Consider the following 115,343-nt stretch of genomic DNA (forward strand, 5'->3'; position numbering starts at 1 on the left):
CACCGACGACCTCGACGCCTGCCTGCGTGGTTTCATCGACGACACCCCAAGCCTGGCCGGCGTCCTGCAGGATGCCGTGTGGGACACTCCGGCGCGGACCATCGGCGGGTACTCGGCCAACGTCAAGACGCTGCACGGGCCTGGCTTTGCCCTGCTGGGCAATGCCGCGGAATTCCTCGACCCGGTGTTTTCCTCCGGCGTGACCATCGCCATGCGTTCGGCGAGCATGGCCGCCGGCGTGCTCCATCGCCAGTTGCAGGGCGAAAGCGTGGACTGGCAGGGCGAATTCGCCGAACCGCTCAAGCGTGGCGTCGATACCTTCCGTTGCTACGTGGAAGGCTGGTACGCCGGCACCTTCCAGGACGTGATCTTCTACACCGACGGCTCGGCCGACATCCGCCGCATGATCAGCTCGATCCTGGCCGGCTACGCCTGGGACCAGAGCAACCCCTTCGTCAGCGAACCCAAGCGACGCCTGCGCATGCTTTCGGAAATCTGCGCGAGCACGGCACCATGAGCCAGCGGCCATGAGCTACCTGAGCGACAGCTACGTCCAGGAGACGCGTTTCGGCTTCTGGTTCCTGCGCAGCCACACCTGGCAGCACCATGTGCTGCGAGTGGCGATCAACGACCTGCGCAGCCTGTTCGACACAGCGGTTCCGGCCAGTCCGGTGCTGCTGGATGCCGGCTGCGGCCAGGGCAAATCGTTCCAGTACCTGCGCCAGGTGTTCGCGCCGCAACGCTTGATCGGCGTGGATGCCGATCCCCACAGCCTGGCATTGAGCGCCGAAGAGGCTGAACGCCAGGGCATGACCGTGGAACTGATCGGCAGCGACTGCGCGGTGCTGGCCGTACCGGATGCCAGTGTCGACCTGTTGTTCTGCCACCAGACCTTTCATCACCTGGTGGAGCAGGAAAAAGCCCTCGCCGAGTTCTACCGCGTGCTCAAGCCGGGTGGCTACCTGATGTTCGCCGAATCCACCAAGGCCTATATCGATACCTGGGTGATCCGCTGGTTGTTCCGCCACCCCATGCACGTTCAGAAAAGTGCCGCCCAGTATCTGGAAATGATCCGTCTCCAGGGTTTCCGTTTCGAGGCGCGCAACGTGTCCTATCCTTACCTGTGGTGGAGTCGCGCCAGGGATTTCGGCCTGCTGGAACGGTTTGGCCTGCGCCGTCCCCGGCCGTTCGGCCAGCGAGAGGAAACCCTGGTCAACGTGGTGGCCCGCAAGCCATTCGAAGAGGTTGCCGGATGATGCGTTCGCCACTGCTCAACAGCCTGCTCCTTGGCTGTCTCTTGCTGCTCGGCGCCTGCGCCAGCCGCACGCCACTGCCCGAGCACGCGCCGACCCTGGTGCTGCCGCTGCAATTGCACATCGAACGCCAACTGGCCGGGCAGCGCCAGGACTGGCTGCTGGTGATCCAGCGCGAAGGCGCCGGCATCCGCTGGTCGATGATGGACCCGCTGGGCATTCCCCTGGCCCGGCAGCGCCTGGTGGATGGCCAGTGGCAGGCCGACGGCCTGTTGCCACCCAATGCCGAAGCCCGGGAGCTGTTCGCCGCGCTGCTGTTCGCCCTGACGCCGGACGCCGAGCTGCCGGATAACTACCCCACCGCCAGACAGCAGGCACAACCGCAACGGCAGCGAGTCCTGGATTCCCGCTGGCAGGTGCGCTACAAGCAGGCGCTGGATTTCGAACTGAGCCTGTCCCAAGGCCTGCGCTACCGCATTAAACCGTTGAGCGAGACCACCCCATGACCGCTTACTTGAATGCCCTCGGGGTGATCTGCGCCCTGGGCCGCGATAAACGCAGCGTCGCGCGCAACCTGTTTGCCGGCGACTGCTCGGGCCTGCGCATCGAGCACGGCTGGGTGGCCGAACGCGCTTTGCCCGTGGCGGCGGTGGCCGGTGAACTGACCCCCATCCCGGAAACGCTGGCCGCCCACGGCAGTCGCAACAACCAGCTGCTGCTGGAGGCGGCGCTGCAGATTCGTCCCGAAATCGACCGGGCGATCCAGGCCCATGGTCGCGCCCGCATCGGCATTGTCCTGGGCACCAGCACCTCGGGTATCGATGAAGCCAGCCGAGGCATCGCCCATTACCTGCGCGAGCAGCATTTTCCCGACGGTTACGATTACCAGCAGCAGGAGCTCAGCGCGCCGGCCAATTTCCTGTCCGACTGGCTCGGCCTGTGCGGCCCGTCCTACGCGATTTCCACCGCCTGCACCTCCAGTGCCCGCGCCCTGATGAGTGCCCGACGCCTGCTCGACCTGGGCCTGTGCGACGCGGTGCTTTGCGGCGGCGTGGACAGCCTGTGCAAACTGACACTCAACGGCTTTTCGGCGCTGGAAGCGGTGTCCAGCGAACGCTGCAACCCCTTTTCGGTGAACCGCAACGGCATCAACATCGGCGAAGCGGCGGTGCTGTTCCTGATGAGCAGGGCACCTGGCGACGGACCGCCGATCGCCTTGCTCGGCGACGGGGCCAGCTCCGACGCCCATCATATTTCCGCCCCCGAGCCCAGCGGTCGCGGCGCCCGCCAGGCCATGGAGAAGGCCCTGCACTGCGCCGGCCTTGTCGCCAGCCAGATCGACTACCTGAACCTGCACGGTACCGCCACGCAACACAACGACGCCATGGAAAGCCTGGCCGTCGCCGGGCTGTTTCCAGCGGGTGTCCCCTGCTCGTCCACCAAACCCATGACCGGCCATACCCTCGGCGCGGCCGGAGCGCTGGAAGCGGCATTCTGCTGGCTGAGCCTGAGCGCCGAAAATCCCAACCTGACCCTGCCGCCCCACATCTGGGACGGCCAGGCCGATCCTGAATTGCCGACACTGAACTGGACCGGCATCGACAGCCACCTGAAGGCGACTTCGCCCCGTCGCCTGATGAGCAACTCGTTCGCCTTCGGTGGCAACAACGTCAGCCTGATTATCGGAGACGCCCCATGATCGATTGGCCGCCCGCCGAACTGCTGCCCCACGCAGGCGACATGATTCTCATCGACCGCATCGTGGCGTTCGACGATGAACAGATCCATACCCATGCCACCGTCAAGGCCGGCGGGCCGTTCAGCCGCGACGACGGTGGACTGCCGGCCTGGGTCGGCATCGAGCTGATGGCCCAGAGCGTCGCGGCGTTCGCCGGCTGCCATGCGCGCCAGCGTGGCGATGCCGTGGAGCTGGGCTTTCTGCTCGGCACCCGCAAGTTCGAATGCAACGTCGAATATTTTCCAGTCGGCACCGAACTGGCCATCCATGGCCTGCGCTCCCTGGAAGACGACAACGGCATGGGCGTATTCGAGTGCCACATCGACGCACCCGGCATCCATGCCACGGCCCGGCTGAATGTGTTCCGCCCGCCCCAATCCGCCCACTATCTCCATGAACCGTCCGCAACAGGAAACCAGCCATGACTGAATCCGTACTGGTCACCGGCTCCAGCCGTGGCATCGGCCGCGCCATCGCCCTGCGCCTGGCCCAGGCAGGCCATGACATCGTGCTGCACTGCCGCAGCGGTCGCGCCGAGGCCGACGCCGTCCAGAACGAAATCCAGGCCCTGGGCCGTAATGCCCGGGTGCTGCAATTCGACGTATCCGACCGTGCCGCCTGCAAAGCCATCCTTGAGGCCGATGTCGAGGCCCACGGCGCCTATTACGGGGTGGTGCTTAACGCCGGCCTGACCCGCGACGGCGCGTTCCCGGCCCTGAGCGAAGAAGACTGGGACAGCGTGATGCGCACCAACCTCGACGGTTTCTACAACGTGCTGCACCCGGTGATGATGCCGATGATCCGTCGCCGCGCCGCCGGACGGATCGTCTGCATCACCTCGGTCTCGGGCTTGATCGGCAACCGCGGCCAAGTCAACTACAGCGCCTCGAAGGCCGGACTGATCGGGGCGGCCAAGGCGTTGGCAATCGAGTTGGGCAAGCGCAGGATCACCGTCAACTGCGTCGCCCCTGGCCTGATCGATACCGCCATGCTCGATGAAAACGTGCCCGTGGAAGAACTGATGAAAATGATCCCCGCCCAGCGCATGGGCACCCCGGAAGAAGTGGCCGGCGCGGTGAACTTCCTGATGTCCGCCGAAGCCGGCTACATCACCCGGCAGGTCCTGTCCGTCAACGGAGGCCTGTGCTGATGAAGCGCGTCGTCGTCACCGGCATGGCCGGCATCACCTCCCTGGGCAGCGACTGGGATACCATCGCCGCCAACTTCGCCGCCAACCGCAGCGGCATCCGGTACATGGACGAGTGGAACCGCTTCACTGAACTGAACACCCGCCTGGCCGGGCCCGTCGATGACTTCCAGGTCCCGGCCCACTGGACCCGCAAGCAACTGCGCAGCATGGGCCGGGTGTCACGCCTGGCGGTGGGCGCATCGGAACAGGCCCTGGCCGACGCCGGACTGCTGCACGATGCCTCGATCCGGGACGGGCGCATGGGCGTGGCCTGCGGCTCGTCCACCGGCAGTACCGACGAGATCAAGGCGTTCGGCAACATGCTGCTCAATTCCGTGGCCGAGGGGCTGAACGCCAACTCCTACGTGCGGATGATGCCCCACACCACGGCGGCCAATATCAGCATATTCTTCGGCCTCACCGGGCGGCTGATCCCTACGTCCAGCGCCTGCACCAGCGGCAGCCAGGGCATCGGCTACGCCTATGAGTCGATCAAGTTCGGGCGCTTGCCGATGATGCTGGCCGGCGGCGCGGAAGAACTGTGCCCGACCGAAGCGATGGTCTTCGACGCCCTCTACGCCACCAGCCTGAAGAACGATGCGCCCCAAAGCAGCCCACGCCCCTACGACAAGGGCCGCGACGGCCTGGTCATCGGCGAAGGTGCCGGCATGCTGGTTCTCGAGGAACTGGAACATGCCCTGGCCCGTGGCGCGCGGATCCATGCCGAAGTCGTAGGCTTTGGCAGCAACGCCGACGGCCAGCACACCACCCGCCCCGAGCAGACCACCATGCGCCGAGCCATGGAACTGGCCCTGGAAGACGCCGGCCTCGCACCGGCCGCCATCGGCTACGTCAACGGTCACGGCACTGCCACCGAACAGGGCGACATCGCCGAAACCCTGGCCACCAGCAGCCTGTTCGGCGAACACATGCCCATCAGCTCGCAGAAAAGCTTCCTCGGCCATACCCTGGGTGCGTGCGGAGCGCTGGAGTCCTGGTTCAGCATCGAAATGATGAACCGCGACCGCTACGTGCACACCTTCAACCTCGACGAAGTCGACCCTCAATGCGGCAAGCTTGATTACCTGCGCAATGAGTTCCGCTCGATGAGCAACGAGTACGTGATGAACAACAACTTTGCCTTTGGCGGGGTCAACACCTCACTGATCTTCCGTCGCTGGCGTTGACGCGGTTTCTTCTCACGCAGACCTTTCACCCTGGGGCGAGCCTGCTCGCGCCCAGGGGGCTCGCAAGCTTGATGGGCTGCATCACGCCCATCCTTTCGTACACCGCCCACGGCCATCAGGTGCGGTATCTATGTACCGCCCTCTCCCGGTGCTGCTCCACTAGGTTGTCCTTCCGAAAACTGCTCAGGAAGAGACCATGCCGGACAACCACCCGCCCACACCGTCTTTCAACCCGCCCCAGGCCAATGGCACCGCACTGACCACCCAGCTCGAGGCGTCGCAACAGCGGATGATCCGCCTGAACGATGCCATTCCAAGGGCATCGCAGATCGCGACGCGGCACCTGGACGACTGGTTCAAACGCACCTTTCCCGCCATCGCGGACACGGTCGATGTAAAAGAGCTGGCCCTGTACACATGGCGAGACGAGGCCATCCCCCCCGCACAACGCAACAGCGGCGGACCGGCGACGCGCAGGGTGACGGACACGGTGGCCCTCGACACGCTGCTCTGGCGGGCAATCGCCGGCAGGGTCGATACACAGGCGTTTTTCGTCGAACTGGACAACGTCGACGTCATCACGAACCAGGGCGAAACCACCCAGATGCCCGTGGCACTGAACACCCGCATCGCAAAGGAAGAAATCAAGCGCTTGAGCGACACCCTGGCGGAATCGTTCGCAGAGCTTCTGGCGCAGGCACTGGACGACTTCTGGGATGGATCCACCGAGTTCACCCAGGAACGCCACGTCAGCGACTGGCTGGCAATGGAGTTCGGTGTTCAGCTAAAGGCCCAGGCCGATCTTCATCATCTGGACGGAACGTTGAGCCCGCAGATGCACAAGGCAGTGGCCGACCTGGGGGTATCGGCCCCGGACGCGGCCTCTCGCGCCAGCATCACGGAGCGGCTGCGACCTGGCATCCACGCCTTGGCGTTGACCCCCGAAGGCTGGGGATTCAGCGTACCGCTGACCTCCGCCATTGCGCTGACCCAGCACGACAGCCAAGACCATCCCGGACATGCACTGCTGTACAGCCCGGGCGAACCGCTGGAGATCTACCGGGACCTGGCCGCCCTGAAAGCCGGCCTGGCGCAGCACGATAACGCCGGGGACAGGGTGCACATTGCGCCCATGACGCAGAACTTCCTCGCTCATCTGGTCGCCGACCTGCGCACAACGCAAAAGGCGGCAGTGCATGACACCTTGCTGGACGGCCCGGCCGAAGACGAAAGACTCAGCGCGTGGGTGGCCAGGATCGATGCCGCGGCGAACATCGGGGACAGGCTGGACCTGGCCGCAGCCATGGACGAGCGCGAACTGCGGCTGAACCAGAAAAAACTGGACGACTGGTTGCACGGCAACCCGAACGTCACGGGCTCCGACCGCGTGGCCTGGTGGCGGGCGGTGCAGGACCTGCAGAAAACCCTGGACGACGTGTCGCCCCCTCCGGACCCGGTGACCCTGGCGACCCAGGACGCGCTCCAGGCGCGGATCCGCGAGCTGCTTGTCCGATTCGTCAAGGAAAAACACCCATCAGCCGACCCTGACCGGATCGTCCTGGGGATCCGCAAACAGATCCTCGATCCACACGCCCCGACGGGTGAATCGCCGTTTGGTTCTGGCATTTCACGCGACCCGGTGAAAGCCATCGTGGATGACCGGCGCTCCATGACGCAATGGGCCATGTCCAACCTGACCCCGGACGAACGCAATGCCACCCACGTTAGCGTGGAGGGGCCGCTGAGCTTCGCGCAGATCGTGGAGGTCATCGAGCGGGCGAACGTGGGCGCCCGTCTACCGGCCGAACTGCAACTGGCCGCACGTACTCGCCAGCCGCAATGGATGGCCGTCAAGGCGAAACAGATGCGGGCCCAGGCTTGGGCCGCCCATATCTCCGGCGACCTGAGGCACGACCGGGACAAGACCGGACTCAACCTGGTGCTGGCGGCACTGGACAGTCCGGCGCCGGAAGGGCGCAGAAAGGTCAATGGCCACGAGGTGGTGGTCCGGCAGGTCCAGTGGGGCGACAGCGTGCTGAAGGAAATCCTCGCGTTCGGCGTCAGGACACTGGCGAGTCGCCCCTCGCTGACGCTGTATACGCCCGGGGCACCAGACGGCAAGACGTTCAGGGACGTCGATGCCAACAGCGACCGAGAGCTGGAAGCCGCGCTGGTGCGGACACTCACGGCCACGCTGGACATGACCCGCTGGCTGATCTCGCAATTGCCCTTGCTCGAGCAAGCCGACCAGCTTGCCAGCCTGGTGCCGGCCTCGGAGAACCTGACGCTCAACGAGAAGATAAGGAAGATCACGCAACCGAGCTTCTCGTGGATAAGACACAGGGTCCTGGATGACTTTGCGTCGAATGTCTATTCGCCCGTGGTCAAGGCAGACCTGTTCAAGGCGCTGCACGAGACCCAGATAACCCATGCAATCAAGACCGCCGACTCGCTGACCGTAAGCAATGCCGAGCGCGACAGCACCGCGGCACAGGAAGGACGCAGAAAGGGTGTCGCGTTATTGACCGGCGCCATGGCCATGTTCTACGCCGGCCGCCTGGGCGGAGTACTGGGGCGCGCGATCCTGCCGACCATGGCCGGCGGCGCCGCGGTATCGGCGATCAAGGACGAGGACGGCAGCTTCAGCCAGTGGGCAGGGGACTTTATCCACGGGCTGGGCGAGGTGTTGGCAGAGGCCGGACAGGACCTGATCATGGCCCGCGCGGCACACCGTCGCAGCAAGGAGCGCCCGAGGCTGTCGTCGCTTGCTCGAATGCCAGACCCGGAACTGGAGCCTTTTGTCCTCAAGGGCTTCAACGGCAAGGGGTTGGCGCCCGAAGGTCGTGACCGGTATCGGGATGCCGGCGGGCAGGGCTACCTGAAGCTAGGCAAGGACTATTGCAAGACCGCGATACAGGAAGGCGAGCAGATCATCTATGCGTCCAACAATCGGTCGAACCAGCGAAGGGTGGCCTGGAAAAACGGTCGCTGGCAACTCCAGGAACCGCTGCGACTGCTCGGCGGGGGAAACCTGCTGAGTCTGTTCAGCCGGACTCCCGAAACTGCGCAACGCAAAACCTGCAACGCCCTGGTCGAGGGGGTCCTGGTGGATCATCACTGGCCTTCGCGCAAGGTGGTCTCCATCGCGAGAAAGGTCATCTACTCGATGCCCGACGAACTGGCAGAGCGTATCCTGCGCGAGAGCATGAGCGACCTCGGCGTCGACAACATAGACACCTATCGCTCACGGATAGACGCCATAAACAAAGGACTGCGCAGCTTCACGCCACATAAGGTCCACCACGAAAACCTGCTGTACAAATACAACGTATGGCAAGCCGTCGATTACTGCACCCAGGACCTCCAGCCCCAAGGCCTGCAACTCAACTCGACCCAGAAAATCCGAATCTTCGACATGACACTGCCGCTCAGGCGCGAGCTTTTCGACAGTGAAGGCAATTTCAAGATGATGATGTCGTCCCTGCCCGACAACCTCACCGGCGCACTGTTCGTCACGATCATCCCCGAACAGGGCAAGAAGAAAGCCGCGATGACCAAGATACAGGCGGATATCCATGATGTGGTTGCCGCTGCCGAACAAAGAGTCTGGCGCGAGCTGGGGACCGACTTCCCCGGGGAAGGACCTGAAGTCGAGGCCGCCAAGAAAGAGTACAAGGAAACGCCTGAAAACCTTGCGCTGTACAAGAGCAAGAAGCTGCAGATCTTCAGGGAAGAAATGCAGAAACGACACAAGCCCGGGCTCCTGACGGAAATCCGCAACAACAGGATTCCTTATCTCATCATCAACAAGGGCAAATCACTGCGCAAAACGCTACTGGTGACCCAGGAGGACATCACGGATTTCAGCAGAAAACTTTCCAACTACGACGCCTTCGATATCGAGGTGGTGACCCAGGTCCCTTCGAAAAAAGTGCCTAGCAAGACCCCGACCACCAGCACGCCTGTAGCCCCGCCGCAAGCATCGCCGGTCAAGGACAGGTTCACCGTAAGCGCCAATACCCTGGCGGAAACACAGATGTCCTACAACAGCTTCCCCGACGCGGCCAAGACCAGGATCACGCAGATCATGGACGACATCCGCGCCGGCAGGGCCACCACCAAGAGAATCAACAGGTTCTACTGGTACGACATGGCCCAGCTCTCCCCCGGCGGCGGCAGAGGGGCCTGGCGCGCGGCGTTCGAACGCAAGGGTGATAGCTGGATACTCCAGGGCTTCTACGACTATCACGTCAATAAACCTGCGACGGTCTGGGAGGGCTGAGTAAAACTGACCGACCAAAGGCAAGCCCTGTGGACAGGGCTTGCTCGCGAACGAGGATGGTTTTGACCGCGTCACTTCCGGCCGAGAGGCTCCTGTCCGGCATCAGGAAACAGACAAAGCCCCCTCGTCGGTCAACAACGCCACGAACCCCTTGGCCATCGGCGAACGCTGGTCCTTGCGCTGTACCAGCCACACGGCCGACACCGCCGCGGGGTCGAGCAGCGGTCGATAGACCACGCCATCGATTCGCATCCGCTGGTAAGACGCCGGCAGCACCGAAACACCCAGCCCCGCCGCCACCAGGCCTATGATGGTCATGGCTTCCCCGGCCTCCTGGGCGAAATGCGGACTGAAGCCGGCGTCGCGAGCCAGGTTCAGGAGCTGCGCATACAGGCCGCTGCCGTAGCTGCGGGGAAAGAATACAAAGGGTTCATGGGCCAGCGCCGATAGAAACAGCCCCTCCTCATTGCCCTGGGCCAGTGGATGCTTGGCGCTGAGCACGGCCACCAGGGGTTCGCGGCTCAACTCGATGACACTCAGGGAGTCGGGCAGCGGCAACGGGCGCATGATGCCGACTTCGATCGCCTCGTCCACCAGCGCATCGGCCACCTGGGTACTGCTCATTTCCCGCAGGTTCAGGTGCACGGCCGGAAATCGCTGGCGAAAGGAGAAGATCGCCTGGGGGATGGTGGAATTGAACGGCGCCGAGGAGGTGAACCCGATTTTCAACTCGCCCAGTTCCCCCTGCTGGGCGCGGCGGGCTACGTCAGCCGCCTTGTCGACCTGGGCCAGGACCCGTCGCGCCTCTTCCAGAAACAGCCGCCCGGCTTCGCTCAGTTCGACCCGACGATTGGTGCGCTCGAACAGACGCGCGCCGATCTCCTGTTCCAACGCCTGGATCTGCTGGCTCAAGGGAGGCTGGGAGATACCCAGCGCCAGCGCGGCACGGCCGAAATGAAGCTCCTCGGCGACGGCGATGAAGTAACGCAGATGACGCAATTCCATGGGCCTTCCAATAAGTCGTTCAACGTCTTAAACAGGTCGAACAATATATTGGATAGAAACATTAGCCGGCTATATGCTTTTTTCATTGCCTGCCTGGCCGTGCTTCCCCCGAGGTTCATCGTGAAAACTGCTGTCGCTCCCCTGGCCCATGAAATCCCTCCCCAGCCGGACAACGTCGCTGGGCAACTGGCGGACATCTACATCGAGAAAGGCACCTCGATGTTCATGCATACAGTCCTGGCGCTGTTCTGCGGCGGGTTCGCGACGTTCGCCCTGCTGTATTGCGTGCAGCCGATGATGCCGCTGTTGTCGGCGGAGTTTTCCATCAACGCCGCCCAGAGCAGCCTGATCCTGTCGGTGGCGACCGCCTTGCTCGCCATCGGCCTTTTGATCACCGGTCCGATCTCCGACCGCATCGGCCGCAAGCCGGTGATGGTCGCGGCGCTGTTCGCCGCGGCGTTGTGCACGATTGCCAGCGCCATGATGCCCACCTGGCAAGGCGTACTGGTACTGCGCGCCCTCGTGGGGCTGTCGTTGAGCGGACTGGCGGCCGTGGCCATGACCTACCTGAGCGAAGAAATCCATCCCAAGCACATCGGCCTGGCGATGGGCCTGTATATCGCCGGCAACGCCATCGGCGGCATGTCCGGACGGCTGATCGCCGGCGTACTGATCGACTTCGTCAGTTGGCACACCGCGATGCTGGTGATCGGCGGTCTCGCACTGATCGCCGCGGCGGTGTTCTGGAGGATTCTTCCCGAGTCGCGCAACTTCCGTCCGCGCTCGCTGCACCCACGCAGCCTGCTGGAAGGGTTCACCATGCACTTTCGCGATGCCGGGTTGCCACTGCTGTTTCTCGAAGCGTTCGTGTTGATGGGGGCGTTCGTGACGCTGTTCAACTACATCGGCTACCGCCTGCTGGCCGCGCCTTATCATCTGGACCAGGCGTTCGTCGGCTTGCTGTCGGTGGTGTACCTGTCGGGTATCTACAGTTCGGCCAAGGTCGGCTCGCTGGCCGACAAACTGGGTCGCCGCAAGATGCTCTGGGCGACCATTGCACTGATGCTGGCAGGCCTGGTGCTGACTCTGTTCACTCCGCTGTCCCTGGTGATCCTGGGCATGCTGGTGTTCACCTTCGGGTTCTTCGGTGCCCACTCCGTCGCCAGCAGCTGGATCGGTCGCCGGGCAACCAGAGCCAAGGGGCAGGCCTCATCGCTCTACCTGTTCAGCTACTACGCGGGTTCGAGTATCGCGGGCACGGCCGGTGGCGTGGCCTGGCACCTGGGTGGCTGGAACGGCATCGGATTGTTCATCGGGGCCTTGCTGGTGATTGCGTTGGGGGTGGCATTGAAACTGGCCAAGCTACCGGTGTTGCCGGGCAACATGCAGGTCTAGCCTGGAGATTGATCGAGCCCGGGCCTGCCGCCCGGGTCATTGCTGCATCGTCATCCGCGCCTCCAGGATTCCCTCGCGCACTTCCAGGCTCAGCGTCTGCAGGGTCGCACCATCCCGCTCGTGCCGATCCAGCCAGTCGAGCAGTCGATTGACATCGCCACTGGCCATCGTCGAGATCTTCGTTGATGCCGCCGAAGCGCTCTTATTCAAAGTGAATGATAAAGAGGCGAAAAAAAGCCTGCCTGGAACGAATCCCGGCAGGCTGGGTGAGCAGGCTTTGATCAGCCGTGGTATTGCGCCGACAACTCATGCACGGCGCGCAGGAAAGCACCGGCGTGTTCCGGATCGACTTCCGGGGTGATGCCGTGACCCAGGTTGAATACGTGGCCGCTGCCCTTACCGTAGCTGGCCAGGATTCGACCAACCTCGGCACGAATGGCTTCAGGCTTGGCGTAGAGGACGGTCGGGTCCATGTTGCCTTGCAGGGCCACCTTGTCACCGACCCGCGCACGGGCGTTGCCGATATCGCAGGTCCAGTCCAGGCCCAGGGCATCGGCGCCCGCGTCGGCGATACTCTCCAGCCACAGGCCGCCATTCTTGGTGAACAGGATCACCGGTACCTGGCGCCCTTCATGTTCGCGAATCAGGCCGCTGACGATCTTGCGCATATAGGCCAGGGAGAACTCCTGATAGGCCGCCGCCGACAGGTTGCCGCCCCAGGTGTCGAAGATCTGCACCGCCTGCGCCCCGGCCATGATCTGGCCATTGAGGTAGGAGGTGACCGACTGCGCCAGCTTGTCCAGCAGCAGGTGCATGGCTTGCGGGTTGTCGTAGAGCATCGCCTTGGTCTTGCGGAAGTCCTTGGACGAACCGCCTTCGACCATGTAGGTCGCCAGGGTCCAGGGGCTGCCGGAAAAACCGATCAACGGCACGCGACCGTTGAGCTCGCGGCGAATGGTGCTGACCGCATCCATGACGTAGCCCAGGTCCTTTTGCGGATCCGGGATCGGCAATGCCTCGATGTCGGCCAGGGAGCTGACGACCTTCTTGAAGCGTGGGCCTTCGCCGGTCTCGAAATACAGACCCTGGCCCATGGCGTCGGGGATGGTGAGGATGTCGGAGAACAGGATCGCCGCATCCAGCTGCGGGTAACGATCCAGGGGCTGCAGCGTGACCTCGCAAGCGAATTGCGGGTTCATGCACAGGCTCATGAAATCGCCGGCCTTGGCGCGGCTGGCGCGGTACTCCGGCAGATAGCGACCGGCCTGGCGCATCATCCACACAGGGGTGACGTCTACGGGTTGCTTGAGCAGGGCGCGAAGGAAACGATCGTTCTTCAGGGCAGTCATGTCGGCATCCGGAAAAAAAGTGCGGGCATTTTCTCAGAGCGCGACGCAAAAGGCACGGCAAGAGCCGTGCCTTTTATCTATCGGGGCAATTTGTCGCGGTGTCATGCAATGTTCAGCAACACCAAAAAACAATTGTGGGAGCGAGCTTGCTCGCGATGAGGGCATCACATTCAACATGTTCGTTGACTGATCCACCGTTATCGCGAGCAAGCTCGCTCCCACATCTGATCGCACTCCAGCGTTAGGAAGTGATCAGACCCCCAGGTAATCCAGGATCCCTTCCGCCGCGTTGCGGCCTTCGAAGATCGCCGTCACCACCAGGTCGGAGCCCCGTACCATATCGCCGCCGGCGAAGATCTTCGGGTTGCTGGTCTGGTGCTTGTACTGGCCCTGCTCCGGAGCCACCACACGGCCCTGGCTGTCGGTCTGGATGCTGAACTGCTCGAACCATGGCGCCGGGCTCGGACGGAAACCGAAGGCGATGACCACGGCGTCGGCCGGGATGATCTCTTCGGAACCCGGGATCGGCTCGGGACTGCGACGACCACGGGCGTCTGGCTCGCCCAGACGGGTCTCGACCACCTTCACGCCTTCGACCTTGTCTTCACCGACAATGGCGATCGGCTGGCGGTTGTAGAGGAACTTCACCCCTTCTTCCTTGGCGTTCTTCACCTCTTTGCGCGAGCCGGGCATGTTGGCCTCGTCACGACGATAGGCACAGGTCACCGACTTGGCGCCCTGGCGGATCGAAGTCCGGTTGCAGTCCATCGCCGTGTCGCCACCGCCGAGCACCACGACCTTCTTGCCCTTCATGTCGACGAAATCTTCCGGCGACTTTTCAAAGCCCAGGTTGCGGTTGACGTTGGCGATCAGGAAATCCAGGGCGTCGTACACGCCGGGCAGGTCTTCGCCGGCAAAGCCACCCTTCATGTAGGTGTAGGTGCCCATGCCCATGAACACGGCATCGTATTCTTCGAGCAGTTGCTCCATGGTCACGTCCTTGCCCACCTCGGTGTTCAGGCGGAACTCGATACCCATGCCGGTGAAGACTTCGCGACGATTGCTCAGCACGGTCTTTTCCAGCTTGAACTCGGGGATGCCAAAGGTCAGCAGGCCACCGATCTCCGGGTTCTTGTCGAATACCACCGGGGTCACGCCGCCTCGCACCAGCACGTCGGCACAGCCCAGGCCCGCCGGGCCGGCACCGATGATGGCGACCCGCTTGCCGGTCGGCTTGACCTTGGACATGTCCGGGCGCCAACCCATGGCGAACGCGGTGTCGGTGATGTACTTCTCCACCGAACCGATGGTCACCGCGCCGAAACCGTCGTTCAAGGTGCAGGCACCTTCACACAGGCGGTCCTGCGGGCACACCCGGCCACAGACTTCCGGCAGGGTGTTGGTCTGGTGGGACAGTTCGGCGGCCTGGAGGATGTTGCCCTCGGCCACCAGCTTCAACCAGTTGGGAATGAAGTTGTGCACCGGGCACTTCCATTCGCAGTACGGGTTACCGCACCCCAGGCAGCGGTGGGCCTGGTCGGCCGACTGCTGGGGTTTGAAGGGCTCGTAGATTTCCACGAACTCTTTCTTGCGTTGACGCAACAGTTTCTTCTTCGGATCCTTGCGCCCGACATCGATGAACTGGAAGTCGTTACTCAGACGTTCAGCCATTGTTAAAACCTCATCAAACTCTTCAGGCGCATATCACTGCGGGTTGGCACGGGTGCTGGAAAGCAACGACTTCAGGTTGGCAGCCTTGGGCTTGACCAGCCAGAAACGGCGGACGTAGTCATCGAGGTTCTCGGCGAGCTCACGCCCCCACTCGCTGTGGGTTTCCTCGACATACTCGTCCAGCACGCGTTGCAGATGGCTGCGGTAGGCTTCCATCGCCTCGCCGCTGATCCGCTGGATTTCCACCAGTTCGTGGTTGACCCGGTCAACGAAGGTGTTGTCCTGGTCGAGCACGTAGGCGAAACCGCCGGTCATGCCAGAGCCAAAGTTGTAACCGGTCTTGCCCAGCACACAGACGAAACCACCGGTCATGTATTCGCAGCAGTGATCGCCGGTCCCCTCCACCACGGTGTGGGCCCCGGAGTTGCGCACGGCGAAACGCTCGCCCGCGGTACCGGCGGCGAACAGCTTGCCGCCAGTGGCGCCGTACAGGCAGGTGTTGCCGATGATGGCACTGTCCTGGGTGCGATAGACGCTGCCCTTGGGCGGAACGATGACCAGCTTGCCGCCGGTCATACCCTTGCCGACGTAGTCGTTGGCATCGCCTTCCAGGTACATGTTCAGGCCGCCGGCGTTCCAGACGCCGAAGCTCTGGCCAGCGGTGCCCTTGAAGCGGAATGTGATCGGCGCCTGGGCCATGCCCTGGTTGCCATGGCGGCGGGCGATCTCGCCGGAGATCCGCGCACCGATGGAGCGATCGCAGTTGCAGATGTCCAGTTCGAACTCCGCGCCGCTCAGGTCGTTGATCGCCGAAGTGGCCATGTCGACCATCTTCTCGGCCAGCTCGCCCTTGTCGAACGGCGGGTTGCGGTCCACCTGGCAGAACTGCGGCTTGTCCGCCGGAATGTGGTCGCTGCCCAGCAACGGGGTCAGGTCCAGATGATGCTGCTTGGCGGTCTGGCCTTCGAGCACTTCCAGCAGGTCGGTACGGCCGATCAGCTCTTCGAGCGAGCGCACGCCCAGCTTGGCCAGCCACTCACGGGTTTCCTCGGCCACGTAGGTGAAGAAGTTCACCACCATGTCGACGGTGCCGATGTAGTGGTCCTTGCGCAGCTTCTCGTTCTGGGTCGCCACGCCGGTGGCGCAGTTGTTCAGGTGGCAGATGCGCAGGTACTTGCAGCCCAGCGCGATCATCGGCGCGGTACCGAAGCCGAAGCTCTCGGCACCGAGGATGGCGGCCTTGATCACGTCCAGGCCGGTTTTCAGGCCACCGTCGGTCTGCACCCGGACCTTGCCGCGCAAGTCGTTGCCGCGCAGGGTCTGGTGGGTTTCGGCCAGGCCCAGTTCCCACGGCGCACCGGCATACTTGATCGAAGTCAGCGGCGACGCACCGGTGCCGCCGTCATAGCCGGAGATGGTGATCAGATCGGCATAGGCCTTGGCCACACCGGCGGCAATGGTGCCGACGCCGGCCTCCGCCACCAGTTTCACCGAAACCAGCGCCTTGGGGTTCACCTGCTTGAGGTCGAAGATCAGTTGCGACAGGTCTTCGATCGAGTAGATGTCGTGATGCGGCGGCGGCGAGATGAGGGTCACGCCGGGCACGGCATAACGCAGCTTGGCGATCAGACCGTTGACCTTGCCGCCAGGCAGCTGGCCGCCTTCACCGGGCTTGGCGCCCTGGGCGACCTTGATCTGCAGTACCTCGGCATTGACCAGGTATTCCGGTGTGACACCGAAACGACCGGTGGCCACCTGCTTGATTTTCGAGCTCTTGATGGTGCCGTAGCGCGCGGGATCTTCGCCGCCCTCACCGGAGTTGGAACGCGCACCGAGGCGGTTCATGGCTTCGGCCAGTGCTTCGTGGGCTTCCGGGGACAGGGCGCCGAGGGAAATACCGGCGGAATCGAAGCGCTTGAGCACCGACTCCAGGGGTTCCACTTCGCTGAGGTCCAGCGGCGTGTCGAGGGTCTTGACCTTGAGCAGGTCACGGATCATCGACACCGGACGGTTGTCCACCAGCGACGTGTATTCCTTGAACTTGGCGTAGTCGCCCTGCTGCACGGCGGCCTGCAGGGTATTGACCACATCCGGGTTGTAGGCATGGTATTCGCCGCCGTGGACGAACTTCAGCAGGCCACCTTGCTGGATCGGCTTGCGCGGGCTCCAGGCTTCGGCGGCCAGGGCTTTCTGCTCGGCTTCGATGTCGACGAAACGCGCACCCTTGATGCGGCTCGGCACGCCACGGAAGCTCAACTCGCACACTTCTTCGGACAGGCCGATGGCCTCGAACAGTTGCGCACCGCGGTAGGACGCAATGGTGGAGATGCCCATCTTCGACAGGATCTTGAGCAGGCCCTTGGTGATGCCCTTGCGGTAGTTCTTGAACACCTCGTAGAGGTCGCCCAGCACTTCACCGGTACGAATCAGGTCGCCCAGCACTTCGTAGGCCAGGAACGGGTAGACCGCCGAGGCACCGAAACCGATGAGCACCGCAAAGTGATGCGGGTCGCGGGCGGTGGCGGTTTCCACGAGGATGTTGGAATCGCAGCGCAAGCCTTTTTCGGTCAGGCGATGGTGCACCGCACCCGTGGCCAGCGAAGCATGGATCGGCAGCTTGCCGGGCATGATGTGCCTGTCGCTGAGCACGATCTGGGTACGACCGGCGCGCACGGCTTCTTCAGCCTGGTCGGCGACATTGCGGATGGCCGCTTCCAGGCCGACGCTCTCGTCGTAGTTCAGGTCGATGACCTGGCGCTGGAAGCCCGGGCGATCGAGGTTGGTCAGCGAGCGCCACTTGGCCGGGGAAATGACCGGCGAGCTGAGGATCACCCGTGAGGCGTGCTCCGGGGACTCCTGGAAGATATTGCGCTCGGCGCCCAGGCAGATTTCCAGGGACATCACGATCGCTTCACGCAGCGGGTCGATCGGCGGGTTGGTGACCTGGGCGAACTGCTGGCGGAAATAGTCGTACGGCGTGCGCACGCGTTGCGACAGCACCGCCATCGGCGTGTCGTCGCCCATGGAACCGACCGCTTCGTAGCCCTGCTCGCCCAGTGGGCGCAGCACCTGGTCACGCTCCTCGAAGGTGACCTGGTACATCTTCATGTACTGCTTGAGCTGGTCGACATCGTAGAAAGCCGAGCCGTGGTCGTTGTCTTCCATGGTCGCCTGGATGCGCAGGGCATTCTTGCGCAGCCATTGCTTGTATGGATGACGGGACTTGAGACGGTTGTCGATGGCGTCGGTGTCGAGGATCTGGCCGGTCTCGACATCCACGGCGAAGATCTGGCCCGGGCCCACGCGGCCCTTGGCGATGACGTCCTCGGGCTGGTAGTTCCAGACGCCGATTTCCGATGCCAGGGTGATGAAACCGTTGGTGGTGGTGACCCAGCGCGCTGGACGCAGACCGTTACGATCCAGCAGGCAAACGGCGTAGCGACCGTCGGTCATGACGATCCCCGCCGGGCCGTCCCACGGCTCCATGTGCATGGAGTTGTATTCGTAGAAGGCACGCAGGTCCGGATCCATGGTCTCGACGTTCTGCCAGGCCGGCGGCACGAGCATGCGTACGCCACGGAACAGGTCGATACCACCGGTCACCATCAGCTCCAGCATGTTGTCCATGCTCGAGGAGTCCGACCCCACGCGGTTGACCAACGGGCCAAGCTCTTCGAGGTCCGGCATCAGGTCGTTGGCGAACTTGGTGCGACGGGCCAGGGCCCAGTTGCGGTTGCCGGTGATGGTGTTGATCTCGCCGTTATGGGCGAGGAAGCGGAATGGCTGGGCCAGCGGCCATTTCGGCAAGGTGTTGGTGGAGTAGCGCTGGTGAAACACGCAGATGGCGGTTTTCAGGCGCTCGTCGCTCAGGTCCGGATAAAACGCGGCGAGGTCCGCCGGCATCATCAGGCCTTTATAAATGATGGTCTTGTTGGAGAAGCTGCAGATGTAGTGGTCGGTGTCGGCAGCGTTGGCCACGGACGAACGACGACGGGAACTGAACAGCTTGATCGCCATTTCCTGGTCGCTCAGGCCTTCACCAGCGATGAACACCTGTTCGATCAGCGGGAGGCGCTCCAGGGCCAGGCGGCCGAGGACGCTGGTGTCGATCGGCACTTTGCGCCAGCCAACCAGTTGCAGGCCAGCGGCCAGGATCTCGCGGTTCATGTTCTCGCGAGCGGCCTGCGCCTTCACCGGGTCCTGATTGAAGAACACCATGCCCACCGCGTACTGCTTGGGCAGGGTCACGCCAAACGTTTCCTGGGCAACGGCGCGCAGGAACTCGTCAGGCTTCTGGATCAGCAAGCCGCAACCGTCACCGGTCTTGCCGTCGGCGTTGATCCCACCGCGGTGGGTCATGCAGGTCAGGGCCTCAATGGCGGTTTGCAAAAGGGTATGGCTAGGCTCGCCCTGCATATGGGCTATCAGGCCAAAACCGCAGTTATCCTTGAATTCATCTGGTTGGTACAGACCTGCTTTCATAGACACTTTCTCACCAGGCTGCCTCTTGCCGAGGCAAATTTCTTTTCAATTCAACCAGTTGCATTTCGCGCCGAACGTACGCCGGCTTTGCGGGGGCAAAAGGGAGGTCATTGTACATGCCGACACAGACGCTCACAAATTTGACGACGAACTGTCGCAAATCCATGTCGCATTTGTGAAAGGTTTAAAGCTATATGCTGTGCTAGTCAAAACTTTTTTGGGTTCGACCGCTACGACTCAAACGCTACTGTGACGCAGACACCGCAAGGCGCGCGGCCTGAAAGGTCGCCCGCCCCTGCGGAAATGTTGAGGTTGCCGGGAGAGGCGGCCTGGGTAAGGCCGCCGAATCTTCAGCGAGTTGCAGCCAGTTCCTGTTGGACGCTGGCGACAGTGCGAGGCCAAGGTTTACCAGCCTGAACCTTCGCTGGCAAGGCCTTGATGGCGGAAACGGCCGCATCGCGGCTGGCAAAGCTGCCGTAGGTGATGACATACAGCGGCTTGCCGTTGAGCACCTTCTTGAAATAACGATACTCGCCGCCCTGCTCCTTGACGAAGTTCTGGGCGGCCGCCTCGGAGCTGGTGCCGAGGATCTGCACCACGTAGTTGCCTGGTGCCTGGCCGGCGTACCAGCTGCCACCCGCGGCCTTGGCCGTGGTAGTGGCAGGCTTGGCGGCCGGCGCAGGTGCCGGCTTGGCCACCGGTGCTGGCGTCGGCGCGGGCTTGGCGGTAGCGACCTGGGCTGGGGCAGGCGTCGGCTTGGCGGCTGGAGCCGGCGCCGGTGTCGGGGTTGGTGCCGGACCTGCCGGCACGCCGACGGGCGGCGCCGTGGTGGTCACGGTTGGCGGCGTATCGCTGCTGTCGTCGATCGGAGGCGCCGAGCCGTCATCACCCTCGGTGATACCGCCGGCCGCTTCGGCCAGGGGACCGCGCATGACCGGTTGCGACTGGCCGACCAACGGCAGCGGCATCGGCTGGGTATTGCCGGCGAACTCCACCGCTGGCGCGCCGCCGTTGGGTTGCGGCGTGCCCTGGCCAAGGGGCAGTTGCGCCTGTTCGTTTGCCGGTGTGCCCGTGGAGGGCGCCTTGTTGCGACCCGGCATCAGCCACGCGGCGGCAATGGCGACCACGACCACGGCGGAAATCGCCAATACGTGCTTCTTCGGCATGTTGAACCCCATACTTGGACGCTTCACCGCTGAGCGGCTGGCAATCATGATTTCGATCAAGGCATCGCGGGCGACCTGATTGATGTTGCCAGGCCAGCCGTCGGAGCTTTCGTGAATCTCAGAGATCTGATCGGCGGTGAAAAGTTCGATACCCCGGCCGGCTCCTTCAAGACGCTGGGCCAGGTATTCGCGGGTTTCTTCCTCGGTGTAGGGCGCCAGCTCGATGATGTGGAACCGCTCTTCCTCGAGCTGCAACTGCTCCAGACCGGCAATCAGCGACGACTCGCCGAAGAGGAACACATGAGGACGACCTTCCGGCGCACCGGCAGCCAGTTCCAGCAGCACTTCGAGGGCCGATTCGTCGAGCTGCTCGGCGTCATCCACCAGCAGGTAGACCTCCTGACCGGTCAACGCCAGCTGAACGATCTGCTCGAGAATCGCGCCGATTTCAGCCTGGGCGACATTCAGCGCCTGGGCCACCTGGCGCAACACACCCGCTGCGTCGCCGGCACCACGGGCCGAGACCACCACGCTTTGCACCGACTGCTTGTTGGTGCTGGCCACCAGGGCCTGGCGCAGCAGAGTCTTGCCGCTGCCCTGGGGACCGGTGACCACCAGCAGCAACTGGCTGTAGCGCGCCAGGTGATGCAATTGCCCAAGCACCGGCTTGCGCTGGGCCGGGAAGAACTTGAAGCCGGGGACCCGAGGAGCGAAAGGGTCGTGACTCAACTGGAAATGGCCGAGGAAAGCCTCGTCGGCATGCAAACTAGTCATCGGAATCTTATTAACCTTTAAGCTGAGCCAGGGCGCGATAATCCGCTCCCAGCGTGGCCTGTAGAACCTCTTTCGGATAATCGTCGGTCACTACCGCTTCGCCCATGCGGCGCAGCAGCACCAGGCGCAGGCGACCGTCGATCACTTTCTTGTCGATAGCCATGTGTTCGAGGAAATCGGCCTCGGTCATTTCCTCCGGCGGCACCACCGGCAGCCCGGCCCGCTGGAACAGGCGAATGCCACGATCACGCTCCTCCTGGCTGATCCAGCCCAGGCGCGCGGACATTTCCAGGGCCATGACCGTGCCGGCCGCGACCGCCTCGCCATGCAGCCAGACACCATAGCCCATATGGGTCTCGATGGCGTGACCAAAAGTGTGGCCCAGATTGAGCGTGGCGCGCACACCCGACTCCCGCTCATCGGCGCCTACCACGGCGGCCTTGGCGGCGCAGGAGCGCTCGATGGCGTAGGTCAGGGCGGCCTGGTCCAGGGCCCGCAAGCGGTCGACATTCTCCTCGAGCCAGCCCAAGAACGGCTCGTCGCAGATCAACCCGTATTTGATGACCTCCGCCAGCCCGGCGGACAGCTCGCGAGCCGGCAGGGTCTTGAGGGTAGCGGTATCGATCAGCACCACGTTGGGCTGATAGAACGCACCGACCATGTTCTTGCCCAGGGGATGGTTGATCCCGGTCTTGCCACCCACCGACGAGTCGACCTGCGACAACAGCGTGGTGGGGATCTGGATGAAGTCGACGCCGCGCTGGTAACAAGCGGCGGCAAAACCGGCCATGTCGCCGATTACGCCACCGCCCAGGGCAACCACCGTGGTACGGCGGTCATGCCGTGCGGTCAGCAGGCCGTCGAAAATGAGTTGCAGGGTTTCCCAGTTCTTGAAGGCTTCGCCGTCGGGCAACACCACGGAAATGACCGAAAAAGCCGACAGGCTGCGGGTCAGACGCTCCAGATACAGAGGCGCGACGGTTTCATTGGAAATGATCGCCACTTGCCGCCCTGCGATGTGCGGCGCCAGCAGTTCGGGCTGGTCCAGCAAGCCTTCGCCAATATGGATCGGGTAGCTGCGCTCGCCCAGGTCGACCTTAAGTGTCTGCATGTGTCCCCACAGTGAAGATGGAATCAGGCGTCCTGCCTGCGATTAACAAAAGTGCCCAACGGGGTTAAATCCCCCGCTACAGGTCCCGGTGCTGGCCATGACACCACGGGATGGTCATCCGCCGCGCCCCAGGCGGGCCATGACGGGACGTCGAGGATAGCGCATTTCGCCAGGCGCATTAACGGGGAGGCAATTGCTGCAGACGTTCGAGAATGTCCAGCACCACCATTCGTGGTGGCCGCTCGTCGGTTTCCACCACCAGATCGGCGATCTCGCGATACAGCGGATCGCGCAACTCCAGCAAGTCCCGCAGGGTCTTGGCCGGATCGGCAGTGCGCAACAATGGACGGTTGCGATCCCGGGCGGTACGACCGACCTGCTGCTCCACGGAAGCATGCAGATAGACCACTCGTCCGCCAGCGTGCAGCGCCTGTCGATTGGCCTCGCGCATCACTGCGCCGCCACCGGTGGCCAGCACCACGCCATCGAATGCGCAGAGCTCGGCGATCATCGCCTGCTCGCGATCACGAAAGCCGGGTTCGCCTTCCTTGTCGAAGATCCATGGGATATTGGCACCCGTGCGCAATTCAATTTCCTTGTCGGAATCTTTGAACGGCAGGCGCAGCTCTTTGGCCAGCAAACGGCCGATGGTGCTTTTTCCAGCCCCCATCGGCCCAACAAGAATCAAATTTCGCACAGAATCAACGACTCACAGCAATCGCCTGGTTGTTCATGATACGCGGAGTGAGGAATACCAGCAGCTCGGATTTTTTCTCCGAAACCACATCACGCCGGAAAAGGCGGCCAAGATACGGCACATCGCCAAGAAATGGCACCTTATCTACGACCTTGCTCTGAGTATTTGAGAAAACGCCGCCAATCACAATGGTCTCGCCATCGTTGACCAGCACCTTGGCATTGACCTCGTTTTTCTTGATGGGCGGTACTTCCTGCACCTTGTTCAGGTAATCCGGCTCGTCCTTGGTGACCTTGACCTCCATGATGATGCGATTGTCCGGGGTGATCTGCGGCGTCACCTCCAGCGACAGCGAGGCCTCCTTGAAGGACACCGAGGTCGCCCCGCTGGAACTGGCTTCCTGGTAAGGGATTTCCGTGCCCTTGAGGATTTTCGCCGTCTCCTTGTCGGAGGTCACCACCTTGGGCTGGGAGACGATTTCCCCGTTTCCGGTCTTCTCCATGGCGGTCAGTTCCAGGTCCAGCAGGACATTGTCGGTGATGAACGCGATGCCGATTCCCGATGTGTTGCCCGACGCGCCCATGTCCACGAACGGCTGGTTGGTGCTGGTGCTGCCCGGTGTGCCGATGGTGGTGGAGTCCCCGGTGCTGACCCCGGAAGCGTTCCAGTTACCCTTGTTCTGTATCGAACCACCCCAGCGCACCCCCAGGCTCTTGTCGTAATCGACGTTGGCCTCGACGATACGTGCCTCGATCATCACCTGGCGCACCGGGATATCCAGCTGGGCGACGATCCGTCGCAGTTCATCGAGCCGGTCCTGGGTCTGGTAGGCGATGATGTTGTTGGTTCGCTCATCGACCGTGATGGTGCCGCGCTCATCGGCCTTGGCCTCGGCGCTGGTCACCGACTGGAACAGCTTGGCGATGTCCGCCGCCTTGGCGTAGTTGACCTGCAGCAGTTCACGCCGCAATGGCGCCAGGTCGGCGATCTGCTTCTGGGACTCCAGCTCCTGGCGCTCGCGCGCGGCGATTTCATCGGCCGGAGCCACCAGCAACACGTTACCGACCTTGCGCTTGTCCAGCCCCTTGGTCTTGAGCACCAGGTCCAGGGCCTGGTCCCACGGCACATTCTGCAAGCGCAGGGTAATTGCGCCCTGCACCGTGTCGCTGGCCACCAGGTTCAGGTTGGTGAAATCGGCGATCAACTGCAGGACCGAACGCACTTCGATGTCCTGGAAGTTGAGGGACAGCTTCTCGCCACTGTAGGCGGCCCGATCGCTATTGCGTTTCTGCAGGTCTTCGACGGTCATGGGCCGGACGCTGACGGTCAGCCGGTTATCGGTCTGGTAGGTGGAGTAATCGAAGGTACCACCGGGCTCGATACTGACGGTGGCCTGGTCCGAGCCGGCGCTGGCATTGACGAACTGCACCGGGGTGGCGAAGTCCTTGACGTCCAGGCGCACCCGCAGCGGTTCCGGCAGTTGGGTCCTGGCAAAGGTGAGGATGATCTTGCCTTCGCGCTCCTGGATGTCCGGAGCGATGGAAGGGTCCGACAGATCGATCACGACATTGCCCTCGCCCTGGGTTCCTCGCTGGAAATCCACGCCGCGAATGGCCCTGCCCGTCGGCGCCCTGGCCCTCGCCGGCGCAGGACTGGCGGCACCGAGGGACGACGCCTGGGCCGTGGTCCTGGGGGTCGCGCCCTTGCCGATCACCACGAACAGGCTGTTGCCCTCGACCCGGGCGTCATACGGCGCCAGCTGGGTGAGGCCGATGATCAGCCGCGTACGATCCCCCGCCTCGACCACGGTGGCGCTGCGCGCATTGCCGCCCCCCAGGTCATGGGTCTTGCGGGCCAGCTGGCTGGTGACCCCGGGCAAGTCCAGGGCAATCCGGGCCGGCTGCTCGGTGGTATAGCCGCGAGGCGTCGGTGGCGGCCCGTCGAAGGACAGCTTCAACTCGACTCGGTCTCCCGGCAACGCCGCGACATCCAGGGCCTTGAGGCTGGCCGCATGGGCCATCGGCGACATCAGCGCTATCCATAGCGAAATACCGAGGGCTGTCAAAATCCTGTTCATTGTTGGGATTCCACTAATGAGTGCTCTTTCAAAGGAATGGTCCGTGGTCGCTCCAGCCACGTCCCCTCGCCGTCAGGTACGATTTCCACCACATCGACCTGAGTGGCACTGATGGCGACGATCCGCCCGTCGTTGCGTCCAAGGTAGTCACCGACCTTGAGCCGATGCACCCCGCCCGCGCCACGCAGCAGCGCGAAGGAACCACTGGCATTGGCAATCGTGCCGACCATTTCGAACTGTTCGATATTGAAGCCTTCCAGGTATTGCTTGGTCCGGTTGGGGTCGGGCCGCACATTGCGCGAGCCCTGCTGCCGACTGGCCTGGTCCACCGGGACCTGCCGGGAAAACGGACTGCGCAGGTTGGCGGCGCTGTAGGTAAAGGTCTCATAGGGCCTGAATACCGGCATCGGCTCGATCTTGCCGGGCGGGCGCAAGCGGACCTCGTTCATATAGGCGTCCAGGTCGTCGAAGCCATCGCCGCCGTTGCAGCCCGCCAGCACGACCAGGCCCGCCAGCAGGCCGGCGCAGCGAAACGACCTCATGGCTGCTCCTCCTGCTCGTTGTAGCGATAGGTCTTGGCCTGGATGCTCATGCGCAGCTTCGATCCGCCGTTGGGCTCCAGGGGGGCAATCTCGAAATCGTGCAGCGTGACGATGCGGGGCAACCCGGCGACACCGCTGACGAAGGTCGCCAGGTCATGGTAGCCGCCGGTCACAGTGATCTGGATCGGCAGTTCGATGTAGAACGGCTGGGTGGCTTCGGGGAGCAGCTTGATCTCCTCGAACTCCAGGCCACTGCCCAGGCCGGTTCGGGTGATGTCCTCCAGCAGTCCGGGGACCTCGGTGTCGCTGGGCAATTGGCGCAACAACACGCCGAAGGACTCCTCCATCTGCTTCATCTGTTCGGTGTAGCGCTCCAGGTTCGCGGCCATGTGGGCCTTGCCCGCGAACTGCGCCTTGAGGGTACTTTCCTCCCCGCGCACCTGCTGCAGCTGATCCTCCAGGTCGCTGAGGGCAAAGTTGTAGCCCAGGCCCAGGACCAGGATCACCAGCAGGACACCGGCCAGCCATTTGACCGGCATGGGCCAGGAGCCCAGGTTATTGGTGTCCAGGTCGCTGATATCGATCTTGCGCAGCGCGTCGAACCACTCCGCCGGTCTCATTGGGCCTCCTCGATGTCAGCCGGACGGGTCTGGCGTACCGTCAACTGGAACACATTGGCCTGGTCGAGCTGGCCGGCCGTGGTGGCCTTGACCTCCGTCAGGCTGGGAGCATCGAACAGGTCCGATGAGTCCAGGTTGCGCATCAGGTCCGAGACCCGGTTGTTCGACTCGGCGGCCCCCTTGATGGACAGCGTGTGGTCTTCCATCGTCACTTCGGTGAAATACACCCCGTCGGGCAAGGTGCGCACCAACTGGTCGAAGATGCGCCCGCTGACCGGCCGGTTGCCCTGCAAGTCCTGGATGATGCGCATGCGCTCCAGCAACTGCTGGCGACGGGCTTTCAGCTCGCTGATCTGCTTGATGCGCTCATCCAGTTCCGCGATCTGCTGCGAGAGGTGATTGTTACGGGCCAGCTGGTAATCGATGGCGCTGTTGAGGTACTGGACCGCAATCAGTATCACGCCTACCGCGCCGACGAGCGCTCCGGTCAAGGCCAGCAGAAAGCGTTTGCGGCGCTCTTCGCGAAGCTCTTCGCGCCAGGGAAGCAGGTTGATCCGCGCCATCAGTCGAAGCTCCTGAGGGCCAGCCCGCAGGCAATCATCAGTGCCGGCGCATCACTGGCCAGGGCACCGGCATTGACCCGGCTGCCCAGGGCCATGTTGGTAAACGGGTTGGCCACCTGGGTCGGCGTGCCCAGGCGCTGTTCGATCAGCCGGTCCAGCCCCGTGACCGACGCCGTGCCACCGGCCAGCAGGATGTGGTCCACCGCGCTGTACTGGCCCGACGCGAAGAAAAACTGCAGGGAGCGCGACACCTGCTGCACCAACGCTTCGCGAAAGGGCTGCAACACTTCGCCGGAATAGTCGTCCGGCAGGCCACCCTGCTTCTTTGCCAGCCCGGCCTGCTCGAACGTCAGGCCGTAGCGACGCTGGATCTCCTCGGTCAGCTGGCGACCGCCGAACAATTGCTCACGGGTATAGATGATGCGGCCGTTGTGCAGCACGCTCAGGGTGGTCATGGTGGCGCCGATGTCGATCACCGCTACCGTGAGCCGTTCCTGGGACGCGGCCAGTTGCGTGGCCAGCAGGCCGAAGGCGCGCTCCAGGGCGTAGGCCTCGACATCCACTACCCGCGCCGTCAGCCCGGCCAGCGCCAGGGCGGCCTCGCGGACCTCGACGTTCTCCTTGCGACAGGCGGCCAGCAGCACTTCGACCCGCTCGGCGCTGCGCGGCGAGACGCCCAGGACTTCGAAATCGATGGCCACCTCATCCAAGGGATAGGGAATGTACTGGTCCGCCTCGATCTTGAGCTGGTTCTCCATGTCGTCGTCGGACAGCCCGGCGTCCATCTCGATGGTCTTGGTGATCACGGCGGACCCCGCCACGGCCACGGCGACATTGCGCAAGGGTGTCCTGGCCTTGGCCACTACCCGCGACAGCGCCTGGCCCACCCCTTCGAGCTCGGCGATGTTCTTCTCGACCACGGCGTTGGCCGGAAGCGGTTCGACCGCGTAGGACTCGACACGGTACCGGTCGCCCTGGCGACTCAACTCGAGCAGCTTCACCGACGTGGAGCTGATATCTATCCCCAGAAGCGCATGGGCTTTTTTATTGAAGAGTCGTAGCACTACCAATTCCCTATGACTATCCGTGAGTTACGGACTCTCTAATACGCATTGCGTTCAATCACGCCGGTCCGACGGATGTCCGGATGGCGTTTGCACCGCGAAAAAATGCTTATAATGCGCAGCGTTTTTTTCGCTTTGTTGCTCGCATGGGTCCTTCCCTGCACCTGACGCCTTTTCATTCTTTGCCTGGATATCCAAAAGCCTTGATTCGTCTGCTGAAATTTTTCGGATGGTCCATCGTCGCCGTTTTCTGCGGACTGCTCCTGGGTCTGAGCGGTGCGTTTCTTTACCTTAGTCCGGGATTGCCATCCGTGGAGGCGCTGAGAAGCATTCAGTTGCAGATTCCCCTGCGGGTCTACAGCAGCGACAACAAGCTGATCGCCGAATTTGGCGAAATGCGCCGCACGCCGATCCGTTTCGCCGACATTCCCCCCAATTTCATCAATGCGTTACTGAGTGCTGAAGACGACAACTTCGCCAACCACTACGGCGTCGATCCCGGCAGCCTGATGCGAGCCGCGAGCCAGTTGATCAAGAGCGGGCATATCCAGTCCGGCGGCAGCACCATCACCATGCAGGTGGCCAAGAACTTCTTCCTGACCAGCGAGCGCAGCTTCTCGCGCAAGACCACCGAGATTCTCCTGGCCCTGCAGATCGAGCGGCAGCTGACCAAGGACGAGATCCTCGAGCTGTATGTGAACAAGATCTACCTGGGTAACCGCGCCTATGGCATCGAGGCGGCGGCCCAGGTGTACTACGGCAAGTCGATCCGCGAGGTCAGCCTGGCACAGATGGCGATGATCGCCGGCCTGCCCAAGGCCCCGTCGCGCTTCAACCCCCTGGCCAACCCGGCGCGCAGCAAGGAGCGCCGCGACTGGATCCTGGGACGCATGTACAAGTTGGGCAAGATCAGCGAAGCCGAGTACACCGCCGCGATCAACGAGCCCTTGAACGCCAGCTATCACGTGCCGACCCCGGAAGTGAACGCCCCGTATATCGCCGAGATGGCCCGGGCCGAAATGGTCGGCCGCTACGGCAGCGATGCCTACACCGAAGGTTTCCGCGTGACCACCACGGTACCGAGCAACCTGCAGGAAATGGCCAACACCGCGCTGCACGAAGGCCTGATGACCTATGACCAGCGCCACGGCTACCGCGGGCCTGAATCGCGCCTGCCAGGCAAGACCAAGGAAGCCTGGGCCCTGGAACTGACCAAGCAGCGCACCATCAGCAGCCTGGAGCCGGCCATCGTCACCCAGGTGGACAAGGACGGCATCAAGGTCCTGACGCGTAACGGCGAGCTGGAAGAACATGTGAGCTGGGACACCATGAAATGGGCGCGTCCTTTCCTCAATACCAACAGCATGGGCGCAGCCCCCCGGCAGCCGTCGGACGTCGCCCAGGTCGGCGACCTGATCCGGGTGCAGCGTCAACCGGACAATTCCTTGAAGTTCAGCCAGATTCCGGCGGCCCAGGGTGCCCTGGTGTCCCTCGACCCGCAGGACGGCGCCATTCGCTCGCTAGTGGGTGGCTTCGCCTTCGAGCAAAGCAATTACAACCGGGCGTTGCAGGCCAAACGCCAGCCCGGCTCGAGCTTCAAGCCGTTCGTCTACAGCGCCGCCCTGGACAATGGCTACACCGCCGCCAGCCTGGTGAACGATGCGCCCATCGTGTTCGTCGACGAGTACCTGGACAAGGTCTGGCGGCCGAAGAATGACACCAACACCTTCCTCGGCCCGATCCGTCTGCGCGAAGCGCTGTACAAGTCCCGCAACCTGGTGTCGATCCGCCTGCTTCAGGCCCTGGGCGTCGACCGCACCATCGACTACATCAGCAAGTTCGGCTTCAACAAGCAGGACCTGCCTCGCAACCTCTCCCTGGCCCTGGGCACCGCGACCCTGACGCCAATGGAAATCGCCACGGGCTGGAGCACGTTCGCCAACGGCGGCTACAAGATCACCCCGTACATCATCGACAGGATCGAAAGCCGCAACGGCGAGACGCTGTTCGTCGCCAATCCGCCACGGGTGCCGACGGGCGAGCAGGCCAGCGATGGCGTCGCAGCACCCGCCGCCGAAACGTTCACGGTGAACGCGCCCCCAGGCGAAGCCACGACTGCCCCGGCGGTACCGCAGGCCCCGGTCATTGCCGAGCGCATCATCGACGGCCGGACCACCTACATCCTCAATAGCATGCTGCAGGACGTGATCAAGCTCGGCACCGGCCGGCGCGCCCTGGCGCTGGGTCGAACCGACCTGGCGGGCAAGACCGGCACCACCAACGAATCCAAGGACGCCTGGTTCTCGGGCTACAACGGCGATTACGTCACCACCGTCTGGACCGGCTTCGACCAGCCTGAGAGCCTCGGCCGCCGCGAGTTCGGCGGCACCGTGGCGCTGCCCATCTGGATGACCTACATGGGCGCCGCCCTCAAGGACAAACCGCCTCACACCCAGCCGGAACCGGAAGGCATCCTGAGCCTGCGGGTCGATCCGGTCAGCGGCCGCGCCGCGACGCCAGGTACCCCAGGGGCGTATTTCGAGCTGTTCAAGAGTGAAGACACCCCGCCGTCGGTCAACGAGCTGGGCAACGGTGTAGCGCCAGGCAGCCCGCTGCCGGCGGACGAAGCGGCACCGATCGATTTGTTCTAGGGAAGCAGCGGCGAGCTTCAAGCCGCAAGCTTCAAGTAAAGCCAAAGCAAGCGCGGTAGGCTTCGCTTCTAATGCAGCTTGAAGCTTGCCGCTCGAAGCCCATAAAAAAACCTGGCCGAGGCCAGGTTTTTTTATGGGCGGCTGCTTTTAACCGTTGAACACGTCATCCACGCTCTTGAGCGGGTAGTTCTTCGGGTACGGCAGGGTGGCCACGCCGGTCTCGATCGCGGCCTTGGCCACAGCGTCGGAGATCAGGGTGATCAGGCGAGCGTCCATAGGTTTCGGAATGATGTACTCACGACCGAATTCCAGCTTGATGCCGCCGTAGGCGTCGCACACTTCCTGAGGCACCGGCAGCTTGGCCAGTTCGCGCAGGGCGTTGGCGGCCGCGACTTTCATTTCTTCGTTGATGCGCTTGGCGCGTACGTCCAGGGCGCCGCGGAAGATGAACGGGAAGCCCAGTACGTTGTTGACCTGGTTCGGGTAATCCGAACGGCCGGTGGCCATGATCACGTCGCTACGGGTGGCGTGAGCCAGTTCCGGGGAGATTTCCGGGTCCGGGTTCGAGCAGGCGAACACGATCGGGTTCGGCGCCATGCGCAGCAGGTTTTCCGGGCTCAACAGGTTCGGACCCGAGAGGCCGACGAAAACGTCGGCGCCGTCCAGCGCTTCAGCCAGGGTGCGCTTGTCGGTGGCGTGGGCGAAGACCGCCTTGTACTGGTTCAGGTCGGTACGGCCGGAGTGGATCACGCCGGTACGGTCGACCATGAAGATGTTCTCGATCCGGGCGCCCATGCTCACCAGCAACTTCATGCAGGAGATGGCCGCGGCACCGGCGCCCAGGCAGACGATCTTGGCTTCCGGCAGGGTCTTGCCGGCGATTTCCAGGGCGTTGATCATGCCGGCCGCAGTCACGATGGCGGTACCGTGCTGGTCATCGTGGAACACCGGGATATCGCACTGTTCGATCAGGGCGCGCTCGATCTCGAAGCACTCGGGTGCCTTGATGTCTTCCAGGTTGATGCCACCGAAGGTGATGGAGATACGCTTGACGGTGTCGATGAAGGCCTGCGGGCTTTCGGAATCGACTTCGATGTCGAACACGTCGATACCGGCGAAGCGCTTGAACAGGACACCCTTGCCTTCCATGACCGGCTTGGAAGCCAGTGGGCCCAGGTCACCCAGGCCGAGAATCGCGGTGCCATCGGAAATGACTGCAACCAGGTTGCCCTTGCCGGTGTACTTGTAGGCCAGCTCAGGGTCGCGAGCGATTTCGCGTACTGGTTCGGCTACGCCGGGGCTGTAGGCCAGCGACAGATCGCGGGCAGTAGCGGTGGCCTTGGTGAGCTCGACACTCAGCTTTCCTGGACGAGGATTAGCGTGATATTCGAGAGCGGCAGTTTTCAGATCAGACATGTGGGCATTCCGCTTTTTACTGTGTTGGACAGACGGACCGCCGAGGATACGCCCCTCGCAAAGTCCCTACAAGACTGACCAGTCACCGCTGTCAAGCGCCCTGCCCTACGACTTTGGGCCTAGAGCCGCGAAACACAAGGGCTTGATGCATACAATACACATTAAAAATGTCTACAATTTTTATCGAGGCAGGGCGGTCAACATGGCCGGATCGGTCAATGGCAGCAACCAGCGCTCCCGTCCCGGTTCCAGGGCTGCGCGCCGCGATCGATCCACCACCCAGCCACGCGCCTCGACCTGCCGGCCCTGGAGGCGCTCAAGCGAAGCCATATCGAAACGGTTCGCCACATCGGGAGCGACACGCAATACAACCGCCCCCTCCATTTGCAGCCAGATTCCGCCACGATTGCGCCTGATCGTGTTCACGCGGCCGCTGAGCACGGCGAAGCCGGGAGCCTGGATCTGTTGCGTCTTGAGCACGGGTGACTGTTTCCATAGCCCAAGACGCGCCTCGCGAGCCTGGCGTTCGGCGGCACCCTGGCAATCCGCCAAGCCGGTATTCGGTGCCACCGCCACATGAAACCCCAACCCCTCGGCGAGCAGTTGCGCTTCGAGGTTACGGCCGTCAGCGTCATAGACATGAGCCAGGGTTCGCCCATAGCGATCGCGACCCTGCTGGCCAGGAAGCAACCCCACCTGCCCGTCGCTGGCCGCCACCAGCGCTTCGAGACGCCGACGGGCCGCAACGGCAAAAGGCTCGTCGGATCGTCCCTGCCGCCCCAGTTCCGGGCTGTTGAGACCGATCATGCGCACGCTTCGGCCATCCGCCAGGCGCAGGGTGTCGCCATCCACCACCCGCTGCACCTTCACCCGGGCCAGCCCTGCCGGGGCCGGACAGAAGGCCTCGGCCCCGCCCAGCCAAATCGCGGACACAAAAAAGGCGCCCACAAGGGACGCCTTTTTCATCAATCTGGAGCCGCCGGAACGAGCCTCCAAAATGATCAGCCTCAGGCCTTTTTGGTAGCGCCGAAAGCACCGAAACGATCGGCGAACTTCTGAACGCGACCACCGGTATCCAGAGTCTTTTGCTTACCGGTGTAGAACGGGTGGCATTCGTTGCAAACGTCGATCGCCAGGGCTTTGCCGTAGGTCGAACGGGTTTCGAACTTGTTGCCGCAGCTGCAGGTTACGGCAACCACTGGGTATTCTGGATGGATATCGGTCTTCATGGTGTTTCCCTCAGGCTAGCGTGCCGCCACCCAACACTATTGTTGAATACCGCACGTAATTAGGGCGCGGATTCTACCAGACATCGACAATGACGCAAGCTGTCGCTTGTACCAACCGTCTGCTAGGCTCGCGCCCTCATGCACACCCTCGCTCCCACAAGGGTTGTGCCAAGCTTTCCGCCATTTTTCTGTTTATCGAGACCTCGCGTGTCCGACGCCATCCTGCGCCTCGCCCTGCCTTCGCCCCTGCGCCGACTGTTCGACTACCGCGCTCCGGCCGGGGTCCCGCATGACCGGTTGCAACCCGGCATGCGCTTGCGGGTACCGTTCGGCCGGCGGGAGATGATCGGCATCCTGGTGGAAGTCACCGATCACAGCGAGGTCCCGGCCGACAAGCTCAAGCCGGCCCTGGCGCTGCTCGATGCCACGCCACCGCTGCCGGCGTCGCTGTTCAAGTTGTGCCTGTGGACCGCCCAGTATTATCAGCACAGCCTCGGCGACACCTTGAGCTGGGCACTGCCGGTGCTGCTGCGCCAGGGTGAGCCGGCCGAGGCGCGCCAGGAACGGTTCTGGTCTGTGGCGCCGGGCGCCTCCACGGACGATCCGCGCATCGCCCGTGCCCCGCGTCAACGCGAAGCGCTGGCGACCCTGGCCCAGCATCCCCATGGGGTGGCCCATCAGTTGCTGAGCAAGCTGATGCTCAGCAAGGACAGCCTCGATTTGCTGCTGGCCAAGGGCCTGGTCCAGGTGGAGGTGCGCAGGCACATCCCGGGCGCCCGCCACGAGCATTGGCTGGCCCAGCCGGAACTACCGCTCAATGCCGAACAACGGGCCGCCTGCGAGGCGATTCGCGCGGGCTTCGACAGCTACCACGCGTTCCTGCTCGCGGGCGTCACGGGCAGCGGCAAGACCGAAGTCTACCTGCAGTTGATCCGCCAGACCCTGGAGGCGGGCAAGCAAGCCTTGGTGCTGATCCCGGAAATCAACCTCGGCCCGCAGACCCTGGCGCGCTTCGAGCAACGCTTCAACGCCCGGATCGCCCTGGTGCACTCGGCGGTCAACGACCGCGAGCGCCTGGAGGCCTGGCTAGCTGCCCGCGACGGCGAGGCCGACATCATCATCGGCACCCGCTCGGCCCTGTTCACGCCGATGAAGAATCCCGGCCTGATCATCATCGACGAAGAACACGACGGCTCCTATAAACAGCAGGAAGGCCTGCGCTATCACGCCCGCGACCTGGCGCTGGTACGCGCCCGCCAGGAAAACATCCCCATCGTCCTTGGCTCGGCGACGCCCTCCCTGGAGAGCCTGCACAATGCCTACACCGGTCGTTATGGCCTGCTGCGCCTGAACGAACGGGCCGGCGGTGCCAAGCAGCCACGCTTCCTGCGCCTGGACGTGAAAAGCCGTCCGCTGGACAGCGGCATCAGCGGCCCGATGCAACAAGCCATCGGCCAGACCCTGGCCGCCGGGCAACAGGTGCTGGTGTTCCTCAATCGCCGGGGATTCGCTCCGACCCTGCTGTGCCACGACTGCGGCTGGATGTCCGGGTGCGAACGCTGCGACGCGCGGATGACCGTGCACCAGCGCCATGGGGAGTTGCGTTGTCACCACTGCGGCCATAGCGAGCGCGTGCCGAGGCATTGCCCGCAGTGCGGCAAGGTGGACCTGCGCCCGGTGGGTGCTGGCACCGAACGCGCCGAGGAGCGGCTGGGCATCCTGTTTCCCGACTATCCGGTGCTGCGGGTGGACCGCGACAGCACCTCGCGCAAGGACGCGATGAACCACCTGTTCGCCACGATCCAGAAGGGCCAGCCGTGCATCCTGGTGGGCACCCAGATGCTTGCCAAGGGGCATCATTTCCCGCGGGTCACCCTGGTGGCGATCCTGGATGCCGACGGCGGGCTGTTTTCCGGCGACTTCCGCGCCAGCGAGCGCATGGCGCAGCTGATCGTCCAGGTTGCGGGCCGAGCCGGACGAGCCGAGGAGCCGGGCAAGGTGATTATCCAGACTCACCTGGCGGACCATCCGCTGCTGATACAACTGACCGAGCAAGGCTACTTCGCCTTCGCCGAGCAGGCATTGAGCGAACGGCGCGGCGCCGGCCTGCCGCCGTTCGCCCACCTGGCGCTGTTGCGGGCCGAAGCCCACAAACCCGGGCAGGCCGAAGGCTTCCTCGACGAGGCCTGTGGCGAGGCAGAGCGCTTGCTGGCCCAGCAGAACCTCACCGGGATCGAACTATTGGGCCCGGTACCGGCTCCGATGGAGCGCCGGGCCGGGCGCTACCGGGCCCAGCTTTTATTACAGGCCAACGCCCGGGCACCGCTGCACCGCCTGTTGAGCGCCTGGCTGCTGGTGCTGGAACAGATGCCCAGCGGGCGGGCGGTACGCTGGTCGCTGGACGTGGACCCGGTGGACTTGTATTGAATGGACCGCAAGCCTGCCCCCCGGTGGGAGCAAGCTCACACAGGGGATCGCGTGCATCCAGGCCAGCAAGAATAGTCACCACACAACCCCAACCGACCCGCTACAGTTGGCAAGCTCGTCCGGGCCACGGATAATGCCCAGTTTTTCCACCAGCGCATCGAAGCGCCGCCGCGCCTGCGGTTGAAAGAGAAGACCATGAAAGACACCATTCGCCAGCTCATCCAGCAAGCCATCGCCCAACTCGTCACTGAAGGTGTGCTGCCAGAAGGCCTGTCGCCGGCGATTCAGGTCGAAAACACCCGCGACAAGACCCACGGCGACTTTGCCAGCAACATCGCCATGATGCTGGCCAAGCCGGCCGGCATGAAGCCGCGGGACCTGGCCGAGAAAATCATCGCCGCGCTGCCGGCCGACGAGAACGTTTCCAAGGCGGAGATCGCCGGTCCCGGGTTCATCAATTTCTTCCAGAACACCCAGGCCCTGGCTTCGCGCCTGGACGCGGCCCTGGCCGACGAACGCATCGGGGTTCGCAAGGCCGGCCCGCTGCAGCGCACCGTGGTGGACCTGTCGGCCCCCAACCTCGCCAAGGAAATGCACGTCGGCCACCTGCGTTCCACCATCATCGGCGACGGCGTGGCCCGGGTACTGGAATTCCTCGGCGACACCGTGATTCGCCAGAACCATGTCGGCGACTGGGGCACCCAGTTCGGCATGCTGATGGCCTACCTGCAGGAAAACCCCATCACCAGCGATGAACTGTCGGACCTGGAGAACTTCTACCGCGCCGCCAAGCAACGCTTCGACGAATCCCCCGAGTTCGCCGACCGCGCCCGCGGCCTGGTGGTCAAGTTGCAGGCCGGCGACGCCGAGTGCCTGGCGCTGTGGACCCGGTTCAAGGACATCTCCCTGTCCCACTGCCAGAAAATCTACGAGCTGCTGAACGTTAAGCTGACCATGGCCGACGTCATGGGCGAAAGCGCCTACAACGACGACCTGATCAACGTGGTCAATGACCTCAAGGCCAAGGGCATGCTGGTGGAAAGCAACGGCGCCCAGTGCGTGTTCCTCGACCAGTTCAAGACTGCCGACGGCGAACCGCTGCCGGTGATCATCGTCAAGGCAGACGGCGGCTACCTGTACGCCACCACCGACCTGGCCGCCGTACGCTACCGCAACAGCGTGCTCAAGGCCGATCGGGTGTTGTACTTCGTCGACCAGCGCCAGGCCCTGCACTTCCAGCAAGTGTTCGAAGTGGCACGCCAGGCCGGTTTCGTGGCCCGGCCGATGGAAATGGAGCACATGGGCTTCGGCACCATGAACGGCGCCGATGGCCGCCCTTTCAAGACTCGCGACGGCGGCACGGTGAAGCTGATCGACCTGCTGACCGAAGCCCAGGAACGCGCCTATACCCTGGTCAAGGGCAAGAACCCGGACCTGGCCGAGGATGAGCTGCGCAAGATCGCCAAGGTGGTGGGCATCGACGCGGTGAAATACGCCGACCTGTCCAAGCACCGCACCAGCGACTACAGCTTCAACTTCGACCTGATGCTCAACTTCGAAGGCAACACCGCGCCATACCTGCTGTACGCCTACACCCGTGTGGCGGGCGTGTTCCGTAAACTCGGCAAAGGCCTCGATGAAGTGGACGGGCGGATCGTGCTCCAGGCCCCACAGGAGCAGGAGCTGGCGGCGAAGCTGGCGCAGTTCGGCGAAGTGCTCAACAACGTCGCCGACAAGGGCACGCCACACACCCTGTGCGCTTATCTGTACGATGTGGCCGGCCTGTTCTCCAGCTTCTACGAGAACTGCCCGATCCTCAACGCCGACACCCCCGAGCAAATGCAAAGCCGCCTGCGTCTTGCCGCGCTGACCGCGCGCACGCTCAAGCAGGGCCTGGAACTGCTGGGCCTGGAAACCCTGGAGCGCATGTAAGTTGGCCGCCAAGAAAAAACCTGCACCCAAGCGCGGCGCCAGTCGTTACCAGCCCCCGGCCAAGAAGCCGATTCCGGGCTGGTTGTGGATGGCCATCGGCCTGACCGTTGGCGCTTTCATAGTGTTCCTGATGAAGCTGGAGCCGGGCCAGGGCGATGACGTCAAGCGCGTCCGCCAGGAGCAACAGAAAGCCACGCGCATCGCCGAGGCCAACAAGACCCCGCCGAGCCCGACGCAACCGGTGAAGCCCAAGTACGACTTCTACACCCTGCTGCCGGAATCGGAAGTCATCGTGCCGCCCGAGGCGGTGCCGGAGAAAACCCTGCCGACTCCGCAAGTACCCGCCACGCCGGTGACACCGGCCGAAGCGGCGAAGATCGACACCGCCCGTGCCCAGGCGGCCCTGGCCGGCATTACGCCGCCACCGGCCCCTCCCGTGCAGAAAGCGGCCCCGGTGACGAAGTTTTTTCTGCAGGCTGGCTCCTTCCGCAAGGAAGCCGATGCCGACAAGGTGCGGGCACAGATCATCCTGCTGGGCCAGTCCGTGTCGGTGGAGTCCGGCACGGTGAAGGATGAGACCTGGTACCGGGTGCTGGTCGGCCCGTTCAGCAATCGCGAAGAGCTGACCAAGGCGCAGAAACAGCTGGCTGGCAGTGGTTTCAGCAACCTGTTGTTACAACAACGCCAGAGCCGCTGATCGCACACGGTGGCCACCCGAGCGACCCACTGTGGCGAGGGGATGAGCGAAACGCACCGCTCATCCCCTCTGGGCCCCCACGGTTGAAAAAAACCATACCACCCCCATATGAGTTTTCATCCGGGCATTTTCGCCCCGCTGCGTGGAGACTCTTCCCTTGACCACCATCGTTTCAGTCCGCCGTGATGGCAAAGTCGTCATGGGTGGCGACGGCCAGGTTTCACTGGGCAACACCGTGATGAAAGGCAACGCGAAGAAAGTCCGTCGCCTGTACCACGGCCAGGTCATCGCCGGTTTTGCCGGGGCCACCGCCGACGCTTTCACCCTGTTCGAGCGCTTCGAAGGCCAGCTTGAAAAACATCAGGGCCACCTGATTCGTGCCGCCGTCGAACTGGCCAAGGAATGGCGCACCGACCGCTCCCTGAGTCGCCTCGAAGCGATGCTCGCGGTTGCCAACAAGGACGCCTCGCTGATCATCACCGGCAACGGCGACGTGGTCGAACCCGAAGACGGCCTGATCGCCATGGGCTCCGGCGGTGCCTACGCCCAGGCGGCCGCCAGCGCACTGCTGAAAAAGACCGACCTGTCGGCCCGGGAGATCGTCGAGACTGCCTTGAGCATCGCCGGCGACATCTGTGTCTTCACCAACCATACCCAGACCATTGAGGAGCAGGATCTCGCGCAATAAGCCTGTTTCGGCCCAGCGCCACGGCTCATTCCTGCTCGAGGACCGTCAATTACCATGTCCATGACTCCCCGCGAAATCGTCCACGAACTCAACCGTCACATCATCGGCCAGGACGATGCCAAGCGCGCCGTAGCCATCGCCTTGCGCAATCGCTGGCGCCGGATGCAACTGCCCGAAGAGCTGCGCGTCGAAGTGACCCCCAAGAACATCCTGATGATCGGCCCGACCGGCGTCGGCAAGACCGAGATCGCCCGCCGCCTGGCCAAGCTCGCCAACGCGCCGTTCATCAAGGTCGAAGCCACCAAGTTCACCGAAGTCGGCTATGTCGGCCGCGACGTCGAGTCGATCATCCGCGACCTGGCCGATGCCGCCATCAAGCTGTTGCGCGAACAGGAAATCACCAAGGTGCGCCACCGCGCCGAAGATGCCGCCGAAGAGCGCATTCTCGATGCGCTGCTGCCGCCGGCGCGCATGGGCTTCAACGCCGACTCCGCCGCGACCCAGGATTCCAACACCCGCCAACTGTTCCGCAAGCGCCTGCGTGAAGGCCAGTTGGACGACAAGGAAATCGAGATCGAAGTCGCCGAAATGGCCGGCGTCGATATCTCCGCGCCGCCAGGCATGGAAGAGATGACCAACCAGCTGCAGAGCCTGTTCGCCAATATGGGCAAGGGCAAGCGCAAGAGCCGCAAGCTCAAGGTCAAGGAAGCGCTGAAGCTGGTACGCGATGAAGAGGCCAGCCGCCTGGTCAACGAAGACGAACTGAAAGCCAAGGCCTTGGAAGCAGTCGAGCAGCACGGCATCGTATTCATCGACGAGATCGACAAGGTCGCCAAGCGCGGCAATGTCGGCGGCGCCGATGTATCCCGCGAAGGCGTGCAGCGCGACCTGCTGCCGCTGATCGAAGGCTGCACGGTCAACACCAAGCTGGGCATGGTCAAGACCGACCACATCCTGTTCATCGCCTCCGGCGCGTTCCACCTGAGCAAGCCGAGCGACCTCGTACCGGAGCTGCAGGGTCGCCTGCCGATCCGTGTGGAGCTCAAGGCCCTGTCGCCGGAAGACTTCGAGCGCATCCTGAGCGAGCCCCATGCATCACTGACCGAACAGTACTGCGCGCTGCTCAAGACCGAAGGCCTGAACATCGAGTTCGCGCCGGAAGGCATCAAGCGCCTGGCGCAGATCGCCTGGCAGGTCAACGAGAAGACCGAGAACATCGGTGCCCGTCGCCTGCACACGCTGCTGGAACGCCTGCTCGAGGAGGTTTCGTTCAGCGCCGGCGACCTGGCCAGCGCCCACAACGAAGCGCCGATCCGCATCGACGCCGAGTACGTCAACAGCCACCTGGGCGAACTGGCGCAGAACGAAGACCTGTCGCGGTATATCCTGTAAGCCACCGACAGATGTCCGGCACCAGTGAGAGCGAGCTTGCTCGCGATGGCGGCATAACATTCAACCCATGAGTTGACTGTCAAACCGTTATCGCGAGCAGGCTCGCTCCCATATGGACCGTGTCGCTTTTGCAGATCAAGGCATCCTTCCGAGACGGATCACAGGCCATGACCAAACTCCCCACCGCCATCAACCTGCACAAAGCCTCCAAGACCCTGACGCTCAGATACGCGCCGGACGAGGAGTACCACCTGCCCGCCGAATTCCTGCGGGTGCACTCGCCTTCCGCCGAGGTCCAGGGCCACGGCAAACCCATCCTGCAATATGGCAAGCTCAACGTTGCCCTGACCAAGGTCGAGCCGGCCGGCCAGTACGCACTGAAACTGACCTTCGACGACGGCCATGACAGCGGACTGTTCACCTGGGACTACCTGTACCAGCTGGCGGTGCGCCAGGAGGACCTGTGGAACGATTATCTGGCCGAACTCAAGGCGGCCGGAAAAACCCGCGACCCGAACGAGTCCGTCGTCAAGCTGATGCTCTAGCTCAAGGGCTGGCGCTTTAGGGCGCATTTTCTAGACTCATCTGCTTGAATCCCCCCGCGGCGAGGTCAATGACTGGCCTGCTTGCGAAAAAAATCAAACTCGGGTAACCAATGGACCTGGCAAGTTCCCTGCAAAGGAACTGGGGAGTTCCTTTGCATATGCTTCCTCATTGAGATCGATGCGGAATTAACGGTCACCCGAGCAGCGTACCCGCCATGGGCTGTGCGGCTTTTACGGCATGGTCCGGGTACTCGTCTGACAATGGAGCGTCGTAGATGAGCAACAAAAACAACGATGACCTGAAGAACCAGGCCTCGGAAAATACCCTGGGCCTGAATCCCGTCGTCGGCTTGCGCAGAAAAGACCTGCTGGCCTCCGCCAGAATGGTGCTGACCCAGACCCTCAAGCAACCGCTGCACAGCGCCCGGCACGTCGCCCATTTCGGCGCCGAGCTCAAGAAGGTGCTGTTCGGCCAATCCGAGCTGCAGCCTTCGAGCGATGACCGTCGCTTCACCGATCCGGCCTGGAGCCAGAATCCCCTCTACAAGCGTTATCTGCAGACCTACCTGGCATGGCGCAAGGAGCTGCACGCCTGGATCGATGACAGCAACCTCCCGCCCCAGGACATCAGCCGCGGGCATTTCGTGATCAACCTCATGACCGAAGCCATGGCGCCCACCAATACCGCGGCCAACCCGGCGGCGGTCAAGCGCTTCTTCGAAACCGGCGGCAAGAGCCTGCTGGACGGCCTGTCCCACCTGGCCAAGGATCTGGTACACAACGGCGGGATGCCGAGCCAGGTCGACATGGGCGCATTCGAGGTGGGCAAGAGCCTGGGCGTGACCGAAGGCGCCGTGGTATTCCGCAACGATGTGCTGGAGCTGATCCAGTACCGCCCCATCACCGAGCAAGTCCATGAGCGACCGCTGCTGGTGGTGCCGCCGCAGATCAACAAGTTCTATGTCTTCGACCTCAGCCCGGACAAGAGCCTGGCGCGCTTCTGCTTGCGCAGCAATGTGCAGACCTTCATCGTCAGCTGGCGCAACCCCACCAAGGAACAGCGCGAATGGGGCCTGTCCACCTACATCGAGGCCCTCAAGGAAGCAGTGGATGTGGTCACGGCAATCACCGGCAGCAAGGACGTGAACATGCTGGGCGCCTGCTCCGGCGGCATCACCTGCACCGCCTTGCTGGGCCATTACGCCGCACTCGGCGAGAAGAAGGTCAACGCCCTGACCCTGCTGGTGAGCGTACTCGACACCACCCTGGACACCGACGTGGCGCTGTTCGTCGACGAGCAGACCCTGGAGACCGCCAAGCGCCACTCCTATCAGGCCGGCGTGCTCGAAGGCCGCGACATGGCCAAGGTCTTCGCCTGGATGCGCCCCAACGACCTGATCTGGAACTACTGGGTCAACAACTACCTGCTGGGCAACGAACCACCGGTATTCGACATCCTGTTCTGGAACAACGACACCACGAGGCTCCCGGCGGCGTTCCACGGCGACCTCATCGAGATGTTCAAGACCAACCCGTTGACCCGGCCCAATGCACTGGAAGTGTGCGGCACGCCGATCGACCTCAAGCAGGTCACGTCCGACATCTTCGCCCTGGCCGGAACCAACGACCACATCACCCCGTGGAAATCCTGCTACAAGTCGGCGCAGCTGTTCGGCGGCAAGGTGGATTTCGTGCTGTCGAGCAGCGGCCATATCCAGAGCATCCTCAACCCGCCGGGCAACCCCAAGTCACGCTACATGACCAGCGAGGACATGCCGGCCAAGGCCGAGGACTGGCAGGAAAACTCCACCAAGCACACCGACTCCTGGTGGCTGCACTGGCAGGCCTGGCAGGCCGAACGCTCGGGCAAGCTGAAAAAGGCACCCAGCGTGCTGGGCAACAAGACCTATCCGGCGGGTGAAGCGGCGCCTGGCACGTATGTGCACGAGCGGTGATTGAGGCAACTCGTCTGCTGCGGGGGTGGGATGGCTCACGAATATATCCCGCCAGCCGACACTGAATGCAAGGCCCACAGCACTGGCGAACATAGAACCCATGTTCACAGCGCCCCCCTGTGGGAGCGAGCTTGCTCGCTCCCACAGGGGATCCGGGAAAAAATGAATGACAGTGACCCAACCCACAGGGCTTGAAGCATGCCGCAACCGTACATCTTCCGTACCGTCGATCTGGATGGCCAGACCTTGCGCACCGCGGTACGTCCCGGCAAGCCTCACTTGACGCCTCTGCTGATTTTCAACGGCATCGGGGCCAACCTGGAGCTGGTATTTCCGTTTATCGAGGCCCTGGATCCGGACCTGGAGGTCATCGCCTTCGACGTCCCCGGAGTGGGTGGATCGTCGACGCCCAGCCGCCCGTATCGCTTCCCGGGCCTGGCAAAGCTCGCCGCGCGGATGCTCGACTATCTCGACTACGGGCAGGTGAGCGTGGTCGGTGTGTCCTGGGGCGGAGCCCTGGCCCAGCAGTTCGCCCACGATTATCCGGAGCGCTGCAAAAAGCTGATCCTGGCGGCCACCGCCGCCGGGGCGGTGATGGTGCCCGGCAAACCGAAGGTGCTGTGGATGATGGCAAGTCCGCGTCGCTACGTTCAGCCATCGCACGTGTTGCGCATCGCCCCGCTGATCTACGGCGGCTCGTTCCGCCGCGACCCGCACCTGGCCACCAGCCATGCGGCCAGGGTCCGCTCGGCGGGCAAGCTCGGTTATTACTGGCAACTGTTCGCCGGCCTGGGCTGGACCAGTATCCACTGGCTGCACAAGATCCATCAGCCGACCCTGGTCCTGGCCGGCGACGACGACCCACTGATCCCTTTGATCAACATGCGCCTGCTGGCCTGGCGCATTCCCAATGCCCAGTTGCACATCATCGATGACGGCCATCTGTTCCTGATTACCCGGGCCGAGGCCGTGGCCCCCATCATCATGAAGTTTCTGCAGGAAGAACGTCAGCGGGCGGTCATGCATCCGCATCCCTCGCCGCACGGTGGCGGCTGACACCGCCTGTCGCGCGAGGCAGGACGCCGAAGCGCGCAACTTCCGAAACAGCGGCTATGTTGTCTGGTTCGGAGTGTTTGTTTTCGGGCTTTGCATGACGGGTTGCGCAAGCACTTTTCATCCAGAGCCTCAGCCTGATGACGAAGGAGTTGACTGATGCGCGACAAGCCGACGAAAGATTCGATGCCCGTCCCCGCCAACTTCATGAACGCACAAAGTGCGGTCACCGGCCTGCGGGGCAGGGACCTGCTGTCTACCTTGCGCAGCGTCGCCGCCCATGGCCTGCGCAACCCGGTGCACAGTGCCCGGCACGCATTGAAGCTGGGCGGTCAGCTGGGACGCGTCCTGCTGGGGGAAACCCTGCACCCCACCAGCCCGCACGACAAACGCTTCGCCGATCCCACCTGGCAGCTCAACCCTTTCTATCGCCGGAGCCTGCAGGCCTACCTGAGCTGGCAGAAACAGGTGAAGAGCTGGATCGACGAATGCGACATGAGCGCCGATGACCGCGCCCGCGCTCACTTCGCCTTCGCCCTGCTCAACGATGCCGTGTCTCCTTCCAACACCTTGCTCAACCCGCTGGCCGTCAAGGAGTTCTTCAACTCCGGCGGCAACAGCCTGGTGCGTGGCATCAGCCATCTGTTCGACGACCTGCTGCACAATGACGGGATGCCCCGGCAAATCAGCCCCCATGCCTTCGAAGTGGGCAAGACCCTGGCGAACACGCAGGGCGCGGTGGTGTTTCGAAACGAGATGCTGGAGCTGATCCAGTACCGGCCCATGAGCGAAAAGCAATACGCCAAGCCATTGCTGATCGTGCCGCCCCAGATCAACAAGTTCTACATCTTCGACCTGAGCCCTTCCAACAGCCTCGTCCAATACGCACTGAAAAACGATTTGCAGGTGTTCATCATCAGTTGGCGCAACCCCGACGTGCGTCACCGCGAATGGGGCCTGTCCAGTTATGTCGAGGCGACGGAAGAAGCGATGAACGCCTGCCGGGCGATCACCGGCGCCCGCGACGTCAACCTGATGGGTGCGTGCGCCGGCGGGCTGATCATCGCGGCCCTGCAAGGCCATCTGCAAGCCAAGCGCCAACTGCGCCGGGTCGCCAGCGCCACATACCTGGTCAGCTTGCTGGACAGTGCGATCGACAGCCCGGCCACGCTGTTCATCGACGAGCAGACCCTCGAAGCCGCCAAGCGCCGCTCCTACCAGAAGGGTGTGCTCGATGGCCGGGACATGGCCCGGGTATTCGCCTGGATGCGTCCCAACGACCTGATCTGGAACTACTTCGTCAACAACTACCTGCTGGGCAAGGAGCCGCCGGCCTTCGACATTCTCTACTGGAACAACGACTCCACACGGCTACCGGCGGCCTATCACGGCGACCTTCTGGATTTCTTCAAGCACAACCCGCTGACCCGCCCCGGCGGGCTCGAAGTGTGCGGTACGCCGATCGACCTGCAGAAGGTGACCGTGGACAGCTTCAGCGTGGCCGGTATCAACGACCACATCACGCCCTGGGATGCGGTGTATCGCTCGACGCTGCTGTTGGGCGGTGAGCGCCGCTTCGTGCTGTCCAACAGCGGCCATATCCAGAGCATCATCAACCCGCCCGGCAGCCCCAAGGCCAACTACGTCGAGAATCCGAAACTGAGCGGCGATCCACGGGCCTGGTACTACGATGCAAAACACGTCGAGGGCAGCTGGTGGCCTCAGTGGCTGGGCTGGATCCAGGAGCGCTCCGGGGCCCGACGGGAAACCCAGATGACCTTGGGCAATGCGAATTACCCGCCTATGGACGCGGCGCCAGGCACCTATGTACGTGTGCGCTGAAGGCCACGACGTGCGGCCTGCTCATCGGCCGTGGCAATCCATCGACAAGAGGACCGGATGAAGACCCGTGATCGCATCCTTGAATGCGCCCTGCAGTTGTTCAACGACAAGGGCGAGCCGAACGTTTCCACCCTGGAAATCGCCAATGAGCTGGGTATCAGCCCTGGCAACCTCTACTACCACTTCCATGGCAAGGAGCCACTGGTGCTGGGGCTCTTCGAGCGTTTCCAGGCCGAACTGTCCCCGCTGCTGAATCCACCCGCCGATGCGCAACTGGCACCGGAAGACTACTGGTTGTTCCTGCACCTGATCGTCGAGCGCCTGGCCCAGTACCGGTTCCTGTTCCAGGACCTGTCGAACCTGGCCGGCCGCCTGCCGAAACTGGCCAAGGGCATCCGCCAGTTGCTCAATGCACTGAAACGAACCCTGGCTTCCCTGCTGGCACAGCTCAAGGCACAGGGCCTGCTGGTCAGCGATACCCAGGCCCTTGGACAACTGGTGGAACAGATCACCCTGACCTTGCTGTTCTCGCTGGACTACCAGCGGATACTGGATCGCGAGGGCGAGGTCCGGCTGGTGGTCTACCAGATCATGATGCTGGTAGCACCGCACCTGCCGCCGTCGGCCAAGGTGGCGACCGAACGGTTGGCGTTGCGCTATCTCGAAGACCCCGAATGACACCTGTGGGAGCAAGCCCGCTCAGCGCCGCTCCCCATCTGCCAAGCAAACAAAAACGCCCGACCTGAACAGGCCGGGCGTTTCGTTGTGTCCTGCAATCAGGACTGACTGGTAGGCGTCGATGGAGCCGGCGCTGGAGTCGGGGTGGCGACCGGGGCTGGAGCCGAGGCCGAGTTCGCCGTGCTCGCGACGCTTGCCGGAGCTGCAGGCTTGGCGACCGCTGTTGGCGCCTTGAGGGCGGCAGCTTTTGGCGTGGCCGGTTTTTTCGCTGCGGGTTTTTTCGCCGCGGCGGGTTTCGCGGCTGCTTTCACCGCCGGCTTGGCGGCAGGCTTGGCTGCGGGTTTGGCAGCAGGTTTCGCAGCCGCTGTTTTAGTCGCAGGTTTAGTCGCAGGCTTGGCTGCCGCTTTGGCTGCTGGCTTGGCCGCTACCGGTTTGGCCGCTGCCTTGGCTGCAGGCTTGGCCGCGGCGGTTTTGGTCGCGGGTTTGGCTGCTGCTTTCACCGCAGGCTTGGCAGCGGTTTTTGCCGCAGCCTTGACCAGTGGCTTGGCTGCCGTCTTGGCAGCCGGCTTGGCCGCAGCAGTCTTGGAGGCCACCGGAGCGACCTTGGCCCCGGTGAGTTTTTCGATTTGCTTGGTCAGGGCATCGACCTTGCTGTGCAACGCCTTGACTTCACTGTTGCTCGGCACGCCCAGGCGGGAGATCGCACTGTTCAGGCGCTTGTCGAAAGCCCCTTCCAGCTCGTCCCACTTGCCCAGCGCACGATCCTTCACGCCGCTCATTCGCGACTTGGCGGACCCGGCAGAGTCCTTGGCCGCATCGACCTGTTTGGTGACCGCCGTCTTGGTGAGTTTTTCGGCCTTCTCGCCGTCCTTAACCAGGGACTCGAAGAGTTTGCTGCCGTCAGTGTCGATCTTCGAGTACACGCCTAAACCAGCAAGCCAGATCTTGCGGGAATATTTTTCAATCTTCCCGGCCCACGAGCTGCTTTCTTTTTCGGTGATTTTTTTGCCAGCCATCCCGTTCTCCTTAATGTTTACGCGCCACACGTTCGAGCAATGCCGTCAGCTCATCGAGCTTGGCAGAGAGTGCCTCAACGTCATGTTTAGACGGAATGCCGATGCGATTCAAGGCACTTGCAACACGGGCGTCGAATACCTTTTCGACTTTATCGAGCTGAACTTCAACCCTGGCCTTGAAAGTATTTGCTTCGGCCTTGGCTTCGTTCAGTTCGCTATTGGCTGCCTGAAGTTTCCCGGCGATGTTCTTTTTGCCTTTAGTTTCAACAACTTCACCCGCCTTGATCAGCTCCTGGAAGTACTCGCTACCTTCCTGTCCGACCTTGACATAGGCGCCCAGGCCAGCCAGCCAGATCTTGCGCGCATAGGTTTTCACGTCGCTCAGGGTGGAAGATTCGATGTCGGTTTTTTTCTTCAGAACAACTTTGGCCATGGTGCACCTCACTGGAAAACAGATGGGATGAACGGCCCGCTGGGGGTCGGGCTCAGGGCAAAAGTAGTGACAATAATTAGAAACGGCACCCTAACAACGGAACACAAATCCGGATGACGATGATTTCCCTGTGAGAGCGAACCTGCTGGCGATGGCGCAGTGTCAGCCAAACTTGATGTGACTGGAACAATGCAATCGCAAGCAAGCTCGCTCCCGCTGGGTGGGGTGGTGAATTTCAACTTTGCATTCACCGCCCTTTCGGTCGATCAAGCCAACGCCTTATCCAGCGCCTTTTCGATTTCGCTCTTGATCGTGCCGCTCATGGCCGACATCAACATGCCCAGTTCCACATCGACGCGGATCGAATCCTCGCCTACATGCACTTCGCCCTTGACCCCGGAGCGCTTGAGTTTCAGGGTATCGCCTTCCCACTGCGGTTCCAGTCCATAGCTGTCGGACAACTTCTGCGCCAGCTTGTCGGCTTTCTCTCGTGCCGCTTCCTTGCCCAGGCCATGGGCACGTTCAACCGTTATACGGGCCATCGGATGACTCCTGTTTTATCGGGACTTGCCGGTAAGCTTCTGACCCTGACTGCGTCAAAACGTCCCGGCGGTGGTTCATCTTACCTTCAGCCTTGCCAAGACAAAGCCCTTCACCGGGGATTAGAATGTCCCGCATTCTTTTTTGGTGACAGCGATATGACTGATCAGCGCAAAGGCAGCGATGCCGAACCCACCACTCACTTCGGCTTCAAGAACGTGCCGGAAAGCCAGAAGGCGGAAAAAGTCGCTGAGGTTTTCCACTCGGTAGCCGCCAAATATGACTTGATGAACGACCTGCTCTCCGGCGGCATGCATCGTCTGTGGAAGCGTTTCGCGATCGAACTGTCGGGGGTGCGCAGCGGCAACCGCGTGCTGGATATCGCCGGCGGCACGGGTGACCTGACGAAGAAGTTCTCCCACATCGTCGGCCCGACCGGCCAGGTGGTGCTCGCCGACATCAACGAATCCATGCTCAAGGTCGGCCGCGACCGCCTGCTGGACCTGGGTGTGGCCGGCAACGTCGAATTCGTCCAGGCCGACGCCGAGAAGCTGCCGTTCCCCGACAACCATTTCGACTGCGTGACCATCGCCTTCGGCCTGCGCAACGTCACCCACAAGGAAGACGCCCTGCGCTCGATGCTGCGCGTGCTCAAGCCCGGCGGTCGCCTGCTGGTGCTGGAGTTCTCCAAGCCGACCAACGCGTTGATGTCCAAGGCCTACGACGCTTACTCGTTCGCCTTCATGCCGCTGATGGGCAAGCTGATCACCAACGACGCGGAAAGCTATCGCTACCTGGCCGAATCGATCCGCATGCACCCGGACCAGGAAACCCTGAAGTCAATGATGGTCGAGGCCGGTTTCGACCGCGTGACCTATCACAACATGACTTCGGGCATCGTGGCCCTGCACCGCGGTATCAAGCCCTGATGCTGCTCACCGGCCTGCTCGCCAGCGTCGAACTCGGCATCAACCGGGTCCTGCGCCTGGACAGCACGGCGCTGGCGCGCCTGACGCACCTGAGCGGCAGGGTGATCGCCGTGGACTGCCGCAGCCCGGCCTTGCGGCTGTTCATCCTGCCCAGCGACGAAGGCCTGATGCTCGCCGCCCACTGGGAAGCCGAGGCGGACTGCACCCTGCGCGCCCCGGCATCGAGCCTGCTGAACCTGGCCTTGAGCAAGGACAAGACAGCGGTGCTGCACAGCCCCGACGTGGAGCTGGACGGCGACAGTGGCGTGCTGCTGGAACTGGCGAAGATTCTCCAGGACCTGGAACTGGACTGGGAATACGAACTGTCCCGCTGGCTCGGCCCGGTGGCCACGCAATTGCTCGGCAGCCACCTGCGCAGCCGCACCCGCTGGTACCGCCAGGGCTTTGCCAGCCTGGGGCAGAATCTGAGCGAATACCTGGCCGAGGAATCGCGTACGCTTGTTGGCCGCCGCGAAGCCGAAGCCCGTTTTAGTGAACTGGACCGGATCAAACTCGATCTGGACCGACTCGAGGCGCGTTTCGAGCGCCTTTCCCGATCCCTTGAACCCAAGCGATAACGCATGAAGCTGCTTGCCGTCCGCCGTCTGTTGCGCATCCAGCGCGTCGTGATCCGCTACCGCCTCGATGACCTGCTGTTCGCCCTGCCGCTGCCCTGGTTCCTGCTGGCACTGCGTTTCGTGCTGCCCTGGCGTTGGTTTCCCCGTCGCACGCTGGAGCTGAGTCGCGGTGCGCGCCTGCGCCTGGCCTTGCAGGACCTGGGGCCGATCTTCATCAAGTTCGGCCAGATCCTTTCCACCCGGCGCGACCTGCTGCCCGAGGACATCGCTGACGAACTCATGCTGCTGCAGGATCGCGTACCACCGTTCGATTCCAAACTGTCGGTGGCGCTGATCGAGGAGCAACTGGGCAGGAAGGTCAGCGAAGTGTTCAGTCGCTTCGACGTCGAACCGCTGGCCTCGGCGTCGGTGGCCCAGGTCCATGCCGCGCAGCTCAAGAGCGGTGAAGAGGTGGTGGTCAAGGTCATCCGCCCGGGTCTCAAGCCGATCATTGCCCAAGACCTGGCGTGGCTGTTCATCCTCGCCCGCGCCGCCGAGCGGCTGTCGGCCGATGCGCGCCTGCTGCATCCGGTGGACGTGGTCCAGGACTACGAGAAAACCATCTACGACGAACTCGACCTGCTGCGCGAGGCCGCCAACGCCAGCCAGTTGCGGCGCAACTTCGAAGGCTCGCCGTTGCTCTACGTGCCGCAGGTCTACTGGGACTGGTGCCGCCCGAAAGTGCTGGTGATGGAGCGCATCTACGGGATCCAGGTGACCGACCTGGCGACCCTGGCCGACCAGCGCACCGACATGAAGCTTTTGGCCGAACGCGGCGTGGAAATCTTCTTCACCCAGGTGTTCCGCGACAGTTTTTTCCATGCCGACATGCACCCGGGCAACATCTTCGTCAGCACTGTGCAGCCCTGGAGCCCGCAGTACATTGCCATCGACTGCGGCATCGTCGGCAGCCTGACACCCGAAGACCAGGATTACCTGGCCCGCAACCTCTTCGCGTTCTTCAAGCGTGACTACCGCCGCGTCGCCCAGTTGCACATCGACTCCGGCTGGGTACCGGCCGAGACCAAGCTCAACGAATTCGAAGCGGCGATCCGTACCGTGTGCGAGCCGATCTTCGAAAAACCGTTAAAAGATATTTCATTCGGTCAGGTGCTGATGCGCCTGTTCCAGACCGCGCGTCGCTTCAACATGGAGGTCCAGCCGCAACTGGTACTGCTGCAGAAAACCCTGTTGAACATCGAAGGCCTCGGTCGCCAGCTGTACCCGGACCTCGACCTGTGGAACACCGCCCAGCCTTTCCTGGAACGCTGGATGCGCGAACGCGTCAGTCCCAAGACCTTGCTGGGCAACGTGCAGAGCCAGTTCGAGCAGATCCCGCACCTGGCCAACATGACCCGAGACCTGCTCGAGCGCATGTCCCAACCCCATGCCCAGGATCCATCGCCCCCCTGGAAACGACGCAAGGACGACTGGTTCCTGCGCCTGCTCGGTGCCGCGCACCTGGGTGGCGGCGCGGTGGTGGCGGCCGGTGGACCACTGAGCGAGCTGGGGCATTGGCCCGCCATTGTCATGATGGTGGTCGGTCTGTATCTGGTCGTTCGCCGATAGCAGGAATCAGCCGCAAGCTTTAAGCTGCAAGCCACAAGCTCCATACATACATAAATCTGCTTTTTACTTGCAGCTTGAAGCGCAAAGCTTGCCGCTGCCGTCAGGACCAACGATGAAAAACTGGCAGGACGAGATCAAATGGGACGCCGAAGGCCTCGTGCCGGCCATCGCCCAGGATCACAAGACCGGACGCGTGCTGATGATGGCCTGGATGAACCGCGAGGCACTGGCCCTGACCGCTGCCGAGAACCGCGCCATCTATTGGTCACGTTCCCGTGGCAAGCTGTGGCGCAAGGGTGAAGAGTCCGGGCATGTGCAGCACCTGCATGAGATGCGCCTGGACTGCGACGGCGACGTCATCATCCTGATGGTCGAGCAGGTCGGTGAGATTGCCTGCCACACCGGCCGTCAAAGCTGCTTCTATCGCGTCTTCGAGAACGGCGACTGGAAAACCGTCGACCCGGTGCTCAAGGACCCGCACGCCATTTATTCAGGACATACCCATGAGTGACACCCTGACCCGCCTGGCCCAGGTGCTGGAAGAGCGCAAAGGCGCCGCGGCCGACAGCTCCTATGTCGCCAGCCTGTACCACAAGGGCCTGAACAAGATTCTGGAAAAAGTCGGCGAGGAATCGGTCGAGACCATCATCGCCGCCAAGGACGCCGCCATCAGCGGCGACTGCAGCGACGTGATCTACGAGACCGCCGACCTGTGGTTCCACAGCCTGGTCATGCTGGCCCAACTGGGACAGCATCCACAGGCCGTACTGGATGAACTGGACCGTCGCTTCGGTCTGTCCGGGCACGTCGAGAAAGCCTCGCGCCCGTCCGCCTGATCAACTTTTGAGAGGAATAGCCACATGGGCATTTTTGACTGGAAACACTGGCTCGTCATCCTGGTAGTCGTGGTGCTGGTATTCGGTACCAAGAAACTGAAAAACCTCGGCACCGACGTGGGCGAGTCGATCAAGGGCTTTCGCAAGGCCATGAACGACGACGAAAAACCGGCCGACCCGACGGCGGCTCCCGCCCAGCCCGTGCAGCCGACACAGCCGGTACACCCCCAGGCGGCCCAGCCGGTGAATGCGCCACACACCATCGATGTGCAGGCACAGAAAGTCGAAGAGCCGACCCGCAAAGACTCGTGAGCACTGACTAATGTTTGGGATCAGCTTCACTGAACTGCTGCTCGTCGGTCTCGTCGCCCTGCTGGTGCTGGGCCCCGAGCGCCTGCCGGGTGCTGCGCGCACCGCCGGCCTGTGGATCGGCCGTCTGAAGCGCAGCTTCAATGCGATCAAACAGGAAGTTGAGCGTGAGATCGGTGCCGACGAAATCCGTCGGCAACTTCACAACGAACACATTCTGTCCCTCGAGCAGGAAGCGCGGAAAATCTTCACGCCGACCCAGCAGGAGCCGACGCCGGTCCAGCCGGCAGTCGAGCCGGCGAACGCGCCCCAGGCCCAGCCCCAGGTGGGTGACACCGCGCCGGCAGTGGCCGAGCCCGCAAGATCGACGGAACCTGCCCCGACGGTGCCAGCGTCCGCCGCTCCCAACGACCCTACTTTGCCGCCGCGAGCCCCATGAGCGATATCCCAGAGAACGACCAGCCAATGCCGCTGGTATCGCACCTCACCGAGTTGCGCACCCGCCTGCTGCGTTGTGTCGCGGCGGTATTCATCATCTTCGCCGGGCTGTTTGCCTTTACCCAGCAGATCTACACCTTCGTCTCCACGCCGCTGCGCCAGTACCTGCCGGAAGGCGCGACGATGATCGCCACCGACGTGTCGTCGCCTTTCCTGACGCCGCTGAAACTGACGATGATGGTCTCGCTGTTCCTGGCGATTCCCGTGATCCTGCACCAGGTCTGGGGCTTCATTGCGCCAGGCCTGTACAAGCATGAAAAACGCATCGCCGTGCCGCTGCTGGTGTCCAGCATCCTGCTGTTCTACACAGGGATGGCCTTCGCCTACTTCCTGGTGTTCCCACTGATCTTCAAGTTCTTCGCCGCCGCGACCCCGTCCGGCGTCGAGATGATGACCGACATCACCAGCTACCTGGACTTCGTCATGACGCTGTTCTTCGCCTTCGGCGTGGCGTTCGAAATTCCCGTGGCGGTGGTGCTGCTGGTCTGGATCGGCGTGGTGGACGTGGCATACCTGAAGAAGATCCGTCCGTACGTGATCATCGGCTGCTTCGTGGTCGGCATGATCCTGACGCCGCCGGACATCTTCTCCCAGACCCTCCTGGCGGTCCCGATGTGGCTGCTGTTCGAAGTCGGCGTGCTGTTCGGTGGCCTGGTGCGCAAGCGCAGCGAGCATCCGGACGACGAGGCGGACGAACAATCGGCCGACGACAATAACGATCAGCCGCCAGCGACCCAAGCGTGAACCTGCTGCTGCTCGAAGAGACCGACTTCATCGGGCCGGACCGGGTCGTCCTCAACGATCGCCGGCTGACGCACATGCAGGACGTCCACCGCAGCGCCGTCGGCGACAGCCTGCGGGTGGGACGCATCGGTGGGTCGATGGGCTCCGCCCAGGTACTGCGCCTGGAACCCCGCGAAGCCGAACTGCATGTGACCCTGGACCAGCCGCCGCCGGCCAAGCTGCCGCTGACCCTGGTGCTGGCGCTGCCGCGCCCAAAAATGCTCCGGCGGGTTTTCCAGACCATCGCCAGCATGGGCGTGCCGCGCGTGGTGCTGGTGAACAGCTACCGGGTGGAGAAAAGCTTCTGGCAGACCCCGTTCCTGGAGCCCGAGGCCATTCGCGAACAGCTGATCCTCGGCCTGGAACAGGCCAGGGACAGCGTGCTGCCTGAAGTCATCATCGAGAAACGCTTCAAGCCCTTCGTCGAAGACCGCCTGCCGGCCCTGACCAATGGCACCCTGGGCCTGGTCGGTCATCCCGGCAACTACCCCCCCTGCCCCCGGGCGCTGACAGAACCCGTCACCCTGGCGATCGGCCCGGAAGGCGGCTGGATCCCCTACGAAGTCGACCTGCTGGCCAAGGCCGGCCTGCAACCGGTGCAGTTGGGCGAGCGAATCCTGCGGGTCGAGACCGCGGTCACGGCGCTGCTCGCTCGGCTGTTCTGATCCCCCATTTCACGATCTTCAGTTCATTTCTACAGATCCCTGCCGAGCCGCCGATACAGTCCCCATAAAACCAATTCAATGCTCCAGGGGAGTGACAGCATGTTCCGGTGGCTTGGAAATGTAAGCGTTAATCGCAAACTCGGCGCAGGCTTCGGCCTGGTGCTGTTCCTCACGTTGATGATTGCCTTCACCGGCTGGAGCAGCCTGGGCAATGTCATCAGCCGGGGCGACAAGCTGGGGTTCATTGCCAGTCTCAACGACTTGAGCAAGGACCTGAACCTGGCGAGCATCGACTACAACACCACACGGGGCGAGAAAGGGCCGCAGCAGGTCAACGACCTGCTTGGCAAGCTGGAAGCCGGGCTCAATACCGCCCGCCAGTTGATCGAACAACCGGCCGATGTGGCGCTGATCGACAAGCAACTGGCCGCCGTCGCCGAATACAAGGGCGCCTTTGCCCTGATGACCCGGGCCACCGTCAACCGTGAAGATGCACGCAGCAAGCTGGGCGCCAGCGCCGACAACGCCGTGGCCCGCGTCGCCGAAGTGGAGAAAGCGGCGCTGCAAGCCGGCGATGTCACTCAATTCAATAGCGTGGTCACCCTGAGCAAAGCGATCCAGCAAGCGCGCTACCAGGTTCGCGGCTACACCTACAGCGGCAAGAGCGATGCCCAGCAACCTGCTCTCGATGCCATCGATAACGTCCTGAAGCTGCTTGCACGCCTGCCCGATCAGTTGCCAGCCGAACACGCCGCCAACCTGCAGCAGGCCAACGACTCGTTCAATCTCTACCGCGCGGCCGTGGCCCAGTTCCGCGACTCGCAGATCGACAACGCCGCCGCGCAACAGCGCATGACCGAGCAAGGCCAGGTGTTGATCGACGCCAGCCAGAAACTGACCGTATCCCAGACCGCCGTGCGTGACCACGACGCGGCCCAGGCCAAGACCGTCCTGATTGCCGCTGCCGCGTTGGCGTTGCTGTTCGGGGTGATTGCCGCCACCTTCATTACCCGGCAGATCGTCGGCCCGCTGGCCCAGACGCTGACGGTGGCCGAACGCGTGGCCGCCGGTGACCTGACCCACAACCTCACCTCCGATCGCCGCGACGAACTCGGCCAGCTGCAACGGGCCATGCAAAGCATGACCGTGGGCCTTCGGCAACTGATCGGGGGCATCGGCGAAGGCGTCACTCAGATCGCCAGCGCCGCCGAACAGCTTTCGGCCGTGACCGAGCAAACCAGTGCCGGCGTCAACAGCCAGAAAGTGGAGACCGATCAGGTTGCCACCGCCATGCACGAAATGACCGCCACGGTGCAGGAAGTGGCACGCAACGCCGAGGAAGCCTCGGAGGCTGCCGTCGCCGCCGACCAGCAGGCCCGTGAAGGCGACAAGGTGGTGGGCGAAGCCATCGCCCAGATCGAGCGTCTGGCGCTGGAAGTCGGCAACTCCACCGCCGCCATGGGCGACTTGAAGCGCGAAAGCGACAAGATCGGCAGCGTGCTGGACGTGATCAAGTCCGTGGCCCAGCAGACCAACCTGCTGGCGCTCAACGCCGCCATCGAGGCCGCCCGCGCCGGTGAAGCCGGACGTGGTTTCGCAGTGGTCGCCGATGAAGTCCGCAGCCTGGCCCAGCGCACCCAGAAGTCCACCGAGGAAATCGAAGAGCTGATCCTGGGGCTGCAGAACGGCACCGAGCAGGTCGCGACCATCATGGACAACAGCCGCAGCCTGACCGACAGCAGCGTCGAACTGACCCGCCGCGCCGGCGGTTCCCTGGAGAACATTACCCGCACGGTCTCGGCCATCCAGTCGATGAACCAGCAGATCGCTGCCGCCGCCGAGCAGCAGAGCGCCGTGGCCGAGGAGATCAACCGCAGCGTGCTCAACGTGCGCGATGTCTCGGAGCAAACGGCATCGTCCAGCGAAGAAACCGCCGCCTCCAGTGCCGAACTGGCGCGATTGGGCGTGCACTTGCAGACGCTGGTGGGGCGATTCAAGGTTTGATCCCCTCGTAGCGAGGCGCCCGTCCTGGGCGCCCTCGCCCGGTGCATCCTATGGGAAGCGTGCTTGCCCGTGAAGACGCCGGCACATCCAACATCCCTGCAAACCGGCCCACCGCTTTCGCGAGCAAGCGCCCTCCCATAGGGATGTGTGGTGAATGCCGTGTTGCCCTGGGCATCCAGCAACTGATCGAGCTCGGTAGTTTGCTGGCAAACCGGGCGCTGGATAGCGTCGACCCTCGACCATAGTCTGACTGGCCAGGGGAAGCCAGGTGCGGATGTGGCGAGGGGATGGTTTCCCTCGCCACAACCACCGGTGCGCTCCAAATCCTAGACCCAACAAAAAGCCCCGCTTCCTTTCAGAAGCGGGGCTTTTTGTGCATCAGGCCAGTTGAGGCTGGGCACTGACCGGCTGAAGCGGTAGCAACGGCGCATGAGGATCGGCATTGACCGACTCACGCCACGCTGCCAGCCACTCGGGATGGCTCTCGCTCCAGACCTGCTCATGCAGGCGGGACAGGGCGACCGGGTCGCTCAACAGCGCCAGGCGCTCGGCATTGCTGAGGCCGGCCGGACCGACCTTCAGGGCATGGCGAACGCGTTCGCCCCGCAGCCATTCGATCGGCTCGGCCTTGCCGTGCCGCGATGTGGCCAAGGCATACGCCAGGGCGTTTTGCTGTGGGTCGACGACCGCACGAATGAAGCCGTCGTTCAGCGCATGCCAGCGGTTCTCATGGGCATACTGGTCGGTCGACAGCAGTTCCTGTGGCGGAGCGTACTCCTCCGGGATCAGGAACAGGCTTTCATCGCGCGACTTCAAGCCCAGGCCCACGCGGCTGGAGATCACCGAGACCGGGATCGACAGCATCAGCGAGCCGACGATCGGCACCAGCCACCACAGGAAACTGGGGTTCAGCCAGATGACCAGCAACGCCCAGAGGAAGCCCAGCAAGGTTTGCGGACCGTGGCGCTTGACCGCTTCGCTCCATGGCGTCGAGTCATCGTCACGTTTCGGCGAGTTCCAGGTGGCGGCCCAGCCGAGGAACGCGGCCAATACGAAACGGGTGTGGAAGATCATCCGGACCGGTGCCAGCAGCATGGAGAACAGCATCTCCAGCAACATCGACAGCGTCACCTTGAACTTGCCACCGAACTCCTTCGCGCCCTTGGCCCAGATCAGCACGACACTGAGCAGTTTGGGCAGGAACAGCAGCACGATGGTCGTCGAGAACAGCGCGATGGCCTTCTCCGGATGCCATTGCGGCCATAACGGATACAGCTGTCGCGGTTCGAGGAAGTACTGCGGCTCCATCAGCGTATTGACCGCCAGCAGCGCGGTGGACAACACCAGGAAGAAGAACCACAGGGGCGCCGACAGGTAGGACATCACCCCGGTCAGGAACACCGCACGGTGTACCGGGTGCATGCCCTTGACCAGGAAGAGCCGGAAGTTCATCAGGTTGCCGTGGCACCAGCGACGGTCACGCTTGAGTTCGTCCAGCAGGTTCGGCGGCAATTCCTCATAGCTGCCCGGCAGGTCATAGGCAATCCACACGCCCCAGCCGGCACGGCGCATCAGTGCCGCTTCGACGAAGTCGTGGGACAGGATCGCACCGGCGAAGGCACCTTTGCCGGGCAATGGCGCCAGGGCGCAATGCTCGATGAAGGGCTTCATGCGGATGATCGCATTGTGTCCCCAGTAGTGGGATTCGCCCAACTGCCAGAAGTGCAGGCCGGCGGTGAACAGCGGACCGTAGACCCGTGTCGCGAATTGCTGCATGCGCGCATACAGCGTGTCCATGCCCGAAGCCTTCGGCGCGGTCTGGATGATACCGGCGTCCGGCGTGGCTTCCATCAGGCGCACGAGGCTGGTCAGGCATTCGCCGCTCATGACGCTGTCGGCGTCGAGCACCACCATGTACTTGTAATCGCTGCCCCAGCGACGGCAGAAGTCGTCGAGGTTACCGCTCTTGCGTTTCACGCGACGGCGGCGGCGGCGGTAGAAGATCTTGCCAAAGCCACCGGCCTCGCGGCAGACGTCCAGCCACGCTTGCTGTTCGGCCACGCAGATATCGGTTTCATTACTGTCGCTGAGCACGAAGAAGTCGAAGCGATCCAGGTCACCGGTGGCGGCCACCGACTCGAAGGTCGCCCGCAGGCCGGCGAACACCCGCGGCACGTCTTCGTTGCAGATCGGCATGACCAGCGCGGTACGGGCATCCTTGGGAATCGGCTCGTTGCCGGCACTGGCCCCGGAGATACGATACTTGTCGCGCCCGGTGAGCAGCTCCAGGAAGCCCATCAGGGCGGTCCAGAAACCGGCCGACACCCAGCAGAACAGAATACCGAACAGGATCAGGATGCTGGTCTGCAAGGCGTATGGCAGCACTTGCGTGGCGGTCTGCGACAGCGGCTGGTGCAGCACTTCCTCCAGGTCCACCAGCGACCAGCCCTGGTACGGCATGATGCCCTTCATGTACCAGCCGGCGACGATGGTCTGGCCAAGCATCAACAGCAGCAGGATGTAGCGACGGGTCGACCCCACGGTACGCCAGCGCGCCTCGGGCAGCACGCGTGCGTCCTTGGGCGGCTTCGGCGGGTTGGTGCGACCGGTGAGACGCCGCCAGGCACGCACCAGGATATTGGTGCGCCAAGGCTCCGGCACGACCTTGGTACGACGAATCGGCGGCGTCGCCTTCAGGCACACACGACCACTGGCATCCAGTGCCAGCATTTCGGCGTCTTCCAGCTCTTCGGCAGTGCTCAGGGTCAAACGCCGCCCAACCGAAGCCTGTGCCGCTTCGCCGGGCTCATCGAATGTCGAAGACGAAAGCCGTTTATGCAGTTCGCTGAAGGAAGAGCAGCCCGCCAGCTCGGCGCGCTGCTCGTCGGTCATTGGCAAATGGGCCAGATATTCGCTGAGCGTCTCTGGCTGTACTGGAGTATTACTCATCGGCTGGCAACTGATAGCTCCAGGTCTCGGTCAGGACTTGCTCAGTCGGTTCCGGTTCCTGCGGGGTTGGGGTCGCCTCGACGGCGGCGGACGCCTTGACGGTCGTTGCGACTTCTTTGGCGTGTTCTTTCTCTTTTTCTTTCTCTTTTTCGCTCTGCTGCTTGGCGACCTTGTCTGCCTTGGCAAGGGTCGTGGTCACGGCATGCGACGCGGCAGGGGCTTCGACAGGCGTCAGCGGACGGACCAGCGCCGCGCGCATTTCGGTAGCCTGCTTTGGATCCTTGACCTTCAGGCGCAAGGTCAGGCGCCAGCCCTTGGTTTCGGGGTTGTAGCGAACGTTGTTCTCGACGATTTCGGCGTTGTCGCCGACGCTCACCTGGCTACGCACTTCGGCGTTTTCCGGCAACGCTTGCAGCGAAGGACCTTCGAAATCCACCAGGTAGGCCACGCTGCCATCCGGCTGGCGGATCAGGTTGGATTGCTTCACGTCACCCGTGGAACGCAGGGTCTGCTTGACCCAGGCGCTGTCCGGCGAGTGCAGGCTGGCTTCGTCGAGGGTCCAGTGCAGGCGGTAGGAGAAGTCCAGCGGCTGGCCAGGCTCAGGCAGCTTTTCCGGGCTCCAGAACGCAACGATGTTGTCGTTGGTTTCATCGGCTGTCGGGATTTCCACCAGGTCCACGGTGCCCTTGCCCCAGTCGCCTTTCGGTTCGATCCAGGCGCTAGGACGCTTGTCGTAGCGGTCGTCCAGGTCTTCGTAGTGGCTGAAGTCGCGGCCACGTTGCAGCAGACCGAAACCACGCGGGTTTTCCACCGAGAAGTTGCTCACGGCCAGGTGTTTGGGATTGTTCAGCGGACGCCAGATCCATTCGCCGTTGCCGGCGTGGATCGACAGGCCGCTGGAATCGTGCAGTTCGCGACGATAGTTGAGTACCTTGGACGGCTGGTTGGCGCCGAACAGGAACATGCTGGTGAGCGGGGCAACACCCAGCTTGCTGACACGGTCACGCAGGAACATGCGCGCCTTCACATCAACCACGGTGTCCGTACCCGGACGCAGGGTCAGGCGATAGGCGCCGGTGGCCCGAGGCGAGTCCAGCAGGGCGAAGATCACCAGATGCTTGTCGGTCGGTTTCGGGCGCTGGATCCAGAACTCGCGGAAACGCGGGAATTCCTCGCCGGATGGCAACGCGGTATCGATGGCCATGCCACGGGCGGACAAGCCGTAAGTCTGGCCCTTGCCGATGACGCGGAAGTAGCTTGCGCCCAGCATGGTCATGATTTCGTCTTGCTTGTCGGCCTTGTTGATCGGGTACAGCACGCGAAAGCCCGCGTAGCCCAGCTGCTCGGTGGCCTTGGGATCGAACTGCACGTCACCGAAATCGAAGCGCGTCGGGTCGTACTTGATCTCGTCGACAGTGGTCGCTGTGATCTCGTTGATCTTCACCGGCGTGTCGAAATGCATGCCCTGGTGATAGAACGACAGGCGGAACGGCGTCTTCTGGTCGGCCCACTCGGCTTTTTCGGTGCGGAAACGGATTTTTTGATAGTCGGCGAATTTCATATCGCGAAATTCGTTCGGCAGGTTGCTGCGCGGGGCTTCGAATTTTTGCCCGGCCAGTTCCTGAGCCTTCGCCGACACATCATCCAGGCTGAATGCCCACAGTTGGCCGGCGCCAAGCAGGCACAACAGGGCAGAGCCCGCTACCAGAGCGTTTTTAAACCGTTTGGCAGACATTTTTGGTGCATTACAGGGACTAACAATCACGAGCAACCCTCGCCGAAAACAGATCAAGAAACCAACGGCCAGTTAAGGTATCCGCTTGGTAACGGCATTGAAAAACCGACCTTGCGGAGCACTCTTGCCAAGTTGGCGAGCATTGTTCCGACTCCGATGGGACAAAATGATTCCCCAAACGGCCCAGGACAAGTCTCTACCTAAAGTCAAATGGACCGGCGAACGCCGATCCCCCGTAGCGCGCGATTATCTAGCAGGCCGCGTGACAACGCATCAGGGGCAACAAAGTATTTATCGAGAAAACTCCCCGTTTAACCTCGAAAACAGCCTGAAAAGGTGTTTCAAACACTTTCAGACCTGTAACAAAAAGGTTACCGGGCCATCATTTACCAGATGCACTTGCATGTCGGCGCCGAATCTACCTGATGCCACAGTGCCATGCACGTGTTTCGCCTGGGTAACCAGATAAGAAAACAACTCTTCCCCTAATGCTGGCGGCGCGGCCGATGAAAAGCTCGGGCGCAAGCCGCTTCGGGTATCTGCCGCCAGGGTGAACTGCGACACCAGCAGCAAACCGCCACCGACATCCGCCAGGGACAGGTTCATCTTGCCGTCGGCATCGCTGAACACCCGGTAGTTGAGCAGCTTGTGCAGGAGCTTGTCGGCGCTGGCCCGGGTATCCCCGGGCTCGACCGCCACCAATACGAGCAGGCCCTGGTCCACGGCGCCAACAATTTCTCCCGCCACTTCGACCCGGGCGCCGCGGACCCGTTGCAACAGGCCCTTCACGCTTCTTCAGGCGGCAGGTCGAGCAGACGCCGGGCCATTTGCGCGGCGGCGCGCACCAGTGCATCGGTGATGCCCGGCTCCGACGCGGCGTGACCGGCATCGCGGATCACCTGCAGCTCGCTGTTGGGCCAGTTCTGGTGCAGCTCCCAGGCGTTGTCCAGGGGGCAGATCACGTCGTAGCGACCATGGACGATGATGCCCGGCAAATGAGCGATCTTGCCCATGTCGCGAATCAGCTGGTTGGGCTCGAGGAACGCATTGTTGGTGAAGTAATGGCACTCGATCCGGGCGATCGACAGGGCACGCTGCGGCTCGGAGAAGCGATCGACCACCAGCGGGTTCGGACGCAGGGTCGCGGTCCGGCCCTCCCAGATGGACCAGGCCTTGGCCGCGTGCATCTGGGCGATCTGGTCGTTGCCGGTCAGGCGTTTATGGAAGGCGCTGAGCAGGTCGTCGCGCTCGTCCGGCGGAATGGGCGCGATGTAGTCCTGCCAGTAGTCGGGAAACAGGCGGCTGGCGCCGGCCTGATAGAACCACTCGATTTCCTGCGGACGGCAGAGAAAGATCCCGCGCAGAATCAGGCCATGCACCCGTTCCGGATGGGTCTGGGCGTAGGCCAGGGCCAGGGTCGAGCCCCAGGAGCCGCCGAACAGTACCCATTTATCGATGCCCAGGTGCTTGCGGATGCGCTCCAGGTCTTCGACCAGATCCCAGGTGGTGTTGTTCTCCAGGCTGGCATGGGGGGTGGAGCGACCACAGCCGCGCTGGTCGAACGTGACGATGCGATACAGGTTCGGATCGAAGTAGCGACGGCTCTGCGCATCGCAGCCCGCACCCGGACCACCGTGGATGAACACCACCGGGAGTCCTTCCGGGGAGCCGCTTTCATCGACATAGAGCGTATGGGTGTCATCGACAGCCAGATCGTGCCGGGCATGGGGTTTGATCTGCGGGTACAAAGTCTGCATTGCGCGCTCCGTAAGGGGTCGAGTCATCCCTGTGGGGACTTCTATTTAGTCTGCCGTCCGGCATCATAAACCCGAATTACCTTAATGAGCATGTCCCCGCGAAGTCAAAGCGTGTCAGCCAGGTATGCCAGCAGCGTGCGATACATCCGATCGACCTCCGGCACCTGGTTGCGGCCACGCAGGCAGCCGTGGACCAGACCGTCACCGACATACAGCACGGCATTGCCTCCTGCGGCGTTCAGCCGCTCGCTGTAGAGGATGCCGTCGTCACGCAGCGGATCCCATTGCGCCACGATGACCAGCGCCGGCGGCAGGCCAGCCAGGTCGGCGGCGAGCAATGGCATGGCGTAGGGCGACGGCGCGGCGCCGCCCAGGTAAAGCTGTTGGCAGTCGTCCAGGTCGTCGCTGCTCAGCAGGGGCGCGTCGGCGCATTCGCGGCGCGAGGGCAAGTCGGCAGGGCCGCCAAGGGCGGGGTAGATCAGCACCTGGCCCTGGGGCAGCGGCTGACCGCCATTACGCAGGGCCAGGCAAATCGCAGCGGCGAGGTTGCCCCCGGCACTGTCCCCGGCCACCCACCGGCGCCTGGGATCGATGGCAAGAGGAGCGGCTGCCAGCCGGTGCCACACGTCGAGGCAATCCTCGAAGGCCGCCGGGAATGGATGTTCCGGGGCCAGGCGATAGTCCACCGCCAGCACCAGTATCCCCAGCTCGGCCGCCAGTTCCATGCAGATGAAGTCATGGGAGTCCAGGTTCCCCACCACCCAACCGCCTCCGTGCAGGTAGAGCATGCACGGCCAGCCTTCGCAGGGTGGCTCGATCCGAGGGTGATAAGCCCGCACGGCCACGCCGGCCAGCTCAAAATCATCGACCATCAACCCTTCCGGGCGCGGCGGGGTGAACGCCCGGCACATCCGGTCGTAGCCCTCGCGCATGCCGGCGATGCCGCCGTCCGGGCTGCTGAAACTCCGGGTCTTGCGGACGAAGGCGGACATTGCCGGGGAGAGTGGATAAGCCATGACAGGGGACCACCAGATATATCCTTGGGTAGGACGCCTCAATGATGAGGCATCATGGCTTGAGACTGGCCTGCACCGCCGCCACGCCGTCCTTGCCGTCGAAACTGGTCACGCCGGCCAGCCAGCGCTGGAGGTCTTCGGGATGGTCCCGCAACCATTGCCGGGCGACGTCCTGGGGTGTCTTGCGCTCCATGATCGGCACCATCAGCTGGCTTTCCTGGGCGGCGGTGAAGGTCAGGTTTTCCAGCAGCCGGTTCACGTTCGGGCAACGCTGGGCATAGTCCGGCGCGGTCACGGTGGAAACGGTGGCAGCACCTTCGTTCGGCCCATAGACATCTTCGCTGCCGGTCAGGTAGGTGATGTTCATGTTGATGTTCATCGGGTGCGGGGTCCAGCCGACGAAGACCACGAATTCCTTGCGATTCACGGCCCGCTGTACCGCCGCCAGCATGCCCGCCTCACCGGACTCGATCAGCTTGAAGTCCTTGAGGCCGAAGTGGTTGGTCTCGATCATGGTCTTGATGGTGGTGTTGGCCCCACTGCCCGGCTCGATGCCATAGATCCTGCCACTCAACTGGTCCTTGAACCGGGCGATGTCGGCAAACGTCCTGAGCCCCGCCGCCGCCACATAGTCAGGCACCGCCAGGGTGGCCTGGGCATCGGCCAGGCTCGGCTTTTCCAGCACCCTCACCTGGTTGGCGGCCAGGAACGGGGCGATGTTCTTGTCCATTGCCGGCTTCCAGTAGCCCAGGAATATGTCGAGGCGCTTGTCGCGGATGCCCGCGAAGATGATCTGCTGCACAGCACTGGTCTGCTTGCTTTCATACCCCAGGCCCGTGAGCAGGACATCGGCCACGCCGCTGGTGGCGATCACGTCGGTCCAGTTGACCACGCCCATGCGCACGGTCTGGCAGGACGCCGGCTCGGCGGCCATCGCCCCGGTGCCCAGCATGACGGTACCGCAGAAGATCGATAGACAGCGCTTGAACAGTCTTTTCATCGGGAAGGTCTCGGCGGCAGCGGATTATTGTGGGCCGGTGTCTTTGTGCACCGTACCGAAACAGTACGCAGCGCCGAGGGGGTAAAGGTGACCTGTGGCGACTCGGTTTTGCACGGTGGCGACAGTTCCCTTACGTGGCTCAAGGACAAACACAATCCTGTGGCGAGGGGATTTATCCCCGCAGGACTGCACCGCAGTCCCGAAAGCTCCCAGTCCAACCAGTCAAGTCACAGGAAGACATCCGTTTGGGGCCGCTTCGCGACCCAGCGGGGATGAATCCCCTCGCCACAGCAGTACCGCACGGTGTTTATTTTCTGTAAGCCTGCCGCCCCCACGCCAACAAGCCTTCCAGCAATTGCTTGAGCACCACCTGGGTCGGCGCCGCCAGATCCGGGCGGTAGTTGAACGGTTCGAACTCGTCCATGTAGGTGCTCTGGCACAGCTCCAGTTGCACGGCGTGGATGTCCTGGGCCGGGTTGCCGTAGTGCCGGGTGATGTGGCCGCCCTTGAAACGCCCATTGAGCACGTGGGTGAAGCCGCCGTGCTCGGCGCAGATGGCTTCGAGCCGGCTGGCCAGTGTCGGGTCGCAACTGGCGCCGTTGAAGGTGCCGAGGTTGAAGTCCGGCAGCTTGCCGTCGAACAGGTGCGGGATCACCGAGCGGATCGAGTGGGCATCGAACAACAGGGCATAGCCGAACTCGGCCTTGAGCCGGGCCAACTCCTGTTGCAGGGTCTGATGGTAGGGCACCCAGATCTGCTGCAGATACGTCGCCCGCTCCTGGGCGGACGGCTCCAGGCCTTCACAAAACAGCGGCACGCCGTTGAACAGCGTCGCGGGGTACAGGCCGGTAGTAGCACCGACGTACATCGGCTTGTCGTCGGAGGGGCGGTTCAGGTCGACGACGAACCGCGAATATTCGGCAGCCAGGACACTGGCGCCCAGTTCAGAGGCAAACTCGTAGAGCCTGGGAATGTGCCAGTCGGTGTCTGGCAGACTTTGGGCTTCGGGAATCAATCCGGCCTGCACCGCCGGGGTCAGGCGCAGGCCGGCGTGCGGCATGCTGATCAACAGCGGCACGCGCCCTTGCTTGAAATTCAGGACCTTTTCCACAACCGCTCTCCTCAATCGATTTCAACGCCGTGACGCACGACGCGTTTTTCCAGTTCGCCACCCAGCCAGTACGACAGATCCGCCGGGCGGTCGATGTGCCAGGCGACAAAATCCGCGACTTTGCCGGCTTCCAGGGAGCCGTGGCTGGCGGCCATGCCCAAGGCCTGGGCCGCATGGATCGTCGCCCCGGCCAGGGCCTCTTCCGGTGTCATGCGCAAACAGGTGCAGGCCATGTTCAACATCAGACGCAGCGACAAGGCCGGCGAGGTGCCGGGATTGAGGTCGCTGGCCACTGCGATCTTCACCCCGTGCTTGCGCAAGGCATCCATGGGCGGCAGCCGGGTTTCACGCAGGAAGTAGAACGCGCCCGGCAGCAACACCGCCACGGTGCCCGCCTCGGCCATGGCCCTGGCATCGTCTTCGGTCATGAACTCCAGGTGATCGGCCGACAACGCCTGGTACCGGGCCGCCAGGCTTGAGCCGTGCAACGACGACAGTTGTTCGGCGTGCAGCTTCACCGGCAGGCCCAATCGCTGGGCCGTGATGAACACGCGCTCGACCTGCGCCGGGGAAAAGGCCAGGTATTCGCAGAAGGCATCCACCGCGTCCACCAGCCCTTCGGCCGCCAGGGCCGGGAGCATCTCGGCGCAGATGTGCTCGATGTAGTCGTCGGCGCGGTCGACGTACTCCGGCGGCAAGGCGTGGGCCGCCAGGCACGTGCTGCGCACGCTGAGCGGCAGTTCGACGCCGAGGCGACGGATGACCCGCAGCATCTTGCGCTCGCTGGCCAGGTCCAGGCCGTAGCCGGACTTGATTTCCACCGTGGTCACGCCGTCGTGCATCAGGCTTTCCAGGCGCCTGGCGGCGCTGGCGAACAGCTCGTCTTCACTGGCGGCCCGGGTGGCACGCACGGTACTGGCGATACCGCCACCGGCCGCGGCGATTTCGGCATAGCTGACGCCTTGCAGGCGCTGCTCGAATTCGCCGCTGCGGTTGCCGCCGAACACCGTATGGGTATGGCAGTCGATCAGCCCCGGGGTCACCCAGGCGCCCTTGAGGTCCGTGACCGCCGGGTAGTCACCCGCCGGCAGCTGGGCACGGGGACCGATCCATTGAATATGCTCGCCCTGGGTGACGATGGCGGCGTCTTCGATGATCGAGTAGACGCCCTGGGCCATGGTGGCGGCGTGGCAGTTTTGCCAGAGGGTTTTCATCCCGGTTTCCTCGTCGCATTCAAAATCGAATCGCGAGCAAGCTCGCTTCCACAAGGTTTTGAGTTCATCAGAAATCCTTGTGGAAGCGAGTCTGCTCGCGATGAGGCCCTTACAGGCTCGGCAACAACTGCGCCATGACCAGTTCGTTCAAGCAACGGCTCGCCAACAACTCACTGGCGGCATTGATGTCCGGCGCGAAGAAGCGGTCCTTCTCATAAAACGGCACTTCTGCACGCAACAGTCCGCGGGCCTGCTCCAGTTTCGCGGAGGTCTTCAGGCCGCCGCGCAGGTCCAGCCCCTGGCAGGCCGCCAGCCATTCCACGGCGAGAATCCCACGGGTGTTTTCGGCCATTTCCCACAAACGCTTGCCGGCGGCCGGCGCCATGGAGACGTGGTCTTCCTGGTTGGCCGAGGTCGGCAGGCTGTCCACCGAGTGAGGGTGGGACAGCGCCTTGTTCTCGCTGGCCAGGGCCGCCGCGGTGACCTGGGCAATCATGAAGCCGGAGTTCACCCCGCCATTGCCCACCAGGAACGGCGGCAGTTGCGACATGTGCTTGTCCATCATCAGCGAGATACGGCGCTCGCTCAGGGAACCGATTTCGGCGATCGCCAGGGCCATGTTGTCAGCAGCCATTGCCACCGGCTCGGCGTGGAAATTGCCGCCGGAGATCACGTCGCCTTCGGCGGCGAACACCAGTGGGTTGTCCGACACCGCGTTGGCCTCGATCACCAGCACCTCGGCGGCCTGACGGAACTGGGTCAGGCAGGCGCCCATCACTTGCGGCTGGCAACGCAGGGAGTACGGGTCCTGGACCTTGTCGCAATTGTGATGCGAATCGGAGACTTCACTGCGCTCGCCCAGCAGATCGCGATACGCCGCAGCAACGTCGATCTGGCCTTTCTGCCCACGGGCAGCGTGGATGCGCGCGTCAAACGGCGAGCGCGAACCGAGCACCGCTTCCACCGTCAGGCTGCCCAGGGCCAGGGCCCCGGCGAACAGGTCTTCGCCTTCGAACAGGCCACGCAGGGCAAAGGCCGTGGACACCTGGGTGCCGTTGAGCAGCGCCAGGCCTTCCTTGGCGGCCAGGGTCAGCGGTGCGAGGCCGGCCACTTTCAGCGCCTCGACGGCCGGCAACCATTCGCCCTTGTAGCGGGCCTTGCCTTCGCCCAGCAGCACCAGGGACATGTGGGCCAGGGGCGCCAGGTCACCGGACGCACCGACCGAGCCTTTGAGCGGAATATGCGGATAGACCTCGGCATTGATCAGGGCGATCAGCGCATCGATCACTTGCCGGCGGATCCCGGAGAACCCCCGGCTCAAGCTGTTGACCTTGAGCACCATGATCAACCGCACCAGCGCATCGCTGATGGGCTCGCCCACGCCGGCGGCATGGGACAGCACCAGGGAACGCTGCAGGTTTTCCAGGTCCGCGCTGGCGATGCGGGTCGAGGCCAGCAGGCCGAAACCGGTATTGATGCCATAGGCGGTACGGTTCTCGGCGAGGATCTGCTCCACACAGGCAACGCTGGCTTCGATCTGCGCCGAAGCGCTGGCGTCCAGGCTCAGGGTCACCGGCTGTTGATAGATGTCGCGCAATTGAGCCAGGCTCAATTGGCCGGGAATCAGGTTCAAGGCAGTCATTTATTGCTCCTTTTGAGAGTTTTGTTTTAACCCGCCAGTCGCTCCGGAATGTTCCGTTATCCGTCACCCTCGCTTTTTGGGCGATGGCGCCTTGGCACGCTGGCGCTTTTTGATCAGTTCAAATTCGGTAACACGTTGTGCAGCACATTCGGGTCTTTGAGGAGCCCGGCGGCGCTGGCGATGTCCGGCGCCAGCCAGCGGTCCTGGTCATAGGCCGGGACACGTTCGCGCAGCAGCCTCCAGGCAATGTCGGTGCCTGCGCCGAAGCGCTGGGTCTTGAGGAATTCGAAGGCCTGGGCCGCCAGCAGGTATTCGATGGCGAGGATCTGCGTGCAGTTTTCCAGCGTCCGATGCAGTTTCAGGGCGGCATTGGTGCCCATGCTCAAGTGATCCTCCTGCAGGCCCGAGGTGACAAAGTTGTCGAGCACCGCCGGTTGCGCCAACTGACGGTTTTCCGCGCATAGGGACGCCGCGACGTATTGCACGATCATCATCCCCGAGTTCACCCCCGGATTGGCCACCAGGAAGGCCGGCAGTCCGCTGACGTGGGGGTTGATCAGGCGATCGAGGCGGCGCTCGGCGATGGAGCCGATCTCGGCCATGGCAATCGCCAGCAGATCCGCGGCCAGGGCCACGGATTGACCATGGGGGTTGGCCTGGGACATCACCCGGAAATGGTCTGGCGTGCCCAACAGAAGAGGATTGTCCGTCACGGCATTGAGTTCGGTTTCGATCTGTTTGCGGGCATGGGCCAGCTGATCGCGAGCGGCACCGTGTACCTGGGGAATCGAACGGATGCTCAAGGCATCCTGGGTGCGGATGCCCAGGCTGGAGGCGATGACTTCGCTGCCCGCCAGCAAGGCCCGCAGGTTGACTCCCACCTGCTGCATGCCGGGGTGCGGCTTGAGGGCAATGATCTCGCCATCGAACGCGGCGATCTGGCCACGCTGGGCCTCGAAGCTCATGGCACCGATCACATCGGCCCACTGCAGCAGCCGCGTCGCATCGGCCAGGGCCAGGCAGCTGAGGCCGGTCATGCAGGGCGTGCCGTTGACCAGGCACAGACCGTCCTTGGCCCCCAGTTGCACCGGTTTCAGGCCTTCGGCGGCCAGGGCCTGTTGCGCCGTGACGATCTGGCCGCGATAGCTGACCTGGCCGACGCCCAGCAGCGCGATGCTGATATGGGCCATGTGGGTCAGGTAGCCCACCGAACCCTGGGACGGTACTTGCGGCGTGATGCCCCGGTTGAGCAGCGCCAGCAGTGCCTCTACCACCCGCCGGTGGATGCCGGACTTGCCCTGGCTGTAATTGAGGATGGCGGCGCAGAGAATCGCCCGGGTCTGCTCGTCGGACAGCGGCGCGCCCACGCCACAGGCATGGCTGAGCAGCGTGTTGCGCGAGAGCTGGCTGAGCTGTTCATCCTTGAGCGAGACGTTGCACAAGGCGCCCAGGCCGGTGTTGACGCCATAGGCGCGTTCGCCGCTTTCGACGATGCGCTGGACGATGGCCTGGGCATTGTCGATCCGCGCCCAGGCCTGGGCCGACAGCTCGAGCTCGGCACCGAAGCGGGCGACGGCGACGACGTCCTGCCAGCGCAACGGGGCACCGGTGATTACGATTTTTTCAGCCTGGGACATCCTCAACCTCGTCTGTACGACTTGAATATTGATGCAGCTGGGCCGGCCCTATCGCGAGCAAGCTCGCGATAGGGCCGGCCCTGCCACCACAAACCCTTCAAACCACCGCAGCCCTGCGCTGCACGAACCGATCGACATACTCATCTGCCGGCGAGTGCAGGATCTCGCGCGGCGTGCCCACCTGGATCAGCTTGCCGTCCTTGAGAATCGCGATGCGGTTGCCGATGCGCACGGCCTCGTCGAGGTCGTGGGTGATGAAGACGATGGTCTTGTGCAGGGTCTTCTGCAGCTCCAGCAACTGGTCCTGCATTTCCGCGCGGATCAGCGGGTCGAGGGCGCTGAAGGCTTCGTCCATCAGGATGATATCGGTGTCCGCCGCCAACGCCCGGGCCAGGCCCACGCGCTGACGCATGCCGCCGGAGAGCTGGTGCGGGTACTTGTTCTCGTAGCCCTTCAGGCCCACGGTATTGATCCAGTGCAGCGCCCGCTCGGCACACACCTGCTTGCTCTCGCCACGCACTTTCAAGCCGTAGGCGACGTTGTCCAGCACATTCTTGTGGGGCAACAGGCCGAAGCTCTGGAACACCATGCTGATCTTGTGCCGACGGAATTCACGCAGGGCGTCCATGTCCAGTTGCAGGATGTCTTCGCCGTCCACCAGGATCGCCCCGCTGGTGGGATCGATCAGGCGATTGAAGTGGCGCACCAGGGTAGATTTGCCGGAGCCGGACAGGCCCATGATCACAAAGATCTCGCCCGTGCCGATGCTCAGCGACAGGTCGTTCACACCCACCACGCAACCGGTCTCGGCCAGCACCTGGTCCTTGGTCTTGTTCTGGCGGATCAGTTCCAGGGCTTCCCTGGAACGGTTGCCGAAAATCTTGAAGACGTTCTTGACTTCGATCTTGCTGACGGCTGCGTTGCTCATTTGCTCACCTCGTGCCGAGGACGACCATAGGCCTGGGTAATGCGGTCGATGACCACGGCGAGAATCACGATGGCCAGCCCGGCCTCCAGGCCGCGTCCGACGTTGAGGGTCTGGATGCCCACCAGCACGTCTTCACCCAGGCCACGGGCGCCGATCATCGAGGCGATGACCACCATCGACAGAGCCATCATGGTGGTCTGGTTGATCCCGGCCATGATGCTCGGCAAGGCCAGGGGCAATTGCACGCCGAACAGCTGCTGCCAGCGGTTGGCGCCGAAGGCGTTGATGGCTTCCATCACTTCGCCGTCCACCTGGCGAATGCCCAGGTCGGTCAGGCGGATCAATGGCGGCGCGGCATAGATCACCGTGGCGAAGATCGCCGGAACCTTGCCCAGGCCGAACAGCATCAACACCGGAATCAGGTACACGAAGCTCGGCATGGTCTGCATGATGTCCAGCAACGGCATCAGCACCGAACGCAGGCGATTGCTGCGCGCCGAGAGAATGCCCAGGGGAATGCCGATCAACACCGAGATCAGCGTCGCTACCAGCATCAGGGCAAGGGTTTGCATCAACTTGTCCCACAGGCCTACCGCACCCACCAGGAACAACAGGCCGACGATGACTGCCGTGGCCACGACCTTGCGCGTGGCGTGCCAGGCAATGCCGCCGACGATGGCCAGCATCAGCCACCAGGGTGCCATGCGCAGCAGGCCTTCGAGGTTGACGATGGCCCACAGCAGGGTGTCGGAGATGTGCCGGAACACATCGCCATAGTTGGTCACCAGGGAGTCGACCCAACCGTTGACCCAATCGGCGATGGAGAAGGTAAAGCTTTCGGGAAACATAAGAGACTCTCGATCAAGTGGATGCGGTGAACGTCCCGGCCAGCCCTGCAGCCGGCCGGGTAGCATTCGACCTACAGAGCCGCGTCGATTTTCTTGGCTGCGTCTTCACTGACCCAGGCGTGCCAGACTTCAGGATGTTCCTTGAGGAAGATCTTCGCCAGTTTTGGCGACTCGATCCGCTCTTTGGCCATGCGCCCCAGGTTCTGGTTCAGGATATCGATGGGCAGGTTGACCTTTTCCAGCACGGCCACCAGCTCCGGAGCCTCGTCGTGGAAGGTCTTGGACAGACCGACCTTGATGGTCACGCTCTTGTCCACGCCCGGCTTTTCTTCCAGTTTCACCAGGTCCACCTGGCCCATCAGTGGCGTTGGCGACCAGTAGTAGAACAGGATCGGCTCGCCACGCTTGTAGCTGGACAACACTGCGGCATCCAGGGCCGGGCCGGTGCCTGGACGGAAGTTGGTGTAGGTTTTTTCCAAGCCGTAGCTCTTGAGCATTTCGCTGTTGTCCAGCTCGCAGGTCCAGCCGGCCGGGCAGTTGTAGAAACGGCCCTTGGACGGCTCTTCCGGATCCTTGAACACGGCGGCGTACTGGCCCAGGTCCGCGATGTTCTTCAGACCCGGCGCCTTGGCTTCGAGTTTGCGCTTGGCGTCGCCCTCGACCACATAGCGCGGTACGTACCAGCCTTCGATGGCGCCGACGACCGGAGCGCCGACACCCACCACCTTGCCGGCCTTCTCGGCCTTGTTCCACACTTCGCTGCGACCGACCCACTCTTCGGCGAATACCTGGATGTCATTGCTGCTCAGGGCGTTCTCCATGGTGATGGAGTTGCCCGGCAGGCTGTCGGTCTTGCAGTCGTAGCCTTTTTCCAGCACCACCTGCAGGACGTCTGTCAGCAACATGCCGCTTTCCCAGTTCAGGCCGGCGAACTTCACCGGTTTGCCCGACTCGCACCAACCGGCCGCCTGCGTGGCGCCGGCACTGGCCAGCAGGCCCATGGACAGCAATGTGGTCAGCAGGGTCTTGTTCGATTTCATTGTGTGACGCTCCTAATCAGTTGGATTGGCATACGGCAGTCAAGAGGCATCCAGCCCTGTCAACGTCCCATCAGGCCGCTTGAATGCGACCCGCCCTGCTCGGTTGTGCGTCAACCGTGTCCTGCTCGACCGGCAGGATCAATCGATCGGGTACTGCGCTGTGCCATTTCCTGGCGGCGATGTAATACAGCGCCGCCGGAACCACCAGGCCGATGATCCAGGAAATGTCCACGCCGCCCATGGCCGCCACCAGCGGACCGGTATAGAACTTGGTGGCAATGAACGGCAATTGAATCAGGACACCTATTGCGTAGACGCTGATACCGAGGCCATTCCAACGACCGTAGCGGCCGTTCGGGTCGGCCAGGGCCGGCACGTCATAGCGCTCGCGGGTGATGCAGTAGTAGTCCACCAGGTTGATCGCGCTCCAGGGCGTGAAGAACGCCAGCAAGAACAGGATGAAGGACTTGAACGCACCAAGGAACGAGTGCTGGCCGAGCAGCGCGATCAGCGTCGCGGCGCCCACGATGAACACTACGAAGACCAGGCGTTGCAGGCGCGTGACGTTCAGGTGCCCCCGGAAACCGCTGATGATGGTGGCAATGCACATGAAGCTGCCGTAGGAGTTCAGGGTGGAAATCGTGACCTTGCCGAACGCGATGCTGAAGTACAGCAGCGCAGCGGTGGCGCCGGTACCGCCCAGGCCCACGATGTAGGCCACTTCATGGCCCGCGAACTGCCCGTTGGCCGAGGCGGCGGCAAATACGCCGAGGATCATCGCCACCTGTGCGCCGATGACCGAACCGGCGCCTGCGGCAAAGAAGGTTTTCACCGAGGAAGTCTTGCTCGGCAGGTAACGCGAATAGTCAGCCACGTAGGGGCCGAAGGCGATCTGCCAGGAAGCCGCGAGCGACACCGCCAGCAGGAAGCTGCTCCAGCTGAAATGGCGGATCTGCAGCAGCGCGCCAACGTCCGTCTGGCTGATCAGGCGAGCGAACAGGTAAACGAAGGCAATGACGCCAATGACGCTGGCGACCCGGCCGATGAAGTGGATCACCCGATAACCCAGCACCGTCACCAGCACGATGACACTGGCGAAGATCAGGATGCCCGCACTGTCGCTGACGCCGAACAACTGCCCCAGCGCCTGGCCGGAAAGCACGGTGCCCGTCGCCGTGAAGCCCAGGTACATCAGGCACACCAGTACGATCGGGATCGCCGCCCCATAGACACCGAACTGCACCCGGCTGGAGATCATCTGCGGCAGGCCAAGCTTGGGCCCTTGCGCGGCATGCAAGGCCATGACGCCACCGCCCAGTACCTGGCCAATCAGCAAGCCGATCAACGACCAGAACACATCACCCCCCAGCACCACCGCCAATGCACCGGTGACAATGGCAGTGATTTGCAGGTTGGCCCCCATCCAAAGGGTGAACTGGCTCAACAATCGGCCGTGTCTCTCCGCTTCCGGGATATAGTCGATCGAGCGTCGCTCGATCAACGGCTTGCTGCTTGCGCGAGTGCTGGTGACAGCCATGGTTCAACCTCTGTGGATTGTTCTGGAATTCATTGCGCTGCTACTTCCCCTGTGGAAGCGAGCTTGCTCCGGGCGGCGATCCGACGATAGCGGTGGGTCAGCAGACAATGCTGTTGACTGACACTCCCTCATCGCGAGCAAGCTCGCTCCCACAAGGGGCCCGGGGTTATTTGCCAGTGATCATCGGCAGGTTCAGCCCCTGCTCCTTCGCGCAATCAATGGCGATCTGGTAACCGGCGTCGGCATGGCGCATTACCCCGGTACCCGGGTCGTTGTGCAGCACGCGCGCAATCCGCTCGGCCGCTTCATCGGTACCGTCGCAGACGATGACCATGCCCGAATGCTGGGAGAAGCCCATGCCAACACCACCACCATGGTGCAGCGACACCCAGGTCGCACCGCTGGCGGTGTTGAGCAAGGCGTTGAGCAGCGGCCAGTCGGAGACGGCATCGGAACCGTCCTGCATGGATTCGGTTTCACGGTTGGGGCTGGCCACGGAACCGGAGTCCAGGTGGTCGCGACCGATGACGATCGGCGCCGACAATTCGCCGCTGCGTACCATTTCGTTGAAAGCCAGGCCCAGCTTGGCGCGCTGGCCCAGCCCGACCCAGCAGATACGCGCCGGCAAGCCCTGGAAGCTGATGCGCTCGCGGGCCATGTCCAGCCAGTTGTGCAGGTGGGCGTCATCGGGAATCAGTTCCTTGACCTTGGCGTCGGTCTTGTAGATGTCCTGCGGATCGCCGGACAGCGCGGCCCAACGGAACGGACCGATGCCGCGGCAGAACAGCGGACGGATATAGGCCGGGACGAAACCAGGGAAGTCGAAGGCATTCTCGACGCCTTCTTCCTGGGCCATCTGGCGGATATTGTTACCGTAGTCGAAGGTCGGCACGCCCATTTTCTGGAAGGCCAGCATGGCTTTCACATGTACCGCCATCGATTGCTTGGCGGCTTTCACCACGGCGGCGGGCTCGGTCTTGGCGCGGGCGCGGTATTCGTCCCAGGTCCAACCGGCCGGCAGATAGCCGTTGAGGGGATCGTGGGCGCTGGTCTGGTCGGTGACCATGTCCGGGCGCACACCACGACGGACCATTTCCGGCAGGATCTCGGCAGCGTTCCCGCACAGGGCGATGGAAATCGCCTTGCCTTCGGCGGTGTATTTCTCGATGCGCGCCAGTGCGTCGTCGAGGTCGGTGGCCTGCTCGTCGACGTAGCGGGTTTTCAGGCGGAAATCGATGCTGACCTGCTGGCACTCGATGTTCAGCGAGCATGCACCGGCCAGGGTCGCGGCCAACGGCTGGGCGCCCCCCATGCCACCCAGGCCGGCGGTCAGGACCCAGCGCCCCTTGAGGTTGGAGCCGTAGTGCTGGCGACCGGCCTCGACGAAGGTTTCATAAGTGCCCTGCACGATGCCCTGGCTGCCGATGTAGATCCAGCTGCCGGCGGTCATCTGGCCGTACATGGCCAGGCCCTTGGCGTCGAGTTCGTTGAAATGTTCCCAACTGGCCCAGTGCGGCACCAGGTTGGAGTTGGCGATCAGCACCCGTGGCGCATTGGCGTGGGTCTTGAACACGCCCACCGGCTTGCCGGATTGCACCAGCAGGGTTTCGTCGTCGTTCAGGTGGGTCAGGCTTTCGACGATCTTGTCGTAGCACTCCCAATTGCGCGCCGCGCGACCGATGCCACCGTAGACCACCAGCTCCTTGGGATTCTCGGCCACTTCCGGGTCGAGGTTGTTCATCAGCATGCGCAGCGGCGCTTCGGTCAGCCAGCTTTTGGCGGTCAGGGTGTTACCGCGGGGAGCGCGGATTTCAACGTCACGGTATTTTTCGGTTTTGCGGGTAGCGTCGGTCACAGCAAAAACTCCTCAGCGATCAATCCAGACCAGCCCGGACAGGGCAGCTATTTCTGCGGACGTTGCGCTGAGTGAAGGTGACTCATACGCATACGTCTTTACTTGTATGTACAAGCATATGCAATCAAGCGGCCAACTTGTCGATGACAGGCTTGCAGGAGACTTTAGGTTTGGCTGAAAGCCCCGTGATTGAGCGGCTCCAGAGCCAGATGAAATTTCTGAAGGAGGGATTTGTGAGCAGGACAGGCAGGTTACGAAAGCGCGGTTCTGCGCCACGCTGGGGCATTCGGTAACAAGTTGGTGCAAAGCGGGAACAACGAGAGCGGAGCCTTTATGGCAAGGGAGCTTGTTCCCTCGCCACTAAAGCACTTCGTCGGAAATCAGCGGGCCGTCAGCTCGATCACACAGCATTGGCCGTGGCTGGTGATGTCCAGCAGCCCGGTGTTGCTCAATTGCAAGCAGTCGTAGAGGCCCAGGTTAACGGCGGACTCGCCAACCCTGATCGCCAACCCCGGGGCCGCGCTGAACACCAGCACCGTCTGCGCCTCGCTGAAAAACCGCTGCTGGCCTCCCAGCCATTGCAACCGCGCGTGAAAACGCTGGGGGGCATAGATCAGGTTGAAATCGCGAATCGGCCCGCCCAGCAAGGTGCAATGCACATGGCTCTCGCCGCTGAAGGCAAAGGGGTCCAGCGGATGCAAAGGTCGCGTGGCCTGGCCATCGACGTTCAGCGTCATGCCGTCTCCCTGCAGGACGCTGATGATCCTTTCGTAGCCGGCAAAGGTGGAAAAACCGCCCGACTCGGCGATATCGGCAATCGACAGGCGCCAGCCGAAACCTTCCAGGCCGGTGCCGGCGTCACGGGTGATTTCCTCGGTACTGCCGCCACCGTTTTTCCAGGGCATGCGGGGATAGTCCGCAGCCCGCAGAACTGTCATCTGATTCGTCATTTATGAAACCGACCTTCCAGGCTGTGACGGGAACCGGGGTGGATCAGGCGCGCGGCGGTCACCGGCTGGCGCCCGGACCAGGTGCGGCGACGGATCAACAGGCACGGCTCGCCCCGTTCGATCTGCAGCAGCTTGCACTCGCTCGGCTCGGCGAGGATCGCCTCCACCACATGCTCGCCCTCGGTCAGCGGCGCGACCTGGTTCAGATAGGCATAGGGCGTCTGCAGGGTGAAATCCTGCTTGAGGTAGTCCGGCGCCACCAGCGCATTGACGAAACGGTCCTCGATCTGCACCGGGATGTCGTTCTCGAAATGCACGATCAGAGAATGGAACACCTTCTGGCCTTCGCGCATCTCCAGGGCCAGGGCACGCTCGGAACCGGCGGCCTCTTCTTCCAGGGTGATGACCTTGCAGGTATGGCGATGGCCACGGGAGGCGATTTCGTCGGCGATGTTATGCACTTCGAACAAAGCGGACTGGCTCTTGGGTTCAGCCACGAAGGTACCGACCCCCTGCATGCGCACCAGCAGGCCGTCGGCGGTCATCTCCCGCAGGGCGCGGTTGATGGTCATGCGACTGAAGCCCAACTGACTGACCAGTTCGCTTTCCGATGGCACGCGGTAATGCGGTGGCCAGTTTCCACTGTCGATCTGCTGGGTAATCATCTGTTTGACGCGGGCGTACAAGGGCGCCGGACTGTCGCCCATGTTCGCGGCAATTGGTGGTTTGGCAGGCGGAGTCGGCACGGCGGTTCCCTGTTCTGCGAATGAGATTACAAATGTCCTGTAGCCCAGATACTGTTCCTTCTTGACGGCGTCTCTTGCCGTCATCCTGCGTTGCCGCTCCTCGCCACAGCCTGCTATGACTCGGCGCGGCGCCTGCCTGACGACAAGAGCCACACATCAAAAAAGAACGTATCTATGAAACAGGACATTAGCTTGCCGGAGTTTACCGGCCAGGCAAACGTCTGTATATGTATATACAAATTACGCACGATGAGGTTCGACCATGCCCGCCTTTTTTGCCGAACGCGCGCTGCTGCCTAGTGGATGGGCCAATGATGTACGTCTTGAAGTCGACGCCGCTGGCGTCCTGACTCATGTCCAGGCCGGCTCCCACGCAGACGGCGCCGAACGGCTGGGAGGTCCGTTGTTGCCGGGCATGCCGAACCTGCACTCCCATGCCTTCCAACGGGCCATGGCCGGGCTGGCGGAAGTGGCGGGCAACCCCAACGACAGTTTCTGGACCTGGCGCGACCTGATGTATCGCCTCGTCGGGAAAATCAGCCCCGATCAACTGGGCATCATTGCCCGGCAGTTGTACATCGAAATGCTCAAGGCCGGTTACACCTCGGTCGCCGAATTCCACTATGTGCACCACGATACCGACGGCACACCCTATGCCGACCCGGCTGAACTGGCCTTGCGCATCAGCCACGCCGCCCAGGCGGCCGGCATCGGGCTGACCCTGCTGCCAGTGCTCTACAGCCACTCCGGTTTCGGAGGCCAGGCACCCAACGAAGGGCAACGCCGCTTCATCAACAGCACCGAAAACTACCTCAAGCTGCAAACACGCTTGCAGCCGATTCTGGCTGCACAACCGACCCAGGCGCTGGGCCTGTGCTTCCACTCATTGCGTGCCGTGACGCCCAGGCAGATCCAGGACGTGCTGGCCGCGAGCGACCGCCATTGCCCGGTGCACATCCATATCGCCGAGCAGCAAAAGGAAGTCGACGATTGCCTGGGCTGGAGTGGCGCCCGTCCGTTGCAATGGCTGTACGAAAACGTCGAGGTCGACCCGCGCTGGTGCCTGGTGCATGCCACCCACGCCAACGCCGACGAAGTCGCCCTCATGGCCAGGAGCCGGGCGATCGCCGGCCTGTGCCTGACCACCGAAGCCAACCTGGGCGACGGTATTTTCCCGGCGGTGGATTTCATCGCCCAAGGTGGACGCCTGGGCATCGGTTCCGATAGCCATGTGTCATTGAGCGTAGTGGAGGAATTGCGTTGGCTGGAATACGGCCAGCGCCTGCGGGATCAACGGCGCAACCGCCTGTATCGACCAGACCAGCCAATGGTCGGCCGCACCTTGTTCGATGCGGCCCTGGAAGGCGGCGCCCAGGCGCTGGGGCAAGCGGTCGGTGCCCTCGACGTCGGCAAACGCGCCGACTGGCTGGTGCTCGACGGCAACGACCCTTACCTGGCCACTGCCAGGGGCGACGGGATACTCAATCGCTGGCTGTTTGCCGGCGGGGATCGTCAGGTGCGTGATGTGATGGTCGGCGGGCAATGGGTCGTGCGCGATGGATGTCATGCCGGGGAAGAAGAAAGCGCCCGGGCGTTTGCCCAGGTCTTGCGCGAACTTCTGGACTGACGAAATGCGGGAGCGAGCCTGCTCGCGATGAGGCCTTCGCATTCAACACGAGGTTGACTGGACGTCCGTCATCGCGAGCAGGCTCGCTCCCAAAGGGGCTCTTCGAAGCGGTTCAATCCGAGGTTCGGGCCATCTGCCGATCCGACGCACGCCAGATCAACCGTGTCGTGTCGTAGCCTTGCTGGCGCGCCCTGCTGAGCAGTTCTTCACGAACGTCGACATTGACGGTGGGCGTACGGGACAGCAGCCACATGTAGCGTCGGCTCGGGTCACCCACGATGGCGGTCTTGTAGTCTTCGCTGACGTACAGCACCCAATATTGCCCCTTTGCCACACCCGGCAGGATGCGGGAAAACCAGGTATCGAACTCGACCCAGAGCTTGTCGGTCTTGCCCGGCACCTGTGGCTTGGCGGTGCCCTTGGCTTCTTCCCACTGCCAGTCCGAAGTCAGGCAGCGATTGAGTACACCCAGGTTGCCGTCGGGCTTGAGGGTGTAGTGAGCTTCCGATTGCGCGCAGTTGCGCTGGAAATACATTGGCAGGCGGGCCAACTCGTACCAGGTCCCTTGGTAACGCTTGAGATTGACACTGTTGACGGTCTTGGGCGCCAACGGGTCTTCGCCAGAAGTGGCACAGCCGGCCAGTACCAGGCCAGCTAAAAGCACTAACAATAACCGCATCATTATTTTTCTCCCGCAGGCCTCTGGCCTCGGTTTACTTCAGGCCTTGGCCGGAAAACATCAACACTTTGTCACCGGCATACTGCACGCTGATAAAGCTTTTCTGGTCGCCCCAGGTGCAACTGGACATGCCGAGCGCGCCCGAACAATCGGTCGGTTTCCCCAGTAACGTTTCGACTTCGGCCTTGGACATGCCGGCCGACAGCTTCGAATAGTTTTCCTGGTTGACTTTGCTGCAGGCGGCCAGAAAGACGCACAAAGACAACAACGCGATAGAACGCAGGGACATCGGGTAACTCCTGGAGCGGAAGGGAGGTGGCAGGGTGCCAACCAGAACCTTAGAAGAGAAAACCGTCATCTGGTTCCCCGGGGAACCGGCTATTTATTGGGCCAAACCCAGGCACTTCGTCGGTAAATCAACCAGTTTGTGACGGCGTCGTGCATTTCGTCGGGAATACGTCATCAGCACCTGAATCGCGACGCCGGGGAGCCGATAAAAAGACCAGCGCCAAAAATCGCGTTATGGCACATTGACGCCCCCTTCCTGACCAGCTTCTGTTCGGTAGCTTTCTTAATGACCAGAAACATGAAATTCAGCCACAAAATTCTGTTGGCTGCCGCCCTCGTGGTGGCCGTCGCATTCGCCTGTTTCATCCTGTTCAACGACTATCGCCAGCGCCAGAGCCTGCACACCAGCACCGAAACCTCCATGCAGGAACTCGGCAGCCTGACCAGCCGCAACATCCAGACCTGGGTCGAGGGTCGCATCCAGTTGCTCCAGTCGCTGGCACAGCAGATCGCCGTGGACGGCAGCAGCGCCGACAGCCTCAAGCGCGCGGTCGGCCTGCCGGCGTACACCGGCAATTTCCAGCTCAGCTACTTCGGCGGCACCGACGGCGTGATGTTTTCGGTTCCGGCCGGTAATCGCGCCGCCGACTACGACCCCCGTGCCCGTGGCTGGTACAAGGCCGCCAACAGCGCTCAACAGACCATCGTCACCGAACCCTACATCGCGGCCTCATCCGGCAAACTGGTGATCACTGTCGCCACCCCGGTCCAGCATCAGAACCAGATGATCGGCGTGGCCGGTGCGGACATCGACCTGTCGAGCGTCAGCGCCATCATCAACTCGCTGAACTTCGGGGGCCATGGCCATGCCTTCATCGTCAGCGCCGACGGCAAGATCCTGATCCACCCCGACAGCAAGCGTGTGCTCAAGACCCTGGCCGAGGCCTACCCCAACGGCGCACCACAAGTCAGCCCGGGCATGAAGGAAGTCGAACTCGACGGCAAGACCCAGTTCATGTCCTTCACCCGCGTCAATGGCGTGCCGGGCGCCGATTGGTATGTGGCACTGGTACTGGACAAGGACACGGCGCTGGCGATGCTCAGCGAATTCCGCACCTCGGCATTGATCGCCATGGCCATCGCCGTGGTGTTCATCATTGCCCTGCTGGGCATGTTGATCCGCGTGCTGATGCAGCCATTGCTGACCATGGGCCGCGCGATGCATGACATCGCCGAAGGCGAAGGCGACCTGACCCGGCGCCTGACCATCCATGGCCACGACGAATTCGGCGCCCTGGGCACATCGTTCAACCGCTTTGTCGAACGCATTCACACCTCGATCCGCGAAGTGGCTTCGGCCACCGGCCAGGTCAACGAAGTCGCCCTGCGCGTGGTCAGTGCCTCCAATTCCTCGATGTTCAATTCCGACCAGCAAGCCTCGCGCACCAGTAGCGTTGCCGCAGCCATCAACCAGCTCGGCGCCGCCGCCCAGGAAATCGCCCAGAACGCCGCCCTCGCCTCGCAGCACTCCAGCGAGGCCCGCAACCTGGCCGAGGATGGCCAGCAGGTGGTAGACAAGACCATCACCGCCATGCAGCAGCTGTCGGCGAAGATCAGCGATTCGTGCGGCAACATCGAAACCCTGAACAGCAACACCGTGAACATCGGCCAGATCCTGGAAGTGATCACCAGCATCTCCCAGCAGACCAACCTGCTCGCCCTGAACGCGGCCATCGAGGCCGCACGGGCCGGGGAAGCCGGCCGCGGTTTCGCGGTAGTGGCCGATGAGGTGCGCAACCTGGCCCACCGCACCCAGGATTCGGCGCAGCAAGTGCAGAAGATGATCGAAGAACTGCAGGTCGGTGCCCGGGAAGCGGTGCTGACCATGACCGACAGCCAGCGCCAGAGCGAAAGCAGCGTGGGCATCGCCAACCAGGCCGGTGAACGACTGGGCAGCGTGACCCAGCGTATTGGTGAAATCGACGGCATGAACCAGTCCGTGGCCACCGCCACCGAAGAACAGACTGCCGTGGTGGAATCGATCAACGTCGACATCAACGAGATCAACACGTTGAACCAGGAAGGCGTGGAAAACCTGCAAGCCACCTTGCGGGCCTGTGCCGATCTTGAGCAGCAGGCGGCGCGGTTGAAGCAGTTGGTGGGTAGTTTCCGGATCTAGTGCCTGGACATACCCCGTCGCGAGCAAGCTCGCGACGGGGTATGTCAGCCTACGCAAACAGACATTTGGTCAGCGCTACCTGACTCAAGACTGAATTAAGACTAAACTCAGTCCATTCAATCTTTCGAGGCTTACGCCATGAAGCTGTCATCCCAAATCAAACCCATCAGCTATTTGAAAAGCCACACGGCTGAAATCGTAAAGACCATCACAGAGAGTAGAGAGCCTTTGATCATCACCCAAAACGGTGAAGCCAAGCTCGTAGTCATGGATGTGAAAAGTTTCGAAGAACAAGAAGACACCATGGCGCTGTTGAAGCTATTGGCCATGGGCAACCGTGAAATTGAAGAAGGTAATTTTCGGGATGTTGAGGATGTCTTCACTGAGCTGGACAGGGCTGACACTCAATGAGCTTAAAGGTTGTCATCCTTCAATCGGCCGAAACAGATCTTAAAGAGCTCCGCGTTTATCTAATCGAGCGGTTTTCTTCTCAAACATGGCAAAACACCTATGCCAGTCTGAAAGCAGCGATCCGTCATCTAGCAACACTGCCTTTTGCGGGATCGATCCCGGAAGAAATTGAAAGGCTTAATCTCGGTCAATATCGACAGATCCTTTCAGGAATGAATAGGATCATTTATGAAGTGCGAGGCCAAACGATCTACATCCACATCATCGCCGATAGCCGCAAGAGCTTGCCCGCGTTGCTAATGAAACGCTTGCTTCGAAGCGACTCTTAGAACTTCGCTAAAATCGCGACCCAGGCTTGTTCAAAAACTCCATTTCCTCAGCCGTGGACTCGCGCCCCAACACCGCATTGCGATGGGGAAACCGTCCAAACCGCGCAATGATCTTCTGGTGCCGCTCGGCATAATCCAGGTTGTCTTCAAACACTGCCCGCTCCGCCTCGGGCTGCTCTCGAACCAGCTCGATAAACCGCGACACGGCTTCGTTCTGCACCGCGAGGATTTCGCAGTGTTCCAGTACGAGGTAGATGAATACGCGCTGGATGGGCTTGAGTTGGCGCTCGAACCCCGCCGCCAGGCCTTGGGCCACCAGCGCCTGGGCACGCAGGTCGCCGGCAAAAGCCTTGGGGGTGTCGCGAAAGATCATCCGCGGAAGCTGATCGAGCAGTAGCACCAGGGCCAGCCAACCTTCCGGGCGTTGCGCCCAGTCGGTCAATCCGCCGGCCAGTGCCTGCTCGACCTGATCGCCGAAGCGCTCTTGCGCCTGGCGATCATGGCCTTTGCCAAACCACAGCTTGCCCTTGTCGGCCGCGATTTCGTCCGGCGTTTCGGCTGAACCAAACCACCAATCGAGCAACGGCTGCCAGGGCTCGGCCATGTTTCACTCCTTGTGATAGGCCGTGGCGCGCGCCACTTCTTCCTTCGAGCCGAGGAACACTGCTACGCGCTGGTGAAGGCCTTCGGGCTGGATGTCGAGGATGCGCTGGTGACCGTCGGTGGAAGCACCGCCGGCCTGTTCCACCAGGAACGACATCGGGTTGGCTTCATACATCAGGCGCAGCTTGCCCGGCTTGGAGGGCTCGCGGCTGTCGCGCGGGTACATGAACAGGCCGCCACGGGTCAGGATACGGTGCACGTCGGCAACCATGGCCGCGACCCAGCGCATGTTGTAGTTCTTCTTCAACGGGCCTTCCTCGCCGGCCAGCAGCTCGCTGACATAGCGCTGCACGGGAGCTTCCCAGTGCCGCTGGTTGGACATGTTGATAGCGAATTCCTGGGTGGTTTCAGGAATGGTGATGTCTTCGTGGGTCAGTACGAAGCTGCCCATCTCGCGGTCCAGGGTGAAGCCCTTGACGCCGTCGCCCAGGGTCAGCACCAGCATGGTCTGCGGGCCATAGATGGCATAGCCGGCGGCGACTTGCTGGGTGCCTGGTTGCAGGAAAGCCTTTTCATTCAGGGCTTCGTTCTGGCTCAGGTATTCGTTCGGGCAACGCAGTACCGAGAAGATGGTGCCGACCGGCGCGTTGATATCGATGTTCGACGAACCGTCCAGTGGATCGAACACCAGCAGATAGGCACCCTTGGGGTACTTGCCCGGGATCTGGTAGGCATTGTCCATTTCCTCGGACGCCATGCCGGCCAGGTGACCACCCCATTCGTTGGCTTCGAGCAGGATTTCGTTGGACAGCACGTCGAGCTTCTTCTGCACTTCGCCCTGCACGTTTTCGGTGCCCATGCTGCCCAGGACGCCACCCAGTGCGCCTTTGGATACGGCGTGGCTGATTTCCTTGCACGCACGCGCCACCACTTCGATCAAAAAGCGCAGATCGGCAGGGGTGTTGTTGCTGCGGGTCTGCTCAATCAAATAGCGACTCAAGGTAACGCGGGACATGGACGGCTCCGAAGAATAGGGGGCGGAAAAACCTGCGCAGTTTAGCGCGAGTCGGGACTTAATTCCTCCTATGAGACGGGGAATGGAGGATTGAGTTCACGGGGTGGCGGCTCGCTTGGATATTTCTGACGATTGAGAGAACGCCATCGCGAGCGAGCTCGCTCCCACAGTTGACTGAGTTGTTTCGACGAACGCGGTCTATTGTGGGAGCGAGCTTGCTCGCGATCAACGCACCTCAGCTCTTGACCGGCGGTTTGCGCAGCAGACTGAAGGCCATCGCCGCGAGGAACAATACACTGAGCAGCAACACCGCCCACAGGCCGATCTTCTTCCAGTTGGTCTCGACCGGGGCCGGGGTGGTCGCGGTTGCAGCGGCGGGGATGGCGCGGACCGTGCCATTCACCGTTGCCGTCCCCAGGGTCGCCAGGCGCGCGGGACGGTAATCCGGCACCAGTGTCGTCAAGGGCAGGTTGGCCGCCTTCACGGTGGCACTGCCCAGCGCCAGACTGAAGGGACCTTCTCCACGCGCCAGGAACACCACCTGACTGGGGCGCACCGCAAAGCGCAACGCCGGTGCCTTGTCGCCCAGGCCACCGCCGCGCTCATCGACTGTCAGCTTCAATTGCTGAACGGTCTGGCCGTCGAGCTGCAGTTGGTCCTGCACCACATCCTGGCCGTTCTGGGTCAGGCGATACAGCAAGCCACTGCCCAGCGGCTGCCACGGATGGCTGCTCTCGCGCCGACCGGCCAGGATCACCGGCGCCAGGCTGTTGGCCTGGCTCAGTTCCACCTGCACTTGTTCGATGTCCAGTCCCATGGGCAACTGCCAGGTATATTCACCGGCCTTGGCAGTGCTGCCGGCCAGCGGTTGCGACCAGGCCAAGGGCAGCGGCAGGTTTTCCTGGCGGGTGCTTTGCAACTGCGCCGAGGTCAGCACCGGGGCCGATGACGGCGACTCCCACAGCAATCGCAGGTAACGGGCCGATTGCCCCGGCAGGCTCACCTCATGCTGCTCGACCCGCTCATCGGCGAAGGTCAATCGTGCCACTTGGCCTTCGCCCCATGATTGCCAGTTCTGCAGATCGTCGCTGGCCTCGATGGTGAACCGCTGGAAGCCGTCGCGCTCACTGGTCCAGTCCAGGATCAGTTGCTGCAGGGGCGCCTTGATCGCGCTGGCGTCCAACAGCCAGCCGCGCAGTTCCTCCTCCCCTGCTTCGAGGCGGCTGGACGGCTGGACTTCCACCAGCGTGCCATTGGCGTTCGATTGCACCCGCACGCTGGGCGCACGCTCGTTGTCATCGGCGGCGTTGTACAGGGGAAACCACTTCACCTCGGTCAGGGTCCGGTTTTCCCGGCTCTGGGCGGTTTCGCGAACCAGGGCATAAGCCTGGGCCTGCCCGGCCGCGTTGAATACCCGCAGGTCGCTCAGGTCGGTCTGGCGCGCCTGCAACTGGACCTCCAGGGGCAACGGAAGACGATACCAAGGGCCCTCACCGCTCAAGGCCAGTGGCACCTGGTGGGCGAAGTCCGCTGGCCTCTCCTGGGCCACGACCGACAATGTCGCCCACAACCCCACCACTCCCAGCCCGATCCGACTCAACTTGCGACTCAAGATGACACTCCCCCACTGACAGGCATCGGCGGCTCGGTCGGCGGAACCGTTTCCGGACGCTTGGGCGGCAGTGGCGCGAAGTAGCCCACTACCAGCAACAGCACACCCACACCGATAAACGACACGATCCGCGCCAGACCGCCACGGTTACTCAATTCGACAAAGAACAGCTTGGCCACCACCACGGCAATCAACGCCGCACCGATCAGCCACACCTCGCGCCGATGCCGCAGGTGCCCGCCAATCATCAGGCCCAGGGCGATCAGCGTCCAGACGATAGACAAGCCGGCCTGCACGAACATGGATTCGAGCAGCGCATCCAGTTCGAACGGTACGTCCAGCCAATGGTGGGCGCTGCGCATCACCACCGCCGTGAAGAAAGCGAACAGCGACACCCCGGCGACCAACTGCGCCACCTGCCCGGCATGGGCCCAGCGGATCGCCAGTTGCGCCACTGCGCTGCGGGACCACACGTAGACGCCGAACAATGCGAACAGCAGGCCCAGCTCCAGAGGGTTGAGCAGCGGTACATAAGGCAAGGGTTCGGCGGTGCCGTCGCTGAAGGTATTGGCCAGCCAGAACCAGCCCAGCATCAGCAGGGCCAGGGGCGCCGCCGCGTAGACACGGTATTCGCGCGGCTGGGCCGAGACTGGCCACGGCCAGGCGCGTGGCGCGGCCATCAGGACCAGGTACAGGCTCGGCAGAATCGCCCAACCCAGCCAGCGCCAAGCGTTGTACTGCTCGGACAACAACAGCAGGCCGTAACGCAGTTGCAACGCCAGCACGCCGATCGACAGCCAGCAACCGAGCACATGGGCGGTACTGCGCACCTGGGTCGGCAGCATCGTGGCCAGGCGCTTCAGGGAAAGGAAATGCACGCCGAACACCAGCAGCCAGGCCAACCAGCCGTAGTCTGCCGCCGGGTGATAGCGGCTGTGCCAGGTCGCAACCAACACACAGCCCGCCGCAGGGACCAGCAAGGTGCACAGCAGCCCCAGCGCCGGCCATTTCAAACGCTGCGACAGGACGGTCCATACCGCCACGCTCAGCGCTGCGACGATCAACAGCAGGCTGCCCTGCAGGTTCGCCGGGGCGAAGCGCAGCACTTCGCTGACCCACGCCAGGGCCCACCAGCCGGCGCCCCAGACCAGCAGCAATTCGGACAGGCGCTGCAAATTCAAGGCATCGAATGCCGTGCCCGATCGATCCCGCTGCAGCCGCCATGCACCGATCAGCGCCGCCAACCCCAGCACCATTGGCGTCCAGAAGCCACTGTGGGCCAGAGGGCGCAGATCCTCGGCGTCGAGCGGACCCAGCAAGGCCGGCCCCGCCATCAGGAACGCCGCGCCGCCCACCAGTTGCAACAGCAGGCCGAAGACAAAACTCATGCGCTGCTTGAGGTACAGGCTCAGCCAGATGATCAGCAGGCCGCTGGCGGCCCATACCCCGCTCGCCGTCTGCCAGGGCAGGACAAACAGCACGGCCAGGTTGATCAGCACCAGCCCCGCCAGCAGCACGACCGACAGGCCGCGCAACAACCGGACGTCCCTGCGCACCATGTCGTCGCGGGCCGCCAGCAACATGCCGCCGATCAACGCCAGACCGATCAGGGAGGCGCTGAGCAAACCGCTCCAGCCGGCATCGAACACCGCCGCCGAGTCCCCTTCGGCGCCGCGCAGGCGCATCAGGAACAGCGCGCCGCCCAGCAGTTGCACGGCGAACGCCGTGAACAGGAAGCTGCGCGATTGCAGGCGCAGGCCGACGAACAGCGTCACAAGGCCGGCCAATGCCCAGGCGATGGCGGTACCATGGGTGAAGAAAAACAACGGGGCCAGCAGATAGAGGAAACCCAGGCCCAACACCGCCAGCACCGACTGGCCCTGGCGCTCCCAGGCGAGGGTGTGCGCAGGATCCGCCTTGCGCAACTGAAGGAAGCTGAACAGCAAGGCGCCACCGATCATCAGGCTGCCCAGCGCAGGCGCATCGAGCAGGCTGCTTTCGCCAAGGCTGACCTCGCCGAGGAAGGCACGTGCCGCCCCCAGTTGCAGCAACAAGGCAAAGGCCCTGGCCAGTGGTCGTTGCTGACGCAACCCCAACCAGAAGATCCCGGCGCCTTCCACGGCCCAGGCCGCCGAAGTCCAGCGGGCGTCGAGCCCCAGGGGAATCGCCAGGCTGGCGAAAATCACCCCCAGGGCCAGGCAGGTTTCAGCCAGCAGCAAGGCTCGCCCGCCCATCAATACCCGCGCCAGCCCCATGTAGATCGCACCCAGGGCCAGGGCGCTGAACGCCGCGGCGAGCTCCAGGTGCTGCACCAGGGCGTATTGCAGGCCGAAACCCACCAGCGGCGGACCGAACAGCATCGTGCCGTCCACGTAATCGCCCTTGCGCGCCGACCAGCGCAGCAACGCCTCGCGACTCTCATCCTCAGGCGCGCCTGCGGTTTCCAGCAATTTGCGACGAGTGAACAGCAGGCCGATCGCCAGGTACATCAGGAAGAACACGATCAGGAACGGCTCGGTACTCCAGAACAGCTCCGGCGTGTAGGAGCGCAGGCCCCAGGCGACACCGATGCCGAAGGTGCCGACAAAGCCGATCAGGTTGAGCAGGCGCCAGGCCTTGAACCAGGCAATGGCCAGGATGCCGGTGTTGAGCAGGATGAAATAGCTGAATAGCGCAACGTGATTGCCACTGCCAGTGGAGGTCAGGATCGGCGCGGCAAAACCACCCAGGGCGGCCGCTGCGGCCAGGCCCATGGCGTTCTGGGTGACCGCCAGGATCGCCGAGAACACCGTCACCGCCACCAGCAAGCCCAGCGCCGCCTTCGAGTCGAGCAGCGGGTGCAGGCGCATGGCGGCGAACACCGTCAGGTACAGCACCGCGATGCCGGTGCCCTGGAGCATCAAGGCGTAGTTGCTGTTGCGCTGGCGCAACCACCAGCCGAGGGCCAACAAGCCCAGCGCACTGGCTGCGACGCCGGCGTAACGCAGCTCGATCGGCACCACCATGCCTTCGGTGGCATAACGCAGCAGGAACGCCAGGCCGAGGAATAACAGCACCACACCGACCCGCAACACGGTATTGCCGCCGAACAGCCAGTTTCGCGCCCCCGCCATGGCCCGCTCGATGAAATTCGGGCCACGGGGCGCAGTGGGTTCAACAACCTTCGTTTCCAGGGTTTCCTGTCGGCGCGCTTCGCGCCTGGACACCGTTGGCGCCGGACGCCAGAGGTCGTCGGGCAAAGGTTGGCTGGCTTGTGTGCCGGCCATCGCGGGAGTGGGCGCAAGGTCAGGCGGCAGTTCCCAGACCAGCTCCGGCTCCGGCTCTGGTGTGGGTTGCGTCCGCACTTCGGGTTTCGGCGCCTCGGCCACTACGACCTGCGGTGCTGGCGTCGGTTCGCTCGGCGCGGCAACGGGGCCACGCTCCAGCAGCGCCAGACGGGCCTCCAGTGTCAGCAGGTTTTTCTGGGCGTCCTGCAGCAAGCTCTGTTGCTTGGCGGCCTGGGTGCCGAGACGGCTCAGCCGGACACCCTGGGCGATGCCAAGCCCCAGCAACCCGCCTATCAGCGCGTCGGCCAGCGACTCATCCACCACCCAGCCCAGTGCCAGGCCCAACAACGTCAAGATCCATTGCATGGTCGATATCCCTAAGCGGCCCGTTGCGGGCATGACCGGGGTGATGCGATGCCTGGATCAGTCTAGTGGAAGGGCACAAACCCTGTGGGAGCGAGCTTGCTCGCGATAGCGGCATGACAGACACCATCAGGTTGACTGACACACCGCTATCGCGAGCAAGCTCGCTCCCACATCGGATTGTTATCGCTGCCAATGACTGAGCCCGGCCACACAGCCCGGCGAAACTGGCGCCTAGTATATCGACGAAGCCCAGCCGCCGTTGGGCTTCGCTCACATTTCTGGAAGCCAGGCCTATTCCAGTGCTTTCCAGATATCGGTGGCGTACTCACGGATGGTGCGGTCGGAGGAGAACCAGCCCATGCGTGCCGTGTTAAGCACTGCCGAGCGCCACCATTGCTTGGAGTCGTGCCAACGCTCCTCGACCTTGGCCTGGGCGTTCCAGTACGCATCGAAATCGGCGCAGACCAGGAACCGGTCATAGTCCACCAGCGAATCCACCAGCCCGGCGTAGCGCATTGGATCGTCCGGTGAGAACACCCCGCCACGGATCGCCTGCAAGACGTCGTTGAGACGATGGGATGCGGCGATGTCCGGCGCTGCGCTGAACTCGCCGTTGCGCTTGCGGGCTTCCACCTGCTCGGCTGTCAGGCCGAAAATGAACATGTGCTCGCCACCCACGCGCTCGTGCATCTCGACGTTGGCGCCGTCCATCGTACCGATGGTCAGCGCGCCATTGAGGCCGAACTTCATGTTGCTGGTGCCCGACGCCTCGAAACCGGCGGTGGAAATCTGCTCCGACAAGTCCGCCGCCGGGATGATGCTCTCGGCCAGGCTGACGTTGTAGTTGGGCAGGAATACCACCTTGAGCAGACCGCGCACCGTCGGGTCGTTGTTCACCACCCGGGCGATGTCGTTGGTCAGCTTGATGATCAGCTTGGCCTGGTGATAACTGGCGGCGGCCTTGCCGGCGAAGATCTTCACGCGGGGTACCCAGTCCACCTCCGGCTCGGCGCGGATCGCCTGGTACAGCGCCACGGTATGCAGCAGATTGAGCAACTGACGCTTGTATTCATGGATCCGCTTGACCTGCACGTCGAACATCGCCGACGGGTTCACGGCGATCCCCAACCGCTCGTGGATCAGGTACGCCAGGGCCTTCTTGCTGTGCAGGCGCTGCTCGGCGAATTGTTTGCGGAACGCCTGCTTGTCGGCGAACGGCTCCAGCTCGATCAGGCGCTCCTCGGGATTGTCGAGCACGCTCGGCCCGAGGGCGTCCACCATCATCGATGTCAGCTCGGCGTTGGCCTGGAACAGCCAGCGGCGGAAGGTGATGCCGTTGGTCTTGTTGTTGATCCGCTCCGGATAGAGCTTGTGCAACTCCGAGAACACCGTGCTGCGCATCAGTTGCGTGTGCAGCCCGGACACGCCGTTGACGCTATGGGAGCCGAGGAACGCCAGGTTGCCCATGCGCACACGGCGACCGTTGTCCTCTTCGATCAGCGAAACCGAGCGCAGTACGTCGAAGTCGTGTATGCCCTTGGCCCGCAACGAGTCGATGTGCTGGGCATTGATCAGATAGATGATCTGCATGTGCCGCGGCAGCATGCGTTCCATCAGGCCCACCGGCCAGGTTTCCAGGGCCTCGGGCAACAGTGTGTGGTTGGTGTAGGACAGCGTGTCCTGGGTGATCTGCCAGGCCGCATCCCACGCCACGTCATAGACGTCCACCAACTGGCGCATCAGCTCGGCCACGGCGATGGACGGGTGGGTGTCGTTGAGCTGGATCGCCGCATGGTCGCCCAGGGTCAGCACCGAGGTGTGCATGTTGCGATGACGACGCAGCAGGTCTTGCAGCGAGGCGGCGACGAAGAAATATTCCTGGCGCAGGCGCAGTTCCTGGCCGGCCTCAGTGCTGTCGGCCGGGTACAGCACCCGGGAAATACTTTCGGCCCGGGCCACTTCCGCCACCGCGCCCAGGTGGTCGCCGGCGTTGAAGCGTTCCAGGTGCAACTCTTCCATGGCACGGGCGCGCCACAGACGCAGGGTGTTGACGCTGGCGCCGCGCCAGCCCACCACGGGGGTGTCGTAGGCGATGGCCCGTACGGTTTCTCCCGGGGACCAGACTTGCCGGGTCTTGCCGGTGTCGTCAGTGACGGTCTCGACACTGCCGCCGAAGCCGATCGTATAAACCACCTCCGGCCGTTCGAACTCCCAGGGGTTGCCGAAATCCAGCCAGTGCTCGGTCTGCTCCTGCTGCCAGCCGTCCACCACGGCCTGGCGGAACAGGCCGTGCTCATACCGGATGCCATAGCCATGGCCGGCAATACCCAGGGTCGACATGCTTTCCATGAAGCATGCCGCCAATCGGCCGAGACCGCCGTTGCCGAGCGCCGCGTCGGGCTCGAGCAAACGAATGCGCTCCAGGTCCACGCCCAGCTCGGTCAGGGCTTCGCGCGCAGTGTCCAGCAGGCCGAGGTTGCTCAGGCTGTCATACAGCAAGCGGCCGATCAAAAATTCCAGGGAGAGGTAATAGACCCGCTTCTGGCCCTTGCGATAGATCTGTCGCGTATGGTCCATCCAGTGATCGACCATATGGTCGCGGGCGGCGAGGGCAATGGCTTCGAACCAGTCGTGATCAAACGCATGATCGGGGTCCTTGCCGACGGCATAAGTGAGTTTGGTCAACACGGCGTCGCGAAACGCAGCGACTTCAGCTTCGCGAACAAGTGGTTCTTGAGTCATGGAATTAAGACCTCGAACGGACATGGAATTGTCTGAGCCTAGACGGTCTGACAGACGGTCAAGGCGCTTGGTTCGGTGGTTTTTCCCCAAGTGTCGGAGAATTGCCGTCAGGGAACTGCCGGATGGACGAATGAATGCAGGGGCCGTGCCGCTGTCGGAAGGGTTTCTTGAAATCGAAAAAAAACGGCGGATGGTCGTTCAAAATTTCACCAGTCCCGGTATGATCGCGCGCCCTGACGCATGCTGGTACACCCTGATGATGAAGCCCAACCTGATCGCCGCCGCGGAGATCGACCGACTCGATACCTGGGCCCGGTATTCGGCCCCGATGTGCGGTTCCTGCGTGTCGAGCTGCTGCACACTACCGGTCGAGGTCAAGATCAAGGACCTGATCCGGATCGGCATCGTCGATGAGTTCGAACTGGGCGACCCACCGAAGAACATCGCCAAGCGCCTGCAAAAGGAAGGGATCGTCGAGCGCTACAACCAGAAGTCCGAGATTTTCACGCTCCAGCGCATGAGCAACAACGATTGCCTGTATCTGGACCGTAAAAGCCGCTTGTGCACCATTTACGAGAAGCGCCCGGACACCTGCCGCAACCATCCGCGAATTGGGCCACGGCCGGGCTATTGCGCCTACAAACCCAAGGAAGTGGAGCGCGAGCGCAATCCGCGGACGCTGGATCGCTTTTGATCTGGCGGTTTGTGGCGCCTGAGCCGCCGCTATCGCGAGCAAGCTCGCGATAGGGGTCTCAAGGCATCCCACAAATCCCGGGCACAAAAAAACGCCCCCGATCTCACGACCGGGGGCGTTTTTCATTCAGCCTGGGCTAGACGATCAAGCCTTGGCTTTCTTGGCAGCGCGGGTACGCTCGCCTTCGTCCAGGATCTTCTTGCGCAGACGAATCGACTTCGGCGTCACTTCGCACAGTTCGTCGTCCTGGATGAATTCCAGGGCCTGTTCCAGGGTGAAGCGAACAGGTGGAACCAGGGCGATGGTTTCGTCCTTGCCCGAAGCACGCATGTTGTCGAGCTTCTTGCCCTTGGTAGGGTTGACGCCCAGGTCGTTGTCACGGCTGTTCAGACCGACGATCTGGCCGTTGTAGATTTCCTGGCCGTGCTCGACGAACAGCTTGCCACGCGCCTGGAGGGTTTCCAGGGAGTAGGTCAGCGCCTTGCCGGTCTCGACCGATACCAGTACACCGTTCTGACGGCCGGACATGTGGCCGGACTTCATGGTGTCGTAGCGATCGAAGATCGAGGTCAGGATGCCCGCACCGTTGGTCAGGGTCAGGAACTGGTTGCGGAAACCGATCAGGCCACGAGCCGGGATGTTGTATTCCAGGCGTACACGGCCCTTGCCATCCGGGGACATGTTGGTCAGGTCGCCCTTACGCAGGCCCATCTCTTCCATGACCTTGCCCTGGGATTCCTCAGGGATGTCGATGGTGACGTTTTCGAACGGTTCCTGCTTGACGCCGTCAACGACACGAATGATCACTTCCGGACGGCCTACGGCCATTTCGAAGCCTTCGCGACGCATGGTTTCGATCAGTACCGAGAGGTGCAGTTCACCGCGACCGGACACCTTGAACTTGTCGGCCGAGTCGCCTTCTTCAACGCGCAGTGCAACGTTGTAGAGCAGCTCCTTGTCCAGACGCTCCTTGATGTTGCGGGAGGTCACGAACTTGCCTTCCTTGCCGCAGAATGGCGAGTCGTTGACCTGGAAGGTCATGGAAACGGTCGGCTCGTCGACGGTCAGTGGCTTCATCGCCTCGACAGCGTTTGGATCGCACAGGGTATCGGAGATGAACAGCTCTTCGAAACCGCTGATGCAGACGATGTCGCCGGCAGCGGCTTCTTCGACGTCCACACGGTGCAGGCCGTGGTGACCCATCAGCTTGAGGATACGGCCGTTGCGCTTCTTGCCGTCGACATCGATCGCCACCACCGGAGTGTTCGGCTTGATGCGACCGCGGGCGATACGACCGACGCCGATCACACCCAGGAAGCTGTTGTAGTCCAGGGCCGAGATCTGCATCTGGAACGGACCGTCACGGTCAACGGCAGGCGCCGGGACGTTGTCGACGATCGACTGGTACAGCGGGGTCATGTCTTCGGCCATGGCGGTGTGGTCCAGGCCGGCGATGCCGTTCAGGGCCGAGGCGTAGACGACCTGGAAGTCCAGTTGTTCGTCGGTGGCACCCAGGTTGTCGAACAGATCGAAGATCTGGTCCAGTACCCAGTCAGGACGCGCGCCCGGACGGTCAACCTTGTTGATCACGACGATCGGCTTCAGACCGGCTTCGAAGGCCTTCTTGGTCACGAAACGGGTTTGCGGCATAGGGCCGTCCTGGGCGTCCACCAGCAGCAGCACGGAGTCGACCATGGACATGACGCGCTCTACTTCACCACCGAAGTCGGCGTGACCGGGGGTGTCCACGATGTTGATGTGGTAACCGTTCCAGTTGATGGCGGTGTTTTTCGCCAGGATGGTAATACCGCGCTCTTTTTCCTGGTCGTTGGAGTCCATCACGCGCTCGTCGTTGAGCTCGTTGCGCTCCAGGGTGCCGGATTGACGCAAGAGTTTGTCTACCAGGGTGGTCTTACCATGGTCAACGTGGGCGATGATGGCGATGTTGCGTAGATTTTCGATCACTTGTGTATCTCGATCAGAGGATTCGGTGTGCTGACAGGTCGTGGCAGCGATTTACGTTGAGTCCGACAAAGCCGTTACAGCCTGTCGGCGGCGTCGGGGGGCCGGTGACGCAGGCCACAGGCAAACAGCCCCGGGCACTTAGCTCGGTCGATAAACGCGCACATTGGCATGCCCCTCACTGAGCAAATGGTGAGCATGCAGGCGACTCATCACGCCTTTGCCGCAATACAACAGGTACTGGCGAGTAGGGTCCAGTTCCTTGAAACGCGCGTTCACTGCATAGAACGGCATCGTTTTTACCTCGACGCCGGCGACGCTCAGCGGGTCATCCTCAGCTTCATCCGGGTGACGGATGTCGATGACGATCTGACCGGCCAGCGCTTCGCCGACTTCTTCAACCTGGAGGTCCTGGCCCAATTCGTCGATCACCCGATCGATGGGAACCAGCCTGGCGTTTTCGAGCGCACGCTCGAGTACCGCCATGTCGAATTCTTTTTCTTCGTGCTCCACGCGCCCGCGCTTGGCGGCCGTCTTCGGATTGACCGAGATGACCCCGCAGTACTCCGGCATGTGCCGGGCAAATTCGGCGGTGCCGATGGCGGTGGCCGTGTCGATGATGTCCTGCTTGTGGCTGGCGATCAGTGGGCGCAGCACGAGTTTCTCGGTGACACAGTCGATGACCGACAGGTTCGGCAGCGTCTGGCTCGACACCTGGGAAATCGCCTCGCCGGTGACCAGCGCATCGATATGCAGCCGGTCGGCGATGCTGGACGCGGCACGCAACATCATACGCTTCAAAATGACGCCCATATGACTGTTATCGACTTTGCCGAGAATTTCGCCCAGGACTTCCTCGAACGGAACGCTCACAAATAGCACGCGTTGGGAGCTGCCGTACTTCTTCCAGATGAAGTGCGCCACTTCCATCACGCCCAGTTCATGGGCACGCCCGCCGAGGTTGAAGAAACAGAAATGGCTCATCAACCCGCGACGCATGATCTGGTAGGCCGCCACGGTGGAATCGAAGCCGCCGGACATCAGGACCAGCGTCTGTTCCAGCGCCCCCAACGGATAGCCGCCGATACTGTCGTGCTGGCTATGGATCACGAACAACCGCTGGTCGCGAATCTCGATACGCACTTCGACCTGCGGTTCTTTGAGTGAAATACCGGCAGCGCCGCACTGCTGGCGCAGACGGCTGCCGACGTACTTCTCCACGTCCATCGAGCTGAACGGGTGCTTGCCGGCACGCTTGCAGCGCACCGAGAAGATCTTGCCGGCCAACGCATCGCCGTAGTGGAGCTTGCACTTGGCGACGATGTCGTCGAAATCCCCCAGGGGATATTCGTCCACCTGCAGGAAATGCGCGATGCCCGGCATGCAGCTCAGGCGTTCGGTCATCTCCTTAAGGATCCGGGGCTCGCTGACGCGGGTTTCCAGCTCGAGATTGTCCCACACGCCGTTCACCACCACGACCGGGTCCAGATCACGGAGCACGGCGCGAATGTTCTTGGCCAGCTGGCGGATGAAACGCGTCCGGACCGGGCGGCTCTTGATGGTGATCTCGGGGAAGACTTTGACGATTAGTTTCATGAAAACAGCGCGCGAACGGCCAGCCGAAAAAGGGGGGCGCGGATTATAGCGGAAATTGCTCAAGGTTTAACCAGTTAATATGCAGATGGTTTTCACTGCACCAAAACGGGTCGCTCGCGTCACAAAGCGCAACATTACGGTGCGCTATTGTCCGACAATCTACTATTACAGGGCTCTGAAAGCGTGGGTTTGGTGCAAAAAACCCATGCTGGGGCACTGGCATGCAATTTGCTCCCTTGTGAGGCAGGTTGCCTTGGCCGAGTATTCGCGCCGGCATCACCCATATTCAGGGCACACCATTACCGCCCGAAGCCACCCGGAGGACATATGTCGAAGTCGGTTCAACTCATCAAAGATCATGACGTCAAGTGGATTGATCTGCGCTTCACTGACACCAAAGGCACTCAACATCACGTGACCATGCCGGCCCGTGATGCGCTGGATGACGATTTCTTCGAAATCGGCAAGATGTTCGACGGCTCCTCCATCTCTGGCTGGAAAGGCATCGAAGCATCCGACATGATCCTGATGCCGGACGACGAAACCGCGGTCCTGGACCCATTCACCGAAGAGCCGACCCTGATCCTGGTCTGCGACATCATCGAACCTTCGACCATGCAAGGTTATGACCGCGACCCACGCGCCATCGCCCACCGCGCCGAGGAATACCTGAAGTCCACCGGCATCGGCGACACCGCATTCTTCGGTCCTGAGCCTGAGTTCTTCATCTTCGACTCGGTCAAGTTCAAGTCCGACATCTCCGGCTCCATGTTCAAGATCTTCTCCGAACAGGGTTCGTGGATGACCGACCAGGACGTGGAAGGCGGCAACAAAGGCCACCGTCCAGGCATCAAGGGCGGCTACTTCCCGGTTCCACCGTTCGACCACGACCACGAAATCCGTACCTCCATGTGCAACGCACTGGAAGAAATGGGCCAGACCGTCGAAGTTCACCACCACGAAGTGGCAACTGCCGGCCAGAACGAAATCGGCGTGAAGTTCAACACGCTGGTGAAGAAGGCTGACGAAGTCCAGACCCTGAAGTACTGCGTACACAACGTTGCCGACGCCTATGGCCGCACCGCGACCTTCATGCCGAAGCCTCTGTACGGCGACAACGGTTCGGGCATGCACGTGCACATGTCGATCTCCAAGGACGGCAAGAACACCTTCGCAGGCGAAGGCTATGCCGGTCTGTCGGACACCGCCTTGTACTTCATCGGCGGCATCATCAAGCACGGTAAGGCCCTGAACGGCTTCACCAACCCGTCGACCAACTCCTACAAGCGTCTGGTACCAGGCTTCGAAGCCCCGGTAATGCTGGCCTACTCGGCTCGCAACCGTTCCGCCTCGATCCGTATTCCTTACGTCAACAGCCCTAAAGCCCGTCGTATCGAAGCGCGCTTCCCGGATCCGGCTGCCAACCCATACCTGGCCTTCGCCGCTCTGATGATGGCCGGCCTGGACGGTATCCAGAACAAGATCCACCCTGGCGATGCCGCTGACAAAAACCTGTATGACCTGCCGCCTGAAGAGGCCAAGGAAATCCCACAGGTTTGCGGCAGCCTGAAAGAAGCCCTGGAAGAACTGGACAAGGGCCGTGCGTTCCTGACCAAGGGCGGCGTATTCAGCGATGACTTCATCGACGCCTACATCGCACTGAAGAGCGAAGAAGAAATCAAGGTTCGCACCTTCGTACACCCACTGGAGTATGAGCTGTACTACAGCTGCTGATCCGGTAGCGTCGCGACACGCGGCGTGAAGTGAAAAAGAGGCCTTCTTCGGAAGGCCTTTTTTATGGGCGCCAATTACGTGCATGATGATCCGCCGCCCACAGAAGACGAGACTGCCATGACCTCCCGCGTCACATTGTGCCTTGCCCTGTCAGCCGCGCTGTCCGCCAGCGCCGTCGAAGCCGCCGCCCCCGATGCCCTCACCCCCTTGCTCAATACCATCGGCGAGCGCCTGGCCATCGCCAACCAGGTAGCCTTGAGCAAATGGGACAGCGGCAAGCCTGTGGAAGATCGCCAACGCGAGCGCGAAGTCATTGCCGCCGCCGTCGCCCAGGCACCGGCCTACAAGCTGTCGGGCGAGACCGTGGAAGCGTTTTTTGCCGCCCAGATAGAAGCCAACAAACTGGTGCAATACATCGATTTGTCCGACTGGACCCTGGAAGGCAAGGCCCCGGACCTTCCGCGCCCGGACCTGGCGGGACAGATCCGCCCGCAGCTCGACCGCCTGCAGAAACGCCTGTTGCAGCAACTGGCCGACTTCGCCCCCTACCGCACCGACCCGCAGTGCCCGCAATGGCTGGCCCGCGCCACCCACCACAACAAGCAGCATCCCGTGCAACGACTCGCCCTGATCCGCGCGACCGCGCAGCTGTGCATCGCCCCGAAAACCTAAGACAAACGACACCGATCCCACAGGAGGTCGCGCGCAACAACTTGGGCCAATGCCCCTCCCTGACCTATGCTGCAACTCAATACTTTCAGTTTTCGGTCGATCTTATGGGGCGTGGTTTTTCAATCATCCTGTTCTTGCTGTTGGCGTTGCCTGCCGCCGCACAGATCTACAAGTACACCGATGCCAATGGCAACACCGCCTACAGCAACCAGCCGCCCCAAGGCATTCCGGCCCAGACGGTGGAGCTGGCGCCGCTCAACAGTATCGAACGCCAGCCGCCCGCCAGCCCGGACACACCGACACCCGTCCCAGAGCGGGAGGAACCTGGCCAGGCCTACGAAGTGCTGGAGCTGACCGACATCCCCACCGAAGAAGCCCTGCGTGCCAACAACGGCACCTTCACCGTGGGCGTCCGGACCCGACCGCGCCTGCAAAGCCCTCATCTGTTCCGGTTGCTGCTGGACGGCCAGCCCTACGGCCAGCCAACGAACGTACCGCGCCTGCAACTGGTGAATATCGACCGAGGCGAGCACAGCCTGGCGGTCCAGGTCATCGACGGGGAGCGCCTCGTGCAACAGAGCGACACCGTCACCTTCACGGTACAACGGGTGCACCTGCCATGATCCGCTGGGCGCTCGCCGCAGGCCTCGCCCTGGTCACCCTGCCTGGGCTCGCGCAGGTCTACACCTATATCGATGCGCAAGGGAATCGGGTCTTCACCGATCAGCCGCGACCCGGCAACGCGAAGAAGGTCCAGCTGCCTCACGGCAACCGGATGCCACCCCCACCCTCCAGCACGGCGCCGGCGGCGGTGTCGCAAGAGCCGCCAAAGCCGCTGTTTCACTACGAGATGCTGCGCCTGCTGATTCCCGAACCGGATGCCACCATCCGCAGCACCGCCGGAGAGTTGATCGTCACGGCTACAAGCGAGCCGGGACTGAAAAAGGGTCACCGCTATCGCCTTCTGCTCGACGGCCAACCCACTGGCGAACCCGGGCCAAGTCCGGTGTTCGCGTTGAGCAACATCGATCGAGGCACTCATCACCTGGCGGTGGAAATCCTCGATGAGCAGGATCGTATCGTCGAACGCACCGCCAACCAGCCCTTCCATATGCAGCGCACGTCCCTGGCGCAGAAACGTCGAATCAAACCCTGCGCCAAGGCCGACTATGGCCAGCGCCCCGAATGCCCCCTCGCCGACAAGCCCAAGGAAGAAATCAGCATCCTGCCGTTTTTCTAACATTGCCAAGGCTTGCGCACTATATTGGTGCAATACGTTGCACCTTTACCCAGGCTCCCACCCATTTTGGTTCGAAAGTACCCGGAAAAACTGGCAGAACGCCACGCAATCGGGCGCAAAAAAGCCGTTTCAGGCTCTAAACGCTTCTTTTCGGAGCCTTGGTTTGTTTTTTGCATTTTCCCGTTACCGGCGCGTCATTCGCGTGCTTGCTACGCTTCAAAAGAGGTCCTGATGACCATTAGCGACGCCTTACACCGCTTGCTACTCGACAATCTCACCACCGCGACCATCCTGCTCGATGCCGAACTGCGCCTCGAGTACATGAATCCGGCGGCGGAGATGCTCCTGGCTGTCAGCGGCCAGCGCAGCCATGGGCAGTTCATCAGCGAGCTGTTCACCGAATCCGCCGAGGCGCTCAATTCCCTGCGCCAGGCCGTGGAACAGGCTCACCCGTTCACCAAGCGCGAAGCGATGCTCACCGCATTGACTGGACAGACACTGACCGTGGACTACGCGGTGACGCCGATCCTGAACAACGGCGCGACCTTGTTGCTGCTGGAAGTCCATCCCCGTGATCGCCTGTTGCGTATCACCAAGGAAGAAGCCCAGCTGTCCAAGCAGGAAACCAGCAAGATGCTGGTGCGTGGCCTGGCCCATGAAATCAAGAATCCGCTCGGCGGGATTCGCGGCGCAGCCCAGTTGCTGTCCCGGGAACTGCCGGACGAAAGCCTCAAGGACTACACCAACGTCATCATCGAGGAAGCCGACCGCCTGCGAAACCTTGTCGATCGCATGCTCGGTTCCAACAAGCTGCCCTCCCTGGCGATGTGCAACGTCCACGAAGTGCTGGAGCGCGTCGGCAGCCTGGTGGAAGCCGAAAGCCAAGGCTGCATCACACTGGTGCGCGACTATGACCCAAGCATTCCCGATGTCCTGATCGACCGCGAACAAATGATCCAGGCCGTGCTGAATATCGTGCGCAATGCAATGCAGGCCATCAGCAGCCAGAACGAGCTGCGCCTGGGCCGCATCAGCCTGCGTACCCGAGCCATGCGCCAGTTCACCATCGGCCATGTGCGCCATCGCCTGGTGACCAAGATCGAAATCATCGACAACGGCCCGGGCATCCCCGCCGAGCTGCAGGAAACCATCTTCTTTCCCATGGTCAGCGGCCGCCCGGACGGTACCGGGCTGGGCCTGGCCATTACCCAGAACATCATCAGTCAGCATCAGGGCCTGATCGAGTGTGAGAGCCATCCCGGCCACACCACCTTTTCGATCTTCCTGCCACTGGAACAAGGAGCCACATCGACATGAGCCGTAGTGAAACCGTGTGGATCGTCGATGACGACCGTTCTATCCGCTGGGTCCTGGAAAAAGCCTTGCAACAGGAAGGCATGACCACCCAGAGCTTCGACAGCGCCGATGGGGTGATGAGCCGCCTGGCCCGTCAGCAGCCGGACGTCATCATCTCCGACATCCGCATGCCCGGCGCCAGTGGCCTGGACCTGCTGGCCCGCATTCGCGAACAGCACCCGCGACTGCCGGTGATCATCATGACCGCCCATTCGGACCTGGACAGCGCGGTGGCCTCCTACCAGGGTGGTGCCTTCGAATACCTGCCCAAGCCGTTCGACGTCGATGAGGCCGTTTCGCTGGTCAAGCGCGCCAACCAGCACGCCCAGGAACAACAGGGCCTGGAAGAAGTACCGGCCCTGGCCCGCACGCCGGAAATCATCGGCGAAGCGCCGGCGATGCAGGAGGTCTTCCGCGCCATCGGACGCCTGAGCCATTCCAACATCACCGTGCTGATCAATGGCGAATCGGGCACCGGTAAGGAACTGGTGGCCCACGCCCTGCATCGCCACAGCCCGCGGGCGGCCTCGCCGTTCATCGCACTGAACATGGCGGCGATTCCCAAGGACCTGATGGAGTCCGAACTGTTCGGTCATGAGAAAGGCGCATTCACCGGCGCGGCGAACCTTCGTCGCGGGCGCTTCGAGCAAGCCGACGGCGGCACGCTGTTCCTCGACGAGATCGGCGACATGCCGGCCGACACCCAGACCCGCCTGCTGCGGGTACTGGCGGACGGCGAATTCTATCGGGTGGGCGGCCATACGCCGGTCAAGGTGGATGTGCGCATCATCGCCGCGACCCACCAGAACCTGGAAACCCTGGTCCACGCCGGAAAATTCCGTGAAGACCTGTTCCACCGCCTGAACGTGATTCGCATCCACATTCCACGCCTGGCGGATCGTCGCGAAGACATCCCGACCCTGGCCAGGCACTTCCTCAGCCGCGCGGCCCAGGAACTGGCTGTGGAACCCAAGCTGCTGAAAAACGAGACCGAGGAATACCTCAAGAACCTGCCATGGCCTGGCAACGTTCGCCAGTTGGAGAACACCTGCCGCTGGATCACAGTGATGGCCTCGGGGCGCGAAGTGCACATCGGTGACCTGCCACCGGAACTGTTGAGCCTGCCACAGGACTCGGCACCGGTGACCAACTGGGAACAGGCACTGCGCCAATGGGCCGACCAGGCCTTGACCCGTGGCCAGTCGAGCCTGCTGGACAGCGCCGTGCCGAGCTTCGAGCGCATCATGATCGAAACCGCCCTCAAGCATACGGCTGGCCGCCGCCGCGACGCCGCCGTGCTCCTGGGCTGGGGCCGCAATACCTTGACTCGCAAGATCAAGGAATTGGGGATGAAAGTGGATGGCGGGGACGATGATGACGGCGAAGAAGGCTGATCGAAGCCTTGCTATTGGCTGATCGCAAGGATTAATCGCGAGCAGCCTCGCCTCCACGATGGATTTCCAGTGTTCGCGAGCTCGTGAACACCACCGGACCTTGTGGGGGCGAGCCTGCTCGCGATGCTCTTGAAGGCACCATGCACCGCACCAATGCACCATGAACCGCAAGTGCGCACGCTGCGCCAGCCCGAATCACCCGATTCGATTCCGGAAGAACAGCCCACACGGAAGCAAAAGCCCCGTAATCCGGGGCTTTGAGCGGCTTCAGCAGGTTTTTTGTGACAAGCCATTTAAAACTGGCACGCCCCCTGCAATAACTCAAGCAACACCCAGTTTCGGGGACCTTGGTACAGGCAGGCCGGGGATTCCCCATTTTATCCGGGCTCAGAGAGCCCACCGTTTTGGGGGCCTTGATACAGGCAGGTCAAGGTTTCCCTTCTTTACACCGGGGTCGCGCACGATCGCAGCCCTCCCGTTTTGGGGTCCTTGGTACAGGCAGGCTGGGGATTCCTCTTTTATTCCTGGAGACGGACCTCCAGCCGCCAGCGGTCATCGACCTCGCTGCCGGCCCACTGGGCGCGCAACGGACGCGCCGCCACCACCGTCAGCAGCAACCCCTTGTCGCTCAAACGCACCCGCCAGTTCACGTCCTTGCCGTTGAGCTTCAACTGCCCTTTCTGCGCCCGGCCTTGGGCATCGAACAGCAACGCCACCGAGCCGTCGACAATTTCCCCGTGCAGCTTGGGCTCGTTGTTGAACCAGGCCACCAGCGCCCCATCGATGATCTCGACCTGCTGCAGCTCACTGGGCTCCGGATTGGTCAGGCGGCCGATCATCAAGCCAACCATCAGGCCAAAAATCGCCAACGAGGTCATGACCCGAGGCATTAGCTTCGAACGTCGGTCGGTTTGCGGCGTAGAATGCCGCTCATCTTTATCTGCGGAGCCGTGCATGTTTCACGTCATCCTTTTTCAACCGGAAATTCCGCCCAATACCGGCAACGTCATCAGGCTGTGCGCCAACAGTGGCTGCCACCTGCATTTGATCGAACCGCTGGGCTTCGAGATGGACGACAAACGCCTGCGGCGCGCCGGCCTGGACTACCACGAGTATGCCACCTTGCAGCGTCATGCCGACCTGGCCAGTTGTCTGGAAAGCCTGGGAAAGCCACGTCTCTTTGCCTTCACCACCAAGGGCTCGCGGCCGTTCCACGACGCCAGTTTCGTCCCGGGCGATGCATTTCTGTTCGGCCCGGAAAGCCGTGGCCTGCCGGCCGACGTGCTGGATGCCCTGACGGCGGAGCAACGCCTGCGCCTGCCGATGCGCGAAGGCTGCCGCAGCCTGAACCTGTCCAACACCGTGGCGGTGGCGGTTTATGAGGCATGGCGGCAGAACGGGTTCGCCTGATCCCTTTCTGTCAGCCAGAAACACCTGTGGGAGCGAGCTTGCTCGCGATGGCGGTGCCATCGCGAGCAAGCTCGCTCCCACAGTTTTGCCTGGCTGTGGACGCTTACTGAACGGTCGCGTCGCCTTCCTGCTGCATGCGCTGCAATTCCTGCGCGTACAGGGCATCGAAGTTCACCGGGGCCAGCATCAGGGCCGGGAACGAACCACGGGTCACCAGGCTGTCCAGGGCTTCGCGAGCGTAAGGGAACAGGATGTTCGGGCAGAAGGCACCCAGGGTATGGCTCATCGAAGCGGCATCCAGGTTCTTGATCAGGAAGATGCCGGCCTGCTGCACTTCAGCGATGAACGCCACTTCTTCGCCGTTCTTGACGGTCACCGACAAGGTCAGCACCACCTCGTGGAAGTCTTCTTCCAGGGCTTTCTGGCGGGTGTTCAAGTCCAGGCCTACGCTTGGCTCCCACTGCTGGCGAAAGATTGCCGGGCTTTTCGGGGCTTCGAAGGACAGGTCGCGTACATAAATGCGCTGCAAGGAGAATTGCGGTGCGGCTTCTTCTTCGCTGGCAGCTGTGTTCTGTTGGTCAGTCATCGCAGATCCTTCTCACTTTCAGGTGCTTAGTAGGGAATTCAGGCCTTGAGCATCGCGTCGAGCTTGCCGGCGCGCTCCAGGGCGTACAGATCGTCACAACCGCCCACGTGGGTATTGCCGATCCAGATCTGCGGCACGGAGGTACGTCCGGCCTTCTGGGTCATTTCGGCGCGCAGTTGCGGCTTGCCGTCGACCTTGATCTCTTCGAAAGCCACGCCTTTGTTCTGGAGCAGGAACTTGGCTCTGGAGCAATAGGGGCAGTAATCGCTGGAATAGACAACGACGTGGGTCATCTCACTTCACCAGGGGCAGGTTGTCGGCTTTCCAGCTCGCCACGCCACCGGACAGCTTGGCGGCGGTGAAGCCGGATTTCATCAGTTCGCGAGCGTGGGTGCCGGCCGTCTGGCCCATTGCGTCGACCAGGATGATGGTCTTGGCCTTGTGCTTTTCCAGCTCGCTGATACGCGTGGTCAGTTTGTCGTGGGGAATGTTCAGCGCGCCGACAATGTGACCGGCGGCAAACTCCTTGCCCGGACGGATATCCACCACCACGCCCGCATCCTTGTTGACCAGCGCGGTCAGCTCGCCGGTGCTCAGGCTGCGGCCGCCGCCCTGCATCGTATGAGCGATCAGCAACGCCAGCAGTACGACGAAGATGCCGACAAGAATGTAGTGGTTAGTGGCAAATTGAATCAGGTGAGCAACCATCGAAGGAGGTTCCAGGGCGTTAAAATGTCGGCCAGTATACACAGCACTCAAGGCCCGCCAAACCCCGCCCGGCGGTGACGCCATCGGAACTTACCTTTAAACTGCCCGTCCCTTTTGCATCGTCTTCTTTCAACAGCCACGAGTGGATTCCATGACTACCACGCCTAAACCTTTGGTCCTGATGATTCTCGACGGCTTCGGTCACAGTGACAGCCACGAATCCAACGCCGTTTATGCGGCCAGAAAGCCTGTGCTGGACCGTCTGTGGGCCACCGTGCCGAACGGCCTGATCTCCGGTAGCGGCATGGACGTCGGCCTGCCGGACGGGCAGATGGGCAACTCCGAGGTGGGCCACATGAACCTTGGCGCCGGCCGCGTGGTGTACCAGGACTTCACCCGGGTGACCAAAGCGATCCGCGACGGCGAGTTCTTCGAGAACCCGACCATCTGCGCCGCCGTGGACAAAGCCGTGGCAGCCGGCAAGGCCGTGCATTTCATGGGCCTGCTGTCCGACGGTGGCGTACACAGCCACCAGGACCACCTGATTGCCATGGCCGAACTGGCCTCCCGGCGCGGTGCCCAGCACATTTACCTGCACGCGTTCCTCGATGGCCGCGACACCCCGCCGAAAAGCGCCGCCTCGTCGATCGAGCTGCTGGACAACACCTTCCAGACCCTCGGCAAGGGCCGCATCGCCAGTATCGTCGGCCGCTACTACGCCATGGATCGCGACAACCGTTGGGATCGCGTGGCCCAGGCCTATAACCTGATCGTCGATGGCAATGCCCAATTCAGCGCCGCCACCGCCCAGCAAGGCCTGCAGGCCGCCTATGAGCGCGGTGAAAGCGACGAATTCGTCAAGGCCACCGTGATCGGCGAACCGGTCAGGGTCGAAGACGGCGACGCCGTGGTCTTCATGAACTTCCGCGCTGACCGGGCCCGTGAGCTGACCCGCGTATTCGTCGAGGACGACTTCAAGGAATTCGAACGCCCCCGCCAGCCGAAACTGGCCGGCTTCGTGATGCTGACCCAATACGCCGCCAGCATTCCCGCACCGTCGGCATTCGCCGCCGGCAGCCTGGAAAACGTGCTGGGCGATTACCTGGCGAAAAACGGCAAGACTCAGCTGCGCATCGCCGAAACCGAGAAATACGCCCACGTGACGTTCTTTTTCTCCGGCGGCCGCGAAGAACCCTTCCCGGGCGAAGAGCGCATCCTGATCCCGTCGCCGAAAGTCGCCACCTACGACCTGCAACCGGAGATGAGCGCTCCGGAGGTGACCGACCGCATCGTCGACGCCATTGAAAACCAGCGCTACGACGTGATCGTGGTCAACTACGCCAACGGCGACATGGTCGGCCACAGCGGCGTCTTCGAGGCGGCGGTCAAGGCCGTGGAGTGCCTGGACACCTGTGTCGGTCGCATCGTAGATGCCCTGGAAAAGGTCGGCGGCGAAGCGCTGATCACGGCCGACCACGGTAACGTCGAGCAGATGTCCGACGAATCCACCGGTCAGGCCCACACCGCCCACACCACCGAGCCGGTGCCGTTCATCTATGTCGGCAAGCGCGACTTCAAGGTCCGCGAGGGTGGCGTACTGGCTGACGTGGCGCCGACCATGCTGATGCTGTTGGGCATGGAAAAACCGGCAGAGATGACCGGGACTTCGATCCTGGTCTGATCGATCCACATCCATGTGGGAGCGAGCCTGCTCGCGATGGCGATGTAACAGTCAACATTTATGTCGGACGTTATGGCCTCATCGCGAGCAGGCTCGCTCCCACAGAGGGTCTCTTGGTCTTTTGCAGGCCAGTTATCACACAGCCCCAAATGGGCGTTTTTTTTGCAGCGTGGGGCGGGCATACTAGGCCGTCCCTTTCCCTGGTGCCTTCCGCCCCTATGCTTCGCGTCCTGATAGCCCTCGCTCTGACCTGCCTGCTCCAACCGGCTTTCGCCGATGAACGCGCGCAAACCCAACAACAGTTGGAGGCAACGCGTCAGGACATCGCCGAGCTGAAAAAGCTGCTGGGCAAGTTGCAGGAAGAAAAATCCAGCGTGCAGAAAGACCTGCGCGGCACTGAAACGGAAATGGGCAAGCTGGAGAAGCAGGTCGAGGCCCTGCAGAAAGAGCTGAAGAAAAGCGAATCCGAGCTGCAGCGACTCGATGGAGAGAAAAAAAAACTCCAGAGCGCGCGCACTGAACAGCAGAAGCTGATCGCCATCCAGGCCCGGGCGGCTTATCAGAACGGCCGTCAGGAGTACCTCAAGCTGCTGCTCAACCAGCAGAATCCCGAGAAATTCGCCCGCACCCTCACCTATTACGACTACCTGAGCCAGGCGCGCCTGGAGCAACTCAAGAGCTTCAACGAGACCCTGCGCCAACTGGCCAATGTCGAAAAGGACATCGAACTGCAGCAGGCCCAGTTGCTGGTGCAGAAAAGCAGCCTCGACACCCAGCGCGAAGAGCTCGACAAGGTTCGCAAGGAACGCCAGGCAGTCCTGGCCAAGCTCAACGACGACGTAAAGGCCCGCGACAGCAAGCTCAAGGCTCGCGAGGCGGACCAGGCAGAACTGGCCAAGGTCTTGAAGACCATCGAGGAAACCCTGGCCCGCCAGGCTCGGGAGGCGGAAGAAGCGCGCCAGAAAGCGCTGATCGCCCAGCAGGAAGCCGAAAAAAAGCGTTTGCGTGAAGCCCAGGCCGACAATAGCGATGAGCCACGCAAACCGGCCAGGCCAAGCCCTGGCGCACTGGTTTCCAGCGATGGTGAAACCTTCGGCGGTGCTTTTGCTTCCGCCCGGGGCAAACTTCCATGGCCGGTCAATGGTCGATTGCTTGCACGCTTTGGTGAAACCCGCGGTGACGACACCCGTACCAAGTGGGACGGGGTGATGATCAGCGCCTCCGCCGGCAGCCAGGTACACGCCGTCCACGGTGGACGCGTGGTGTTCGCCGATTGGCTGCGCGGTGCCGGCCTGCTGGTGATCCTGGATCACGGCAATGGGTACCTGAGCCTGTATGGCCACAACCAGACGCTGCTCAAGAGCGCCGGCGATGTGGTAAAAGCCGGCGAGTCCATTTCCACGGTCGGCAACAGTGGTGGGCAGGATACGCCGGCACTGTATTTCGCTATTCGTCAGCAGGGTCGCCCCAGTGACCCGGCCCAATGGTGTCGTGCGCAAGGATAAGCGTGCCCATCCAATTAAGGAGTTCGTTCGACATGCTGCACTTGTCCCGCCTTACCTCGCTGGCCCTGACGATCGCCCTCGTGATCGGTGCGCCCCTGGCGTTCGCCGCCGAACCGGCCCCGTCGTCCACCGCCGCCACGGCCGCCACCACCAAGGCCCCGTTGCCGCTGGATGAACTGCGCACCTTTGCCGAAGTCATGGACCGGATCAAGGCCGCCTATGTCGAGCCGGTGGATGACAAGATGCTGCTGGAGAATGCCATCAAGGGCATGCTCAGCAACCTCGATCCACATTCCGCCTACCTGGGGCCGGAGGACTTTGCCGAGCTGCAGGAAAGCACCAGCGGCGAGTTCGGCGGTTTGGGCATCGAGGTCGGCAGCGAAGACGGTTTCATCAAGGTGGTTTCGCCCATCGACGATACCCCGGCTTCCAAGGCCGGCATCCAGGCCGGTGACTTCATCGTCAAGATCAACGGCCAGCCGACGCGCGGCCAGAGCATGACCGAAGCCGTGGACAAGATGCGCGGCAAGATCGGCCAGAAGATCACCCTGACCCTGGTTCGCGACGGTGGTACGCCATTCGATGTCACCCTGACCCGGGCAGTCATCCAGGTCAAAAGCGTGAAGAGCCAACTGCTGGAATCGGGTTATGGCTACATCCGCATTACCCAGTTCCAGGTCAAGACCGGTGAAGAAGTCGCCAAGGCCCTGGCCAAGTTGCGCAAGGACAACGGCAAGAAACTCAACGGCATGGTCCTGGACCTGCGCAACAACCCTGGGGGCGTACTGCAGTCGGCGGTGGAAGTGGTCGACCACTTCATCACCAAGGGCCTGATCGTCTACACCAAGGGCCGTATCGCCAACTCCGAGCTGCGCTTCTCGGCCACTGGCAACGACCTGAGCGAAGCCGTGCCGCTGGTGGTGCTGATCAATGGCGGCAGCGCTTCGGCTTCGGAAATCGTCGCCGGCGCCCTGCAGGACCAGAAGCGCGGCGTCGTCATGGGCACCACCAGCTTCGGCAAGGGCTCGGTGCAGACCGTATTGCCACTGAACAATGACCGCGCCCTGAAGATCACCACCGCATTGTACTTCACGCCCAATGGGCGCTCGATCCAGGCCCAGGGCATCGTCCCGGATATCGAGGTGCGCAAGGCCAAGATCACCAGCGAGCAGGACAGCGAGTACTTCAAGGAAGCCGACCTGCAAGGTCACCTGGGCAATGGCAACGGCGGTGCCGACAAGCCGACCGGCTCCGGTGCCAAGGCCAAGCCGATGCCGCAGGATGACGACTATCAGCTGGCCCAGGCCCTGAGCCTGCTCAAGGGGTTGAACATCACTTCCGGCCGTTGAGATGAGCCTGCGCTTCGTCCTCGCCCTGTTGTGCCTGTTGGCGGGGACCGCCCATGGGGCGCCCGCCACGCCACCCGCCGTCCCGCACAAGGCGTACCTGAGCCTGATCATCGACGACCTGGGACAGAACCTGCCCCGGGATCGTCGCGTCCTCGCCCTGCCCGGCCCGGTCACCGCCGCAGTCATGCCCGATACACCCCATGCCGCCGAATTTGCGCGCGAAGCCCATCGCGCCGGCAAGATCGTCATGCTGCACATGCCCATGGACCCGGCCACCGGCCCGTTCGCCTGGCATCCCGAGCTACCCACCGAAGAGCTGGGCAAGCGCCTCGATGCGGCGTTCGCCGCCGTGCCCTACACCAGCGGAATCAACAACCACATGGGCAGCCGCATGACGGCTCAACCCCAGGCCATGGCCTGGCTGATGGCGAACCTGCAGCAACGTAACAAGTTCTTCGTCGACAGCCGCACCAGCGCCCGCACGGTCGCCGCCGCCGAGGCGCAGAAGATCGGGCTCGCCAGTGTGTCACGGGATGTATTCCTGGATGACGAACGCACCGAAGCGGCCATCGCCCATCAGTTCCAGATCGCCATCGACCTGGCCCGCCGACAGGGTTCGGCCGTGATGATCGGCCACCCCTATCCGCAGACCCTGGCGGTACTCGAACGCGAGCTACCCAAGCTCAAGGCCCAGGGCATCGAATGGATCGACATCAAGTCGATGATCAGCCTGCGCAGCAATCGGGCGATGGCCGGGCATGGGAAGGATGGGGTTTATCGGTAGCGGCTGGGCTCTATCCCCAACCGCATCGCCTTCATCGCGAGCAAGCTCGCTCTCGCAGGCCTGCTCCAGCGGTCAGAGATACCGCGCCATGATCGCGTCCACCTCGCCCTCCTTGCGCAGCTCATCCAGGGCGGCTTGAAGCCGGGCCACCACATCGTCGGGCACTTCCTTGTTCAACGCCAGGTACAACTCGGCGCTGTTGAAGCGCAGCACGGTCTTGAGATCGCTCACGCCCTCCTGGCGCGCCAGGTAACGCCCGGCCGGATCACCAGTGGCCCACAGGTCGATCTGGCCGTTGACCAGTTTCCTGGCGTTGTCCTGATCGCGCAGTACGACAATCGGATTCAACCCCTGCTTGGCCAGTGTCTCGGCAATCGCGTCGCCCTTATAGGCGCCGATCCTGTATTTGCGCGCCTGCTCCAGGGAGTCGAGGGTGATCCGGCTATCGGCCTTGGCGAGCATGATCCAGTCGTCCGGACCGATGGGGCCGACCCACTTGAAGAGCTTCTCGCGCTCCGGTAGCCGGGCCATGACGAACACACCGTAACCTGGCTTTTCCAGGGCGAGCTTGTAGATCCGCTCCCAAGGGAAACGCAGCGTCAGGCTGTAGGCGATATCGGCACGCTTGAAGACCTCGCGAACGATGTCCACGGCGATACCATGGATGTTTTCGTCCTGTGCGAAGTTCTTGCCGTTCCTGGCCATGTTGTACGGAGGGAAATTTTCCGTCAGCAGCACCAGCGTCGAATCGGCGGCGCGGACGCTGCCTGTGAGTAGCAACGTGGCACCGGCAAAGGCAAGGACGAAGCGTTTGAACATGTCGGGCTACCGCAATCCATGGTGTGCCCAAGAGTGCCTCGGGCCCGCCATGGTGTCCAGCGGTCAGCGAACGCAGATGCCGCGATGGGCCATGTAGGCCTTGGCTTCCGGCACGGTGTATTCACCAAAATGGAAAATGCTCGCCGCCAGCACCGCGCTGGCATGACCTTCGAGGATGCCGTCGGCCAGATGCTGCAGGTTGCCGACACCGCCGGAAGCAATGACCGGGATGCCCAGGGCATCGCTGATGGCACGGGTGACCCCCAGGTCGAAACCGTTCTTCATGCCGTCCTGGTCCATGCTGGTCAGCAGGATCTCGCCGGCACCCAGGCCTTCCATTTTCTTCGCCCACTCCACGGCATCGAGCCCGGTAGGTTTGCGACCGCCATGGGTGAAGATTTCCCAACGCGGCGTTTCACCCGGGCCGGAGACTTTCTTGGCATCAATGGCCACGACAATGCATTGCGAGCCGAAGTGCTGGGCCGCCTCGCCGACGAACTCGGGGTTGAACACCGCCGCAGTGTTGATGGACACCTTGTCCGCGCCGGCATTGAGCAGGTTGCGGATGTCCTGCACGGTGCGCACACCACCGCCCACGGTCAGCGGGATGAACACCTGGCTGGCCATGCGCTCGACGGTATGCAGGGTGGTATCGCGGCCGTCGACGCTGGCCGTGATATCGAGGAAGGTGATCTCGTCCGCACCCTGTTCGTCGTAGCGACGGGCGATTTCCACCGGGTCGCCGGCGTCACGGATGTTCTCGAACTTCACACCCTTGACCACCCGGCCGTTGTCCACGTCCAGGCAAGGGATGATGCGTTTGGCCAGCGCCATGGTGAGTCCTCAGCCTTTGTAGGAATCGCAGAAAGCCTGGGCTTCGGCGACGTCCAGGGTGCCTTCGTAGATTGCGCGACCGGTGATCGCACCGATGATGCCCGGCGCCTTGGCGTCGAGCAGTGTCTTGATGTCACCCAGGTTGTGGATGCCACCGGAGGCGATCACCGGAATCGTGGTGGCGGCAGCCAGGGCGGCGGTGAACGGGACATTGCAGCCCTGCATCATGCCGTCCTTGGCGATGTCGGTGTAGACGATGGCAGACACGCCGTCGGCTTCGAAACGCCTGGCCAGGTCGATCACCTGCACGGTGCTGACTTCAGCCCAGCCGTCAGTGGCGACAAAACCGTCCTTGGCGTCGAGGCCAACAATGACCTTGCCCGGGAACGCGCGGCAGGCTTGGGCAACGAATTCAGGCTCCTTCACCGCCTTGGTGCCGATGATCACGTAGCTCACGCCAGCCTTGACGTAGTGCTCGATGGTTTCCAGCGAGCGAATGCCGCCGCCGATCTGGATCGGCAGGTTCGGGTAGCGCCTGGCAATGGCCGTGACCACCTCGCCATTGACCGGCTGCCCTTCGAAGGCGCCATTGAGGTCGACCAGATGCAGGCGACGGCAGCCGCCTTCCACCCACTTGGCGGCCATGCTCACCGGGTCATCGGAGAACACCGTGGAGTCTTCCATGCGGCCCTGGCGCAGACGTACGCAAGCGCCGTCCTTGAGATCGATAGCGGGGATAATCAGCATCTGGCAAACCTTCAGATTCGAATGTTCAGCTTGGCTCGGAAATCAGTTTTTCTCGAGCGCCCACAAGTCGCTTTCAATGCTTTCGAACCTTTCTTTAAGGTGCGTCTGCACATCGAAAATCGCCCTGTTGTAATAGTGCGGAGCAATTTCGCGGGTAAACAGGTCAAGAATTTCCGCCGCTTCGAACGAACCCAGCTCGAGTTCGAAACGATCCTCCATGAACCGCTGGATCTTGCGGTTGGCCTCACTCTCCTGCTCGGGCGTGAGGGTCAGGATCGGCGG

98 protein-coding genes and 2 pseudogenes (2 of these 100 cut by a window edge) are annotated in these 115,343 nt (G+C 62.6%); 47 read left to right on the plus strand and 53 right to left on the minus strand.

From position 1 onward, the window contains the following. The 8 genes from BW992_RS04895 to BW992_RS04930 form a co-directional block, all read left to right on the plus strand. Positions 1-517 carry the end of an NAD(P)/FAD-dependent oxidoreductase gene (locus tag BW992_RS04895; RefSeq protein WP_072431656.1) on the plus strand. Its footprint begins 731 nt before the window's first position, so only the last 517 of its 1,248 coding nucleotides appear in the window; its start codon lies off the left edge, out of view; it ends in the stop codon at positions 515-517. Positions 518-527: 10 nt separating this feature from the next. Next, entirely contained in the window at positions 528-1,256 is a 729-nt protein-coding gene (locus BW992_RS04900; RefSeq protein WP_072459087.1) for a class I SAM-dependent methyltransferase, read from the plus strand. Then, positions 1,256-1,759 (plus strand): DUF3261 domain-containing protein, encoded by a 504-nt coding sequence (locus BW992_RS04905; protein ID WP_372239199.1) that lies wholly within the window; start codon positions 1,256-1,258, stop codon positions 1,757-1,759. Before BW992_RS04900 ends, BW992_RS04905 begins: the two co-directional genes overlap by 1 nt. Continuing rightward, entirely contained in the window at positions 1,756-2,952 is a 1,197-nt protein-coding gene (locus BW992_RS04910) for a beta-ketoacyl-[acyl-carrier-protein] synthase family protein (RefSeq protein ID WP_072397997.1), read from the plus strand. Before BW992_RS04905 ends, BW992_RS04910 begins: the two co-directional genes overlap by 4 nt. Then, positions 2,949-3,416, plus strand: a complete 468-nt coding sequence (locus BW992_RS04915) for an ApeP family dehydratase (RefSeq protein WP_072397996.1) — start codon at positions 2,949-2,951, stop codon at positions 3,414-3,416. Before BW992_RS04910 ends, BW992_RS04915 begins: the two co-directional genes overlap by 4 nt. Beyond that, positions 3,413-4,141 carry a 3-oxoacyl-ACP reductase FabG gene (fabG, locus tag BW992_RS04920; protein WP_072397995.1) on the plus strand — a complete coding sequence of 243 codons (729 nt, stop codon included), beginning with the start codon at positions 3,413-3,415 and terminating at the stop codon, positions 4,139-4,141. Before BW992_RS04915 ends, fabG begins: the two co-directional genes overlap by 4 nt. Beyond that, positions 4,141-5,367, plus strand: a complete 1,227-nt coding sequence (locus BW992_RS04925) for a beta-ketoacyl-ACP synthase (RefSeq protein WP_072397994.1) — start codon at positions 4,141-4,143, stop codon at positions 5,365-5,367. The genes fabG and BW992_RS04925 overlap by 1 nt, the downstream gene beginning before the upstream one ends. 196 nt (positions 5,368-5,563) lie before the next feature. After that, positions 5,564-9,649, plus strand: a complete 4,086-nt coding sequence (locus tag BW992_RS04930; RefSeq protein ID WP_076405704.1) for a dermonecrotic toxin domain-containing protein — start codon at positions 5,564-5,566, stop codon at positions 9,647-9,649. A gap of 102 nt (positions 9,650-9,751) precedes the next feature. On the opposite strand, the gene BW992_RS04935 is transcribed toward BW992_RS04930, so the two are convergent. Continuing rightward, the gene (locus BW992_RS04935; RefSeq protein WP_072397992.1) at positions 9,752-10,654 is read right to left on the minus strand and encodes a LysR family transcriptional regulator; all 903 of its coding nucleotides are present in this window, start codon (positions 10,652-10,654) and stop codon (positions 9,752-9,754) included. Positions 10,655-10,795: 141 nt separating this feature from the next. On the opposite strand from BW992_RS04935, the gene BW992_RS04940 reads away from it, so the two are divergent. Then, positions 10,796-12,049 (plus strand): MFS transporter, encoded by a 1,254-nt coding sequence (locus BW992_RS04940; protein WP_432214369.1) that lies wholly within the window; start codon positions 10,796-10,798, stop codon positions 12,047-12,049. Positions 12,050-12,085: 36 nt separating this feature from the next. Here the strand turns inward: BW992_RS04940 and BW992_RS27335 are convergent, their stop codons facing one another. From BW992_RS27335 to BW992_RS05000, 12 genes are all read right to left on the minus strand, one after another. Then, on the minus strand, positions 12,086-12,217 hold the full coding sequence (locus tag BW992_RS27335) for a hypothetical protein (protein ID WP_256327883.1): 132 nt from the start codon (positions 12,215-12,217) through the stop codon (positions 12,086-12,088). A 113-nt stretch (positions 12,218-12,330) separates the two neighbouring features. Next, positions 12,331-13,398, minus strand: coding sequence for a uroporphyrinogen decarboxylase (hemE, locus tag BW992_RS04945; protein WP_072397990.1), 1,068 nt, complete (start codon positions 13,396-13,398; stop codon positions 12,331-12,333). Between the two features lie 252 nt (positions 13,399-13,650). Continuing rightward, on the minus strand, positions 13,651-15,069 hold the full coding sequence (locus BW992_RS04950; protein WP_047225960.1) for an FAD-dependent oxidoreductase: 1,419 nt from the start codon (positions 15,067-15,069) through the stop codon (positions 13,651-13,653). 33 nt (positions 15,070-15,102) lie between these two features. After that, the gene (gene gltB, locus BW992_RS04955) at positions 15,103-19,551 is read right to left on the minus strand and encodes a glutamate synthase large subunit (RefSeq protein WP_076405706.1); all 4,449 of its coding nucleotides are present in this window, start codon (positions 19,549-19,551) and stop codon (positions 15,103-15,105) included. 350 nt (positions 19,552-19,901) lie between these two features. Further along, entirely contained in the window at positions 19,902-21,491 is a 1,590-nt protein-coding gene (locus BW992_RS04965; protein WP_072397988.1) for an AAA family ATPase, read from the minus strand. 10 nt (positions 21,492-21,501) lie between these two features. Continuing rightward, positions 21,502-22,602, minus strand: a complete 1,101-nt coding sequence (gene aroB / locus BW992_RS04970) for a 3-dehydroquinate synthase (protein WP_072459090.1) — start codon at positions 22,600-22,602, stop codon at positions 21,502-21,504. 178 nt (positions 22,603-22,780) lie between these two features. Further along, positions 22,781-23,299: a shikimate kinase AroK gene (gene aroK / locus BW992_RS04975; RefSeq protein WP_072397986.1), complete on the minus strand. Its 519-nt coding sequence runs from the start codon at positions 23,297-23,299 to the stop codon at positions 22,781-22,783. 4 nt (positions 23,300-23,303) lie between these two features. Continuing rightward, positions 23,304-25,376 (minus strand): type IV pilus secretin PilQ, encoded by a 2,073-nt coding sequence (gene pilQ / locus BW992_RS04980; protein WP_072397985.1) that lies wholly within the window; start codon positions 25,374-25,376, stop codon positions 23,304-23,306. Then, positions 25,373-25,918 (minus strand): pilus assembly protein PilP, encoded by a 546-nt coding sequence (locus BW992_RS04985; RefSeq protein ID WP_076405708.1) that lies wholly within the window; start codon positions 25,916-25,918, stop codon positions 25,373-25,375. Before BW992_RS04985 ends, pilQ begins: the two co-directional genes overlap by 4 nt. After that, positions 25,915-26,538 carry a type 4a pilus biogenesis protein PilO gene (pilO, locus tag BW992_RS04990; protein ID WP_072397983.1) on the minus strand — a complete coding sequence of 208 codons (624 nt, stop codon included), beginning with the start codon at positions 26,536-26,538 and terminating at the stop codon, positions 25,915-25,917. The genes BW992_RS04985 and pilO overlap by 4 nt, the downstream gene beginning before the upstream one ends. Then, positions 26,535-27,101 carry a PilN domain-containing protein gene (locus BW992_RS04995; RefSeq protein ID WP_072397982.1) on the minus strand — a complete coding sequence of 189 codons (567 nt, stop codon included), beginning with the start codon at positions 27,099-27,101 and terminating at the stop codon, positions 26,535-26,537. The genes pilO and BW992_RS04995 overlap by 4 nt, the downstream gene beginning before the upstream one ends. Further along, positions 27,101-28,165: a pilus assembly protein PilM gene (locus tag BW992_RS05000; RefSeq protein ID WP_072397981.1), complete on the minus strand. Its 1,065-nt coding sequence runs from the start codon at positions 28,163-28,165 to the stop codon at positions 27,101-27,103. Before BW992_RS05000 ends, BW992_RS04995 begins: the two co-directional genes overlap by 1 nt. 206 nt (positions 28,166-28,371) lie before the next feature. On the opposite strand from BW992_RS05000, the gene BW992_RS05005 reads away from it, so the two are divergent. Then, positions 28,372-30,816: a penicillin-binding protein 1A gene (locus BW992_RS05005; protein ID WP_168199566.1), complete on the plus strand. Its 2,445-nt coding sequence runs from the start codon at positions 28,372-28,374 to the stop codon at positions 30,814-30,816. Between the two features lie 147 nt (positions 30,817-30,963). On the opposite strand, the gene BW992_RS05010 is transcribed toward BW992_RS05005, so the two are convergent. The 3 genes from BW992_RS05010 to rpmE all read right to left on the minus strand — a co-directional run bounded on the left by BW992_RS05010 (position 30,964) and on the right by rpmE (position 33,461). Further along, positions 30,964-32,232 (minus strand): malic enzyme-like NAD(P)-binding protein, encoded by a 1,269-nt coding sequence (locus BW992_RS05010; RefSeq protein ID WP_072397979.1) that lies wholly within the window; start codon positions 32,230-32,232, stop codon positions 30,964-30,966. 180 nt (positions 32,233-32,412) lie between these two features. After that, the gene (locus BW992_RS05015) at positions 32,413-33,198 is read right to left on the minus strand and encodes a thermonuclease family protein (RefSeq protein ID WP_072459091.1); all 786 of its coding nucleotides are present in this window, start codon (positions 33,196-33,198) and stop codon (positions 32,413-32,415) included. Positions 33,199-33,239: 41 nt separating this feature from the next. Continuing rightward, positions 33,240-33,461, minus strand: a complete 222-nt coding sequence (gene rpmE, locus BW992_RS05020; protein ID WP_072397977.1) for a 50S ribosomal protein L31 — start codon at positions 33,459-33,461, stop codon at positions 33,240-33,242. 207 nt (positions 33,462-33,668) lie between these two features. Here rpmE and BW992_RS05025 point away from each other — a divergent pair, with 207 nt between their 5' ends. The 10 genes from BW992_RS05025 (at position 33,669) to BW992_RS05070 (ending at position 46,670) form a co-directional block, all read left to right on the plus strand. Next, positions 33,669-35,888: a primosomal protein N' gene (locus tag BW992_RS05025; protein WP_076405712.1), complete on the plus strand. Its 2,220-nt coding sequence runs from the start codon at positions 33,669-33,671 to the stop codon at positions 35,886-35,888. Between the two features lie 195 nt (positions 35,889-36,083). Then, entirely contained in the window at positions 36,084-37,820 is a 1,737-nt protein-coding gene (gene argS, locus BW992_RS05030) for an arginine--tRNA ligase (protein WP_072431664.1), read from the plus strand. 1 nt (position 37,821) lies between these two features. Beyond that, positions 37,822-38,517 (plus strand): SPOR domain-containing protein, encoded by a 696-nt coding sequence (locus BW992_RS05035; protein WP_072397974.1) that lies wholly within the window; start codon positions 37,822-37,824, stop codon positions 38,515-38,517. A 157-nt stretch (positions 38,518-38,674) separates the two neighbouring features. After that, a complete protein-coding gene (gene hslV / locus BW992_RS05040) occupies positions 38,675-39,205 on the plus strand; it encodes an ATP-dependent protease subunit HslV (RefSeq protein ID WP_072397973.1) in 531 nt (176 codons plus the stop codon). Positions 39,206-39,259: 54 nt separating this feature from the next. After that, positions 39,260-40,597: an ATP-dependent protease ATPase subunit HslU gene (gene hslU / locus BW992_RS05045; RefSeq protein ID WP_072397972.1), complete on the plus strand. Its 1,338-nt coding sequence runs from the start codon at positions 39,260-39,262 to the stop codon at positions 40,595-40,597. A gap of 167 nt (positions 40,598-40,764) precedes the next feature. Then, complete coding sequence (locus tag BW992_RS05050) at positions 40,765-41,142, plus strand: gamma-butyrobetaine hydroxylase-like domain-containing protein (RefSeq protein WP_072397971.1); 378 nt, start codon at positions 40,765-40,767, stop codon at positions 41,140-41,142. Between the two features lie 275 nt (positions 41,143-41,417). Continuing rightward, entirely contained in the window at positions 41,418-43,097 is a 1,680-nt protein-coding gene (gene phaC / locus BW992_RS05055; protein ID WP_072397970.1) for a class II poly(R)-hydroxyalkanoic acid synthase, read from the plus strand. A 198-nt stretch (positions 43,098-43,295) separates the two neighbouring features. Then, positions 43,296-44,153, plus strand: coding sequence for a poly(3-hydroxyalkanoate) depolymerase (gene phaZ, locus BW992_RS05060; RefSeq protein WP_072397969.1), 858 nt, complete (start codon positions 43,296-43,298; stop codon positions 44,151-44,153). Positions 44,154-44,309: 156 nt separating this feature from the next. Beyond that, entirely contained in the window at positions 44,310-45,992 is a 1,683-nt protein-coding gene (gene phaC, locus BW992_RS05065) for a class II poly(R)-hydroxyalkanoic acid synthase (protein ID WP_072397968.1), read from the plus strand. Positions 45,993-46,049: 57 nt separating this feature from the next. Beyond that, positions 46,050-46,670, plus strand: a complete 621-nt coding sequence (locus BW992_RS05070; RefSeq protein ID WP_076405714.1) for a TetR/AcrR family transcriptional regulator — start codon at positions 46,050-46,052, stop codon at positions 46,668-46,670. A 98-nt stretch (positions 46,671-46,768) separates the two neighbouring features. On the opposite strand, the gene BW992_RS05075 is transcribed toward BW992_RS05070, so the two are convergent. The 3 genes from BW992_RS05075 to BW992_RS05085 all read right to left on the minus strand — a co-directional run bounded on the left by BW992_RS05075 (position 46,769) and on the right by BW992_RS05085 (position 48,661). Beyond that, positions 46,769-47,686, minus strand: coding sequence for a phasin family protein (locus BW992_RS05075; protein ID WP_076405716.1), 918 nt, complete (start codon positions 47,684-47,686; stop codon positions 46,769-46,771). 10 nt (positions 47,687-47,696) lie between these two features. Continuing rightward, positions 47,697-48,119: a phasin family protein gene (locus tag BW992_RS05080; RefSeq protein ID WP_072397965.1), complete on the minus strand. Its 423-nt coding sequence runs from the start codon at positions 48,117-48,119 to the stop codon at positions 47,697-47,699. 266 nt (positions 48,120-48,385) lie between these two features. After that, positions 48,386-48,661: a polyhydroxyalkanoic acid system family protein gene (locus BW992_RS05085; RefSeq protein ID WP_072397964.1), complete on the minus strand. Its 276-nt coding sequence runs from the start codon at positions 48,659-48,661 to the stop codon at positions 48,386-48,388. Between the two features lie 156 nt (positions 48,662-48,817). Here BW992_RS05085 and ubiE point away from each other — a divergent pair, with 156 nt between their 5' ends. The 11 genes and pseudogenes from ubiE to BW992_RS27460 form a co-directional block, all read left to right on the plus strand. Continuing rightward, positions 48,818-49,588, plus strand: coding sequence for a bifunctional demethylmenaquinone methyltransferase/2-methoxy-6-polyprenyl-1,4-benzoquinol methylase UbiE (gene ubiE, locus BW992_RS05090; protein ID WP_072397963.1), 771 nt, complete (start codon positions 48,818-48,820; stop codon positions 49,586-49,588). Then, a pseudogene (locus BW992_RS05095) lies at positions 49,588-50,212 on the plus strand (ubiquinone biosynthesis accessory factor UbiJ). The gene ubiE and the pseudogene BW992_RS05095 overlap by 1 nt, the downstream one beginning before the upstream one ends. Then, positions 50,209-51,813 carry a ubiquinone biosynthesis regulatory protein kinase UbiB gene (ubiB, locus tag BW992_RS05100; RefSeq protein WP_072397961.1) on the plus strand — a complete coding sequence of 535 codons (1,605 nt, stop codon included), beginning with the start codon at positions 50,209-50,211 and terminating at the stop codon, positions 51,811-51,813. Before BW992_RS05095 ends, ubiB begins: the two are co-directional and overlap by 4 nt. Positions 51,814-51,925: 112 nt before the next feature. Next, positions 51,926-52,324, plus strand: coding sequence for a phosphoribosyl-AMP cyclohydrolase (gene hisI, locus BW992_RS05105; protein WP_046064118.1), 399 nt, complete (start codon positions 51,926-51,928; stop codon positions 52,322-52,324). Beyond that, positions 52,317-52,649: a phosphoribosyl-ATP diphosphatase gene (locus BW992_RS05110; RefSeq protein ID WP_003186671.1), complete on the plus strand. Its 333-nt coding sequence runs from the start codon at positions 52,317-52,319 to the stop codon at positions 52,647-52,649. Before hisI ends, BW992_RS05110 begins: the two co-directional genes overlap by 8 nt. Before the next feature lie 24 nt (positions 52,650-52,673). Then, a complete protein-coding gene (locus BW992_RS05115) occupies positions 52,674-52,961 on the plus strand; it encodes a twin-arginine translocase TatA/TatE family subunit (RefSeq protein ID WP_053147776.1) in 288 nt (95 codons plus the stop codon). 10 nt (positions 52,962-52,971) lie between these two features. Next, positions 52,972-53,397: a Sec-independent protein translocase protein TatB gene (tatB, locus tag BW992_RS05120; protein ID WP_072431668.1), complete on the plus strand. Its 426-nt coding sequence runs from the start codon at positions 52,972-52,974 to the stop codon at positions 53,395-53,397. Next, a complete protein-coding gene (tatC, locus tag BW992_RS05125) occupies positions 53,394-54,200 on the plus strand; it encodes a twin-arginine translocase subunit TatC (protein WP_076405718.1) in 807 nt (268 codons plus the stop codon). Before tatB ends, tatC begins: the two co-directional genes overlap by 4 nt. Beyond that, positions 54,197-54,904 carry a 16S rRNA (uracil(1498)-N(3))-methyltransferase gene (locus BW992_RS05130; RefSeq protein WP_072431670.1) on the plus strand — a complete coding sequence of 236 codons (708 nt, stop codon included), beginning with the start codon at positions 54,197-54,199 and terminating at the stop codon, positions 54,902-54,904. The genes tatC and BW992_RS05130 overlap by 4 nt, the downstream gene beginning before the upstream one ends. 99 nt (positions 54,905-55,003) lie before the next feature. Further along, a complete protein-coding gene (locus tag BW992_RS05135) occupies positions 55,004-56,908 on the plus strand; it encodes a methyl-accepting chemotaxis protein (RefSeq protein WP_072397957.1) in 1,905 nt (634 codons plus the stop codon). 161 nt (positions 56,909-57,069) lie between these two features. Next, a pseudogene (locus BW992_RS27460) lies at positions 57,070-57,153 on the plus strand (DUF6124 family protein); the annotation flags it as partial. Positions 57,154-57,286: 133 nt separating this feature from the next. Here the strand turns inward: BW992_RS27460 and mdoH are convergent. From mdoH to hutC, 17 genes are all read right to left on the minus strand, one after another. Beyond that, the gene (gene mdoH / locus BW992_RS05140; RefSeq protein ID WP_072397956.1) at positions 57,287-59,857 is read right to left on the minus strand and encodes a glucans biosynthesis glucosyltransferase MdoH; all 2,571 of its coding nucleotides are present in this window, start codon (positions 59,855-59,857) and stop codon (positions 57,287-57,289) included. Beyond that, positions 59,850-61,592 (minus strand): glucan biosynthesis protein G, encoded by a 1,743-nt coding sequence (locus BW992_RS05145; RefSeq protein WP_165887942.1) that lies wholly within the window; start codon positions 61,590-61,592, stop codon positions 59,850-59,852. The genes mdoH and BW992_RS05145 overlap by 8 nt, the downstream gene beginning before the upstream one ends. A 351-nt stretch (positions 61,593-61,943) precedes the next feature. Further along, entirely contained in the window at positions 61,944-62,381 is a 438-nt protein-coding gene (dtd, locus tag BW992_RS05150) for a D-aminoacyl-tRNA deacylase (RefSeq protein WP_072397955.1), read from the minus strand. Then, on the minus strand, positions 62,378-63,349 hold the full coding sequence (gene pip, locus BW992_RS05155) for a prolyl aminopeptidase (RefSeq protein WP_072397954.1): 972 nt from the start codon (positions 63,347-63,349) through the stop codon (positions 62,378-62,380). Before pip ends, dtd begins: the two co-directional genes overlap by 4 nt. 104 nt (positions 63,350-63,453) lie before the next feature. Continuing rightward, a complete protein-coding gene (locus tag BW992_RS05160; RefSeq protein WP_231991104.1) occupies positions 63,454-64,365 on the minus strand; it encodes an alpha/beta hydrolase in 912 nt (303 codons plus the stop codon). Positions 64,366-64,417: 52 nt separating this feature from the next. Continuing rightward, entirely contained in the window at positions 64,418-65,365 is a 948-nt protein-coding gene (locus BW992_RS05165; protein WP_072459095.1) for a choline ABC transporter substrate-binding protein, read from the minus strand. A gap of 307 nt (positions 65,366-65,672) precedes the next feature. Next, positions 65,673-66,476, minus strand: a complete 804-nt coding sequence (hutG, locus tag BW992_RS05170) for an N-formylglutamate deformylase (protein WP_072431673.1) — start codon at positions 66,474-66,476, stop codon at positions 65,673-65,675. Between the two features lie 11 nt (positions 66,477-66,487). Then, on the minus strand, positions 66,488-67,690 hold the full coding sequence (gene hutI, locus BW992_RS05175) for an imidazolonepropionase (protein WP_072397951.1): 1,203 nt from the start codon (positions 67,688-67,690) through the stop codon (positions 66,488-66,490). Positions 67,691-67,799: 109 nt separating this feature from the next. Beyond that, the gene (gene hutH, locus BW992_RS05180; RefSeq protein WP_072397950.1) at positions 67,800-69,332 is read right to left on the minus strand and encodes a histidine ammonia-lyase; all 1,533 of its coding nucleotides are present in this window, start codon (positions 69,330-69,332) and stop codon (positions 67,800-67,802) included. A 113-nt stretch (positions 69,333-69,445) separates the two neighbouring features. Next, a complete protein-coding gene (gene hutH, locus BW992_RS05185) occupies positions 69,446-70,969 on the minus strand; it encodes a histidine ammonia-lyase (protein ID WP_072459096.1) in 1,524 nt (507 codons plus the stop codon). A 97-nt stretch (positions 70,970-71,066) separates the two neighbouring features. Next, the gene (locus tag BW992_RS05190; RefSeq protein WP_072397948.1) at positions 71,067-71,897 is read right to left on the minus strand and encodes a quaternary amine ABC transporter ATP-binding protein; all 831 of its coding nucleotides are present in this window, start codon (positions 71,895-71,897) and stop codon (positions 71,067-71,069) included. Further along, entirely contained in the window at positions 71,894-72,745 is an 852-nt protein-coding gene (locus BW992_RS05195; protein WP_003196893.1) for an ABC transporter permease, read from the minus strand. The genes BW992_RS05190 and BW992_RS05195 overlap by 4 nt, the downstream gene beginning before the upstream one ends. Before the next feature lie 71 nt (positions 72,746-72,816). Continuing rightward, the gene (locus BW992_RS05200) at positions 72,817-73,785 is read right to left on the minus strand and encodes an ABC transporter substrate-binding protein (protein ID WP_072397947.1); all 969 of its coding nucleotides are present in this window, start codon (positions 73,783-73,785) and stop codon (positions 72,817-72,819) included. A gap of 70 nt (positions 73,786-73,855) precedes the next feature. After that, positions 73,856-75,322 carry a purine-cytosine permease family protein gene (locus BW992_RS05205; RefSeq protein WP_072397946.1) on the minus strand — a complete coding sequence of 489 codons (1,467 nt, stop codon included), beginning with the start codon at positions 75,320-75,322 and terminating at the stop codon, positions 73,856-73,858. A 166-nt stretch (positions 75,323-75,488) separates the two neighbouring features. Further along, positions 75,489-77,177 (minus strand): urocanate hydratase, encoded by a 1,689-nt coding sequence (gene hutU / locus BW992_RS05210; RefSeq protein WP_072397945.1) that lies wholly within the window; start codon positions 77,175-77,177, stop codon positions 75,489-75,491. A gap of 380 nt (positions 77,178-77,557) precedes the next feature. Beyond that, positions 77,558-78,115, minus strand: a complete 558-nt coding sequence (locus BW992_RS05215; protein WP_231991105.1) for a HutD/Ves family protein — start codon at positions 78,113-78,115, stop codon at positions 77,558-77,560. Between the two features lie 8 nt (positions 78,116-78,123). Then, positions 78,124-78,834: a histidine utilization repressor gene (gene hutC / locus BW992_RS05220; protein WP_172679593.1), complete on the minus strand. Its 711-nt coding sequence runs from the start codon at positions 78,832-78,834 to the stop codon at positions 78,124-78,126. A 301-nt stretch (positions 78,835-79,135) separates the two neighbouring features. Between hutC and BW992_RS05225 the strand changes: the two genes are divergently transcribed. Next, entirely contained in the window at positions 79,136-80,500 is a 1,365-nt protein-coding gene (locus tag BW992_RS05225; RefSeq protein WP_076405720.1) for a formimidoylglutamate deiminase, read from the plus strand. Between the two features lie 112 nt (positions 80,501-80,612). Here the strand turns inward: BW992_RS05225 and BW992_RS05230 are convergent, their stop codons facing one another. Together BW992_RS05230 and bamE are read right to left on the minus strand one after the other, a co-directional pair. Next, positions 80,613-81,182 (minus strand): lipocalin family protein, encoded by a 570-nt coding sequence (locus BW992_RS05230; RefSeq protein WP_072397942.1) that lies wholly within the window; start codon positions 81,180-81,182, stop codon positions 80,613-80,615. A 31-nt stretch (positions 81,183-81,213) separates the two neighbouring features. Next, positions 81,214-81,468 carry an outer membrane protein assembly factor BamE domain-containing protein gene (gene bamE, locus BW992_RS05235; RefSeq protein WP_072397941.1) on the minus strand — a complete coding sequence of 85 codons (255 nt, stop codon included), beginning with the start codon at positions 81,466-81,468 and terminating at the stop codon, positions 81,214-81,216. A 285-nt stretch (positions 81,469-81,753) separates the two neighbouring features. Between bamE and BW992_RS05240 the strand changes: the two genes are divergently transcribed. From BW992_RS05240 to BW992_RS05250, 3 genes are all read left to right on the plus strand, one after another. After that, a complete protein-coding gene (locus BW992_RS05240) occupies positions 81,754-83,646 on the plus strand; it encodes a methyl-accepting chemotaxis protein (protein WP_197685714.1) in 1,893 nt (630 codons plus the stop codon). A 138-nt stretch (positions 83,647-83,784) separates the two neighbouring features. Continuing rightward, positions 83,785-84,057 carry a type II toxin-antitoxin system Phd/YefM family antitoxin gene (locus BW992_RS05245; RefSeq protein ID WP_072459099.1) on the plus strand — a complete coding sequence of 91 codons (273 nt, stop codon included), beginning with the start codon at positions 83,785-83,787 and terminating at the stop codon, positions 84,055-84,057. Next, complete coding sequence (locus tag BW992_RS05250; protein WP_072397938.1) at positions 84,054-84,386, plus strand: type II toxin-antitoxin system RelE/ParE family toxin; 333 nt, start codon at positions 84,054-84,056, stop codon at positions 84,384-84,386. Before BW992_RS05245 ends, BW992_RS05250 begins: the two co-directional genes overlap by 4 nt. Positions 84,387-84,393: 7 nt before the next feature. Here BW992_RS05250 and BW992_RS05255 read toward each other — a convergent pair whose 3' ends face one another. From BW992_RS05255 to BW992_RS05275, 5 genes are all read right to left on the minus strand, one after another. Further along, complete coding sequence (locus tag BW992_RS05255) at positions 84,394-84,990, minus strand: DUF924 family protein (protein ID WP_072397937.1); 597 nt, start codon at positions 84,988-84,990, stop codon at positions 84,394-84,396. Positions 84,991-84,993: 3 nt separating this feature from the next. Then, complete coding sequence (locus tag BW992_RS05260; RefSeq protein ID WP_003220797.1) at positions 84,994-86,004, minus strand: class 1 fructose-bisphosphatase; 1,011 nt, start codon at positions 86,002-86,004, stop codon at positions 84,994-84,996. A 235-nt stretch (positions 86,005-86,239) separates the two neighbouring features. Beyond that, positions 86,240-87,616: a DUF3999 domain-containing protein gene (locus BW992_RS05265; RefSeq protein WP_072397935.1), complete on the minus strand. Its 1,377-nt coding sequence runs from the start codon at positions 87,614-87,616 to the stop codon at positions 86,240-86,242. Further along, positions 87,613-91,248 (minus strand): DUF2339 domain-containing protein, encoded by a 3,636-nt coding sequence (locus tag BW992_RS05270; protein ID WP_076405722.1) that lies wholly within the window; start codon positions 91,246-91,248, stop codon positions 87,613-87,615. The genes BW992_RS05265 and BW992_RS05270 overlap by 4 nt, the downstream gene beginning before the upstream one ends. A 291-nt stretch (positions 91,249-91,539) precedes the next feature. Continuing rightward, a complete protein-coding gene (locus BW992_RS05275) occupies positions 91,540-93,990 on the minus strand; it encodes a glycogen/starch/alpha-glucan phosphorylase (RefSeq protein ID WP_072397933.1) in 2,451 nt (816 codons plus the stop codon). Positions 93,991-94,246: 256 nt separating this feature from the next. Here BW992_RS05275 and BW992_RS05280 point away from each other — a divergent pair, with 256 nt between their 5' ends. Then, positions 94,247-94,684 (plus strand): YkgJ family cysteine cluster protein, encoded by a 438-nt coding sequence (locus BW992_RS05280; RefSeq protein ID WP_072398017.1) that lies wholly within the window; start codon positions 94,247-94,249, stop codon positions 94,682-94,684. Positions 94,685-94,828: 144 nt separating this feature from the next. On the opposite strand, the gene typA is transcribed toward BW992_RS05280, so the two are convergent. Further along, positions 94,829-96,649 (minus strand): translational GTPase TypA, encoded by a 1,821-nt coding sequence (gene typA / locus BW992_RS05285; protein ID WP_053147843.1) that lies wholly within the window; start codon positions 96,647-96,649, stop codon positions 94,829-94,831. A gap of 138 nt (positions 96,650-96,787) precedes the next feature. Next, the gene (gene thiI, locus BW992_RS05290) at positions 96,788-98,242 is read right to left on the minus strand and encodes a tRNA uracil 4-sulfurtransferase ThiI (protein ID WP_072397932.1); all 1,455 of its coding nucleotides are present in this window, start codon (positions 98,240-98,242) and stop codon (positions 96,788-96,790) included. A gap of 327 nt (positions 98,243-98,569) precedes the next feature. On the opposite strand from thiI, the gene glnA reads away from it, so the two are divergent. The 6 genes from glnA to ntrC all read left to right on the plus strand — a co-directional run bounded on the left by glnA (position 98,570) and on the right by ntrC (position 104,638). Next, positions 98,570-99,976 (plus strand): type I glutamate--ammonia ligase, encoded by a 1,407-nt coding sequence (glnA, locus tag BW992_RS05300; protein ID WP_072397931.1) that lies wholly within the window; start codon positions 98,570-98,572, stop codon positions 99,974-99,976. Positions 99,977-100,093: 117 nt separating this feature from the next. Beyond that, positions 100,094-100,648 carry a chorismate mutase gene (locus BW992_RS05305; RefSeq protein ID WP_072398016.1) on the plus strand — a complete coding sequence of 185 codons (555 nt, stop codon included), beginning with the start codon at positions 100,094-100,096 and terminating at the stop codon, positions 100,646-100,648. Between the two features lie 104 nt (positions 100,649-100,752). Continuing rightward, entirely contained in the window at positions 100,753-101,271 is a 519-nt protein-coding gene (locus tag BW992_RS05310; RefSeq protein ID WP_076405724.1) for a DUF4124 domain-containing protein, read from the plus strand. Then, positions 101,268-101,888 (plus strand): DUF4124 domain-containing protein, encoded by a 621-nt coding sequence (locus tag BW992_RS05315; protein WP_076405726.1) that lies wholly within the window; start codon positions 101,268-101,270, stop codon positions 101,886-101,888. The genes BW992_RS05310 and BW992_RS05315 overlap by 4 nt, the downstream gene beginning before the upstream one ends. A gap of 231 nt (positions 101,889-102,119) precedes the next feature. Further along, entirely contained in the window at positions 102,120-103,205 is a 1,086-nt protein-coding gene (gene glnL / locus BW992_RS05320; RefSeq protein WP_072397928.1) for a nitrogen regulation protein NR(II), read from the plus strand. Beyond that, positions 103,202-104,638, plus strand: coding sequence for a nitrogen regulation protein NR(I) (ntrC, locus tag BW992_RS05325; RefSeq protein WP_072397927.1), 1,437 nt, complete (start codon positions 103,202-103,204; stop codon positions 104,636-104,638). The genes glnL and ntrC overlap by 4 nt, the downstream gene beginning before the upstream one ends. A gap of 518 nt (positions 104,639-105,156) precedes the next feature. Here ntrC and BW992_RS05330 read toward each other — a convergent pair. Next, complete coding sequence (locus tag BW992_RS05330) at positions 105,157-105,594, minus strand: hypothetical protein (RefSeq protein ID WP_072397926.1); 438 nt, start codon at positions 105,592-105,594, stop codon at positions 105,157-105,159. On the opposite strand from BW992_RS05330, the gene trmL reads away from it, so the two are divergent. Beyond that, positions 105,593-106,048, plus strand: a complete 456-nt coding sequence (gene trmL / locus BW992_RS05335; RefSeq protein WP_072431681.1) for a tRNA (uridine(34)/cytosine(34)/5-carboxymethylaminomethyluridine(34)-2'-O)-methyltransferase TrmL — start codon at positions 105,593-105,595, stop codon at positions 106,046-106,048. The genes BW992_RS05330 and trmL overlap by 2 nt on opposite strands. A 103-nt stretch (positions 106,049-106,151) precedes the next feature. Here the strand turns inward: trmL and secB are convergent, their stop codons facing one another. From secB to BW992_RS05350, 3 genes are read right to left on the minus strand one after another with little or no spacing between them, the layout of a single operon-like run. After that, positions 106,152-106,634 (minus strand): protein-export chaperone SecB, encoded by a 483-nt coding sequence (secB, locus tag BW992_RS05340; RefSeq protein ID WP_072397924.1) that lies wholly within the window; start codon positions 106,632-106,634, stop codon positions 106,152-106,154. Positions 106,635-106,672: 38 nt separating this feature from the next. Continuing rightward, complete coding sequence (grxC, locus tag BW992_RS05345) at positions 106,673-106,927, minus strand: glutaredoxin 3 (protein ID WP_072397923.1); 255 nt, start codon at positions 106,925-106,927, stop codon at positions 106,673-106,675. 1 nt (position 106,928) lies between these two features. Continuing rightward, complete coding sequence (locus tag BW992_RS05350; RefSeq protein ID WP_072397922.1) at positions 106,929-107,342, minus strand: rhodanese-like domain-containing protein; 414 nt, start codon at positions 107,340-107,342, stop codon at positions 106,929-106,931. Between the two features lie 151 nt (positions 107,343-107,493). Between BW992_RS05350 and gpmI the strand changes: the two genes are divergently transcribed. The 4 genes from gpmI (at position 107,494) to BW992_RS05370 (ending at position 112,661) form a co-directional block, all read left to right on the plus strand. Beyond that, the gene (gene gpmI, locus BW992_RS05355; RefSeq protein WP_072431682.1) at positions 107,494-109,023 is read left to right on the plus strand and encodes a 2,3-bisphosphoglycerate-independent phosphoglycerate mutase; all 1,530 of its coding nucleotides are present in this window, start codon (positions 107,494-107,496) and stop codon (positions 109,021-109,023) included. A gap of 218 nt (positions 109,024-109,241) precedes the next feature. Beyond that, positions 109,242-110,528 (plus strand): murein hydrolase activator EnvC family protein, encoded by a 1,287-nt coding sequence (locus tag BW992_RS05360; protein WP_072397920.1) that lies wholly within the window; start codon positions 109,242-109,244, stop codon positions 110,526-110,528. Positions 110,529-110,560: 32 nt separating this feature from the next. Next, the gene (locus tag BW992_RS05365) at positions 110,561-111,877 is read left to right on the plus strand and encodes a S41 family peptidase (protein WP_072397919.1); all 1,317 of its coding nucleotides are present in this window, start codon (positions 110,561-110,563) and stop codon (positions 111,875-111,877) included. 1 nt (position 111,878) lies between these two features. After that, positions 111,879-112,661 (plus strand): divergent polysaccharide deacetylase family protein, encoded by a 783-nt coding sequence (locus BW992_RS05370; RefSeq protein WP_076405728.1) that lies wholly within the window; start codon positions 111,879-111,881, stop codon positions 112,659-112,661. Between the two features lie 72 nt (positions 112,662-112,733). Here BW992_RS05370 and BW992_RS05375 read toward each other — a convergent pair whose 3' ends face one another. The 4 genes from BW992_RS05375 to BW992_RS05390 form a co-directional block, all read right to left on the minus strand. Continuing rightward, on the minus strand, positions 112,734-113,480 hold the full coding sequence (locus tag BW992_RS05375; protein ID WP_072459103.1) for a substrate-binding periplasmic protein: 747 nt from the start codon (positions 113,478-113,480) through the stop codon (positions 112,734-112,736). 63 nt (positions 113,481-113,543) lie between these two features. Continuing rightward, positions 113,544-114,314 carry an imidazole glycerol phosphate synthase subunit HisF gene (hisF, locus tag BW992_RS05380; protein ID WP_014336099.1) on the minus strand — a complete coding sequence of 257 codons (771 nt, stop codon included), beginning with the start codon at positions 114,312-114,314 and terminating at the stop codon, positions 113,544-113,546. Between the two features lie 9 nt (positions 114,315-114,323). Then, positions 114,324-115,061 carry a 1-(5-phosphoribosyl)-5-[(5-phosphoribosylamino)methylideneamino]imidazole-4-carboxamide isomerase gene (gene hisA, locus BW992_RS05385; RefSeq protein WP_072397916.1) on the minus strand — a complete coding sequence of 246 codons (738 nt, stop codon included), beginning with the start codon at positions 115,059-115,061 and terminating at the stop codon, positions 114,324-114,326. A 42-nt stretch (positions 115,062-115,103) separates the two neighbouring features. Further along, positions 115,104-115,343, minus strand: the 3' portion of a protein-coding gene (locus BW992_RS05390; RefSeq protein ID WP_072397915.1) for a DUF2164 domain-containing protein. Its footprint extends 15 nt past the window's final position; the window shows 240 of its 255 coding nt (coding positions 16-255); its start codon lies beyond the right edge, outside the window; it ends in the stop codon at positions 115,104-115,106.

This window comes from Pseudomonas sp. 7SR1 (genome assembly GCF_900156465.1).
Lineage (GTDB): Bacteria > Pseudomonadota > Gammaproteobacteria > Pseudomonadales > Pseudomonadaceae > Aquipseudomonas.

Excerpts from the sequence above, each read along its gene's own strand:
- BW992_RS05135 (WP_072397957.1), top strand. The coding sequence starts at position 55,004 with ATGTTCCGGTGGCTTGGAAATGTAAGCGTTAATCGCAAACTCGGCGCA.
- BW992_RS05070 (WP_076405714.1), top strand. The coding sequence starts at position 46,050 with ATGAAGACCCGTGATCGCATCCTTGAATGCGCCCTGCAGTTGTTCAAC.
- hutC (WP_172679593.1), bottom strand. The coding sequence starts at position 78,834 with ATGGGCGACAGTCCGGCGCCCTTGTACGCCCGCGTCAAACAGATGATT.
- BW992_RS04905 (WP_372239199.1), top strand. The coding sequence starts at position 1,256 with ATGCGTTCGCCACTGCTCAACAGCCTGCTCCTTGGCTGTCTCTTGCTG.
- BW992_RS05145 (WP_165887942.1), bottom strand. The coding sequence starts at position 61,592 with ATGTCTGCCAAACGGTTTAAAAACGCTCTGGTAGCGGGCTCTGCCCTG.
- fabG (WP_072397995.1), top strand. The coding sequence starts at position 3,413 with ATGACTGAATCCGTACTGGTCACCGGCTCCAGCCGTGGCATCGGCCGC.
- BW992_RS05115 (WP_053147776.1), top strand. The coding sequence starts at position 52,674 with ATGGGCATTTTTGACTGGAAACACTGGCTCGTCATCCTGGTAGTCGTG.
- BW992_RS05270 (WP_076405722.1), bottom strand. The coding sequence starts at position 91,248 with ATGCAATGGATCTTGACGTTGTTGGGCCTGGCACTGGGCTGGGTGGTG.
- BW992_RS04930 (WP_076405704.1), top strand. The coding sequence starts at position 5,564 with ATGCCGGACAACCACCCGCCCACACCGTCTTTCAACCCGCCCCAGGCC.
- BW992_RS04910 (WP_072397997.1), top strand. The coding sequence starts at position 1,756 with ATGACCGCTTACTTGAATGCCCTCGGGGTGATCTGCGCCCTGGGCCGC.
- BW992_RS05315 (WP_076405726.1), top strand. The coding sequence starts at position 101,268 with ATGATCCGCTGGGCGCTCGCCGCAGGCCTCGCCCTGGTCACCCTGCCT.
- gpmI (WP_072431682.1), top strand. The coding sequence starts at position 107,494 with ATGACTACCACGCCTAAACCTTTGGTCCTGATGATTCTCGACGGCTTC.
- BW992_RS05205 (WP_072397946.1), bottom strand. The coding sequence starts at position 75,322 with ATGGCTGTCACCAGCACTCGCGCAAGCAGCAAGCCGTTGATCGAGCGA.
- hutH (WP_072397950.1), bottom strand. The coding sequence starts at position 69,332 with ATGACTGCCTTGAACCTGATTCCCGGCCAATTGAGCCTGGCTCAATTG.
- tatC (WP_076405718.1), top strand. The coding sequence starts at position 53,394 with ATGAGCGATATCCCAGAGAACGACCAGCCAATGCCGCTGGTATCGCAC.
- pip (WP_072397954.1), bottom strand. The coding sequence starts at position 63,349 with ATGCAGACTTTGTACCCGCAGATCAAACCCCATGCCCGGCACGATCTG.
- BW992_RS05215 (WP_231991105.1), bottom strand. The coding sequence starts at position 78,115 with ATGACAGTTCTGCGGGCTGCGGACTATCCCCGCATGCCCTGGAAAAAC.
- secB (WP_072397924.1), bottom strand. The coding sequence starts at position 106,634 with ATGACTGACCAACAGAACACAGCTGCCAGCGAAGAAGAAGCCGCACCG.
- BW992_RS05190 (WP_072397948.1), bottom strand. The coding sequence starts at position 71,897 with ATGAGCAACGCAGCCGTCAGCAAGATCGAAGTCAAGAACGTCTTCAAG.
- BW992_RS05260 (WP_003220797.1), bottom strand. The coding sequence starts at position 86,004 with ATGTCCCGCGTTACCTTGAGTCGCTATTTGATTGAGCAGACCCGCAGC.
- BW992_RS05010 (WP_072397979.1), bottom strand. The coding sequence starts at position 32,232 with ATGTCTGATCTGAAAACTGCCGCTCTCGAATATCACGCTAATCCTCGT.
- mdoH (WP_072397956.1), bottom strand. The coding sequence starts at position 59,857 with ATGAGTAATACTCCAGTACAGCCAGAGACGCTCAGCGAATATCTGGCC.
- rpmE (WP_072397977.1), bottom strand. The coding sequence starts at position 33,461 with ATGAAGACCGATATCCATCCAGAATACCCAGTGGTTGCCGTAACCTGC.
- BW992_RS04950 (WP_047225960.1), bottom strand. The coding sequence starts at position 15,069 with ATGGCTGAACGTCTGAGTAACGACTTCCAGTTCATCGATGTCGGGCGC.
- BW992_RS05015 (WP_072459091.1), bottom strand. The coding sequence starts at position 33,198 with ATGAAAAAGGCGTCCCTTGTGGGCGCCTTTTTTGTGTCCGCGATTTGG.
- ubiE (WP_072397963.1), top strand. The coding sequence starts at position 48,818 with ATGACTGATCAGCGCAAAGGCAGCGATGCCGAACCCACCACTCACTTC.
- BW992_RS05375 (WP_072459103.1), bottom strand. The coding sequence starts at position 113,480 with ATGTTCAAACGCTTCGTCCTTGCCTTTGCCGGTGCCACGTTGCTACTC.
- BW992_RS05245 (WP_072459099.1), top strand. The coding sequence starts at position 83,785 with ATGAAGCTGTCATCCCAAATCAAACCCATCAGCTATTTGAAAAGCCAC.
- phaZ (WP_072397969.1), top strand. The coding sequence starts at position 43,296 with ATGCCGCAACCGTACATCTTCCGTACCGTCGATCTGGATGGCCAGACC.
- BW992_RS05050 (WP_072397971.1), top strand. The coding sequence starts at position 40,765 with ATGACCAAACTCCCCACCGCCATCAACCTGCACAAAGCCTCCAAGACC.
- BW992_RS04900 (WP_072459087.1), top strand. The coding sequence starts at position 528 with ATGAGCTACCTGAGCGACAGCTACGTCCAGGAGACGCGTTTCGGCTTC.
- BW992_RS05080 (WP_072397965.1), bottom strand. The coding sequence starts at position 48,119 with ATGGCCAAAGTTGTTCTGAAGAAAAAAACCGACATCGAATCTTCCACC.
- aroB (WP_072459090.1), bottom strand. The coding sequence starts at position 22,602 with ATGCAGACACTTAAGGTCGACCTGGGCGAGCGCAGCTACCCGATCCAT.
- BW992_RS05085 (WP_072397964.1), bottom strand. The coding sequence starts at position 48,661 with ATGGCCCGTATAACGGTTGAACGTGCCCATGGCCTGGGCAAGGAAGCG.
- hslU (WP_072397972.1), top strand. The coding sequence starts at position 39,260 with ATGTCCATGACTCCCCGCGAAATCGTCCACGAACTCAACCGTCACATC.
- BW992_RS05250 (WP_072397938.1), top strand. The coding sequence starts at position 84,054 with ATGAGCTTAAAGGTTGTCATCCTTCAATCGGCCGAAACAGATCTTAAA.
- BW992_RS05195 (WP_003196893.1), bottom strand. The coding sequence starts at position 72,745 with ATGTTTCCCGAAAGCTTTACCTTCTCCATCGCCGATTGGGTCAACGGT.
- thiI (WP_072397932.1), bottom strand. The coding sequence starts at position 98,242 with ATGAAACTAATCGTCAAAGTCTTCCCCGAGATCACCATCAAGAGCCGC.
- glnA (WP_072397931.1), top strand. The coding sequence starts at position 98,570 with ATGTCGAAGTCGGTTCAACTCATCAAAGATCATGACGTCAAGTGGATT.
- hisA (WP_072397916.1), bottom strand. The coding sequence starts at position 115,061 with ATGCTGATTATCCCCGCTATCGATCTCAAGGACGGCGCTTGCGTACGT.
- grxC (WP_072397923.1), bottom strand. The coding sequence starts at position 106,927 with ATGACCCACGTCGTTGTCTATTCCAGCGATTACTGCCCCTATTGCTCC.
- ntrC (WP_072397927.1), top strand. The coding sequence starts at position 103,202 with ATGAGCCGTAGTGAAACCGTGTGGATCGTCGATGACGACCGTTCTATC.
- hutI (WP_072397951.1), bottom strand. The coding sequence starts at position 67,690 with ATGAAAACCCTCTGGCAAAACTGCCACGCCGCCACCATGGCCCAGGGC.
- BW992_RS05330 (WP_072397926.1), bottom strand. The coding sequence starts at position 105,594 with ATGCACGGCTCCGCAGATAAAGATGAGCGGCATTCTACGCCGCAAACC.
- BW992_RS05225 (WP_076405720.1), top strand. The coding sequence starts at position 79,136 with ATGCCCGCCTTTTTTGCCGAACGCGCGCTGCTGCCTAGTGGATGGGCC.
- trmL (WP_072431681.1), top strand. The coding sequence starts at position 105,593 with ATGTTTCACGTCATCCTTTTTCAACCGGAAATTCCGCCCAATACCGGC.
- phaC (WP_072397968.1), top strand. The coding sequence starts at position 44,310 with ATGCGCGACAAGCCGACGAAAGATTCGATGCCCGTCCCCGCCAACTTC.
- pilO (WP_072397983.1), bottom strand. The coding sequence starts at position 26,538 with ATGAGACCGGCGGAGTGGTTCGACGCGCTGCGCAAGATCGATATCAGC.
- BW992_RS04925 (WP_072397994.1), top strand. The coding sequence starts at position 4,141 with ATGAAGCGCGTCGTCGTCACCGGCATGGCCGGCATCACCTCCCTGGGC.
- hisI (WP_046064118.1), top strand. The coding sequence starts at position 51,926 with ATGAAAAACTGGCAGGACGAGATCAAATGGGACGCCGAAGGCCTCGTG.
- BW992_RS04915 (WP_072397996.1), top strand. The coding sequence starts at position 2,949 with ATGATCGATTGGCCGCCCGCCGAACTGCTGCCCCACGCAGGCGACATG.
- BW992_RS05110 (WP_003186671.1), top strand. The coding sequence starts at position 52,317 with ATGAGTGACACCCTGACCCGCCTGGCCCAGGTGCTGGAAGAGCGCAAA.
- BW992_RS05305 (WP_072398016.1), top strand. The coding sequence starts at position 100,094 with ATGACCTCCCGCGTCACATTGTGCCTTGCCCTGTCAGCCGCGCTGTCC.
- BW992_RS05075 (WP_076405716.1), bottom strand. The coding sequence starts at position 47,686 with ATGGCTGGCAAAAAAATCACCGAAAAAGAAAGCAGCTCGTGGGCCGGG.
- gltB (WP_076405706.1), bottom strand. The coding sequence starts at position 19,551 with ATGAAAGCAGGTCTGTACCAACCAGATGAATTCAAGGATAACTGCGGT.
- BW992_RS04965 (WP_072397988.1), bottom strand. The coding sequence starts at position 21,491 with ATGACTAGTTTGCATGCCGACGAGGCTTTCCTCGGCCATTTCCAGTTG.
- BW992_RS05230 (WP_072397942.1), bottom strand. The coding sequence starts at position 81,182 with ATGATGCGGTTATTGTTAGTGCTTTTAGCTGGCCTGGTACTGGCCGGC.
- BW992_RS04935 (WP_072397992.1), bottom strand. The coding sequence starts at position 10,654 with ATGGAATTGCGTCATCTGCGTTACTTCATCGCCGTCGCCGAGGAGCTT.
- hisF (WP_014336099.1), bottom strand. The coding sequence starts at position 114,314 with ATGGCGCTGGCCAAACGCATCATCCCTTGCCTGGACGTGGACAACGGC.
- BW992_RS05310 (WP_076405724.1), top strand. The coding sequence starts at position 100,753 with ATGGGGCGTGGTTTTTCAATCATCCTGTTCTTGCTGTTGGCGTTGCCT.
- argS (WP_072431664.1), top strand. The coding sequence starts at position 36,084 with ATGAAAGACACCATTCGCCAGCTCATCCAGCAAGCCATCGCCCAACTC.
- BW992_RS05350 (WP_072397922.1), bottom strand. The coding sequence starts at position 107,342 with ATGGTTGCTCACCTGATTCAATTTGCCACTAACCACTACATTCTTGTC.
- BW992_RS05360 (WP_072397920.1), top strand. The coding sequence starts at position 109,242 with ATGCTTCGCGTCCTGATAGCCCTCGCTCTGACCTGCCTGCTCCAACCG.
- BW992_RS04985 (WP_076405708.1), bottom strand. The coding sequence starts at position 25,918 with ATGAGGTCGTTTCGCTGCGCCGGCCTGCTGGCGGGCCTGGTCGTGCTG.
- bamE (WP_072397941.1), bottom strand. The coding sequence starts at position 81,468 with ATGTCCCTGCGTTCTATCGCGTTGTTGTCTTTGTGCGTCTTTCTGGCC.
- BW992_RS05160 (WP_231991104.1), bottom strand. The coding sequence starts at position 64,365 with ATGGCTTATCCACTCTCCCCGGCAATGTCCGCCTTCGTCCGCAAGACC.
- BW992_RS05165 (WP_072459095.1), bottom strand. The coding sequence starts at position 65,365 with ATGAAAAGACTGTTCAAGCGCTGTCTATCGATCTTCTGCGGTACCGTC.
- hemE (WP_072397990.1), bottom strand. The coding sequence starts at position 13,398 with ATGACTGCCCTGAAGAACGATCGTTTCCTTCGCGCCCTGCTCAAGCAA.
- BW992_RS27335 (WP_256327883.1), bottom strand. The coding sequence starts at position 12,217 with ATGGCCAGTGGCGATGTCAATCGACTGCTCGACTGGCTGGATCGGCAC.
- BW992_RS05280 (WP_072398017.1), top strand. The coding sequence starts at position 94,247 with ATGATGAAGCCCAACCTGATCGCCGCCGCGGAGATCGACCGACTCGAT.
- hutH (WP_072459096.1), bottom strand. The coding sequence starts at position 70,969 with ATGTCCCAGGCTGAAAAAATCGTAATCACCGGTGCCCCGTTGCGCTGG.
- pilQ (WP_072397985.1), bottom strand. The coding sequence starts at position 25,376 with ATGAACAGGATTTTGACAGCCCTCGGTATTTCGCTATGGATAGCGCTG.
- BW992_RS05255 (WP_072397937.1), bottom strand. The coding sequence starts at position 84,990 with ATGGCCGAGCCCTGGCAGCCGTTGCTCGATTGGTGGTTTGGTTCAGCC.
- BW992_RS05200 (WP_072397947.1), bottom strand. The coding sequence starts at position 73,785 with ATGAAATCGAACAAGACCCTGCTGACCACATTGCTGTCCATGGGCCTG.
- glnL (WP_072397928.1), top strand. The coding sequence starts at position 102,120 with ATGACCATTAGCGACGCCTTACACCGCTTGCTACTCGACAATCTCACC.
- phaC (WP_072397970.1), top strand. The coding sequence starts at position 41,418 with ATGAGCAACAAAAACAACGATGACCTGAAGAACCAGGCCTCGGAAAAT.
- BW992_RS04995 (WP_072397982.1), bottom strand. The coding sequence starts at position 27,101 with ATGGCGCGGATCAACCTGCTTCCCTGGCGCGAAGAGCTTCGCGAAGAG.
- BW992_RS05275 (WP_072397933.1), bottom strand. The coding sequence starts at position 93,990 with ATGACTCAAGAACCACTTGTTCGCGAAGCTGAAGTCGCTGCGTTTCGC.
- BW992_RS05370 (WP_076405728.1), top strand. The coding sequence starts at position 111,879 with ATGAGCCTGCGCTTCGTCCTCGCCCTGTTGTGCCTGTTGGCGGGGACC.
- ubiB (WP_072397961.1), top strand. The coding sequence starts at position 50,209 with ATGAAGCTGCTTGCCGTCCGCCGTCTGTTGCGCATCCAGCGCGTCGTG.
- tatB (WP_072431668.1), top strand. The coding sequence starts at position 52,972 with ATGTTTGGGATCAGCTTCACTGAACTGCTGCTCGTCGGTCTCGTCGCC.
- BW992_RS05365 (WP_072397919.1), top strand. The coding sequence starts at position 110,561 with ATGCTGCACTTGTCCCGCCTTACCTCGCTGGCCCTGACGATCGCCCTC.
- BW992_RS05240 (WP_197685714.1), top strand. The coding sequence starts at position 81,754 with ATGACCAGAAACATGAAATTCAGCCACAAAATTCTGTTGGCTGCCGCC.